Genomic DNA, 114,802 nt, shown 5'->3' on the forward strand with positions numbered 1-114,802 from the left:
GGTGAAGGAGAGGTCGAATGCGAGTTTCATCATGGCTGCACCGCCGAAGCGAGGTCGGCGGTGGACCGGATCCACGCGGCGTTGTCGGCCAGGATGCGCAGGGACGCGTCGTGGAGTCGGGGATCATAGGTCGCGACGGCGTCCGACGCGACCACCATGCGGTACCCCAACTGCATTCCGTCGAACGTCGTGGTGAGGACACAACATTCGGTGGTGAGCCCGGCGACGCACAGCCATTCGACCTGCGCGTCCGTGAGGATCGCCGCCAGGTCCGTGCCGAGGAAGGCGCTGTACCGCCGTTTGGTGACGACGGTCTCGCCCGGGCCGGGTTCCACTCCGAACCATCGGACCCCGGCGGTGTCCGCGACGCAGGGCTCGTCCCCCGGCCACGGTGCCTCGTCGGGGATCCCGCGCAGGTGGCGGGACGAGGCCCAGGGGGACTCGGCCCGCTGTTCCAACCGGACCCACAGCACCGGCAGACCGCCGCGACGGAATGCATCGACCAGTTCGGTCGTGCGGTCCACCGCGGCTGCGAGCGCCGCGGCGCCGTCGGGCTCCAGCCAGGGAAGGTGAGCGGGATCGGCGAACGAGTGCTGGACGTCGATCACGAGGAGGGCGCCGCGCTCGGTGGCACCCGGCAGCGTGCTCATCGGGACTGCAGCCCGGGCAGCACCTCGGTGCCGAACCGTTCGAGGTCGCCGACGTAGTCCGGGAAGATCAGCATGAGGCCGTCGAGTTCGGCGTCGTCCACCAGTTCTTCGATCTGCTCCCGGACGGTGGCGGCGCTGCCGGTGACCACCTCGGTCTGGAATCCCTGCTGTTCGAGCGATTTCGAACTGGGAGTGGCATTCCTGTCGGTCTGCATTCCGTAGGCGGCGGCCATGTTGTCCAACGCCTCCAGGTCCACACCTCGGGAGTACTCCCGCCGCCGGGCCTCGGCCGCCGCGTCGGTGTCGTCGAGGACGACCGTCGCCATCGTGTAGGTCTTGATGGAGCGGCCCAGATCCTGGGCGCGCTTCTTCACCGCGAGGCTCACCTCGCGCAGGCCCGGGCGGTCGAACGCGGACAGGAACGCCGCGTCGCAATGTTGTGCCTGGAAGTCGATCCCGGCGGGCGAGCGTCCGGCACAGATCAGCGTCGGGCGGGTCTCCGGATGCGGCCGCGAGGAGCAGTCCCGCAACGTGAAGTAGTCGCCCTCGGCGGTCACCGAGTCCTCCGACCACAGGCGCAGCAGCAATCGCACCCATTCGTCCGAATAACGGTAGCGCTCGTTGTGATCCAGGTGATCCGGCCACATGCCCATCTGGGCGAACTCTTCGGAGAACGATCCGACCACGATGTTCATCCCACACCGCCCGTCACTGATCTGGTCGAGAGTGGTGAACATCTTCGCGACGATGGCGGGGTTGAAGAGGATGGTGTGCACCGTCGCCCAGATCTTCACACGTTCCGTCGCCTCGGCGAGGCCGGCCATCATCGTCATCGACTCGAGCGTCCTGCCCCAGTGGTCGGTGCGGCCGCCGTACCCACGCCACTTCGCTTGCGACATGACGAAATCGAAACCCAGACGGTCGGCCGCCACTGCGGCGGCGCGGTTGTAGGCGTAGGTCGCCTCGATGGCGGGTGCAGTGTCCGAGACGATCCAGCCTCCGTTGGAGATGGGGAGGAAGATACCGAACTCGGTGCTGTGCTCGCTGCTGGTCATGACGCGCTCCACTCTGTGTCGGATGGATCTGCACACCCCGCACTCGCCGCCGGATGGCGGCGAGTGGGGCGGAAGCATGAAGTCGACGGCCCAGTGGCGTGTGAGAGTTGTTGTAGGAAAAGCCTTTCTTGGTTACTGCTCGGAGATCAGACGATGAAGCTGAGGCGGGCGCCCGGATCCATGGATTCGTTGCTGAGGACGCTCCGCCGGGTGAGGAATCGCAGACCGGTGGTCTCGACCTGCAGGAGGTGGTCGTACCGGCCCACATAGCAGAAGGCTCCACCGTCGCGGTACCGATGAATGACGAAGTTCGCTGCGACGCGGACGGTGTCGCCCTCACGGTCGAGCACACGGACGTTGCCGATCAGCCGGTTGGTACGCGAATGGGGATTCTCCGCGTGCGCCTTGCGGCTCTTGAGGCGCTTGACCCGGGCCTGGATCAGGTCCCAGTCGTCGGCGACGAAATAGCCGGCCGACTCGGGGCCGAGTGCCGCCTGATCGGTGGTCGGTACCTGCATGTGCGCGCCGGGGACGAAGAGCGTGATCCATTCGTCGAGCCGCCATTCGTCGAGCACGGCGGCCTCGTGGAACAGGAAGTCCTCGACCTCGGTGCGCGAGACGGATCGTGTCGACGTCGGTGCGACGGTATCCGCGCTCGATTCGGTGAATGTCGTCATCAGTGCTCCACGTCCTGTCGTTCGGTCTCGATGCCGAGGCCGGGGAACTTCCCGACCCGGCGGCTCCAGTGGCGCCAGAAACTGCGCATCGCGCCCTCGTCCACCGAGCGCCCGCGGGTCCCGGCACGGTCGTCGGCCATTCCGCGAGACATGTCGCTCCAGTCCAGGTCCCCGAATCCGTACTCGCCGTAGGCGTCCAGCCCGTCGGTCGCAGCGACGCCCCGCTGCACCGCCTCGTAGGCCTCGATGTCGTCGGGTGTGGCCAGGCCGCCCGGTCCGACGAAGCTCGCCATCGTCTTCAGTCGCAGCGCCCGGACCTCGTCCGGCTCGCCGACCTCGACGAACTGCCATGCCCGGACGTCGGTGACGCCGGGGGCGACCGGCTCGAGTTGGCGGATCGTCAGTGCCTCGAGGTCGAACAGCAGCAGGTTGGGGAAGACGAACAGGATCTTCGATGCGTCGGCCACCTGCGCGGCTCGTTCCGCCCCGAGGCGAGTGACCATCTCCGCTCGCTTCTCCTCGGTCCGTACCTTCTCGGTCTCACCGAATCGCGGCTCCCAGATCATTCCGATCCGTCCGTTGTGGCCGGTGAGGATCAGTAGTCCGTGGCCGTCACCGAGGTCGTAGGCGTACTGGTCGTCGTCGGTGACGGCGAAGCCCGTCTCCCGCAGATACCCGACGAAGGTGTTGTGCGTGGGAGCGAAATGGTAGCCGTCCATCGCGTTCTCGACCGCAAGCTTCCAATTGCCGCGGACGCTGTACTTCTGCACGCCGGGCAGGGTCGTCATGCCCTGCGGGCCGATCGATGCCGTCATCGACATGTAGTCGGCTGCGGCGCCGAGATGATCGAGCAGATCGGGGACGTCCTCGGTGAAGGCCACGAAGACGAAGCCCTCGTGAATCCCCAGCCGGGGAACTCGCCGCAGCGACAGCGATTCGACGAACGCGCTGTCCTGCGGGTAGGCCTCGTTGTCCGGCAGGGCGGCCAGTTCGCCCGAGTTCCGGAACGTCCATGCGTGGTAGAAGCACTGGAACAGCTTTGTGCGGCCTTCGGTTTCGCGGCACAGAATGGTTCCTCGGTGCGGGCAGGCGTTGAGGTACGCCTGCACCACTCCGTGCTGGTCACGCACGAAGATCAGCGGCCGGCCACCGAGGGTGCGGGTCTTGAAGTCACCCGGTTCGGGAATTTCCGTCTCGTGCCCGAGGTAGAGCCACGTGTTGCCCCAGATTGCCTGGCGCTCACGGTCGAACACGGTCTGCTCGCGGTATGCCGCCCGGTGCACCTTGAAGGTGAGCGCATCCCAGTCCTGCGCGATCAGTGTGTTACCGACGTCGAGTCGGGTACTCGGCGCGGCGGTGTCGGCGCCGGGTAGCAGTGCTGTCATGTGAGGGCTCCCAGGGTGACGAAGGGCTGTCGGAGGCTGTCGAAGGGGCAGCGGTAGCGGCAAAACTGTTCCATCACGAGTTCATGCAAGATGATGTCTCGTAGTACGAGATATTCGATCAATGGGTCGAGAGGCTGTCAAGGCGGAGACGGCGGGTTTAACCGACATGCATCACGGACGTAACGTGCGCTCGCGTTCGGTGCGGGCCAGGCGGGACAGCACCAGGACCGCGATCGTCGCGATCGCCGCCACGGCGCCGAAGGCGGCGGGCCAGGTGGTGCGGTCGAGCAGCGCGCCGAGCGCGGGTGGGGTGAGCATCATCCCGGCGGCCACTGCGGTGTTCTGGATGCCCAGCATCAGCCCGATGCGTCGACGGTCCGCCAGCTCGCCGACGGCGGTGAACGCCAGACCGTTCCAGCTGACCGCGCTGAAACCCGTGCAGACCAGCACCACCAGCGCGACCGGACCGCCGACGATCGTGGCAGGCACCAGCACGACGAACAGCAGCGCTGTGATCGATGCGATCACGAAGAGCGGGTGCACCCGTCTGCCGCTGCGATCGGACCAGAAGCCGAGTATCAGGCGCATCATGCCGCCACCGAACTGGACGAGAGCGAGCAGTGCCGCGGCGACGCCAAGTGAGACGTCGAGATGGTCCACCAGGTACACGACCATGAAGCTGACGATCGCGATCTGCGGGACCACCAGCAACGCCGACACCGTGCACAACCAGCGGGCGGTGCGGCGGTCGTCTGCCGCCGACTCGCCCGGCGCGGTGGCCGGGTCGGGGCCGTCGGGGTCCTCGGCCGGTCGCTCGCGGACCAGTGCCGCGACCACGACGGCTGCCACGGTGCAGGTGACGGCGATCGTCGTGAACGCCCCGGTCAGGCCCCAGCGGCTCTCGACCGCCGGAAGTGTCAGGGCGGCGATCGCGGCGCCGAGCGGGATCGCGGTCTGCCGGGCGCCCATCGCGAATCCCCTTTGTGCTCTGGGGAACCAGATGAGAACGGCGCGCCCGCTCGCGGCGTTCACGCTCGCGCACGCCGTGCCGGCCGCGACCAGTGCGGCGATCAGGGGACCGACCCGGTCGGTGGTCCCGGCCGTCACGAGGGCGGTTGCGGCCGACGTCAGGCCGATAGTCATCACCCACCGTTCGCCGATCCGGTCCGCGAGCACTCCCCAGGGCACCAGGGCTATCAGAAGTCCGGCGGTGCTCGCGGCCAGTACCAGCCCGAGCATGGTCAGCGACAGTGAGTACTGCGAGCGGAAGGCGGGAGCGAGGCTCGGGAGCCCTTGCAGGACCATCGCCGCAGACGCCTGCGCGAACACGCCCGCGGCGAGGACGACCCACTTGTAGTGGCGCGGTGCGGGGGAGTTTCGCGGCTGGGAACTGGGCGCTTGCAGCTCAGCCTGAGTCATGTCGACATATTGTTATCCGTGACGGCATCTTGTCAATCGGGACGACATCCGGTTTCTCAACGTTTACATGACGGTGAAATCGACTGCTCCGGTTCGGCGGATGCAACACGGGGAGCTCGCTGAAACGAGCACTGTGGAACGGCGAATACTGCAGCGGCCGTACGCCTGAGCGGTCGGCTCGGCGTCGCCGGTATCGCAGGGGTGATCGGTATCCAGGCGAGCGGGATGGTCGATGTGGCCTACGTGGAAGGCGCCGCCGGGTCAGATCGGGTCGGTCGACGTCGTCGGGAGGAAATGGAACCCGAAGCCGACGTTCGTGGTGTTGGTGGGGTCGGGTCCGGGTCCGGGGGTGCCGACGCGGGCCCGGGGGATGTCGCGAGGAGCGGGCGCCAGCGTCGGTGACTCCAGCAGGTCCGGCCGGGCGGCCTGGAGTTCGAGGGCGATCTCGATGACGGTCCTCTCGTCCCAGGGGCGTCCGCCGATCTGGACCCCGAAGGGCAGTCCGGTCTTTGCGGACCTTCCCGCAGGGGTGGCCACCACGGGAGCGCCGGTCAGGTTGGCCCAGCCGACGGTGCCGGTCACACCCGAGAACACGGCGACACCGGCGATCTCGAGGCGCCGGGCCCCGTCGACCTTCGATCCGGGTACGAGGACGGCGTCGAGGTCGTTCTCGGCGAACATGCGGTTGTACTCGTGCTGATAGACCAGGCGATTGCGGGCCGCGGTCATGTAGTCGATCGACGGCACCGCCAGGGACGCCAGTGCCCTGGCGACGGTTACGCTACGTTCGAGTCGGTAGGCGCCCAACCGGTCCTGGAACTGGCGGTGGTCGCCGCGAAGAAGCGGGGCGAAACCCCGCCGCCGGAGCCCGAAGACCGGGGATTGAAGTTCGTGCTCCGTCGCGGCCTCCGATCGTGCATCGAAGGTACGGGCCACCGGGCGTAGCCGCCGAAGTATTCCGTAACAGATAGAGGGGGATATCCCTCGAAGGGGAAGGGCCGCGACCGCGACGCGATGCGGGCCCTCAAGACCGATCTGACGGACTGACACCACATCACCCGGACCACGCAGTCCGGGAGCACAACCAGCGCCGACATTCGGCGCGTAACCGACCAGAGGAGGTCAATCGTTTGAGCCACACAATTGACATCGCGAGGCGGTTCCCGCGCTCCACGACCAAGCAAGCGTACGAACGTTCCAAGCAACATGAGCGTTGGGTGTTCCCTGATGTGATTTGTTCTTCGGTGACGATGATCTACGGCAGGTCGAACGTCGGGAAGTCGTACCTGGTCAGCTCACTGCTGTTGTCGTTGCTGGTCGAGGACCGTGAGTTCCTTGGACTTCAACCGACCGACAGGGCCAAGCTGTGGAAGCCGACGATCTTGTGGACCGATCCCGGCTCGGATGAAGAGTACGGCGACCGCATCCATACGGCGCTGGCCGATGTCGATGTCGAGGTTCCCGCGTACCACGTCGGGCGCATTGCACGGGCTGACGAGTGGGAAGCGCTGGCAGATCATCTCCTGGCCGAGGAAATCAACTTCGTGGTGCTCGACAACCTCATGGGTGCTACCGGCGACACCAACGATGCCGCCGTGATGACGACGGTGTTCGACGGGTTGACCCGTCTCACGAACCGTGGAGTTCCCGTGGTGGTCCTCCACCATGAGTCGGAGAAGGGCATGACGGTCGCAGGTGCTCCTCCGATGGGAGCGTCCGCAGCGGTCCAGAAGTCTCGTGTCTGGATCCAGGTTCGCCAGACCAACAAGCGCAGACTTCGCGGCGGCAACACCGCGCTGGTGATTCAGTCGAACCTGCTGGATCAGCCGCTGGAGATCGTTGCCGAGCCGATGGCCGGCCCCGACTACAGGGTTCTGAAGCGTGGTCCGTGGGTCTCGCGAAGCGACATCGACGACAAGCCGAAGCAGAAGCGGTCGCCGAAAACCCTGGACGAGAACGCCCGCATGGCCGCCTGGGTGGTCGAGAACTGCCAGGGCGTTGGAGTCAACCAGGCCGCGGTTCGGGTCGCGGACGAGTTCAACAAGTCGCGGGCAACCTGCAAGGACAAGCTCACTCGCGGTGCTGTAGCGGCGTTGCTGCGCCGCACCGGGGAAGGTGCGTCGACGACGTGGGCGCTCGCCGCGTAGGTGTTGTCGGTCCACCTGTGGCGGAACGTTTCCGCCGGTGGTGAGCTGGTGGTGGTGGTGTCCCTCCTATAGGTGTGAACAAGTTCCCACCACCACCCACTTCTCAACCGCTTCGTAGCGGTTGGGGAGAGACCAGATGACTAGGCCGGCATGGACCGGCCTCATCAGGTGATCGGCATCGATCACATCAATCACTGGCAGCCGTCTGGATGCGGCTGCCGCTCAGAACAATCCGATGGATCACCGGACATCCGGTGATCTTTCGTCCGGTTGTCCTCTCATCGGACAACCGAATCCCACATCAGCCACCCCGGAACGGGTGGCAATCCGGGCTGCCAACCGGCAGCTCTCATCAGGGGTGCGACAGCGCACCCCACGACAGTAAGGAAACTATGTACAACATCATCAGCACCGCCGACGCCGTCAGCCGTTGGAACAGCCTGGGCGTCGAGCTTCCTGAGGAACTCGCAACCGCCGTCGAGACCTTCGAAGCGATTCGTTGGGTCGAGACCGGTCATGCAGTCCAGTTCGACCTGACCGACATCACCGCCGCCAACGCAGAGGAGAAGGTTGTCGATTTCGCCAACCGGCTGATGCCGGCACTGAAGACAGGCGATCACACCAGCCGTACCCCGCTGGAAGAGGCCAAGCAGCGGATGCTCGAAGCTGCCGCAAGTGACGTGCTGGGCAAGGCGACTGCTGCCGTTCCAGTAGTGATCGAGCAGCTGACTCCGGAGTTCGACAAGCATGCGGCGGCGTATGTCGCCGCTGTCGCCGATCTCCCCGAAAAATTCGACGCTGCATCGCTACTGCAGGCGGGCGCCGGCGCAGTGGCCGCGTACCAGATCGCTCTATCCGAAGCTGCCCACCTCAACCAGGCTTCGTCATGGGTCGCGGGAACCCGAGCACTTCCAGGCTTCACCGGACTCAACGTCGATGTGCCGCTTCGCATCCTGCGACCTTCGAATGCACTCCAGCTCGCCAAGCTCGATGCCGCCCTGTACATGAATGTGGACCAGGCGATGGATGCACTCAACAAGGTGTTCTATACCGCCGCTCGCGAAGGAATCGAATTCGGGATCAACACCCTCCGCGAGTGTGCCGAACTTCGACGATCGTTGGCGATCACGCCAGAGACGTTCAGCAGTGGCGTGACGATGGCGCGCTGAGCTCCCTAAGCAGTCCTCGAACGGCCCACGGGCGATTGATCGCTGGTGGGCCGTTCAACCCCCACATCCCTCTATCAAGTAATGCCAGGAGATCAAATGACAATCCGTAGAACACTCAGCGCGGCAGCACTGCTGATCCGCCAGATCAACTCGACCAATCGGAAGCCAGATGTAGTCGAAGGCGGCTTTGCTCAGGCGGTCGGTCGTCGGCTCGAGGCGCGCCACGTCACGGCGGTTCCTGGCCTCCCCGACGATAAGTCGGAACCAGAGTGGTATGACCTCGCCATCGAGTCCCACCGCCGACACGAGGAGTTCCTCACCGACCGCGAGGCGAAGCATCAGGCAGAGCAGCAGGCAGCGCAATCGACACCGGACTTGATTCGCTCAGCACTCGCCGGGGCCACCCGGCAGCGTTCATCGACCATGCCGCTCAACGGCACCCGCGTTCTCCACGCGGCACTGGCCGGCGGGGGCGGGACGATCAACAGCACTCGACCGTGACGCCGCAACTGAACTGACAATGCAGCGGCCGAGGGGTCGGGCGGACCCCTCGGCATGTCGAGTGCCGTCAATGCGTTGCGATCAGATAAGAACTCGCTGTTGATGCTCAGGTTCTGCACTGCAGTCGCGGCTGCGTTGTCGGTCTGGCGCTCGGAGCCAACCGCAACGCCAATCCACAAGCGCCACCCAAGGACTACTGCCGCAACCTGTCGACGGGACTCTCCCTGAGCATGTACCAGGAACCATTCATCCGGCACCTCGGTGAGCCTCCGTTTCGCCGCCGGACAGCTGGCCGGCGACACACGTCGGCCTGCCGAGAGTCGCTCCCCCGACGCCAAAGGCGTGTCGGCAGGTGGTGCTTGGATGCGCGTATGAGTGTCTGCAAGAGGTGTGCAGCGGGTGAGCCCTGCAAATTTGAGCACGGTAGGGCGGGGTATATGCGGCATCGGTGCAGATGCACGGCCTGCAGCGCGGCGCAACGGGAGTACAGCGCCGGCTACCGGGCGCGGGTGAGCGCGCAGCAGCGTGCACGCAATTACGCCGTCGAGAGCAACCTGGCTGTCAGCGATGCCGGGGGGATATCGGTCGATACACCCATGCCCACGCCGACCGGATGGACAACAGTGGGGCAGCTGAAATCCGGAGACGCGGTCTTCGGCTCCGACGGGTCGCCCGTGCGGGTGGTGGACGCACCGCCAGCGGAGCTTGGGCATGACTGCTACGAGGTCGCGTTCGCCGGGGGGCAGCGGGCGGGCCGCCTTGCGACATCGATCGTTGTGAGCGGTGAGCATCTGTGGCTGACCGAGGTGGTTGCCTCCGACGCCCGGTCGAGGATTAGGACTACCCGCGAGATGGCAGAGGAGGACCGCAAGTTCGCGATTCCACGCGCTGCAGCTCGGCAGACCCCAACCGTTGGCCTTCCGATCGATCCGTACCTGTTGGGGGTGTGGCTCGGCGACGGGTCGACTGGCGACTGCAACATCGCGTCTGGCTGGGAGGACGTCGAGGAGTTGGAGCGTCAACTCGCGTCTCGGGGAATCCGGACCCGTCGACTGAAATCTGGGGAAAATGTTGCCCGGCTGTCGTTTTCCGGCTCCGCGGGATATCAGGCTGCTAACCGTCCGATTCCGGCGATCCGGTTGCGAGAAATGGAATGCTTCCGTAGCAAGCACATCCCATCTAACTACATGCAGTCGGGAACCGAACAACGGCTCGAGCTTCTCCGAGGGCTGATGGACACGGACGGTTGCGCCACAACTGCTCAGCAATGCGTGTTCATAGGACGCAGGCGCCTCGCTGAGGATGCCGTCGAGCTCCTTCGCAGTCTTGGGCAGCTGCCAACTATCTCATTCGTGGGGGACGCACGCAGCCGCGAGGGTGGGTACTATCGAGTGTCTTTCACCCCCTGGCGCATTCAACCTTTTGCCTTTGCGCGCAAGACTATTCGAGTGGGCAGTAGTCGCCGAGACTGGGTCACGATCGCCAGCATTCGTAAGGTCAAGACTTTGCCGACCCGGCGGATCGAGGTGGATGCCGCCGACCGCCTGTATCAAGCCGGCCCAGTGGGGCACCTCATTCATAACACCCAGGAAGTCGACTATCGCCAGGCGTGGCGAGATGCTGGCGGGCAAGCACCGCGCTGGAAGAAGCAATTCACCCCTGAGGAAGACGCCGTCATTCTCGACAAGCTCGGCCACCTGAAGCGCTGCCCCGACGAGCCGACCAGGGCCGTCGCCAGCGAGCTTCACCGCTCGGTCAGGTCGATCCGCAATCGCCGACGTCAGCTCCTTCGCCAGACGGGCGGTTAAATGCGTAATCAGTGGCGGTGACTTCGCCCACGTAGCTGAGAATCGGTCCAGAATCTCTTCAGCGGTATGCGGCCCACGCCGCGTTTCCGCTAGTCACGTCCTGCCGTGCCCTGTGTCGTCGCTAGCCGTCTGCCCTGGTGTGCACCGTGTTCACGCTGGCAAGATGGCACATCGTTTGCCCGGGACTGCCTCCGACCCGGTATCAGTCACGTAGTGAGCAGCCTCTGGTGGCGGGAGCGGTGGTGTCTGCCCTGGTGTGTAGGTGCGTGAGGTGGGGATATGGGCTGTGACCTGTGTGTATGCGGCTGTGTGTGCTGTATGGGCAGCACTAGGCACACGTGTGGGTGTGAGTGAGGGCATACAGGACACGGGAGAGGGTAGGGAAGGGCAGGGATGAGGGTATATCCGCAGTCAGATGGCATTTCCATGCCCAAGCGATCATGCTCATCGATCAGCGTTTCCCCAGGTCAGCGCACCCCAGGGGGGAGCCCCCCAGGCCCCCATCCTGACCGGGCGGTTATGCGGGCGAGCCATCATGTACGGGTTTCCAAGCTGAATACGCGGGTTCGATTCCCGTCATCGATTCCAGAGTCTCAACAGGTAGAGGGCGCTCCCCCGAGTGGGAGCGCCCTTCTTCATTCCCGGAGACGCCGCGAATACGCCGCGAGAAGGACTGCACTACGGCCAGTGCGGTCCGCGCGACCCACCGACCCGTGCCGAAACGGGCAGGATTGACGCACTCGATCGTCGGCGCCATGTGACAGAGTGTCTCCAACAGCGAGATTGGAGTCCCTGAGAGTGAGCGAGCCAATGCAGATCACACGACTGATCGATCGAGTGCTTCGCGGCGAGATCCGAGTGCCAGGCTTTCAGCGCGCCTTCGTGTGGGAACCGAATAGGGCCGCACTACTGATGGACAGCATCTACAAAGGCTACCCATTCGGATCCATTCTCTTGTGGCGAACACGAACCCAACTGAAAACCGAAAAGGACCTGGGCAGTTTCCAACTTCCCGAGCCGGAGGTTGACTACCCAATCGATTACGTGCTAGACGGACAGCAGCGGATAACCTCAATATTCTCAACCTTTCAAACCACGCTGACAAGCGACGTCGAAGATCCCGAGGTGTGGCTACCGATCTACTACGACTTCGAAGCCAAGTCCGACGCTCAAGATTCCCAGTTCCAGGCACTCGCAAAAGAGAATGTCGACCCTTCTCGACACTTTCCGCTCTCAGTCTTCTTCGATCCCGTTGAATTTGCCAACAAGCAACGCGAACACGATCTCAGCAATGACCGACTCCGCGAAATTGTCCTAGTGCAGTCAAAATTCGCCGGAACTCTAATCCCAGTCGAGACCTTCATCGAAGAGGACAGAACCAGCGTCGCAATCGTCTTTGAGCGAGTAAACCGCCTAGGCGTACAACTCGACACCTTCCAGCTTCTTACTGCCTGGACTTGGAGCGAGGAATTTGACCTGCAGCAAAAGTTTGCAGATTTATCAGAGCGTTTCGAAGCATTCGGGTTTGACGAAATCGGAACCGACAATGACCTAATGCTTAAGTGTGCTTCCACCGTTCTCCGCATGGATCCATCCCCGACCGCACTTATTGACATCAATGGCGCCGAAGTGCGGGACAAGTTCGAGGTTATTGTGAAGTCCCTCGAACGAACGGTCGACTTTCTTCGCACCGAGCTTCAAGTACGCCACCTCAAGTTCCTCCCCTTTCCTGGACTGTTGATCCCCCTCTGCGCTTACTTCTCACGGAAGCAGTCGACCGGAGTAAGCCGAGGCCACAAGGAAGTTCTTTCGCGCTGGTTCTGGCGAACAGCCTTCACTCACCGCTATAGCGGAAATCCGTCGATCAGAATTAAGCAGGACGTCCAGCAGGCGATTGCCTTGCGCGAGGGTAAGCCTTCAGACCTCGATGACATTCCTGCAGAAATCAGCACAGATTTCTACACCGAAAACGCTTTCAATAATCGAACCGTCGCCACCAAAACGTTCATCCTCCAGTTAGCGTCGCACGCACCCAGGTCCTTTATTGGAGGCGGCGCAATCCAACTTGAGGATGTGCTCGCGGAACCTAATCGCCGCGAGTACCACCACTGCTTCCCAAAGGCATATATCGCCAAGTTGGACACCGATCCGGCAAACAACGTGGGCGCCATCGCAAATTTTGCGTTCCTAAACCGTTCAGAGAACCGAGAAATCTCAGATAAGGCGCCCTCCGAGTATAAGAAGCTTATGGGCGACAATGTCAATGAAATTCTGATCTCACAACTGCTCCCAGAAAATCTATTCAGCGATGACTTCGACACCTTCGTCGAATCCCGTGCCAACATGCTTGTGGATGACGCACTCAAACTGATGGAGTGAACCCTCCATATGTGCCCACACCTAACGGAGCGGACGCCGATAAGTTGACGGCAGGAGGCGGCTCTCCTATAGTGACGCAGCTGGTTCACCACCGACAGAGAGCGAGCGCTTTCGAGAGACCTGAAGCCGATCCTGGTTGAAGGCTGCCTTCATCTAGGTCGCGATTGTATGGTCGTCGAAAGGAGCTAGTCTAAGTGAGCCTTCTCCCCCTCATCCTCGTGCTGAGTGCCCTCGTCCCACCACTCTGCAAGACAGCGATTGTCGCTATCTCGCTTCGGGGCGTACCGCCGAAGCATCGGGCAGAGGTTCTGCACGGAGCTGCGGCATTCTTCCGGCCAGTAAGAGCTAGCCGCCTCGCCTCATAGGCACGACGTTGCCGCTGCGCTCGGACGGTCCCGCCATCGCTCCGAGCGCGGCCATCGCGTCCGCATGGTCGTCCTCGAAGAGATGCGCGTAGACGCCCGAGCGTAGTGGTGACCTTCGACCGCTCGGAGGAGCGTGTCACGCACCGTGGCGCCTCCGCCGTGCGTTCAGGGCGTTCCGTTGATTCCTCGCTTCCCGAGCGTCGTGGAGGGCTGTCCACTGGGCCACCCGACACAGTGTGTGCCCGAACGTCGGGGCAGCGCCGGCACCCGCGATTCCGGCCGGCCTCCAACGGCTCCGGTCGAGCCGGTGGACGTGGACGCTGACATCGTCACCACCGAGGAAAAACTCGAAGGATTCAACATCGTTCGAGCAATTGCAGTATCCGAGGTTGGGCCGGAGTAGATCGCTTACCAGGATGCGAAGTCGTACTTCTCTGTGTTGCTGGACGACAACAACCGGAAGACGATCTCCGACTTCACTTGAACTGTAAGAACGTTAAGTTCGTGACGACGTTCGAGAGCGGCAGCAAGGATGGGGGTCCGCTCCGACATCGAGACTGTGGTGGACATTTGCATGGTCGCTGAGCAGATCAGGACGGCAATTCGGGGCTACCTCGGAGATTTAGAACCTGTGCAGCTGAAGACGGTTGGCTGAGTCTTGGTGCAGGAGCCGGGGACCAGCCCCTGCTTCGTACGTTCTGTGCCCGTGGAACCGATACGGACCTTGAAGGACGCCGCTTGGGGGCGGCGGTACCGACCGAGCGGAGCACCCAAGGGTGCCGGTGTCGTGAACCCCACCCCGGAAATTTCCCACGAACCGCATCCCTGCATCGCGTCAGGCCACGACGAGTAGCCCGCTCCCACATTGGAAACAGGCTGTCGCGGACTCTCAGCACGTCCCGGCCAGGACTGCACCATGCTGAGAGCGCCCGCCCCGGTTGGCGGGATGAAGAACACCGGGCCACTTCGGTTATCGTCGGACGTAGCAGAGAGCGACGGACGGGTTTCCATCGCGTGGAGACCTATCAGCAGGTGGCGATGGAGATCGCGTTCGCGGGACCGAAGAAACTCGCCGACCGTCTCGGCGGTCTCGACGTGTACCGCATCGCGTCGGCCGATCCCGACGAGTTCGTCGCGGTGTGCGCGCAGCAGCCGGCCGTCCACCGGTTCCCCAAGTCGATGGGACAGCGGATCCAGGCGCTGTGCGCGGCGATCGTCGAGGACTACGACGGAGACGCCTCCGCCCTGTGGACCTCCGGCGACCCGGACGGCAAGGAAGTGCTGCGACGGCTGAAGAAGCTGCCGGGCTACGGCGACCAGAAGGCACGTATCTTCCTGGCCCTGCTCGGCAAGCAGATGGGTGTGCGACCCGAGGGATGGCGGGAGGCCGCCGGCGACTACGGGCACGAGGATGCGCGCCGGTCGATCGCCGACGTCGTCGACGAGCAGTCGCTGCGCGAGGTGCGCGAGTTCAAGAAGTCGATGAAGGCAGCGAAGAAGTCGTGAGACGCGTCGTAGCAGTGTGCGGCGCCGCCGTCGCCTTCGCCGCGGGAACCGTGGGCGTGGCTTCGGCCGGCGGGGGAGACGACCGGGTCGTCCTCCGGCCCGGCGACGGGATCGTGTTCTCCTCAGAGCCGACACCGGGTTGGTGTTCGGTGGCGGCGGTCGGGCACGACGACGCGGGCCGGCTCGTCGCGATCACGGCGGGGCACTGCTACCAGACGGGATCGTCGCCCGTCTGGAAGGTCGACGAGCAGCACCGAGGGCCGATCGGAACCGAAACGGACGTCGCGAGTACGGGTTCGGTCGATCAGCTGGGATTTCCCACCGACGAGATCGCCGACTACGCGGTGGTCGTGCTCGACGAGACCCGCGTGCGGGGATCGAACACGTCGGTGCCCAACGACCGGGGAGAGCGTGTCGTGCTCGAATCGGTCGCGGCGTTCGGTGAGGGCGAGTTGCCGGTCGGAACGCATTGTGCGGCAGGGCGGAGCACGTCGGTGGCCTGCGCGACCGGCGATGTGCGGGTGGACGGGAACCTGATATCGTCGCCGCTGCTCATGCGGCCCGGCGACTCCGGCGGGCCGCTCGTGCGCGCCGAGACGGGCGAATGGATGGGACTGTCGGTGGGCTACCGGTTCCCGCAGACCGCGGTCTCCGACGACCGGCAGGTTCCCGACACGAGGTTCGCCGCCTACCAGCGGGCCGACCGGATCCTCGCCGAGATCGACGCGCGCGACGGGATCGGCTCAGGGTTCCGTCTCGTCGACACCCCCTGACCGATCCCGCCCGCGTTACCGTCAGAGCGTCTCGAAACGCGGAATCAGGTGTTCCGCAACGTTCTTCGCCTCGTCGATGAGCGGCCATCCGGCGAGGATGAGGGAGGTCAGTCCGGTCGCGTCGCGCAGGGTGCGCACGTGGCCGGTGATCTCGTCCGGGTCGCCGACGTAGTAGACGGCCGACGATCCCGTGGCGAAGATGTCCAGCGGTGACCACGCGGTGATGCCCGCGTAGAGGCCGTCGCCGAGATACAGGTCCTCGGGTTCGGGCAGCTTGCCGGCGTTGATGGTGTCGACCCAGCCCTGCCGCTGCGCGTCGCGCGCGGTGAAGGTCTTCAGATCCTGCTTGCCGTGCGTGCGGCGGCGCACCGCCTTGTCGAGCACGTCCTGGATCTGCTCGATGCCGGCCTTCTCGAACAGCGACCGGAACCGCTCGAGTGCCTCGTCCCGGTTCGGGCGCACGATGACGCCGGACAGGGCGCCGAAGTCGGTGTACTCGCGTCCCTCGACCGCGGCGGATTCGCGTGCGGCGGTGAACTTCTCCGTGACGAACGAGGTCTCGCGCAGCATGATCAGGTAGGCGTCGAGTACCTTGCCGGCGTTCTGCAGACCGGCGGGGGAGTCGCCCGTTCCCCACAGCGGCACCGAGTGGTCCGCAGGAGCATCGATGCGCAGCGGGGTGTTCGGGAAGTTCGATGCGGTGCCCTCGGCGTAGATGCGCCGGAACTCCGCCCAGTACTTCTCACCGAGCTCGTACCGACGGTCGTGCTCGACGTTCATGTCGTACTTGGTGAGGATGTTCTCCCGGCCGTTGACCGAGTTGATCATCAGACGACCACCGCTGAACGCGTCGAAGGTGAGGGCCTTCTCGGCGAGCAGTCGCGCGGGCGTCATGTTCGCGTAGATCGCGACGAGGAACTTCATGCGGCTGGTGTGCGCCGCAGCCCAGGTGGCCGAGATGAAGGGGTCGTTCGGCCAGGTCGCGACGAGCGCACCTTCGAAGCCGCCGTTGTCGATGGTCTTCGCGAGTTCGATCTGCCGCTGCCCGTCCACCGGGTACAACCCGCCCGGGCTCCAGGGGTAGTCGCCGTCGGCCTGGGTGAGATACCAGAAGGTCTTGATGGGCATTACTTCGTGTCCTTCGAGGGGAGTTCGAACGGTTCGACGCGGGCGCGGGCACGCAGCGTGTCGGCGTCCACGGCGAACAGGGCGTCGAGGTAGGCGACGGCGAAGGAGCCGGGGCCGGTGGAGTTCTCCTCGGCGATCTCGGACGCCACCGCGACGTGCGTGTGGGCCGCCGCGAGGCCGACGAGAGGGGTCTCCGCGACCGCGAGATAGGCCGCGACGAGCCCACCGAGGGAGCATCCGGTAGAGGTCACGCGCGGCAGCATGGCGCTGCCGCCGGCGATGCGCAGTCCGACGATCCCGCCGTCGCGGTCGCGGCCGACGAGGTAGTCGACGGGGCCGGAGGCCGACACGGCGTCCGCGCGGTCGAGCAGTGCGAGTGCGGCGGGGACGGCGGCAGCGGCCTCGTCGGCGCTGTCGACGCCGCGAGTGTCACCGCCGAGGCCCGCGAGCGCGATGATCTCGGAGGCGTTGCCGCGGATCGCGGTGGGACGGAACTTCAGCAGATCGGCGGCGAGCGAGGTGCGCCACGCGAGTCCGCCCACGCCGACGGGGTCGAGGACCCACGGGGTGCCGGCATCGTGCGCGGCCTCCGCTGCGAGGGCGAAGGCCACCGAGGTCTCGTCGAAGGGCGTACCGAGGTTGACGAGCACTCCACCGGCGATGCGCGCGAAATCGCCTGCCTCGTGCGCGTTGTCGATGTGCGCGTTGCTGGCGCCCGCGGCGAGCAGCACGTTGGTGAGGAAGTTGGCCGAGACGATGTTGGTCAGCGAGTGCACGAGCGGCGTCTGCGCACGCAGGGCGTCGAGGGTGACGGCGAGATCGTCGACGGTGGGGGTCGTGGTCACGGAAGATCCTGTCGGGAGATAGGGGAGGGGACGAAGCGGGTCAGGATCGCGGACATCGCATCATGCGTCGCCCTTCCCTTCTCCGAGTGTCCGCATGGGGAGTGCGGGGTCGGCCGTCCACTCCTCGAGGGATCCGTCGTAGACGGCGATGTCGTCGTGGCCCGTCCGAACCAGTGCGAGCGCCACCAGGCAGGCCGAGACGCCGCCACCGCAGTAGAGGATCAGGGGCCGGGCCGTATCGGCGAGGGCCTGCTCGGCCAGCTCGGCGATCCGATCGGTGCTCCGCAGGACGCCGTCGGCGAGCAGGCTCTTGGCCGGCAGGTTCCGGCTCCCGCTGATGTGCCCGCGGCGCGCGTAACGAGTGGTGGCGGTGCCTGCGAACTGCTCGGCGTCGAGCGCGCAGACGAGGGTGCCCGGTGCGTCCCCGGACACCACGGCGAGCACGTCGTCGCGGTCGCGCCACAGGCCGTGGTCGGGGAGTTCCGTCCGGGCTGTGGTGGCGCGGCGTTCGGCGGCGTCGCCGGTCTCGACGGGCAGGTCGAGCGCGGTCCAGCGGGCGAAGCCGCCGTCGAGGACGCGGGCGGAGATACCGATGTTGCGCAGCATCCACCACAGCCGGGACGCCCAGGTCATGCCGCCGTCGTCGTAGATCACGAGGTCGGCGTCCGGGGTCACCCCGAGTGCGGCCAGAGCCGCTGCCAGGTCGTCCGGCGCGGGGCGGGAGAAGTGCAGGTCGGTGTCCGGGGCGCTGAAACCGCCGAGCAGGTCGGCGTGCACGGATCCCGGGATGTGCGCGGCGCGCCAGGTCGCGTGGCCGGATTCCGGTCGGTAGTCGCCGTCGAAACGGGGCTTCGGGAAGGTGACCGTGGCGTGCAGGACCGTGTGGGCGCCGGGGTCGCTCGCGAGCTCTTCGGCGCTGATCAGCACCTGTTCGTCCCGGAAGGCCGCCTCGGTCACGTGTTGGGTCCTCTCGTAGTGTCCGAGAAGCGACGCTAAACGACGAATAACGTATACGCAAGTATGCGTACGTTGACGGTGGCATAATCGGCGCACGTAAACGGCATGCCTACGGAGGGTGTAGATGACCGAGCAGGACGCGACGGCCGAGCTGGAGAGCTCACTTCTCGTCGAACCGCCCACCGGGCGCGACGACCAGACCTCCAAGCAGTACCTGCGCCTGCGCTCGGACATCCTCGCCGGGAAGTTTCCACGCGGCGCCGCTCTGCACGAGACCCAGCTCAGCGAGACCTACGGGGCGTCCCGCACCCCCATCCGCGAGGCGCTCAACTGGCTCGCGCACGATGGTCTGCTCGAACGGGCGAGTCGCGGCTTCCGGGTGCGTTCGGGTACGCCCGAGGACGTCATCGAGATCTATGCGGCGCGCGTCGCGCTCGAGTCCGAGGCGGCCGGCGCGGCAGCGATCCGGCACACCGATCTCGACATGGCCCGGCTCGAGCGACTGCACGATTCGTGCTGCTCCGCCACCGACGACGCCGCGGTGCGCATCGGGAACTTCCGGTTCCACGAGGCGCTGTGGCAGGCCGCGCACAATACGACGATCACGACGTTGCTCGTGCGACTGACCACCCAGCTGCGCATCTACGACTCCGGGCCGCCGTCCAACTACGGCGAACCCGATCTGCTCAACCGGGAGCACGCGCAGATCCTCGACGCGTTGCGGGCGCGGAACGAGTCCGCGGCACGCGAGCACATGCGTGCTCATCTCGAGCGCAGCCGCGAGCAGCGCATCCGCCTCTTCGCCCGCGGCTGAGCCCTCACTCCCGATCGGACGTGTCGGCGTCGCCGGCGAGGATCCGGTACAGGGACTTCTTGGCCTCGGTGAGGACAGCGTGTGCCGCGGCGACCTCGGCATCGGAACCGCTCATGGCGACCGACCGCGTCGCGCCCTGCAGTTCGCGCAGTGCGAGTCGCAGGTCGGGGGCATCGGAATCGGGATCGTGACCGGCGAAGGGGTCGATGAGCTCGTTCCCCGGATCGTCGATGTACGCGCGGCCCGCGTCCGTCAGTGAGACGAGTTTGCGTCCGCCCTCCTTCTCGACCGTGACGAGTCCTTCGTCCTCGAGCTGGGAGATGGTCGGGTAGATCGCGCCGGGGCTGGGGCGCCAGGCGCCGCCCGTCCGTTCGGCGATCGCTTCCATGAGCTGGTAGCCGTGCATCGGTTCGGTGCCGAGCAGGCGCAGGACGGCCGCGCGGACGTCGCCTCGCTGCGCTCGGCCGCGTCGTCCTCCTCGCGGGCCACCGTGCCCTCGTCCGCCGCCACCGCGGTGTGGGTGGAAGCCGGGTTCGTCGTCGTGCGGGTGGTGTCCGCGACGGCGGGGTCCGTCGGCGCGGAACGGACCGCCGGGGAGATTTCGATCGTGCATGGCGCGGCGACGGCCGCGGGGATGTTCGTGGGTTCGCATCTGTGCGTCTCCTTCTTTGTCGATACGATCACGATAGATCTCGATATATCGTTAACGCAAGAGTGGTCTCGGCCACAGATGTGGACGGACCGACCTCCGTGCATGTCGGCAGCCGCCGGTACGCTCGGCGCGTGGCTCTGTACCGGAAGTATCGACCTGCGACCTTCGCAGAGGTGGTGGGGCAGGAGCACGTCACCGTGCCCCTCAGCACGGCGCTCGACACGGGCCGCATCAACCACGCCTACCTGTTCTCGGGTCCTCGTGGATGCGGCAAGACGTCCTCGGCGCGCATCCTCGCCCGCTCGCTCAACTGCGAGACCGGCCCCACGTCCGCGCCGTGCGGAACGTGCCGGTCGTGCGTGTCGCTCGGCCCGGGTGGGGGAGGCAACCTCGACGTCACCGAACTCGACGCCGCGAGCCACGGCGGTGTCGACGACACTCGTGAGCTGCGCGACCGAGCCTTCTACGCTCCGGCCGAGTCGCGCTACCGCATCTTCATCATCGACGAGGCGCACATGGTCACCACGCAGGGCTTCAACGCCCTGCTCAAGATCGTGGAGGAGCCGCCGGAGCACCTCATCTTCGTCTTCGCGACCACCGAGCCCGAGAAGGTGCTGCCCACCATCCGGTCGCGCACGCACCACTATCCCTTCCGGCTCCTCGCTCCCACGGCGATGCGGGGTCTGCTCGAGCAGATCTGCGGCCAGGAGAACGTGCCGGTCGAGGATGCGGTCTATCCGCTGGTCATCCGTGCCGGCGGTGGATCCCCCCGCGACTCGCTGTCGGTGATGGACCAGCTCCTCGCCGGTGCCGGCCCCGAGGGCGTCACCTACGAGCGCGCTCTGTCGCTGCTCGGCGTCACCGACGTCGCCCTCATCGACGAAGCCGTCGATTCGCTCGCGGCCGGCGACGGCGCGGCGCTGTTCGGCACCGTCGAGAAGGTCATGGACGCCGGGCACGACCCGCGTCGCTTCGCCGTCGACCTCCTCGAACGCCTCCGCGACCTGATCCTCATGAAGTCCGTCCCCGACGCCGCCGAGCGCGGACTCGTCGACGCACCCGGCGACGTCCTCGAGCGGATGCGCGACGAAGCGACCCGTCTCGGCCCCGCCACCCTCACCCGCTACGCCGAGATCGTGCACGCCGGGCTCGGCGAGATGCGCGGGGCGACGTCGCCGCGTCTGCTGGTCGAGGTGATGTGCGCGCGCATGCTCCTCCCTGCGGCGTCCGACACGGAAACCGCGGTCCTGCAAAGGCTCGAACGGCTCGAACAGGGCATCGTCGCGGCCCCGGCAGGAGGTGTCGCGCCGAAGCCGGTGTCGGCACCCGCCGCGCCTGCCGCGCCGCCCATCTCGCCCGACGAACCCGCGGCACGTTTCCAGCGCCCCTCCCAGCGCCGGGCAGTCGAGGCGCCGCCTGCCGACCCGCCCCGCGAGGCCACCCCGCCGCAACCGGAAGCCCCTGCCCAGCAGGCACCTGTTCATCAGGCACCCGCCCAGCAGGCGCCGGTGCAGCCCGAACCGGCCCAGCCGGCACCTGCCCCGACGCAGGCTCCCGCTGCGGCGCAACCTCCCGCCGTCCCGAAGGAGCCGCAGCCGCAGAGTGTGCCCGACGAGGTTGTCGCGCAGGAGGTTCCGCCGGCTGTGCCCGAGGAGTCGGCTGCGCCCGAACCCGAACCCGAACCCGAACCCGAACCAGAGCCCGCCCGCGCGGCAGGTGGTCCCGACGCAGCTCAGATGCGGGGCGTGTGGTCGGAGGTGCGCGCGAAGGTCCGCGAACGCAGCCGCACCGTCGAGGTGATGCTCTCGGGCGCCACCGTACGGTCGGTCGACGGCACCCGCGTCGTTCTCGTGCACGACTCCGCTCCGCTCGCGAAGCGACTCGCCGACGCGCGCAACGCCACGGTCATCGCCGATGCGCTGAAGGCGGTCTTCGGTGGGGAGTTCGAGGTCACCTGCGTCCACGGTGCCGCTGCTGCGGAGGCGCCTTCCAGAACCCCGGCGCCCGAGAAGAATTCGCGTCCGGCGGGTCAGCCGCGTTTCTCCCGGCCGAGCCAGGCGAAGAACGCCGCGGCACCCGCCCCCGTCGAAGCCCCCGCCGCGCCGCAGCGCCCGGCGGCCGCACAGTCGGCTGCTCCGACGTTCACACGTCCGTCCGTGGAGAGCGTCGACGATATCCCGCCGCCCGAAGCCCCCGACCTTCCCGACGATCCGGGCCCGGGCTACGACGCACCGCCGCCCGACCCGTCGCAGATGACGGAGGCGGACGTCGAGGAGATGTTCGCCGAGGCGGCCACGCCCGGCGACCCGTCGACGCGCCGCGATCCTGAAGAAGTCGCGATCGAGCTGCTCAAGGACGTGCTGGGAGCGAAACCGCTCGACGAGAAGTAGCCGTACCGAGTCCCAGGTCGCATCGACCGCGTCGGCGATTCGTCTCTGCTGCCGACGGGTATGGCCTCATCATGAACCTGCACGAACTCCTGCGCGCCGTCGAATCGTTCGACGCTGTGGATCGGCCCGCCGAGCGCATCGCGCAGCGCATACGGCGAGCCCTCGACGGTTCCGTCGTCGACGACCTGCTCCGAGGTTCCTGGCTCGGACACCCCGTCCATCCCCTTCTCGTCACCGTCCCGATCGGATCGTGGGTGTCCGCGGCGGCGTTGGACGCGCTACCCGGGCAGCGCGATGCGTCCCGGCGACTCGTCGCGATGGGACTGGCCGCGGCCGTTCCGACGATCGTCACCGGCTACGCCGACTTCTCCGCTCTGGAGGATGTCCCTCAGCGCAGGGTCGGCGCGGTGCATGCCGTGTCCAACGCGATCGGGGTGATCTCCATGGCGACGTCCTATCGCGCGCGACGAGCCCGTCGCGACCGGGCGGGGACGGTGTGGACTCTGATCGGTCTCGGCGCCGTCGGCGTCGGCGGTGCTCTCGGTGGTCATCTCTCCTACGCCCAGGGCGGGGGAGTGTATCGGTGGCAGCGACCGTCCGAGAGCGTCGATCTTGCAGCCGAGCTCGAGGACATCGGCGCGAAGCGCTGAACGTTCGTCGCCGAGGTTCACAACCCGCAGACGAGGCTCACAACCCCGATGGTCGACCACCGGGGTTGTGAGCCTCGTTTCTCGGTTGTGAACCTCCGTCTACCCGCACACGGCGGTGAGCGCGATCTCGAGGGGCGCCCCACCGGGCAGGGTGTGGACGCCGACTGCGGTGCGTGCCGGTAGTGCGTCCACACCGAGTTCGCGTTCGATCACGTCCGACGCGCCGTCCGCGACCACCGACAGGTCGACGAAGCCGGGCGCGCTCGCGATGTAGACGACCATCTCGACCGGCCGGAACGACGTGCCCTCCGGCACCGTTGCGCGGATCGCCGCCAACGCGTTGCCCACCGCGACGACTGCGGCGGCCCGGGCCTGTTCGACGGTGACCTCCGCGCCGACCCGTCCGGTGAGGATCAGTTCGCCGTCGCGACGCGGGGTCATGCCCGCCGTGCGGACGGTGTCGCCGGCCAGCACGGCCGGGACGTACCGGCCCTGCGGCCGAGGTGCAACAGCAGCAATGTCAGAGGACACCCAGCGCCACCCCCTCCTGTCGTGGATCGCTGCCGCCGGACAGCACTCCGCGGTCGTCGATCGAGATCACCTGCGCACTGCCCTCGGCGCCCAGAGGTTCGAGCACCTCCACCCGGTGACCGAGTTCGCGCAGTTCGTCGCACACGCCGTCGGCGACGTCGCCTTCGATCCGCAACGCGGTCGGTTCGCCGAGCACGTTGGCGTCCGATCCGGGGAAGACCGTGAAGCGCGGCGCCGAGACCGCCTCCTGGGGGTCGAGGCCGTGGTCGAGCAGGTGCGACAGCAACTGCATGTTCCACTGCACCTGGCCGTCGCCGCCGGGGGTGTTGCCCACGTGCCGCAGTTCGCCCGCCGAGTCGGTGACGATCCACGCGTTGAGCGTGTGCAGGGGCTTGCGGCGCGGCGCCACCTCGTTCGGATGCCCGTCGATCAGGTAGGCACCGCGACCGAGCCGGTTGTTGAGCACGATGCCCGTACCGGGCACCGTGAGCTTCGCTCCGAAGGTGAACGCCAGCGAATGGATGAACGACACCGCCCGCCCCTCGGAGTCCACGGTGACGAACGACGTCGTGTCCCCGGCGGAGACCGAGAAGGCCTCGGCGAGTGCACGCTCCTCGATCCGTGCGCGACCGGCTGCGATGTTCGCGGGATCGAGCACCCGTGCGACCCCGTCGTTGTCCGACGAGCACCAGCGGAGCCTGTCCTCGAAGGCGACGGTGGCCGCGCGGGCCATCCGGTCGATCGACGCCGCGCCGAGCACAGGGTGGGTGCCGAGCGCGTCGTCGCACAGGGCGGCCTGGTGCAGGACCATCCATCCCGGCGTCGGGAGCGGGGTCTGGTGCACGACGTGCCCCGCATAGGTGCCGGTGAGAGCCGCCTCCGCGTCCACTGCCGCCCCGGCCTGCCATTCGTCGCCGCTGAACGGTGCTCCGCCCCCCTGCAGCGTAGCCACGCAGCGCTCGGCGAGCGTGCCGGTGTAGAACGAGCCCGGGTCCTCGGCCAGCGCACGGATCGTGCGGGCCAGATCGGGCTGGGGAAGCACGTCGCCGAGGCGCGGGACGCGGTCGCCCGGTGTGTACACCGAGGCGAGTCCGGCGTCGCCGCGGATCGCACGCAGCGCGACCTGCACATCGGTTCGGGTCTTCGCCGAGCACGGCAGGCCGCTCTCGGCGATCCGGGCTGCCGGCGCCCACAGTTCGGGCAGCGACCTGCTCGCTCCCCGGCGGTGCAGTGCGGCCAGCGCGGCGGGTGCGCCGGGGACGGCGACGGCGAGCGCCCCGTCGAGCGGGATCGCGTCGAGTCCCCGTTCCCGGTAGAAATCAGGGGTGCCGCCGTCCGGTCCGTAACCACTGCCGTTGACGGTCCACACCGACCCGTCGGGCTCGCGGACCACGGCGAACGCGTCGCCGCCGACGCCGCACTGCCCGGGCAGGGTCAGCCACGTGACCGCTGCCATCGCCAGGGCCGCGTCGACGGCGTTGCCACCGTCCTCGAGGACACGGACCCCGGCGAGGCTCGCGAGCGGATGACTGGACGCGACCATACCTCCGGTCGCGAGCGTCGCCGGTCGTGTCGCGCGCCGGGTCATGCCGACCGCATCCGACGTCGACGGGGTCCTTCCGGCGGCTCGGCGGGATCGATCCCGACGAAGATCTCCCCGTCGCGCTCCTCGCACGGATAGGTCTTGATGGGTTCGGTGGCCGGCGGGCAGATCGGCTCACCGGTCTCGAGGTCGAATGCGCTTCCGTGGCAAGAGCATCCGATGCCGTCCTGGACGAGCTTGCCGGACGACAGCAGGCAGTCGAGGTGCGAGCAGTAGTTGGACGTCGCGTACGCCTTGCCGTCCAGTCGGGAGATGGCGAACTCGTAGTCCTCGGCGTAGAACCGGCGGACGATGCCTTCGGGCACCTGCCCGGATCGGGCCACTCGCTTGAACTCCATGGTCTTTCCTCCAGGCTTGTCGAGGGTTGGTGTCGCCGGTCAGGCGTCGGGGGACAGGTAGACGGTCTTCTCGGACTGGTAGAACTGCATGAGCGTGGGGCCGGCCTGTTCCTTGAAGGTCTGCGTGCTCGACTGCTTGTAGCCGCCGAACGGCGCGTTCATGGCCATTCCCGTGGTGGGCTGGTTGACCTTCACGAGTCCGGTACGCGACCCTGCGATGAATCGCTGTGCTGCGGAGAGACTCCGGGTGACGACGGAGGCGCTGAGCCCGAATGCGGTGTCGTTCGCCAGGGCGAGGGCCTCGTCGAAGGAACCGGCGCGCTGGAAGGCCAGGACCGGTCCGAAGATCTCGTCGGTGAGCAGGCGCATCCCCGGTACGGTGTCCGCGAAGACCGTGGGCCGCACGAAGAATCCGCCACGCAGCGCGTCGTCCTCGCATCGCACGCCGCCGCACACGAGCCGTGCGCCTTCGTCCGTGCCGATGGTGACGTACTCGAGGAACTTGTCGAGCTGACCGCGACTCGCGAGCGGGCCGACATCGACGGCGGCACCCGAACCGGGTCCCACCCGCAGGGCACGGGCGCGTTCGGCGACCTTCTCGAGCAGCTCGTCGTGGATCGCGTCGACCGCGACGACACGGCTGGTGCCGGTGCACGCCTGGCCCGACAGTCCGAAGGCGCCCTTGACGATCAGTGCGGCCGCCGCATCGAGATCGGCGTCGTCCAGGACGACGACGGGGTTCTTGCCGCCCATCTCCAGCTGTACGCGCCGGTCGGGGCCGACGCTGCGGTGGATGGCACGTCCGACCTCGGTGGACCCGGTGAAGGTGACCGCGGCGATCCGCTCGTCGCCGGAAACCGCCGCGCCGGCCTTGCCGTCGCCCTGGACGAGTGCGATCGCGCCGGCCGGCAGACCACCGGCGAGCAGGGCCTCGACGAGGCGCTGTCCCATCAGCGGGGTGATCTCGGACGGCTTGAACAGCACCGTGTTGCCGGCGGCGAGCGCGGGCCCGAGCTTGCGGGAGGGGATGTTGAGCGGGAAGTTCCACGGCGTGATCGCACCGACGATCCCGATCGGTTCACGCACGGTGTAGACGGTGGTGGAGCCCGGCCCCGGGAAGGTCGCACCGGTGGCGCGCAGCGCCTCACCTGCGTAGAAGCGCAGGTTCATGGGGGTGCGGCTCACCTCCATCGACGCCTCGGCGCGGGTCTTGCCCTCCTCGCGGATCAGTTCGTCGACGAGTTCGGCCGAGTGTGCGGCGAGATGGTCGGCGGCTGCCTCGAGGATCGCGGCGCGACGTTCGGGCGGGGTGGCGGCCCATTCGGGCGCGGCCTTGTCGAGCGCGTCGACGGCGTTGCGGACGTCGATGGCGTCGGAGTCCGGGAAGGTGCCGATCAGATCGGTCTCGTCGGCGGGGTTGCGGCGTTCGAAGACCGCGCCGGAGGCGGCCGGTACCCAGTTGCCGTCGATGTGGTTCAGTCCGGTGATCGTCATGCGGGTTCGACCTCCTCGTACATCTCCCACAGATCGGTGTCCTCGTCGGCGAGCAGCGCTGCGTCGACCCTGCGGCCGATGAGTTCGCGGGCCGCCATGATGTCCTCGCCGCGGTCCATCGCGAAGGCGGCGGTCAGAACGTCGCCGGCGAGGTAGAAGACCGAGAACTCCCCGCTGTCGGTGTCACCGCGGACGACGAGTTCGGTTGTTCCGGAAGCCGATCCGGCGAACTGGATGTTGGAGTCGTACTGATCGGACCAGAACCAGTGCGGGTCGTCGGAGAGCGACTGCCGCCCGACGATCGTGTCGGCGACCACCGCGGCCTGGCGGTTCGCGTTGTCGAAGTGTTCGACGCGCACGTGCAGGCCTTCGCGCGGGGAGAACCGCTTAGCGACATCGCCTGCCGCGTAGATGTTCTCGACCGAGGTGCGTCCGGTGGCGTCGACCACGATCCCGCCGTCGACGGCGAGTCCGCTGGCCGCCGCGATGTCGGTGTTGGGGACGATGCCGATGCCGACGACCACGGCGTCGGCCTCGACGATCCCGCCGGTGGTGGTCTCGATCCGCACACCGCGATCGGAGGTGGTCACCGAGGCGACGCCCGTGCCGGTGCGCAGGTCGACACCGTTGCGGCGGTGCAGATCGGCGCAGTGCCGGCCGACCTGTTCGCCGAGGATGCCTCCGAGCAGGTGTTCGGCCTGTTCGAGGACCGTCACCGTGACGCCGAGAGATTGTGCGGTCGCGGCGATCTCGAGTCCGATGAAGCCGCCGCCGACGATCGCGAGACTCGAACCCGGGGTCAGGCGGGCTGCGAGGGCGGTCGCGTCGTCGAGGGTGCGCAGGTAGTGGACGAGATCGGGCCGGGATCCGGTGGTGGCGAGGGCGCGGGGGCGTCCGCCCGTGGCGAGGACGATCGCGTCGGCGGCGATCTCGCCGCCGTCGAACTCGACGGTGCGGGTCGCGGTGTCGATGCGCTGGACCGACACGCCCGTGCGGATGTCGATGTCGTTGGCGTCGAGCCATTTCCGGGTCAGAAGTGCCAGGGAGTCGACTCCTTCACGACCCGCGAGGAATTCCTTCGACAGAGGCGGACGCTGGTAGGGGGCGTGCTGCTCGTCGCCGAGCAGCACGATGCGTCCGTCGAAGCCGCGGCGACGCAGGGTGCGTGCGGCGACGGCGGCGACCTGGCCGGCGCCCACTGTGACTACGGTGCGAACGGTCATGCCGTGCACTCCTTTCCGGATGCGGCCGGTGCAGGACGCGGGGTGAGGTCGACGAGGACGGTCTCGTCGCGCACGAGGACGGGATAGACCGGCTGGCAGAGGTCCTGGTCCTCTTCGTATCCGGTCTCGAGATCGAAGCGCCACTGGTGGCCGGGGCAGATGACACGTCCGTGCAGGAGCGTGCCTTTCACGAGCGAACGGTCCTGATGGACGCACAGGTCGGCGAAGGCGTAGATCCGGTCGTTCGCATGGAACAGTGCGATCGCGAGGCCGTCGACCTCCACGCGGAGTTTGCGTCGGCGGGTCACCTCTTTCACCGTGGCGACGGCGACCCAGGTCGGGGACTCCGCGGCGGCGTCGGTGCCGGCGGTCCCGCTGCCCATGATTTCGGTGGACATGCTTCTCCTTCGCTCGTGTGCGAGACCGGGAGCGGAAGTCGCGAGCGACTTCCGCTCCCGCGCATCGGATCAGGCGGACGCCAGCTCCAGATCGGGGGCGACGTACGTGTCGTACAGGCCCTTCGTGTACGAGTAGCGCATCTCCGCTCCCCAGCGGACGAGCTGCAGGCAGCGCTGCTGCAGCTGCGGGGTGTCGGCGCAGTCGAGAACGATCTGGTAGCCGCGCTCGCCGTGCACCACGTCCGAGGTGATGTGCAGGTCGAAGAACTCGATCTCGTCCTCGGTGAAGCCGTACACCTCGCGGAGCGGGACGATCTGCTTCTTGTAGATGCTCGGCACCTGCGATTCGAGGCCCACGACCAGGGCCGCGGTGGCGACGACGAAGTGTTCACGCTGGGACACCGCGTAGCACCACGCCTGCAGTCCGCGGGTGACCGCGTTCATGTTGTTCGGATCCTCGACGCGCTCCTTGGTGGTGCCGCACGCCTCGGCGAACTTGATGAGCAGGTCGGTGTGCCGGATGTCGGCCAGCTCCTCCTCGTACATGTTCTGGAGGGTGAAGTCCTTGGCGTCGGTGAAGTGATCGGGGGTGTTGGAGTAGATGTTCGCCAGGTAGTCGGCGAAGGGGCCGACGTAGTGGTAGTGGTTCTCGGCCCACCGGGCGAAGTGGTGCTTCTCGAGCTTGCCCTCGGCCCACGCCTTGCTGAACGATGCGTTCTTCGCCTCGCGTCCCTTGATGGCGTCTTCGAGTGCGGCGCGGAATTCGTCGCGTCCGAGCAGTTCGGTCATGATGATGCCTTTCGATGAGGAGGTCGTGCGGGGGGATGCGATCAGGCGTTGATCGCGGAGGTCAGGGCTTCGAATTCGGCGATCATGGCGGCACCGACCGCCTTGTCCTGCTCGCCGTTGCCGCCGCTGATGCCGACGGCGCCGACGATCTGTCCGTCGTAGACGAGGGGGAAGCCGCCGACGAAGATCGCGAACTTCCCGGGGAGCATGTGACTGATACCGAATGCTTCGTTGCCGGGGAGAGCGGGTCCGTTGGGACCCTCGTTGAACAGGTGGGTGGCGCGCTCGTGGCCGGCGGCGGTGAACGCCTTCGCCATGGCGATCTCGACGCCGGTGAGGCGAGCGCCGGGAAGCCGGTGCAGAGCAATGACGTTCGCGCTCTCGTCGCAGACACACAGGGTCTGCTTGACGCCGATCTCCTCGGCCTTCGCGCGGCCGGCGGCCAGCAGGGGGAGTGCGTCGTCGAGGGTGATGCGGTGGATTCGATGCATTGGTCTCCACTTTCGAAGTCGGGTCGGAGAGTCGGACGATTCCTGGTCCGCGTCGGGATCCGGGTGCGTCCCGCCGATGCCGCGTCGCTGAAGTGTCGGCGGGTGCCGGAGCGGTGGAGCGGTGTGTCCGGCGTGGCTCATTTCTAACAGGGCCGTGCGCCGATGGGGACGGTCAAGATCACCGTTGTTTTCGGGATTCGATGTACACAGTGCACATGTGTCTGGGACGCATGACTCTGGTAACTGGTGTAGAAAGTGCACACCGCCACGGTGTCGGCCGGCCACCCCCTCACGGCCCGCCGATGCTCCCGATGGAAGCAGGTCCCCATGGAATCGAGCCCGCGTCTGACAGTCCGAGGACTGCTCGACGAACCGCTCATGGAGGGCGCCCGGGTCGTGGATCGAGAGGCCGATCTCGACCGGGCGCTCACCTGGGTGCTGCCGTTCGGCGAGGTCGTCGGCCGATTCGACGATCTCACCGGTGTCGCCGTGTACATGCGGCCGGAGGCGCTCGCCGACAGCGCACACGCCCTGTCCGCGCTCGCGGCCCGCGACGCGGCGGCACTGGTCGTCGACGGTTCGGTGCCCGCCGGAGTGCCCTGGCCGCCAGGGCTGGTGGTGATCGAACTCGACCTGCCCGTCGGATTCGCGGCACTCAACCGGTTGCTCGCCGAGCGGTCGCTGATGCAGGAAGTCCACGTCATGCGCTATTCCGCGCACGTGCACTCGACGCTCGCCGGTCTGCTGCACCGCGGCGCGGGACTGAACCTGCTCGTCAAGGAGGTCTCGGCGCTCGCACAGCATCCGGCGATCGCGCTCGACGCGCGTGGTCAGGCCGTCGCCTTCCACGGAGTGGATGTTGCTCGGGCGGAAGAGATCTCGGAGGTCCTGCACAAGCAGTTGTCGACGGTGACGGCCGCGGATCGTCACGCGCACCACGACACCCGCGTGCTGGAGGAGGTTGTCGGAGGCGCGCCCTGGACGTGCACGGCGAGCACCATCCGGCTCGGCAAACGGTTCGAGGGCTGGGTGGTGGTGCTCGCCTCGGGGACGTCTCCCGGACCGCACGAACTGGCCCAGCACGCGGTCGTCACCGAACAGGCGACGGCGATCATCGGTTCGGAGATGCTGCGTCAACGCAGCGTCGACGAGGCCGAGGAACGGGCCCGCGGCGATTTCGTGCAGGCGCTCGTGCACGGCAGTTTCACCAGCCAGCACGACATGCAGGCGCGCGCCGAGTACCACGACATCGATCTCACCTCGACGTTCGCGGTCTTCGTCGCACCCGGTTACGGGGAGAACCCGGCCGGTCCGGGCGGCGACGAATCCGGCGGGCTGCTGCGGTTGGCCCGGTACGCGGCCAGCGTCCTACCCCATCCGTCGGTGCGTTCGTACGTCACGGTGATCGGCGACGTCCTGGTGGTGGTGCGATCACTCCGCTACCGCGACCCGCGCGACGTCGAACTCGAGATCGCCGAGTACGCCGACGCGGTGTCGCAGGATCTCTCCCGCCGGCGCGTGCGCCCGGTGCCCGTCGCCCACGGCGTTCCGGCCGTCGGCGCGGACCAGATCCGCGAGAGCTACCGGCAGGCCCGCGTGGCACTCGGCATCGGGCAGCGGCTCGGCATGTCGGGTTCGGTGGCGTACCGCGATCTGCGGGGTTACGGCGTGCTCGAGCTGGTCGCCGAGACCGATCGCAGCCGCAGGTTCGTCGGCGACGTCTTCGGATCGCTCAAGCCGGGCACCGACCTGTACGACACCCTGTCGGCCTATCTCGCGGCCGGCGGGAACGTCAACGCGGCGGCACGGGAGCTGTCGGTCCACCGCAACACGATGCTGTCGAAGCTCGACCGGATCTCCCGCGCGATGGGGATGGACGTCCGGCTGCCGGAGAACCAGTTCACAGCCTGGCTCGCCGTCCGCCTCGAGCTTCTCGACCGGCTGCGCACCTCGGTCGAGAACGAGATCAATTACCGCTGAGAGCGGTCGACTCGGAACCGGTCGGTGCGTGATCCTCGGGGTCGGCTCCCAGGAACGACGCGGCGAACCCCGCGCACACGACCACGGCGCACACCGCGAAGAGCGGTCCCACCGTCCACGAACCGAGTGCGACGGTCACCCACGCCGCCCCGACCGCCGAACCGCCGAAACGGATCAGGTTGAACACCCCCAGACCCGTCCCGCGCTCGCCCGCCGGAGAGCGCGTCGAGCCGGCCGCCGCGGGGGTCTGCACGGCAGCGATGCCGGCACCGGTGATCGCGAGGACGGTCGCGACGAGCCACAGGCGCGGTTCGTCCGCCGAGAGGACGACGGCGAGCGCGATCTGACCGACGAGGAGCACCACCAGTCCCGCCCGCAATATCCGCCGTGCGCCGACGCGGTCGACGGTGCGGCCGACGACCGGTGCGAGGACCGCCATGACTGCGGGCAGTGCGAACAGGATCGCCCCGGCCGTGGCCGTCGACGCGCCCGTCGCGTGCAACCGCAGCGGCACCGCCAGCAGAGCGGCGCCCAGGCAGAACATCTGCGCGAAGGCGGCGGCCGCGCTCCGCGCGAATCTGCTCTCGACCAACAGTCGGACGTCGACGAACGGCACGTCTGCGCGTAGGCAGTGCACGACGAAACCGACCAGTACGACGATCGAGACCGCCAGGGCGATCCCCGCGACGGACGTGGGAACACCTGCTTGTCCGAACATGCTCAGTCCCAGCACGACTCCGGCGGAACCGAGGGTCAGTGCGATCGCACCGGGCACGTCGAGGGTCATCCGGCGGCCGGGGAAGATCGGGATCCAGCGCAACGTCCCGGCAAGACCGATCAGTGCAATCGGGATCATCGGGACGAATACCCATCGCCAACCCCAATGTCCCGCAACGAAACCGCCGAGGGTGGGGCCGATGGCCTGACCGAGCCCGTTCACGGTGGCCCACGCGCCCACCGCGCGTGCGCGTCGATGCGCGCCGAACAGCCACGCGATCAACCCCATGACAGCAGGCGCGAATGCAGCCGCCGCGACTCCGCCGAGGGTGCGCCAGACCACGAGGATCTCGAGGGTCGGCGCGGTCGCGGCTCCGGCAGCGCAGATCGCGGTGCCGAGCAGGGCACCGCAGTAGACGCGACGCCGACCGTATCGGTCACCGATGTACCCTGCAAGGGGCATTGCCGCAGCAAAAGTGAGAAGGAAGCCGACGGCCAGTAGTGCGCCGTCTTCGAGGCTTGCGTCGAAGTCGGAAAGTATCTGTGGCAGTGGGACATTGATGATGTTGTTGCTCAGTGTCCCGACGAGGGTTCCGGCGAGCAGAGCGGACAGTGCCAGGGGAGTACCCGTATCCGTCTCGGCTGCCGGCGCTGCCGGTGTATCGGTGCGAGTGGTCATCGAACTCTCCGGAACCTCGGGGAACTGCACGGCACGGTTCGTGCCGTCGAACCACTTTCGCACTGCGCTACGGTCGGATGCATCGTCATCGCGGGGTGGATGTGCACATCGGATCCGGAGGAACCGGTGCAGAGTGCACATTCGGCGACGTCGTGGGGGCGTCGGCGAGCGCGCGACACATGTTCGTAGCAATATTTCACATCCGAGCGCCGCGTCGTTACGAAATTGCAAAAGTGGAACACAGTGCACAGCTAGCGTGGCGGGCAATGTGCACCGTTCTCGTTGACCGAGCACGGGCCGTAGCGGAAAGTTCCCCCAATACATCGAGTTCCCCATTCACCGTCCACGAACACAGCCCGACTCGTTCCACCCCCTGTCGAAGGAATCGCCTTGGACGTACAACTCACCGCCGCGCACTGGGTCTACCTGGCCGGCATCCTCGTCATCCTGGCCACCATGGCCCTGCGGAAGAACATCGTCGTTCCTGCAGTCGTCGCAACCTTCCTGACCGCCCTGACGTTCTCCGGCAGCATCGTCACGGGACTGTCGGCCATCTTCAACGCGAGCCTCGTCGCGGCGAAGGAACTGTTCAATATCTTCCTCATCATCGCGATGGTCACGGCCATGCTCGGCGCGCTGCGCCAGCTCGGCGCCGACCGGATGATGGTCGCGCCGTTCCGGCGGGTCATGCGTGCGGGCACCAGCAGCTTCCTCGTCCTGGCCGCGGTCACCTACGTGATCTCCCTGTTCTTCTGGCCCACCCCGGCCGTGCCCCTCGTCGGCGCGGTGCTCATCCCCGTGGCGATCCGCGCGGGCATGTCCCCGTTGTCGGTGGGCATGGTCATCGCGATCTGCGGTCAGGGCATGGCGCTGTCCTCGGACTACATCATCAAGGTGGCGCCCGGCATCTCCGCATCGGCTGCCGGCGTCGAGGCCGACGCCGTGGCGGACAAGGCCATGGTCCTGTCCCTGATCGTCGGCGGCACGGCTCTGCTGATCACCTACCTCGTGCAGAAGCGGCACTGGCGTGCACCGTCCCCCGACCTCCTCGTCGAGTGGGAGGCCGAAGCCGACCGCGGCATCGGCGAGACCCGTGACGACTCCTCGGGCGACGGGGGCGGCTCCCGTCCTCCGCGTCGGCCGGAACCCGCCGGCGGCCCCAGCGGCGGTGGCGGAGAGCAGGCGGCGACGGCCACGGCGGTGCTCGTGGCGCCGTCCGATCCGATCGCCGACCCCGACACCGAAGCGGAGAAGGAGCGCCGCGGTACCGCGAAGGCGTTTGCGATGCTCGTGCCGCTCGCCTACCTCGCGTTCATCGTCTACCTGATGCTGGGCAAGTTCACCGAGGTCGTACCGCCGCTGCAGGGTGGTGACGCCGCCGCGATCGTGGGTGGGATCGCAGCGCTGATCCTGTTCGCCGCCGCAGCGTCGACCGACCGCGGAGGTTTCCTCGAGACCACCTCGGACCATCTCGTCGACGGCCTGGTCTTCGCCTTCAAGGCCATGGGCTGCGTCCTCCCGATCGCCGGCTTCTTCTTCATCGGCAATCCGGAGTTCGCGGGACCGATCCTCGGCATCTCCGCCGACGCCGCAGGCCCGGCGATCCTGTTCGACCTCGTGACCACGGTGCAGGCGCACCTTCCGCAGAACGCCTTCGTCACGTCCTTCGGCATCCTGCTCATCGGCCTCGTCGCCGGACTCGACGGGTCCGGATTCAGCGGACTGCCCCTCACCGGTGCGCTGTCGGGTGCTCTCGGCCCGGCCGTCGACGTCGACCCGTCGACGCTCGCGGCGATCGGTCAGATGGGCAACATCTGGGCCGGTGGCGGTGTCATCATCGCGTGGTCCTCGCTGGTCGCGGTGGCCGGTTTCGCCCGGGTGCCCGTGCTCGATCTCGCCCGCAAGTGCTTCCTGCCGGTGATGGCGGGTCTGATCCTCTCGACCGTCTTCGCAGTGCTGGTGTTCTGACGACGGCGCGTGTTCCGACGGAAACGACCGGGTCCCTGCTTCAGGGGCCCGGTCGTTCCGGCAGGGTCAGGATCCGGTAGCCGAGTTCGTGGAGACGGCGGTGCTCGGTCCAGCGCTCCCGGGTCCACGCCGGCTCGGTGTGTGCGGCGATGACGGCCGCGGTAGTGGAGGCGTGCAGGTCGAACTCGAGGTCGCGGCGCAGTTCGGGCAGCTCGCGCGCGTCCGACGACGCGGCGATCCTCGTAACGGCGTCGCGCACGCGGCCGTCGGCGAAGTCGAGGACGCGGCGGTGGGCCCGGGGGAGCACACCCCACAGCACCGCGAGCGCGACGAGGACTCCGACGACGGTCTCGAGGAAGCGGTCGCGCGCGACCGTCACCAGATCGCCGGGGGCGCCCAATCCGCCGAGGACGACGACGAGCGGGGTGATGAAGACCATCGCCAGGCCGTAGTTCCGCACCAGGAACATCTCGGTGCCCGCCATCACCGCGGCCAGCACCGCGACGAGGGCGATCCCACCCGGATGGAAGGGCGTCAGGCAGGCGACCAGGACGAGCCCGAGCACGGTGCCGAGGAAGCGGTGCGCCGCCCGGTAGGAACCGAGGATCCGATCCGGTCCCTGGTGCAGGATCATCGCGGCCGTGATGACCGCCCAGTCGGGGCGTCCGACACCCAGTGCGATGGCGATCGTCCCGGCGACCGGTCCCGCGACGAGCAGGCGCACGGCGATCGTCGCCGACCGGCTGCGCAGGTGCGCGGCACGCGCGAGGCGGTACCGCACGGAGGGACGTCGCAGCGGGGTCCGCAGCCGCAGGTCGTCCTCGGGAACCGCCTCGTCCCGCGGACGCTCGTCCAGTGTCTCCGCGCATCGGAGGTGCGCCGCGCACAGTGCTTGCTCCAGCGGATGCCCCGAGCCGACGAGCCCGGCGTCGTGCAGGCACTGCCACGCCGCGTGCAGATCGTGGACCGCGGCGCGGCGATTCCCGGGGGAGTTCTCCTCGAGGACCGCGTCGACGGCGGCGACCGCAGCGGCCACCGCGGTGCGTTCCGGAGTCCGTGGCCGGAACGGAGCACCGGACAGGGAGACCACGACGGCCGTCCCCGCTCCGATCGTCGTCCATGCCGAGACCGTCGGGACGGACACCCCCAGCGCGGGGAGAGCGGATGCGATCTCGAGGGACAACAACATCAGGAACGCGCCGGGCGCACCCATCCGCAGCGCGTCGACGACGAAGGCGCACCCCGCGACGGTCACCGTCATCGCCGCGACGACCACCAGGTACCACCACGCCGGCCCGCCTGCGGCCAGCTCGTGATGGACCACCGACCCTGCGAGGGCACCGATCGTCGCCAGCGTCACGAGCACCGTCCCGATGACGGCGACCGCTCGGGCACGGACACGATAGGGGCGCTGCTCGCCGTAGACGACGGCGAAGGCACCGAGTGTGGCGATGGCGGAGACGGCACCGAAGCCGAGGGCGACACCCACGAGACCGGGTACCGCGACGGTGGCGGCTGCGCGTGCGGCGCCGGGCCACCGGCGTCCCTGCCTGGGAACCGACAGTATCGCCGTCCGCAACGGGGCGGGCGTGGGCAGCGGCAGGTCGACGACCCGATGATCTCCGCTCGCTTCCGCCACGTCGTACCACCTTAGGAACCGGCGGGGCAGTGTCTCCCGTCGGCAGGCGCGCATGAGGCGCAGGTCACTGGGCTGATCCGCCACATTTCCCGACGGAATATCCGCCCCGGAATTCCGCGACGTTCGAATTGCGAACGTATCGAATTCGTCGGTTGAAAATGCATCGACTCGCATATTTCTCGTAAATGGGATAGAAGAGGGGAGCGCCTGTTTCGAAGTCGGGAGAAATTCGCCCGGCCCCGTGAAAGGACATTTCATGACACTCAATGTTGTGCTGTTGTTACTGGTACTGGCTGCGGCATTCGCATCCGTCGCCGCTCTTCATTCGGCGGACGAGCGCCGCACCCGAAATCCCTGAGTGAATTCGGAGTGACGCGGATCCGGCAGCCCACGGAAATATCCGCGTCGACATCCTCCGATCGGGGGGGAGGTTGTGTGCGTTTTCGTCGGGAGAATCGCACACAACCTCCGCCTCGTTCGTCCTGCCCGGAGAGGGCGCGAGCGGTGGTCCCGGAAGGTCGGGACGGCCGTCCCTTCCACCCGGGACACCGGGCGCCGGATCGTTCCTTCCACGACGCGCAGGGCGTCGCACCGATCCGAAGGGACCCTTATGAACACTCTCGGCACCGAGACCGAACCCCTCGCGCCGATCGCCCCCGACCGTCGTGGCCCCGGTTCGCTCTGGGCGTGGACGGGTGCGGTTGCCGGACTCGCCGGCGTCGTGGGCATCCAGGCGAGCATGGCGATGAGCGCGGCGTACAACGAGCGTACCGCCGGCAACGCGGTGGCGATCATGACCGAGTTCGCCGGGCAGCGCACGGCCATGCTCGTCATGCACCTGACGTTGATGGTGTCGACGACGCTGCTGCTCGTCTTCGCCGCCGGACTGCAGCGTCGGCTGCGCGCGGGCACTCCGGAGTTCAGCCTCGTGCCGACGGTCGCGGCATTCGGTCTCGTGCTCACCTCGATCGCGACCCTCATGGGCACCGGGCTCGACACCGAGTTGCTGTTCGGCCTCGGCAACACCGATCGGATGGTGCCCGAGGTGGCGGTCTTCGCCTCGCACTGGATGGGCACCATCCCGTGGCTGTGGGTCGGTGCCGGAGTGAGCGGCATCGCGGTCGCGGTGGCCGCCCTGCGTCACCGCGCGGCGCCCCGGTGGATCGGTTGGGCGAGCGTCGTTCTCGGTGGTCTGACCCTGCTCCTCGGCATCTCCCCGCTGCAGTACATGGCGGGCTTCACCGGCCCGGTGTGGGTGCTGGTGGCCGGAGTCGGATTCGCCCTCGCGGACCGGCGTGCACGTTAGTGCCACTGCGAGCAGCCCAGCGGCGTATACCGGCCGCATCGAGGACACAGTGGTGCATACTCACCGCACCATGAAGGGCACAGTCGGCACAGTCGCGACGAACGGATCGGCGGGTACCGGGGCTCCGGTACCCGCCGCCGTCGTGGCCGTCGCCTCCTGGTTGCTCGCCGTCGCGGCCGTCGTCGTGTTCGTCGCGGCCCGGCCCGCGCTCGATTCCGACCAGCTGTTCTTCCTCGTCGACGTGGTCGGAGCCGCCGTCTACGGGACGGTCGCCGGGGTGATCCTCGCCCGCCGGGTCCACGCCGTGCCGATCCTGCTGGCCGTCGCGTCGATCGGTGTCGGCGTGGCAGCGGTGTCCTACAGCTGGACACAGCTCGCCCTCGTCCGCCCCGAACTGCCCGTCGGATTCCTCGGGCCGCTGCAGAACACCACCTGGATCCCCGGGACGCTCGCGTTGTTCCTCGTGGTTCCGTGGCTCGTCCGCGACCGCCCGGCAGATCCCGTGATACGAGCCGGGATCGGCCTCGGCATCCTGACGATCGCATGGTTCTTCTGGGCGCGCACATTCACCGACATCGCCGACATCCGGTTCGTCGGACCCGTTGTGGCGGTAGGCTTCCTGACTGCCGGGCACGTCGAGTGGCGGCGCCGCCACGCCCCCGACGGCGAACGGTCCGGGACGGGATGGCTCGCGCTCGGCAGTGCCCTGATGACGGCCTCGTACATCCCGCTGGCGGTCCCGGACGTGCCGTGGATGCTCACGCCGTTACTCCACCTCGCGACGCAGGCCTTCTATCCGGTCGCGATCCTCGCCGTCGTACTGCGCCAACGACTCTGGGGCATCGACCTCGCCGTCGGCCGTGCCGCGCTCGCCGGCAGTCTCACCGCCGTGCTCGTCACCTGCTATCTCGCGGTGACGGTCGCGGTGTCGTTGGTGCTCCCGAACGAATCGGTCTTCGCCCAGGCGGTCGCCGCCACCGCCGTCGCGCTGGCCGTGCAGCCGGTGCGGATGTGGCTCGGCCGGAAGGTGCACCGCCTCGTCTACGGCGACGGCGTCGACCCGGCACGCGCGGTCCGGATTCTCGGGCGGCACTTCGCCGGTGCCGATTCCCCCGACCTGCTGCTGGGCGAACTCGCCGCCGGCATCGGTACCGCACTGCGCCTCGAATCGGTCGAGGTGCGCCGAGGCGGCGACGTGATCGCACGCTGGGGGACCGCGACCGGACCCGTCGAGGAGGTGCCGGTCGGTTCCGGCGACGCCACCCTCGCCGTCACCGCACCCCCGGGCGAATCGCTCGGGACACGCAGCCGGCGGGCGCTCACCGAACTCGCGACCGTCGTCGACGCCGGTCTCGTCGTCCTGCGGTCGGCCGAGGACCTCGAAGACGCACGTCGCCGCCTCACCGAGGTGAGACTCGAGGAACGCCGCACCATCCGCCGCGAACTGCACGACGGTCTCGGCCCGTCGCTCGCCGGGGTGCGGCTCGGCCTGCAGGGCGCACGCAATCTCGTCGCCACCGACCCGGAAGCCGCGGCCGGACTCGTCGATGAACTGCTCCGCGAACTCGACCGGCAGGTCGACGGTGTGCGCGAGCTCTCGCGCAGTCTGCTGCCCCCGGTCCTCGACGAACTCGGCCTCACCGCCGCACTCGACGAACTCGTGATCACCCACGCCCGTGCGGGATTCCGTGTCGACCTGCAATCCGACCTCCCCGCCGGGGTGTCCGGGCCGATCGCGTGGGCCGCCTACGGCATCGCCTCCGAGGCGATCATCAACGCACGACGGCATTCCGGCGCCGACGAATGCACGGTGCGGGTCGCGGCGGAGGGCGACCTGCTGGTCCTCGACATCGTCGACGACGGACGAGGGCTCGCGACCGACGCACGCGTCGGGGTGGGGACGCAGAGCATGCGGGAACGGGCCCGGGAGGTCGGTGGAACGGTGGGCATCGAGCCCGGTGACCCCCGCGGTGTCGTGGTGCGGGCACGGCTACCCTGGTCCGAATCATGAGCGACAACGGAGCGATACGCGTTGCGGTCGTCGACGACCATCCCGTCTTCCGCCTCGGTATGGCGGCACTGCTGGGCACCCTCGACGGGATCGACGTCGTGTGCCAGGCGAGTTCGGTGGGGGAGGCGCTCGAGGTCGTGACCGCGGACGTCGACGTCGTGCTCATGGACATCGAACTCGGCGACGGATCGGGGATCGACGCGACCCGCAGCATCCTCCGGAAGTCGCCGGGCACCCGGATCCTGATGGTCACCATGCACGAGGACGAGGACATCCTCGTCGCATCGATCCGTGCCGGTGCGTCGGGTTATCTCGTCAAGGGGGCCGATCCGTCAGGGGTCGAACGGGCGATCCGGGCCGTGGCCGACGGCGAGATGATCGTCGGTGCGGCGGTCGCGGCGAAAGCCCTTGCGGCGGTCGCGACCTCCCGCAACACCTCGGCGGCCTTCCCGGACCTGACCGAACGGGAGCGGGAGATCCTCGATCTCGTGGCCCGCGGACTCGACAACGCGGCGATCTCCCGCCGGCTCGTGCTCAGTCAGAAGACGGTGCGCAACCACGTGTCCAACATCCTCGGCAAGATCGGTGCCGCCGACCGGGCGAGCGCGATCGTGCGTGCGCGGGAAGCAGGCCTGGGCGTCGACCGACCTGCTGCTCAGGGAGTGACGGTCGTGACGAACGACATCCGGTCGCCGCGGTAGAGCGACCGGCGGTGCTCGATCGGCACGTCGTTCTCGTCGTAGGAGGTCCGCTCGAGCAGCAGCATCGGGGTGCGCGTGTCGGCGTCGAGCAGCGCCGCCTCGCGCGCATCCGGCAGCGTGGTCTCGATCCGCTCGACCGCCCGCGCGAAGGTGATCCCGTACGAACGGATCGCGGCGTACAGCGACGACGACGGATCCAGCGTCCGGCGCAGCTCCGGAAAGCGGTGTGCGGGAAGGCGTGTGCGTTCGAGCCCCACATGCACTCCGTCGGTGAGCAGGACACGTTCGAGTTCGAGGACGGGATCGCCGGGCTCGAGACCGAGACGGCAGGCCAGCTCGTCGTCGGCGACGAGGTCGGTCCACGCGACGAGCACACGCCCGGCGCTGCGCCCTTCGAGCAGGGCGGCCTCGGTGTAGGAACCGATGACGAGGGGCTGGACGATCTTCGGTCCGGCGACGACGGTGCTGCGGCCCCGCCGTTCGATGCGACCGTCGACGAGCAGTTCGCGCAGTGCCTGACGGACCGTTTCGCGGGCGACGTCGAACCGGGTGGCGAGATCGCGCTCGGAAGGGACCTGATCTCCCACGCTGAGCTGGTCGAGGAGGCACTCGACCTGGCGGCGCACGATCTGGTGCTTGAGCGTGCGCGCTTCGCGAACGACGGAGGCCACGTATCAAGCGTAGCCGGATTCCGGTCCACACCAACTGCTCACCACACCGGGCGCCGGAAGCCGGCAGCGCCCTGCGACGACGGACCCGTGGGCAGAGCCTGCCGCCGTGCCCGTTCCCGTCGGTGCGCTGGGGAAAGTGCTGTAAACGGGGCGGGATGGTGGGCGGCGATGCCTGTATGGGGCGGTGTCCGGACGTTCGGTTCGGTCACGGACACCGATCGCTTCGGTCCTTACCGCCGAGGGCCGTCCGCTTCTACCGTGGTGGAGGTTGGGCACGGCGGCCCTCTGCAGGGCCGTGGGTGCCATCGCTCCGCAAGCACGGGAAGGAACCTGCGCACTGTGACCACCGAGGCATTCATCTATGAAGCCATCCGAACACCACGCGGCCGAGGCAAGAAGACGGGCTCGCTGCATTCCGTCAAGCCGATCTCCCTGGTTACGGGCCTGATCGACGAGCTGCGTGTTCGCTTCCCCGACCTCGACGAGAACCGCATCTCCGACCTGATCCTCGGTGTCGTCGGCCCCGTCGGCGACCAGGGTGCCGACATCGCCCGCACCGCGGTCACCATCGCGAACCTGCCGGTCACCACGGGTGGCGTGCAGATCAACCGCTTCTGCGCGTCGGGCCTCGAGGCCGTCAACATGGCTGCGCAGAAGGTCCGCTCGGGCTGGGACGAGCTCGTCCTCGCCGGTGGCGTCGAGTCGATGTCCCGCGTGCCCATGGGCTCCGACGGTGGCGCGTGGATGCTCGATCCCGCCACCAACTACGACAGCTACCTGGTTCCCCAGGGCATCTCCGCCGACCTCATCGCGACCATCGAGGGCTTCACCCGCGAGGACGTCGACGCCTACGCACTGCGCTCGCAGCAGCTCGCGGCGGCAGCCTGGTCCGGCGGCTACTTCTCCAAGTCGGTCGTCCCGGTCAAGGACCAGAACGGCCTGACCATCCTCGACCAGGACGAGCACATGCGTCCGGACACGACCCTCGAGGGTCTGGCCAAGCTGCAGCCGTCGTTCGCGACCATCGGTGAGATGGGCGGCTTCGACGCCGTCGCGCAGCAGAAGTACCACTTCGTCGAGAAGATCAACCACGTCCATCACGGTGGCAACAGCTCGGGCATCGTAGACGGCGCGGCACTCGTGCTCGTCGGTTCCGAGCAGGCCGGCAAGGACCTCGGTCTGACCCCGCGTGCCCGCGTCGTCGCCACGGCCACCTCCGGTGCCGACTCGACGATCATGCTCACCGGCCCCACGCCGGCCGCGCACAAGGTTCTCGCCGCGGCGGGCCTGACGGTCGACGACATCGACCTGTTCGAGATCAACGAGGCGTTCGCCTCGGTCGTCCTGAAGTTCCAGAAGGATCTGAACATCCCGGACGAGAAGCTCAACGTCAACGGCGGCGCCATCGCGATGGGCCACCCGCTCGGCGCCACCGGCGCCATGATCACCGGCACCATGATCGACGAGCTCGAGCGCCGCGGAGCCAAGCGCGCCCTCGTCACCCTGTGCATCGGTGGCGGCATGGGTGTGGCCACCATCATCGAGCGCGTCTGACACCGGAAGGAATCTGAACAACAGTGAGCGACAACATGATTTCCTGGGAGAAGGACGCCGACGGCATCGTTGTGCTGACCCTCGACGACCCCAACCAGGGCGCCAACACGATGAACGAGCTGTACAAGGCGTCGATGAAGGCCACCGTCGACCGCCTGTACGAGGAGCAGGACTCCATCACCGGTGTGGTGATCACCTCCGCGAAGAAGACCTTCTTCGCCGGCGGCGACCTGCGCAACATCATCGAGATCGGCCCCGAGGACGCGCAGGCCGCGTTCGACGAGGTCCAGGGCATCAAGGCCGACCTGCGTCGCCTCGAGACCCTCGGTAAGCCCGTCGTCGCCGCTATCAACGGCGCGGCTCTCGGTGGCGGTCTCGAGATCGCCCTCGCGACGCACCACCGCATCGCCGCCGACGTCAAGGGTGTCCAGATCGGCCTGCCCGAGGCCAGCCTCGGCCTGCTCCCCGGTGGCGGTGGCATCACCCGCACCGTGCGCCTGCTCGGCATCCAGACCGCTCTGCTCTCGGTTCTGCTGCAGGGCAACAAGTACAACGCCGTCAAGGCCAAGGAGATCGGCCTGATCCACGACGTCGTGGGCAGCGTCGAGGAGCTCGTCCCGGCCGCGAAGGAATGGATCAAGGCCAACCCCGAGGGCGGCGTCCAGCCGTGGGATGTCAAGGGTTACAAGATCCCCGGTGGCACCCCGGCCAGCCCGGCGCTCGCCGCGAACCTCCCGGCCTTCCCCGCGAACCTGCGCAAGCAGATCAAGGGTGCCCCGATGCCGGCTCCGCGCGCCATCATGGCCGCTGCCGTCGAGGGCTCGCAGGTCGACTTCGACAACGCCTCGACCATCGAGTCGCGGTACTTCGTCGAGCTCGCCACCGGCCAGGTCGCGAAGAACATGATCCAGGCGTTCTTCTTCGACATGCAGTCCATCAACTCGGGCGCCTCGCGTCCGAAGGACGTGCCGAAGCGTGAGATCAAGAAGGTCGGCGTTCTCGGCGCCGGCATGATGGGCGCAGGCATCGCGTACGTCTCCGCCAAGGCCGGTTTCGACGTCGTCCTCAAGGACGTCACCCTCGAGGCCGCCGAGCGTGGCAAGAACTATTCGGAGAAGATCGAGGCCAAGGCCCTCTCGCGTGGCAAGACCACCGAGGAGAAGTCGAAGGCTCTGCTCGACCGCATCAAGCCGACGGCCGACGCCGCCGACTTCGCGGGTGTCGACTTCGTCATCGAGGCCGTCTTCGAGAACACCGAGCTCAAGCACAAGGTGTTCCAGGAGATCGAGGACATCGTCGATCCCGACGCGCTGCTCGGTTCGAACACCTCGACGCTGCCCATCACCGGTCTCGCGACCGGCGTCAAGCGTCCCGAGGACTTCATCGGTATCCACTTCTTCTCGCCGGTCGACAAGATGCCGCTGGTCGAGATCATCAAGGGTGAGAAGACCTCCGACGAGGCCCTGGCCCGCGTGTTCGACTACACGCTCGCGATCCGCAAGACCCCGATCGTCGTCAACGACAGCCGCGGCTTCTTCACCTCGCGCGTGATCGGCACGTTCGTCAACGAGGCCATCGCCATGCTCGGCGAAGGCATCGAGCCCGCGACCATCGAGCAGGCCGGTTCGCAGGCGGGCTACCCGGCTCCGCCGCTGCAGCTGACCGACGAGCTGAACATGAAGCTCATGCAGAAGATCGCGAAGGAGACCGAGGAGGCCGCCAAGCAGGGCGACACCAAGCTCGGCGCCTCGCGACACCCCGCACTCGACGTCGTCGACTGGATGATCGAGCAGGGCCGTCCGGGCCGCCTCGAGAAGGCCGGCTTCTACGAGTACGACGAGAACGGCAAGCGTCAGGGCATCTGGCAGGGCGTGCGCGATCACTACAAGACCGAGGCGACGCTCGATGTGCCGCTGCAGGATCTGATCGACCGCATGCTCTTCGCCGAGGCGATCGAGACCCAGAAGTGCTTCGACGAGGGTGTTCTCGAGACCACCGCCGACGCCAACATCGGCTCGATCTTCGGCATCGGCTTCCCGGCCTGGACCGGTGGTGTCGCTCAGTACATCGTCGGCTACCCGGGTGGCAAGGAAGGCTTCGTCAAGCGCGCCGAGGAACTCGCCGCCAAGTACGGCGAGCGCTTCAACCCGCCGGCGTCGCTGCGCAGCTGACGCACGCGACGGTTGTACGGAAGGGCTCCCGACGCCACGGCGTCGGGAGCCCTTCCCGTTCGCGTTCTTCTGTTGTCGTGCCGGCCGGACGACTAGGCGACCCACCAGGGCCGCAGCGGCGTCTGCGGCTTCTTGTCGTCGCCGAGCTTGACCGCGAGCACCTGGTGCAGCTGCACCACGTTGCGTTCGAAGCCGAGGCGGGAGCCGGCCATGTACAGACCCCATAGGCGGGCGGTGCCCTCACCGACCTCGGCGACGCAGGCCTCCCAGTGCTTCTCGAGGTACTCGCACCACCCCTTCAGCGTCAGGGCGTAGTGCTCGCGCAGGTTCTCCTCGTGCATCACCTCGAAGCCGATGTTCTGCGCCTCGGTGATGATGCGGCCCGAACCGGTGAGCTCCCCGTCGGGGAAGACGTACCGGTCGATGAAACCACCGGCCTTGGTGCGGGTGTTGTTGGTCGGCCGGGTGATGCAGTGGTTCAGCAGCAGACCGCCCACCCGCAGCTTGCTGTGGAGGAACCGGAAGTACGCAGGGTAGTTGGCGACACCGATGTGCTCGGTCAGGCCGATCGACGAGATGGCGTCGAACCCGCCCTCGGGCACGTCGCGGTAGTCGGAGTGCCGGACCTCTGCCAGCTCGCTCAGACCCTCCTCGGCGATGGCCTTCTGTGCCCACTCGGCCTGCTCCTTGGAGAGCGTCACGCCGAGGGCCTTCACGCCGCGACGAGCGGCGTAGCGCACCATTCCGCCCCAGCCGCAACCGATGTCGAGCAGACGGTCGCCCGGCTTCAGCCGCAGCTTCTCGAAGACCAGACGGTACTTGTTCTCCTGGGCGTCCTCGAGGCTCTGGTTCTCGGATTCGAAAACAGCGCAGGTGTACGTCATCGAGGGCCCGAGGACGTACTCGTAGAACTCGTTGGACACGTCGTAGTGATGGTGGATGACCTCGGCGTCGCGCGACTTCGAGTGGCGCAGACCCTCGGCGATGCGGCGCCAGCGCGGCAGGTGCTCCTGCGGCGGCGGTGCGATCGGCTTGAGCAGTTCGGTGCCGAGCGACCGGGCGATCTGCGCGAGAATCCGTGCCGGGGGGCGCTCGAGGTGCAGGTCGCCGAGCGAGGCGAGCAACTCGTAGGGGTTGCCGGGATGCACACCCTTGGCCTGGAGATCGCCCGAGATGTACGCCCGGGCCATGCCCAGATCGCCGGGGGCCGTGGCGATGTACGTCGCGCCCTTGGGTGATGCGAGATGCAGACCGTACGGGGAGTCCTCCGGCCCCGCGGCCGAACCGTCGTAGGCCGTGAAGCGCAGCGGCATGTCGCCGCCGGTCACGATCTCGACGATCTGGGCGAGCGCGAGTTTGTCCTCGGTGGACCGATCGTTCTCGGTCTTGAATATGGTCACTTTCTTTGCACCGCCTTCGAGAAGAGGTCCAGTAGACGGGACCGAGGGTCGTATTTCTGTTTGAGGGCGGGGTATTCACCACCGCCGTAATACAGTTTCTCGAACTCGTCCTTCGAGTAATAGGAGTCCGAGTAGAGCGATTTGTGCCCGTCGAGTTCGGCGACCTTCTTCTCGATCAACCGGTTGGCGGCGCCCTCCTCGGCGCCGGGCACGATGGGAACGGACGACCAGAACCCGACGTTCACATAGGCGCGCTTCGGCTCGAGCGGGTACAGCGGCCACGGACGCTGGGGGTCCGCGGTGCTCGGACGCCGGCCGTCCGGGGCCGACTCGATGTCGCGCAATTTCAAGGGGCACAACCAGATCGGCTCGATGGGGATTTCGTCGAGGAACCACTCGACGAACTCCCGCGTGCGTTCGAGCGGGACCTCGATGTCCTGCACGACGCGCTCGCGGGGCGGATTGCCCTTGCGCGCCTCGATCCGGTCGGCCACCGAGTACTTGTGGTCGAGCGCGATGAGCTTCCAGTAGAAACTGCTGCGCAGCAACTGCTTCGGCCACATCCGGCGGATCTTCGGGTTCTGGGCGCCGAAAGCCCGTGAGCACCAGAACCAGTCGGTGTCCCACCGCCACAGATAGTCGCGGATCGTGAGCCGATCCTCCTTGGGGCGGTTGACGGAGACGTGCTGGATCGACCGGTAGTAGATGTCCTGCCCGGTGTAATCGCTGACGGGACCCGGCTCGTCGGTCTGTGTGCCGAGCGTCAGGTAGCTCTCGGTCGCAGAGAAGACGACACCGTCGAGATAGTCGACCGGTGTGCCGTCCCAGGTTCGTTCGTCGACGATCCGCGCGAGGGCGGACTGCAGATCGGCGATCGTGTCGAAACGCAGGTGACGCAGTGCGACGAAACGCTTCACCGGTTCGAGTTCGATGCGCAGGCGCGTGGCGTACCCGAGCGAACCGTACGAGTTGGGGAAGCCGTGGAACAGATCGGCGTGCTCACCCTCGGGGCGGGCCGTGATGATCTCGCCGGACCCGGTGAGGATGTCCATCTCGAGCACGGACTCGTGGGGGAGGCCGTTGCGGAAGGAGGTCGACTCGATGCCGAGCCCGGTGACGGCGCCGCCGAGCGTGATGGTCTTCAGCTGCGGGACGACCAACGGCGCGAGGCCGTAGGGCAGCGTCGCGTCGACGAGGTCCTCGTAGGTGCACATGCCGGCGACGTCGGCGGTGCGTGCCTGAGGGTCGACGGAGATGACACCGCCGAGACCGGAGACGTCGAGCCTCGGCGCGTTCACCGCGGCGCGCGCTCGGAAGAGGTTCGACGTCTTCTTCGCGAGTCGCACGGGCGCGTCGGCCGGAATCGCGCTGTACGAGCGCAGCAGGCGGTCGACACCCTGACGGTGTACCGCCTCCCCGTACGGGACCTTCACACCTGACGATCTCGGCATCTGCATTCGACTCCTCGGAGCGGCGCATCAGTGGGTACGTCCACAATAGACCCGGCGGTCGCATCCGTCCCGGAACGCGCGAGGCAGGATGGATGTAGTCGTCACAGGCACATTCGAGCCCGCATCAGCACGGAAGAAGCAGAAGGAGTCGTTCATGGCACAGGTCAGTGCAAGCAGTTCGATCCAGTTGGCGGCAGCTCCCGAGGCGGTGCTCACCGCCCTGGCCGACTACGAGACCGTGCGTCCGCGCATCCTCACCGAGCACTACCGCGACTACCGCGTGATATCCGGCGGTCGCGGCGACGGCACCGTCGTGCACTGGATCCTCCAAGCCACGGAGAAGCGCCAGCGCGACGTGCAGGCCACCGTGTCGGTGAAGGGCAGTACCGTCACGGAGACGGATGCCAACTCCTCGCTCGTGACGACCTACAGCGTCGTGCCGAACGGGACGGGTTCGACGGTCGTGGTGCTCACGCAGTGGAAGGGCGCCGGAGGCGTCAAGGGCTTCTTCGAGAAGACGTTCGCGCCGCTCGGCCTGAAGAAGATCCAGCAGCAGATGCTCGAGAACCTGAAGAAGGAAGTCGACTGAGCCCGGTTCCGTCGACCTCGGCGTCTGTGCCGACCCCGATGCGCGGCGACTAGGCTGGCATCACAAACGTGCAGAAAGGACGTGCCGTGCAACCCGGTGGTGGAATGCCCGACATGCAGCAACTCCTCGCTCAGGCCCAGCAGATGCAGCAGCAGCTCGTGGCTGCGCAGAACGAGATGGCGCAGGCGGAGGTCACCGGCCAGGCCGGCGGTGGTCTCGTCACGGCGACGGTGAAGGGCACGGGCGAGGTCGTGTCCGTGAAGATCGATCCGAAGGTCGTCGACCCCGAGGACGTCGAGACCCTGCAGGATCTCGTGGTCGGTGCGATCGCCGACGCCTCGGCGAAGGCCCAGGACATCGCGGCCGAGAAGCTCGGTCCGCTCGCGGGTGGGCTCGGCGGCGGAATCCCCGGCCTGCCCGGTTTCTAGAGGTCGGCGTTGTACGAAGGACCGGTACAGGACCTCATCGACGAGCTGGGCAAGCTTCCGGGCGTCGGCCCGAAGAGTGCCCAGCGCATCGCGTTCCATCTGCTCTCGGTCGAGCCGCCCGAGATCGACCGCCTGCAGGCGGCGCTGCAGCGGATCCGCGACGGCGTGCAGTTCTGCGAGGTCTGCGGAACGGTCTCCGACCAGCAGCGTTGCCGCATCTGCTCCGATCCTCGCCGCGACCGCACGGTGATCTGCGTGGTCGAGGAACCGAAGGACGTGCAGGCGATCGAACGCACCCGTGAGTTCCGGGGGCGCTACCACGTCCTCGGTGGTGCGCTCGACCCTCTCAACGGTGTCGGTCCCGACCAGCTGCACATCCGCGAACTGCTCACCCGGATCGGCAACCAGGAGGACGGCATCGACGTCTCCGAGGTGATCATCGCGACCGACCCCAACACGGAGGGCGAGGCGACGGCCACCTATCTGGTGCGCATGCTGCGCGACTTCCCGGGGCTGAGCGTGACACGCCTCGCGTCGGGTCTGCCGATGGGCGGCGACCTCGAGTTCGCCGACGAGCTGACGCTCGGACGAGCGTTGTCGGGGAGGCGGGCGATGTGACCGTGCGCAGCACGGAGGCATCGCATCGGGGTGCACCCGAGAAGCGTCGCCGAACTTCCGACGAGACCAGGAAGCTGATCATCGATGCTGCCGGTAAGGCGTTCGCGACGCGCCCCTACCGCGACATCACGCTCAAGGACATCGCGGAGGAAGCGGGCGTCAGCGCACCGCTGATCATCAAGTACTTCGGCTCGAAGGAGCAGTTGTACGAGGAGCTCGTCGACTTCCAGTACGGCGCGCAGGTGCTGTTCGACGGGCCGCTCGAGAGTCTGGGGGAGCGGATGGTCGCGATGCTCGCCCGCCCGCTCGAGCCCTACAAGCCGCTGTCGATGAACATCCTCTTCATGAGCGGGGGCAGCGAGGAGAGCAACCGCATGCTCCGCGACAACTACTCCACGCAGATGGTCGACGCTCTCGCCGCGCGGCTTCCGGGGCCGGACGCCCGTCTCCGGGCCGAGCTGGCGATGTCGGCGGTGATGGGTTTGGCGATCATGCGCCGCCGCATGATGCAGGAGCGCGCGACCGGAACGGTCGAGGAGGTGGTGGCGCTGTACGCGCCGCTGGTCCAGCGATTGCTCGACGGAGACAGTTCTTAGCGGCACGAATGACCTTGGTCACTCCTCTTGAGGGTAAATAGCCGTTCACCTAATGTGGTGAACGGCTATTTACCTATTGGCGAGGAGGGAGTGTCGATGTCGATCTCGCTCCCCCTGCGCCTGCACGTGTCGGGTAGGTCCGCCTCCGCGCCGACCCGCTCGGTCCCCGGAACGAAGACGGCGAGCGGACCGGCGGAGAAGAAGACACGCGACCTGCGGCATCTCGTCTTCCCGGTTCTCGCGGTCGGTGCCGTCTTCCAGGCCATCATGCAGACCGTCATGGTCCCGCTCCTGCCGAGCATGCCGGGCTTCACCGGCGCCGGAACCACCGCGGTCTCGTGGTTGGTGACGAGCACCCTGCTGGTCGGTGCGGTGATGACGCCGATCTTCGGCCGTCTCGCCGACATGATCGGCAAGAAGCGGATGCTCCTCATCGCGTTCTCGCTCATGACCCTCGGCTCGCTGATCTGCGCGCTGACCTCCGACATCGGATTGCTCATCTTCGCCCGCGGCCTGCAGGGCGCCGGCGCGGCGGTGCTGCCGATCGGCATGGCGATCCTCCGCGAGGTCGTGCCCCGCGATCACGTGGAGCGCTCGATCGCGATGCTCAGCTCCACCCTCGGCATCGGCACCGCGGTCGGCATCCCGTTCGCGGCCGCCATCGTCCAGTTCGCCGACTGGCACCTGCTCTTCTGGATCACCGCCGCGATCGGTGCCGGTGTGGCCCTCGCGGCGTGGATCGTCATCCCGGAATCGGACACCCGCACCGGCGGTCGTTTCGACGCCGTGGGCGCCGCCGGCCTGTCCGCAGCGCTGGTGTGCCTGCTCGTGCCCATCACCCAGGGCAGCACGTGGGGCTGGTCGAGCCCCGCGGTGCTGCTCTCGTTCGCCGCGTCGGTGCTGCTGTTCGTGCTCTGGGGCGTGCAGCAGTTGCGCAACCGCAACCCGCTCGTCGACCTGCGTGTCTCGGCCCGCCGTTCCGTCCTCGCGCCGCATCTGTCGGCACTGCTCGTCGGGTTCGCCTTCTACGGCAACACCCTCATCACCACGCAGCTGCTGCAGGCGCCGTCCGGGCACGGAGCCGGGTACGAACTGACCATCCTCCAGGCCGCCGCGTGTCAGCTCGCCGCGAGCTTCGCGATGATGATCTTCGCGATCGTGGCCTCCCGGATCACCGAACGCTTCGGCCCCAAGATCACGATCATGACCGGAGCGGTCTTCCTGCTCGCCGGTTACAGCGTCCACGCGGTGCCCGGCAAGCCGCTGTGGCTCGTGGTCGCCGCCATCTTCGTCGCGGCCATCGGCACGTCGCTCGTGTACTGCACACTGCCGGTGCTCCTGCTCGGTGCTGTGCCCCTGTCGCAGAACGCGGCTGCGAACGGCGTCAATGTCCTGCTCCGCACCGTGGGCAGCACCGTCTGCAGCGCGGTCGTCGCCTCGGTGCTCGCAGCCCACACTCTCGGAGGCGGGCTCGGCATCGGCACCGCGGGCTTCGTGATCGCCTATCTCGTGTGCGCCGGCTGCGCCGTGGTCGTCTTCGTCTCGGGCTTCGCGCTCCCGTCGAAGCAGGCCCTGCGGCCCGTCGAGAACTGAGCCGGCCCGCTCCTCGCAGAACAGTTACGGCCCCGCACCCCGGTGGTGAAACCGGAATGCGGGGCCGCCCCTCCTGTCCCCCATGCCTGTCGGTGCGTCAGTGTTCGACGCCCAGATCGCTCGGACGGTAACCGAGGGGGTAACCCGGATACGTCCGGTTGGTGGCATTGCCCGCGGACAGCGACACGCGTCGCTTCGGCAGTCGCCGCACGAACGCCGACCGTGCCCGCAGCGCACCCTCGACGAACTCCGTCAGCTGCGGTGAGCTCTTCGGGAAACCGAACGCCGACGCCATGCGGTCGTCGATCAGCGCGAAGACGACCTTCTCGATGCCCTTGTTCAGCACCTTCGGGTACCACGACTGGAACAGGCGCAGCGTGTAGGTACCGATGGCGTGGTTGTCGTCGCTGTAGGTGAACTTCTCACGCTCGTATTCGAGCTTGAACCGGTGGAACTCCTGGAACGACTCCGGGATGTCCTTGATGCCCATCCGGATGCCAACCTGGCGGTAGAAGTAGAACGACGCCAGCCGCTCCTTCGGGTGCAGACGACGCCACCCGTAACGGTCGATCCAGTCGAGCGGGTCGTACACGAAGGTCGACAGGACGTACAGCATGTCGTCGTTGTCGATCGAGTACTTGCCGTGCATCCGGTTGATGTTGCGCAGCGATTCGCGTCCCCGCTCGGCGTCGTAGCCGTGCTCGACCAGCTCGGCCATCAGCAGCGCCGTGTCGTCGTACCGCTTCTGCGGCCGCTTCTCGAACTCGCCGGTGCGAGCGAGCAGTTCCGAGATGCTGGGCACGCAGTACGTGCGGAAGAGGGCGAACTCGAGCGACCGCTGATAGTCCCACGGGAACTCGTAGCCGGCGGTGATCCGCACGATGTCCTGGTGCTGCGTGACCGGGTCGAGCTCCTCGATCACCTTGACCCAGCCCATCCGCCCACGCTTCGGGTGCGGATCCCTGTTCGGGGGCGGGAACGTGCCGGCCTTCTCGATACGTGCCTCGGGCTTTGCGACGACGGCGGCCTTCCGGCTGCGAGTGCGCGGGGGAGTGGTCGTCATCGGCTCACCTTCCGTGCATGAACTTGAGCATCGCCTGCGAGATCTTCAGGTCGCGCTCCGGACGCTCGAGGCTCATGAGCTTGAGCGGCGAGCTGAACTTCGCCACCGTGACGGACTTGGGACGGCTGAACTCGCGCAGGCCGTCGGCGCCGTGGATGCGGCCGAAGCCGGACTCTCCGATGCCGCCGAAGGGCAGCGAGGCGATGGCGGCGAAGCCGAGCACCGAGTTGACCGACACCATGCCGTTGCGCAGGCGCTCGGCGAGCTGACGGCCCTTCTTCTTGTTGCGCGTGAAGATCGACGCGCCGAGACCGTAGTTGGTGCCGTTCGCGCGCTCGACTGCCTCGTCGAGGTCGCGGACCTTGTTGACGACGACCGTCGGGCCGAAGGTCTCCTCGCACACCGCGGCCGAGGTCTCGGGCACGTCGGTGAGGATGACGGGTTCGACGATGCGCTCCTGCACCGACTCGAGTCCGCCCAGGACGGCCTTGCCGCCGGACTTCAGGGCGTCCTCGATGTGGTTGCGCACGATGTCGACCTGGCGCGGAAGCGTCATGGGGCCGTAGGTCGAGTTCTCGTCGCCGCCCGGCTTCGCACGCCGGACGGTGGCGGTGAGCTTGTCGAGGAACTCACGGTAGACGGGCTCCTCGACGTAGATGCGCTCGACGCCCGCGCAGGTCTGGCCGGCGTTGCCGAACGCACCGAAGGCGGCGAACTCGACGGCCTCGTCGATGTTCGCGTCGGCCGCGACGATCATCGCGTCCTTGCCGCCGCACTCGGCGACGAGCGGGGTGAGCGACTCGGCGCACACCGCCATGACCTTGCGGGCGGTGGGGCCGGAGCCGGTGAAGGCGACCTTGTCGACACCCGAACGCACGAGCGCCGAACCCGTCTCACCGAGACCGGTGACCACCTGGAAGACGGGCTGAGTGGGAGCGATCGAATTCCACTTGTCCTCGAGCCACTTCGCGACCCCGGGGGTGAGCTCGCTCGGCTTGAACACGACGGCGTTGCCGGCGGCCAGCGAGTAGGCGATCGAACCCATCGGGGTGTAGACCGGGTAGTTCCAGGGGCCGATCACGCCGATGACACCGAGCGGCTTGTACTCGAGGGTCGCGGCCTGGTTGAAGCTCGCGACGCCCGAGGGCACCTTGCGGGGCTTGAGCACCTTCTTGGCGTTCTTGGCCGCCCAGTCGAGATGCTCGACCGCCAGCATGACTTCGAGGAAGGCGTCGCCGAAGGGCTTGCCGGTCTCCTTGGACACCACCGATGCGAGCGAGGTCGCGTCGGTCGCGACGGCCTTCTTGAACTCGAGGAGCCAGTCGCGGCGGCCGCGGAAGCCCTGCGCCTCCCACCAGCGGGCAGCGACGCGGGCACGCTCGACGGCCGCGCCCACGGCGGCCTCGTCGGCGATCGGATACTCGGCGATCACCTCGCCGTTCCGGGGATCGAGGCTGGCGAAGGTGTCGGTGTTCGCTGCCGTGGATGCCTTGTCCGAGTTGCTCTTCGCGTTCTTCGGACTGGTGAGGTTCTGGGTCATGTTCGACACTTCCTGGTGGACCACATCACATATATTTGATGTGATAGCTGTAGTGGACATCACATTAGGCGTTCGCGGGCCAATTGGACAACCCCCGTGCGCAGTTGTCCGGATTCCTACAGGAGACACGATGGCGGCACCGACACGCAGCCCCGGGACAGCGGCGGATCACGCTGCGGCATCCCGACGTTCGGAGGGGGCCGTGCGGCGCCGTCCGCAGCTTTCCGACGAGGTGGCCGGCCACCTCCGCGGCTCGATCATGTCCGGCGCGCTGCGTCCGGGCGACTTCATCCGGCTCGACGAGACCGCGGTCGAACTCGGCGTCAGCGTCACCCCCGTCCGGGAGGCGCTGCTGACACTGCGCGGCGAGGGAATGGTCGAATCCGCCCCGAACCGCGGCTACCGGGTCTCGCCCCTCACGCGCGGCGACATCGACGACATCTTCTGGCTGCAGGGGCAGATCGCCGTCGAGCTCGCACTCCGTGCGGTCGACCGTGCCACGCCGGCCGATCTCGAGCGTCTGGCCGACCTCAACGAGCGGTTGCGCATGCTCGTCGTCATCCCGGAGGGGGTGACGCCCGACATCGAGCGGATCGCCGACGCCGAGTTCGACTTCCATCGCGAGCTCAACCGCATCGCCGACAGCCCCAAGCTCGCATGGTTCCTCAACACCGCCTCGCGCACCATTCCGTACCGTCTCTACGCGCGGGACGCCGAGTGGGGGACGCTCGCCGTCCGGTCGCACACGAAGCTGATCGAGGCGATCGCCGCGCAGGACCACAGTGAGGTGATCACACAGACGCTCCTGCAGTTCGAGGATGCGGCCGCGCGTCTGGTCGCCCACCGTGAGCGGGCGGGGGTCGATTCGCCTTCCGGATAGGCACTTGCCTATCTGAGTACGGGTGTGCACAATTTGTATGACAGTACTGCACCCGTGCTTTCACCATCAGGAGACCTCCGATGACGACCCACGCCGAAGAGCGCGTCCCCGCCGTCACCACCGACGGGCCGGTGGCGACTCCCGCTCCGCTTCCGGCGGGCTCGGTCGAACTGGCCGACTTCGTCGGAGAGTCGATGCTCCTGCTCGGAGCCGGCGCGACGGTCCTCCTGCAGCTGGCATCGCGCGGTGTCGGGCACGGCGTCGCCGATCACAGCACCACCCTGCAGCGGCCGCTCGACCGGTTGCGCACCACGATGACCTACGTCTATGCGGTCACGCTCGGCACTCCCGAGGAGAAGAAGCAGGTCGTCCGGATGGTCAACAAGGCGCACGTCCCGGTGCGCTCGGAGACCTACAACGCCTTCGACCCCGAACTCCAGTTGTGGGTCGCCGCAACGCTGTACCGGAACGGCGTGAACATGTACCAGCGGATGTTCGGACCGCTCACCGATGCCGACATCGAACGCATCTACCGCCAGTCCGCGGTCTACGGCACGGCCCTGCAGGTCGAGGACGACATGTGGCCGAAGACGCGGGAGGAGTTCGACAGGTACTGGGACGAGATGATCGCGACCTTCGAGGTCGATCGGAAGGTGCGGTCCTTCACCCGCAACCTCCTCACCGGCGGCGATGCCCCGCTTCCCGTTCGTGCCCTCATGCCACTGCAGCGGTTCATGACGATCGGTCTTCTGCCGCAACGCATGCGCGACGAGTTCGCGCTGCCGTGGAGCCCGCGCGACCAGCGGCGCTTCGACCTGTTCTGGAAGGTGTTCCCGCCGATCTACCGCACGGTGCCCGGGCCGATCCGCCGGCTGTCGGCCACCTACTACCTCAACGACATGCGACGCCGGATGAAGGCGCACGGACACGTCATCTGAGGGGTTCGCCGTGAATGCCGAGTGGCCGGACGCATGTCCGGCCACTTCGCGTCTCCCGTCCGACGATCACACGGCGGTGTCGCGTTCGAGACCGAACCAGTAGTGCTCGCCGTCGTCGAACACCAACGAGCCCTTGCCGTTCATCACCCCGACGACGGTGTCGTCGTCGACCTTCTTGAAGTGGTCGAAGACCGGCATGCCGTCGTAGACCATCGTCGCCGTCACCTCGCCGCGGAACACGATCTCCCACAGGCTTGCCTCACCGCGTCCGGTCTTCGTGTCGGAGAACAACTCGTCGTCCTCGCCGTAGCACACGAGCGGCTGGACCTCGGATGCCGACACGAACGTCTTTCCGTACCATCGCGACCTGCCGAGCAGTGTATGGGTGCGGTGTCCGGTGTCGAAACTGAAGCCCTTCCAACGGTATCCGACGAGATCGTCGATGCGGGCCGGAGCGAGATGCTCCCAGAGGGCATCGAGTTCGCGAGGGTCGATCCGGTCGGTGCGGGCGCGCAGTTCCTCGAGTCGCTGGACGACGTTCATGTGTTCCCCTGGATGTCGAAGGTGAGTACGGCCTTGACGACCTCGCCGGAGGCGACAGCGGCGAGAGCGTCGTCGAGTTTCGTGAAATCGAAGGTCTGCACGAGTTCGTCCACGGGGAAGTGCCCGTCGCGCCACAGTGCGGCCAGTTCTGGAAGGAACCGGTGGGGATCGACGTCGCCCTCGATGACTCCGGTCAGGGTGCGTCCGGACAACAGGTGGGTCTGGTCGATCGAGACGGGATTGCGGCCGGCGCGCAGCCCGAGGGTGACGCAGACACCGGGACTGGCCAGCGACGACAGTGCCTGCCGGATCACGGATTCGGTGCCCACGGACTCCACCGCACAGTCGGCGCCACCGCCGGTGAGACGACGCAGGTGCCGTCCGAGGTCGTCGTGATCGACGGGGGATAGCGTCTCGGTGGCCCCGAGCGCTCGCGCGAGCCCGTGTCGTCGCGGGTTCGGGTCGACGCCGATGATGTTCCCGCACCCGGCGATCCGTGCCGCCATCACCGCGGCCGTGCCGACGGCGCCGAGACCGAAGACGACGATCGTCGACCCCTGTTCCGGTCGCAGTACCTCGAGCACGGTTCCGGCGCCGGTCGCGAGGCCACATCCGAGCGGACCCGCCAGTGCTACCGGAACATCCGCCGGCAGACGCACGGCGTTGCGTTCGGTGGCCACGACGAGCGAGGAGAACGACGACTGCCCGAACCAGTTGCCGTGCACCGGTGCTCCGTCGGCGTCGCGGAGCACCGCGGTGCCGTCGGCGCGTACACCGCCGTAGTTGAGCGGGGCGAACCGCGTGCAGTAGGCGTGCCGTCCCCGGGTGCAGTTGCTGCACGTACGGCACGAGTCGAATCCGAGGACCACCCGATCGCCGACCGCGAGACCGGTGACCGCCGAACCCACTTCGGTGACGACTCCGGCGCCCTCGTGGCCGAGCACGACGGGTGTCGGGACGGGGACGCCTCCCGCGGCGGCGGTGAGATCGGTGTGGCAGATCCCGACCCCGTGGATCCGGACGAGTACTTCGTCGTCGCGCAGTTCGGGCACGGTCACCGTCTCGAGCCGCAGCGGCGCGCCGTACTCGCGTAGTACCGCGGCGGTGGCGGTGCGGGTCATCCCGCCGTCTCCGGCGAACCGGTGTCGCCGAGCAGCACCGAGAGCATCAACTGCTGCACCCGGCGCTGCCGCGAACGGGTGGGCAGGAAGTGCACGAGGCTGCCGGTGTCGAGCACGAGGTTGAGTGCGGCGTGCACGAGGAAACGGCATTCGACGGCGGGCAGTTCGGGACGGAGTTCGCCGACCAGGCGCGCCCATTCCTCGATGTTGAGCCGCTGGATGTTCCGCAGGTCGCTGCGGTGGTGTGCCGGCAGATTGCCGACCTCGGCGAAGTACACCGACATCAGTTCGCTGTTCTCGAACGACATCCGGACGTACACCTCGGTGAGGACGTCGAGGGCCTGCGCAGAGGTCGTGGAGTCGGCGAGCGCCTCGCCGATGATCATCGCGACGCGATCACCGGCCCGGTGGAAGGCGGCCGCGAGCAGATCGGCCTTGCTCGCGAAGTGCCGGTAGACGCCGGATGCGTTGATACCGGCCGCCGCACCGATCTCCTCGATGCTCACCTCGTGATAGCCCCGGGCGTCGAAGAGCAGCACGGCCTCCTGCAGGAGGACCTCGCGCTTGTTCGCCACGGACAGCCCGCGCGGTTCGGGGGCCGGCGTCGGTTCGTCGACGTCGGGCACCAGATCGGTCGCCGCGACCGCCGTGCACGCGTCGAGCAGCAACTGCTGCAGGCGCCGATTGGACAGCGGGACGCGGTGGGTGGTGATGGAGCCGATGACGCTGAGCATCGCGCTGCTGAGCAGGATGTAGTCGTCGTCGGTGAGGTCCGGCCGCAGGCGCGCGACCGTGCGGGCGAGACTGCGGTTGAGCGCCCTCATCTTCGAGCGGATCTCGCTGTGGTCCTCGCCGGTGAGATAGCGGCGTTCCCAGCGGTACAACCCACCCGTGCGGCGGTTCTCGATCGTGGTGCGGATGAGAGCGAGGAGCTTGCGTTCGAGCTCTTCGGCGGCGTCGAGGTCGGTGCCGTTCGCTCCGCTCTGCTCGTCGAACTCCGCGAGGGCGGAGCCGAGGGCGTCGGCGAGGGTGACGACGGCGTGGTGGAACAGGGCGTACTTGTTCGGGAAGTGCCGGTACAGGGCGGGACCGGAGATGCCGACGGCAGTGGCGATCTCGTCGATGCTCACACCGTGATAGCCGCGTTCGCTGAACGCCTCGGCCGCGACCGTGGCGATCTGTGCCTTGCGGTTCTTCGGCCGGCGACGCACGGTGGGGGTCGGGGTGCCGGTATTCGCGGCTGTGCGTGCCCCGACCTGCGCTTGTTCGGGCACCCTGCCTCCTCGTCGTGGATCCTGTCTCGGGCCGCGATGTCGCGGCGAATGTCGTCGGCCTCAAAGGTAACAGTCGAACCCCCTGCGGAGGAACACTACTTATGGGTAAGAATCGCCAAAACTGCAGTACAGAACGTATTGACAAACCAGCACCCAGGCCGCAAAGTTAACCCCAATTCTTCACGTGCGTCACCGCTGGGCGCATACGGAACCGTCACGACAGCGGCACTTTTCGAAGGACCGAGGAGGACTCGTGAGAACCCGATTCACCGAGATTTTCGGGGTGGAGCATCCCATCGTCCAGGGCGGCATGATGTGGGTCGGCCGCGCCGAACTCGTGGCCGCCGTGGCGGAGGCGGGAGCGCTCGGCTTCATCACCGCACTGACCCAGCCCACCCCGGAGGATCTCGTTCGCGAGATCGAACGGACGCGCGAACTCACCGACAAGCCGTTCGGCGTCAACCTCACGATCCTGCCGTCGATCGATCCGCCGCCGTACGCCGAGTACCGCCAGGCGATCATCGACTCGGGCGTGAAGATCGTCGAGACCGCCGGCTTCAACCCGGCCGATCACCTGCCGCACTTCAAGGACGCCGGCATCAAGGTGATCCACAAGTGCACGAGCGTGCGGCACGCGGTCAAGGCCGAGCGCATCGGCGTGGACGCCGTGAGCATCGACGGCTTCGAGTGCGCCGGCCACCCGGGTGAGGACGACGTCCCGGGCCTGATCCTCATCCCCGCCGCGACGAGCAAGCTCGGCATCCCTGTCATCGCCTCGGGCGGCATCGCCGATTCACGCGGCCTCGTGGCGGCGCTCGCGCTCGGCGCCGACGGTGTCAACATGGGCACCCGCTTCATGTGCACGGTCGAATCGCCCGTGGCCCACGAGGTCAAGGAGCAGATCGTCCGCAACACCGAACTCGACACCAAGCTCATCTTCCGCACTTTGCGCAACACCGCTCGTGTCGCCACCAACGCGGTGAGCGAAGAGGTCGTCGAGATCGAATCGCGCGGAGCCGAATTCGGCGACATCGCCCACCTGGTCGCCGGTGCGCGCGGCCGCAAGGTGTTCGAGGACGGAGATCTCGACGCCGGTATCTGGACGGCCGGGCAGAGCCAGGGGCTCATCCACGACATCCCCACCGTCGGCGAACTGGTCGACCGCATGGTCACCGAGGCGGAGGCCGTCATCACGGGCCGCCTGAACGACATCGCCGGTGCCGACCGGACGGTGCGCGCATGACCTCGACCACCACCGAGAGCCTGCGGTCCGAACTCGCCGACGGCATCCTGCGACTGACCATCACGCGTCCGCGCCGGATGAACGCGATCGACCTGACCACGATGAAGACGCTGAGCGACGCGGTGAAGGCGGCCGGCGACGACGAACGCGTCCGTACGATCGTCGTCACCGGTGAGGGATCGGCGTTCTGCACGGGTGCGGACCTGGCTGCGGGAGCAGCGGATCCGCAGGACCCCGGTGTCGTCATGGACACCGCCAACGAACTGGTCCGGACGATCGCGTCCGTCCCGGTCCCCGTCATCGCGGCGGTCAACGGACCCGCCGCGGGCGTCGGTGTCTCGATCGCCCTCGCGGCCGATCTCACCTACGCGGCCGAGAGCGCGTACTTCCTGCTCGCCTTCGTCAACATCGGACTGATGCCCGACGGCGGCGCGAGCCTGCTGGTTCCCGCCGCGATCGGGCGGGCCCGGGCCGCCGAGATGGCACTGCTCGGCGAGCGGGTGTCCGCGCAGGACGCCGACCGGTTCGGACTGGTGGCCCGCACCCTGCCCGACGCCGAACTCGCCGCACATGTCGACGCCGTCGCCTCGCGGACCGCATCCGGCCCGCGACGTGCCCTGGAACTGACGAAGCGAGCCCTCAACGCCTCGACGCTCGGCGAACTCGACGCGGCGCTCGCGCGGGAAAAGGACGGCCAGGTCGAACTCCTCGGTTCCGCCGACTTCGCAGAGGGGGCCATGGCGATGCTGGAGAAGCGCCCCGCCCGCTTCGCCTGACCGGACGATCCTTCCCGAGCACGGTTCTCGGGGGATCGACTAGGAACTTCCCGGGCGGGAGCAGGGACCGGCGTGCTCGTCGGAACACCCGCTCCCGTCCGGTGAACCCAGCGCTCGACCAGTATTTTCTGCGGTATCCACCCGTTCTCGCTCGGCGACGACGCCTGGAGCGAGTCGGGCCGCATTCGCGGAATCTCCGTTAACAAAAGCTCTGGCCCAAACCGTTCCGGGCCTGTAATGTGCCTCACACATCGACGGCTCGGCACAGGCCGTGCCCGCACTCCCGCCCCGTCACGAGAGGATCATCGATGGTTCCCCCCTCTGTCGTTTCCGAAGCGGTCGGTTCCGACGCGACCCGCTTCCGTAGCAACAACTGGAACAATCAGGTGGCGCGCCACGCCCTGATGATTCCCGATCGCACGGCCTTCCGATTCCGCGGCGAGACCATCACCTGGTCGCAGCTGAACACGCGTGTCGAGAAGCTCGCCGATGCACTCTCGCGTCGCGGCGTCGGCTTCGGCGACCGCATCATCATCCTCATGCTCAACCGTCCGGAGTACGTCGAGATCGTGCTCGCGGCCAACGCCCTCGGTGCCATCGCCGTGCCGGTGAACTTCCGCCTCACCGCACCCGAGGTCGCCTTCCTCGTGGGTGATTCCGGCGCGAAGGCGATCGTCGCGGAGGGACCGCTCGTCCCGCTCGCCGCCGCCGCGCGTGGCCAGGCCGAGGGCATCGAACTGTCCATCACGGTCGGAGCCGAGCCGGAAGGCGACTCGCTCTCCTACGAGGCGCTCGTCGCCGAAGAGGGCGAACCCCACCCGCCGGTGGCGATCCCGAACGACACGCCCGCGCTCATCATGTACACCTCGGGCACCACGGGCCGGCCGAAGGGCGCCGTGCTCACCCACTCCAATCTCGAAGCGCAGTCGCTCACCTGCATCCGGGCCTTCCGTCTGTTCGACGAGTCGGGCATCGGTTTCTGCGCGTCGCCGATGTTCCACATCGCGGCCCTCGGCTCGATCGCCCCGAGCCTGATGCTCGGCACCCCCACCGTCATCCACCCGGTCGGCGCCTTCGACCCGGAGGAACTGCTCGACGTGCTCGAGGCCGAGAACGTCACCAGTCTGTTCCTCGTGCCGGTGCAGTGGCAGGCGATGTGCGCCGCGCAGCGGGCCAAGCCGCGGAAACTGAAGCTGCGCAACATCTCCTGGGGTGCGGCGCCGAGTTCCGACACGATCCTGCGGGCCATGGCGGAGACCTTCCCCGACGCCTTCAACGTGGCGGTCTTCGGGCAGACCGAGATGTCGCCCATCACCTGCGTGCTCGACGGCGACGACGCCATCCGCAAGCTCGGCTCCGTGGGCCGGGTCATCCCCACCATCCAGGCGCGCGTGGTCGACGACGAGATGAACGACGTCGCTCCCGGTGAGGTCGGCGAGATCGTCTACCGCGGCCCCACCATGATGCGCGAGTACTGGAACAACCCCACCGCCACCAGCGAGGCGTTCTACGGCGGATGGTTCCACTCCGGCGACCTCGTGCGCGTCGACGAGGAGGGCTTCGTCTACGTCGTCGACCGCAAGAAGGACATGATCATCTCGGGTGGCGAGAACATCTACTGCGCCGAGGTGGAGAACGTCCTGTACGGGCACCCCAAGGTGCTCGAGGCCGCGGTCATCGGCCGCCCCGACGCGAAGTGGGGCGAGGTGCCCGTCGCCGTCGTCGCGCTCGAGCCCGGCAACGACGATCTCACCCTCGACGAACTCCAGCCGTACCTGAACGAGCACCTCGCGCGGTACAAGCACCCCAAGGAGGTCGTGATCGTCGACGCCCTGCCCCGCAACGCGAGCGGCAAGGTCGTCAAGGGTGAACTCCGCGGCGGTCTCCCCGCCGTCACCCAGGGCTGATCCCGGCGCACTCCTCGTACGAACGAACGGGGACCGGACCACTACGGTCCGTGTCCTCGTTCGTCGTCGTTCGGCGCCGGATCGGTGAGGTCGCGTCGGGGGAGCCGTTGAACTACTGGAAGAAGTTGTTGGAAGGACTGGGCGGATGACACCGACCGATGCCCCCACCGGTAACGACACCGAATCCGCAGCGGAATCGCGCGATGCTGTTGCGGCCACCCGTTCCGGCGTGGGCCGGTGGGTCACCGCCGCGGTCGTCGTGGTGTTGCTTGCGGCCGCCGGTTTCTTCGGATTCCGTTGGTGGCAGGCCGAACAGGACGCGGCGCTGCGCGACGACGCGATCGCGCAGGCCCGCGAGTACGCAGTGGCGCTCGGCACCTACGACTACCGCTCGTTCGACGACAACCTCACCGCCGTGACCCCCAATGCCACCGAGGAATTCGCCTCCCGCTACGAGGAGGTGGCCGGAGATCTGAGAGAGCTCGTGGCGAACGGGGAGGGCACGTCGGCGGCGCGTGCCGAGCACGCCGGTCTCGAGAGCTTCGACGGCGATGTCGCCACGGTGCTGGTCTTCCTCGATCAGGACGTGAAGAACGTCGTCGTGCCGGAGGGACGTACCGACGCGACCCGCTTCGTCATCACATTGAAGCGGGTCGGCGACCGGTGGTTGCTCGACGGAGCCGACGCACGGTAGCGCGGGCCGGCTCCCGCCGTAGCGGAGCGTCGAACACCACCGACTTCGTCAGGCCTCGGTGAGCGTCTTCGATGCGGTGTCGTCCGGACTCGTCTCGGCCGTGCGCGGGACGGTGAAGGCCGCAGCGACGCAGGCGATCGCGACGACGAAGCACGCCACGGTGTACCACAGGCTGCCGATCGGGTCGCCTGCTTCGGTGACCCCGTCGACGGCGGAGAACCAGTCGGGCAGAGCGCCGATCCACAGCACGGCCATCACAGCGAGATAGGCGACGGCGTACCAGCGGACGAGGTCGTTCGAATAGGGCCGATCGGTGGGTGTGCTCCGCAGTCGAGACCACTGGCGCGAGAGCACGTAGATCGCCACGATCGACAGGATCACGAGTTCGGCAGCATAGATCGTCGCCCGAACCGTCGTGCTGCCCATGCCGATCACGGTCGCCGGCGCCGGGAGGATCACCACACCCACGGACGCGAGAAGACCGACGGTGATCGTGCGCCAGGTCAGTTCGAGCCCGCCGAAGGTGCGCCCGGCGTCGATGTGCCGGCCGACGAAGAACTGCGCGCAGAATGCGAGCGACATCGGCCACAGAGCAGCGAAGACCACGACGCTGGGCAGCGGAACGGAGTCGAAGAAGGGCTGATTGATCGGATTGTCGAGCGACCACTCCCACCACCGCAGCTGCGGTCCGAGGTGATCGAAGATCTCGTAGAAGGCGTGGTGGACGAAGCCCACGCAGACCGCGCCGACGACGGTGCCGTACTGCCGGAACACCCCGAGCATCCGCACGATCTCGAACGCGATCGTCGCCATCATCGGGTAGATCGCGATGATGTACAGCGGCAGGCGTCCCCACATGAACTCGACGGTGAACACGTTGTGCGCGAACATCGTGTCGAGGTAGTCCTCCACGCCGAAGGCGTCGGGGAAGTACAGCAACGGTTCGATGATGAACAGGAACGCGAGCGTACCGAGCCAGACGACGAGGTTCGTGGCGTCACCGGTGCGCCGCAGCCGGACGATCGCGTACACGAGCATCAGCACCGCCCCGAGCACGATGGTCGCCTCGAGGACGGGCAGCGTCCAGTTCTCCAGCGCGAACGGGCTGCGCAGTTCGAGGATCCCACCGGCTTCGTCGCACGAGAATCCGAGGCGGGTCGAGAGGTCCTCGAAGGTGGGCGAACACAGGTCGGACATCAGTTGTTCCTTCCGCCCACGGTTTCGGCCGTGTACCAGTGCGAGACGTCGTAACCTTCGTCGAATCGACGGAACCACACGTCGGCGAGCGCCGGCAGCTTCTCGTGGTCGGGATTGTGCTTGGGCATCTGGCTGCGAACGATGCCCACCAACGCGACGAGCTGTTCGCCGAGCGGCAGGACGTCGAAGGCACGCGGCATCGGGCCGTGGTCCTCGTACTGCAGGAACGGCAACCGGCGCCGCAGGTTCTGCTTACGGCGGTACGACGCGAACATCGACATCGCGTCGATCTTCCGTTCCTCCAGCGGCACATGTTTGTTGAAGCCCTCGCACGCGATGGCGATGACGTCGAGAACGTGCTTGAACACCGAGGGGGCCTGCCGCATGCGGTACAGATCGCTGCCGACCACCGCGTCGAAGATGATGAGCGCCGAACTGCGGTGTTCGACCTCCTCGACGAAATGCCAGATGAACAACGAGGCGACCCGGTCGTCGCCGGGGCGGAAGAGCGATGCGTCGTTGTCGAGCATGAGCTTGAAGACCGGAGTGAAGGTCGCCTCGAGGTCGGCGGTGTACGCGAGGCGGTATTCGGCGGAGGTCTCGGCGGTGAGCTTGTCGAAGGCGCCGATGACGTCGTCGAGCGTCTCCTGCAGCCCCGGATAGCTCTTGATCAGACCCTTCACGTGCTGCCGGTGGGCGGTGGAGTGCTGCCCCTCCTGGTACATGAAGGCGTTGGCCTCTTCGAGGACCTCGGGATCGGTGATGCGCGGGGTGATCTCGCGGATCAGGTTCACGATCATCTTCTCGAAGCCGATCGCGAGGAACGAGACGGCGTTGGCCATGCTCGAGAAGGCCGGGTTCTCCTCGTTCCACAGGAACGGCACGTCGTAATCCGCGAATGCGAAACGCATCTTGCGGACCTGCAGGTTCGTCATGGGGCGGTACCTCGTCTCGTCGACGCCGGGCTGGCTGTGGACCTGTTTCGGGACACGGTCGGGAGGACCTCGGAAGAGCCGGGAGGCCCCGATCGGCGTGACCATACACGAAATGCGTCAGGTGTATGATAGGTGTCCCATCCGCTCGCGGGAGCCCGTTTCGGACCACCTCCACCGAGGTCGGCCGTGTTACCGTCGGGCCTTCTCCAGGCGACGGTTCGAGGAAGCGCGAAGTGGCACGTAGACGTGGGTGGGGTGGGAGTCCTCCCGCCGACGACGAAGAGGCGTCGCAGCGGATCGTGGCCGCTGCCGTCGACCTGATCGACCGGACCGGCGCGGAGATCAGCATTGCCGATGTGGCCCAGTCCCTCGGGGTGATCCGCCAGACGGTCTACCGCTACTTCCCCAGCGCGGACGCCCTGATGCGTGCGGCCGCCATCGCCTCGGTCGAAGGATTCCTGGAACGACTCACCCGGCAGGTCGCGGGACTCGACGATCCGGTCGAGGCCATGACCGAAGGTGTGGTCTACACGCTCGCGGAGGTGCGTCGCACCCCGCACCTCGGCATCCTGCTGTCGAGCACCTATTCGAACCCGCATCCCGAGGCGATCGCCTCGGAGGAGGCGTGGATGTTCGGCATGGCGATGATCAAGCGGTTCGACGTCGACTGGGAGGAACACGGCTACGACGACGACTCCCTCGCGGAGCTGGTCGAGTACGTGCTGCGCACGATGCAGTCGTTCTTCGTCTCGCCGGGAACCCCGCCACGCTCCGACGACGATCTGCGCCGCTACCTGCGACGATGGATGGGTACGGCGATCCTCGCCCAGCGGGAGTGGGATTCCGGCAATCCCGCGACGCGCGACCGCTCTCCCGTAGAGTCCGGCTCGTGACGAACGAGCAGCAGATCAGGCGTGCCGATCGTACGCGCGACGGCGACCCGCAGAACGTTCCCCGCCCGCTGGAGGGCGAAGCCGACCGCACGGTGGTGGAGACGACCTGGGGCGAGGTGCAGCCGATGCAGGTGGCGGCGGGCGTGGCGACCGTCGGTGAACTCGAGGTGATCGAACTGCTCGACCGGGGAGCTGCGCTGGTGGACACGCGGGTGCCCGATTCCCGGAGCGGGGTGAGCCTCCCCGGTGCCGTGAACATCCCGCACGAGGACATCGTCGAGAGGAAGGGCGAGCTCGACCCCGCCCGGACGACGATCGTCTTGTGCAACGGTCCCCAGTGCCCTCAGTCGCCCGATGCGATCCGGAAGCTGATCGATGCCGGATATCCCGCGTCCGCGCTCGCCTACTACCGCGGGGGCCTGCACGACTGGGCGACTCTGGGATTCCCCCTCGCCTCGGTCCGGCCGGCGTCGTGAAAAGGGCTTGCGTTCGCACTGTGACGTAGCTAACATCGAAGGTGCGAATCGAGCTTATGAGACGTCCGCGGACGACAGAGAGAAGCTCGTGAAGCAGAGATCCGGCCCGGAGAACGCGTAAAGCGAATCACCGGGCCGAACCCCTGTTCAGGGGAGGTTTCGCGGCCGGATGCCGATCGCCGCGACTGCAGCAGGGGCTTGCACAGGGGGTATGGGTGGGGGAGCGCATCACGACCGTCGAGCGGAACGGACTCCGGTTCGGCATCCGCGACGACGGGCCCATCCACGGCGACCCCATCGTTCTTCTCCACGGCTTCCCGCAGGACTCCCGGGTCTGGGAGGCGGTCGCGCCCCACTTGCACGCCGCGGGGTATCGCACCTTCGCCCCGGATCAGCGCGGCTACTCGCCCGACGCCCGACCGCCCCGCCGCCGTGACTACGGCCTCGACCTGCTCGTCGACGACGTCGCGGCGCTCATCGAGTCGGTGCCCGGTGGTCGCGCGCACGTCGTCGGCCACGACTGGGGAGCCGCCGTCGCGTGGGTGCTCGCGGCGCATCGTCCCGATCTCGTCCGCACCGTGACGGCGGTGTCGGTTCCGCATCCGACGGCGTTCATGCGCTCGTTCTTCACCAGCGGGCAGTTGCTGCGCTCGTGGTACATGCTCGCCTTCCAGCTGCCCTGGATCCCGGAGACTCTACTGAGCAGGGAGAAGGTTGCACGGCTGTTGCTGCACGGCACCGGCCAGCCGTCCGCCGCCACCGACCGCGATGTCGCGCGGCTGAAGGACCGTGCCGCGGTGCGGGCCGGCATCAACTGGTATCGCGCTGTGCCCCTGTCGAATCCGAAATCGCCCTTCGGGAAGATCACCGTGCCCGCACTCATGGTGTGGAGCGACGACGACGCGGCGATCGGATCCGCCGGGGTCGACGCGACGGCCCGCTACGTCAGTGGGCCGTACCGGCGGGAAACGCTCGTCGGTACGAGCCACTGGATTCCGGACGAGGAGCCGGAGAAGCTTGCGCGGTCGATCCTCGAACACGTCGCCGCGCACGGCTGATCGCCCAGTTACGCAACCGTCAGGCGCGCAACCGTTCCTGCCTCAGCAGATCGACCTCGGGCAGATCCAGCGGCGGCAGCGAGTCGACTCCCAGAGCGCGCATCAGGAGATGATCGGCGAGTTCGGGATTGCGAGCGAGCACGGGACCGTGCAGGTAGGTGCCGATCACCGAACCCTGTACCGCGCCTTCGAGTCCGTCGCCCACGCCGTTGCCGACACCGCGGTCGACGCGGCCGAGCCCGGTGGCGTCGGACCCGAGAGTCGTTCCACCGCGGTGGTTCTCGAATCCCGTCAGCGGCTGGGTGAGGCCGGAGAGGGTGGGGCGGATGACGATCTCACCGATCGCGCGGGTCTGCTGCGGCGAGGTGGTCGCGTCGAGGATGCCGACACCGTCGACACGTTCGCCCGAGGACGTTTCGTACCAGTGGCCGAGCACCTGGATCGCGGCGCAGATGGCCAGCACGGGCGCTCCGCGCTCGGCGGCGCGCTGCAGACCCGGATAGCGCTGCAGGTGCCGCGTGGCCAGTCGCTGCGCGGCGTCCTCGGCACCACCGAGGGTGTAGAGATCGAGGGACTCGGGAACGGGATCGTTCAGTCCGATCTCGACGATCTCGGCGTTGTGACCGCGCATCCGCAGGCGCTGGCGCAGCACCAGGGCGTTGCCTCCGTCGCCGTAGGTGCCCATCACGTCGGGCAGGACGAGTCCGATGCGGACGGTCGACTCAGACATGGGCAGCTCTCCTGGCGATGGCGGTGTTGAGATCGCGGAACGCGGTGTAGTTGGCGAGCACCTCCACACGGCCGGGAGGGCACGAGGCGATGGCCTTCAGCGGATCCGGCACCAGCGTGTGCTCGACGCCCGCGTAGGTCAGGCGGACGGCGAGATCGGTGCCGCGTTCTCCGGCCGCCACCACCTGCACACCTTCGAAGTGTTCGAAACGCACGTCCCACAGCCACGACAGGTCCTCACCGTCGGGCACCTGGCCGTTGACGGCGATCACCAGGCCGTCCACGGTCGGGTCGATCATCGACAGGGCCTCCTGCCAGCCGGCGGGGTTCTTCGCGAGCAGCATGTGCACCGAATGCGGGCCGACCTGCACCGTCTTGTAGCGACCGGCGACCTCTTCGACGACCGAGGCGGCAGCGACGGCCTTCGCCGGATCGGCACCGAGGGCGACGGCGGCCGCGACCGCCTGGGCTGCGTTGCCCCGGTTGGCGCGACCGGGGAGGGTCAGCTTCAGAGGGAGGACGAGGCCGTCCGGTCCGTACAGGTTCTCGTCGTCGACCCACCAGTCCGGTGTCGGCCGCGCGAAGTCGGAGCCGGTGCTGTACCAGTGGTCGCCCTCGCGGACGATCGGCTCGCCCGTGCGCGGGCAGCTCACCGAGTCGTTGGCCCAGCCGGCGCCGGCGGCGACCCACACGACGTTCGGGTTGTCGTAGGCGGCGGACGTAACGAGCACGTCGTCGCAGTTCGCGACGATCACGGCGTCGGGATGCCGCTTCAGTCCCTCGCGCAGCTTCCGCTCGATCATGTTGATCTCGCCGACCCGGTCGAGCTGGTCGCGGGTGAGGTTGAGCAGCACGATCGCGCGGGGGTCGAGGGCGTCGGCGACGTGCGGGGTGTGGAGTTCGTCGACCTCGATCGCGGCGAGCGGTGCCCGGAGATCGGTGGCGAGCGCGGCGACGATCCCGGCGTCCATGTTCGCGCCGTCCGCCTGGGTGACGACCGAATCGATCGTCTCGAGCGCGGCGGCCGTCATACGGGTCGTCGTGGACTTGCCGTTCGTCCCGGTGACGAGCACCGTCTGCCGGCCGTGGCCGAGCTGCTTCATCAGTGCCGGGTCGATCTTCAGGGCGACGAGCCCTCCGATCATCGAGCCCTTACCGCGTCCGGCCTTCTGGGACGCCCACGCGGCGGCTCGGGCTGCGCGCAGTGCGAGCCGTCCACGTGCGGTGATTCCTGTGCTGGTTCCCACGTCGGCGAGTGTTCCACAGGCGCGGGAGCGTTGTGTCGCCGGAGGAGCGTCCTGCTCGTCACACTGCGGTGTCCGCCCTGGGCAGCGAGGGCTCCGACGATGACGATCACACCGCCGATCAGGGAGGACGGTGCGGGCCGCTCGCCGAGCGTGATCCACGCGACGGTGAACCCGACGACCGGCACCATGAGGGAGAGCGGGGCGACGGTCCCGGCGGGATAGCGCGACAGCAGCGAGGCGTAGATGCCGGTGCCGGCGATCGTGCCCGCCAGTACGACGTAGGCGAGTCCGGCCAGCGCGAGGCCTCCGTCCGCGGTGCTGACGGCGGTACCGAGGGTGGACCACGCCTGCGGGCCCTCGACGAACCAGGAGACCCCGAAGAAGGGGAGCACGGGCACGACGCACATCCACAGCATCAGGCGCATGGGGTCACCGGCGCCCGCCTTGCGGGTCCCGATGTTGCCGACCGCCCACGACAGACCGGCCAGCAACGCGAGGGTCATGGGGATCAGGCTCGCGTCCGCGGCGCCCTGCCCCACGGCGACGATCACCATGCCGGATACGGCGACCACCAGACCGGCGAGGCGGACGCCGTCGAGCCGTTCGTGCAGGAACAGTGCGGCGAGCAGGACCGTGAAGGGTGCGGACGACTGCAGTACGAGCGACGCGAGGCCTGTGGGCAGACCGGCCTCCATCGCCCAGAACAGGAAGGCGAACTGCGCGAATCCGAACCCGGCGCCGTAGAGGAGGAGCCAGCGCAGGGGAACGGCGGGTCGCGGGACGAACAGCAGCACCGGGACGGCGATGATCGCGAAGCGCAGACCGGCGAAGAAGAACGGCGGGAAGTGGTCGAGGCCCAATCTGATCGCGAGGAAGTTGCATCCCCAGAGCACTACGACGGTGAGTGCGAGCAGACGGTCCCGGAACGACATGCCGTCAATTCTTTGCGCAGGAAACAATCAGAACAAGCGAATGTTTCTGAAGGAAATGTGTAGTTTTACTACATGGATGTCGTGCGATTGCGGATACTGCGCGAATTCGCCGACCGCGGGACCGTGGCCGCGACCGCCGCAGCGTTGTCGATGACACCCTCGGCCGTCTCGCAGCAGCTCAAGGTGCTCGCGCGGGAGGCGGGAGTGCCCCTGCTCGAACCCGACGGCCGGCGCCTGCGGTTCACCGATGCGGGTCGTGCGCTCGTGGTGCGAGCCGACGAGGTGCTCGACGCCCTCGACCGGGCCGCCGACGAGATGACCGCCTACGCCCGGTCGCCCCGGGGGCGGGTGCGCGTGGCGTCGTTCCCCTCCGGGGCAGCGCTCCTGCTACCGGCCGTGCTCGAAGCGGCCGGGACGATCGGCGTCGAGTTGGACGTGAGCGACGAGGACGTCCCGGCCTCGGCCGCGCCCGCCCTGCTCGCCGACTACGACGTGGTGCTCACCCACCGCGACGAGCGTTCGGCGCCGCTGTCCGGCCCGCGTGTCCACGTCGAGACGCTGATGCGCGAACCGATCGATGTCGTCCTCCCGCCGGAGCACCGGCTCGCGACGCAGGACCGCGTGCAGGTCGACGAACTGGTGGGGGAGAGCTGGATCAGCGTGCGGGGTGGATTCCCCGTCGACGACGTGTTGCTCTCCGTCGCGGCGGTGACGGGCATCCGGGCACGGGTCGTGCACCGCATCAACGACTTCCGCGTCATCGAGGAACTCGTTGCGGCGGGACACGGGGTGGCGTTGTTGCCGCGGTATTCGGTTCTGCATCCGGCGCTGGTACGTCTGCCGCTGGCCGGTGTGCGTGCGGCGCGGATCTACGAGCTCGTCACCCGCCCGGGGGCGGCGCGACGGCCCGCCGTGGGCGCAGTGCTCGACAGCTTCCGTGCCGCGGCGGCACGGAAGCTGTCGATGTGAACGAGCGCGGGGTCAGGCGAGTGCCTTGGCCTTCAGCGCGTCGAACTCGGCCTGGTCGATGACACCGTCGTCGAGCAGCTTCTTCGCGTCGGCGATGTGCTCGGCGGGCGACTTGCCGGCGACCGAGCGGATGTAGTCGTCCTGCACGGCCTTGTACTGCGCCGCTTCCTTCGCGGACCGTTCGGCCATGCCGCTGCCGTGGACGATCAGATAGATCAGACCCGTCAGCCACGGGAAGATGAACAGGAAGACGATCCAGATCGCCTTGACCCAGCCGGACTGTTCCCGGTTGCGGAACAGATCCCCGATGATCATCCACAGCATGATCAGGTACGCGATGAATGCGAAGCAGACGATGATGTACCAGATGATGTCCATGAATTCCATACGCACACTCCGGGTTCGAGCAGAACGACTCTGCGAGACGAGAATTGCGGAATTCGACGGATATCACCCGTGAACGGGTTCGTTCTCGTCGAACATTCGGAACTGTATCTTTCCGGAGAGTGCGGTAATTGCCCGAAACGGTATTTCCGAGATGAATTGTCGGGGTGAAAATCCCCGAAACGACGAATGCGGTGGACCCGTCCGGGTCCACCGCATTCGGCTTCGAGAAGATCAGCGGTGCGAGCGGTTCACCGCGGAGACCATCGCGCGCAGCGACGCCGTGGTGATCGACGGGGCGATGCCCACGCCCCACACCAGGACGGTCGTGCCGTCGGGACGCGTGACGTCGGCCTCGACATAGGCCGCGGCGTTCGCGTCGTCGCCGGCGGACATGGCGTGCTCGGCGTAGCCGCGGACGGCCACCTGGTAACCCAGCGACTCGAGGGCGTCGACGAAGGCCGCCAGCGGGCCGTTGCCGCTGCCGGAGATCTCCTTCTCCACGCCGTCGACCTTCAGCACCGCGGAGATGGTGTCCTCACCGTCGTCGGTCTCGGCCGCGGTGACCTTCTGCCGGATGCGCTCGAGCGGCGAGATCGGGGCCAGGTACTCCTCGTGGAAGATGTCCCACATCTCCTTGGGGCTGACCTCGCCACCCTCACCGTCGGTGACCTTCTGCACGGCCTGCGAGAACTCGATCTGCAGGCGACGCGGCAGGTTCAGGCCGTGGTCGTGCTTCATGATGTACGCGATGCCGCCCTTGCCGGACTGCGAGTTCACGCGGATCACGGCCTCGTAGGTGCGGCCGACGTCCTTCGGGTCGATCGGCAGGTACGGCACGGCCCAGGTGTGGTCGTCGATGTCGACACCGGCGGCGTCCGCGTCGACCTTCATCGCGTCGATGCCCTTGTTGATCGCGTCCTGATGGCTGCCGGAGAAGGCGGTGTAGACCAGGTCGCCGCCGTACGGGTGGCGCTCGTGGACGGGCAGCTGGTTGCAGTACTCGACCGTGCGGCGGATCTCGTCGATGTTCGAGAAGTCGATCTGCGGGTCGACGCCGCGGCTGAACATGTTCATGCCCAGGGTCACCAGGCAGACGTTGCCGGTGCGCTCACCGTTGCCGAACAGGCAGCCCTCGATGCGGTCGGCGCCGGCCTGGTAGCCCAGCTCGGCCGCGGCGACACCCGTGCCGCGGTCGTTGTGCGGGTGCAGCGACAGGATGATCGAGTCGCGCTTCGCCAGGTTGCGGTGCATCCACTCGATCGAGTCGGCGTAGACGTTGGGGGTGGCCATCTCGACCGTGGCCGGCAGGTTGATGATCACCGGGTTCTCGGGGGTCGCGCCCAGGGTCTCGACGACCGCGTCGCAGACATCCTTGGCGTACGACAGCTCGGTTCCGGTGTACGACTCGGGGGAGTACTCCCAGCGCCAGTTGGTGTCGGGGTGGTTCTTCGCCTCCTCGAGCACCAGTTCGGCGGCGTCGGTCGCGATCTTCTTGACGGTCTCCTTGTCGGCGCGGAAGACCACGCGGCGCTGCAGGATCGACGTCGAGTTGTAGAAGTGCACGATCACGTTCTGCGCCCCGGCGCACGCCTCGAAGGTGCGCTTGATCAGTTCGGGACGGGACTGCGTCAGCACCTGGATGGTGACGTCGTCGGGAATCGCGCCGTCCTCGATGATCTCGCGGACGAAATCGAAATCGGTCTGGCTCGCGGACGGGAAACCGACCTCGATCTCCTTGTAACCCATGCGTACGAGCAGATCGAACATGCGCCGCTTACGGGCGGGGCTCATCGGGTCGATCAGCGCCTGGTTTCCATCGCGCAGGTCCACGGCGCACCACGCAGGGGCGCGATCGATGATCTTGTCGGGCCAGGTGCGGTCGGGCAGCGAGATCGCCTCGACCTCCTCGGCGAACGGCCGGTACCGGTAGGTCGGCATCGACGAGTTCTTCTGCTTGTTCCACGACGGCTGGTCGGCCGGGGCCGGCTTGCTCGGCGGCGTGATGGTGCGCGAGCCGGAGGTGAAAGCGTCGGCGGGTGACATGACGTAACTCCAAAGAGAAAAGGGGACCTGTGGGCCCAGATCGAATATCGACCGGCGCGTCGAAACCCCGCGACGGGAAGCCGGTCTGGTCAGATCCCGCCGCGGCGGCCGAGGAGAAGCGCGCGCTGCATGTCCTGCAGTGTATCGCGCCATCCCCCACCGCGACCAAGTGGTGCCTCCCACACGCACACGTTTCGTGTGACCCGGCGGCGGTGATGTCGTGACCCGATCGATACGAACGCGCCTGACAGAGCGGTACCTGCGCCCCTAGCGTTACCGAACGTAACTCCCGCAACATCAGTAACACCGGTATCACCGATATCTTTGGTAACACCACGGGTGAAGGGCGTGTCGATGGGATCGTTGCGCACGGCGGCCGCCGGCTCGTGCAGTGCACTGCTGGCGCTCGGGCTCATGGCGGTCTCCGCCCCGGCGGCGCACGCCGAACCCTGCGACTCCGGGCTCCTCGGATCGGGCTCCGGCTCGGGCCTCCCCGGCTCGGGTTCGGGTTCCGGATCCTTCGGAACGGGATCGTCCGGACCCCGGCTCGGGAGCAGCGGATCGGGGAGCGGGGGACTCGCACCCCAGGGACCACAGGGGCCGCTACCGGCACTCGGACCGGGCCCCACCAGCACCGTGGCCTGGGTGACCGGTCCGCGCAGCCCCAACAGGACCTACGACAGGTTCTCCATCTCGGGAACCGACCTCGGCATCATGTGGGACAACGGAGAGGAAGGAGACGCACGTCAGGTTCTCATGGCCTTCGGCGACACCTTCGGAGACTGTTCGCTGCCCGATCAGCAGTGGCGGCACAACGTCCTCATGCGCACCACCGACGCCGATCTCTCCGACGGCATCGACGTGCCCGATCCGGTGCCCGGCGACCCGCGTGCGGGTTCGCCCGTCCTGCCCTCCGCACCCGACTTCTCCCGTGAACTCGTGGGCAGCCTCGCGATCGACGGCGTCGAGATCACCGTGATCCCCACGGCCGGGATCGCCGTCGACGGCATCCAGTACATCAACTTCATGTCGGTGCGGTCCTGGGGCGACCACGGTGAGTGGTGGACCAACGCGTCGATGATCGCGACCTCGGCGGACAACGGGGAGACCTGGGCGCTCGACCCGGCGACGGCACGGATCAACCTGCCGCTCGACGTACCCACGGTGCAGCAGCTGTCCACCGGTAACGAGAACTTCCAGCAGCACGCCTACGTCCGCCACGAGGGATACGTCTACGACTTCGGCACACCGCAGGGCCGATTCGGCGCGGCCTTCGTCTCCCGCGTCCCCGAGACCGCTCTGCTGGATCTGGCCGCCTACGAGTACTGGAACGGTGACGGCTGGGTGCCCGGCGACGCCGCCGCGGCCACCCCGGTCGTGCCGCCCGCCGTCGGAGAGATGTCGGTGCAGTTCCTCGGTGGTGAGTTCGTCATGCTCTACGGCAACGAGGCGAACGGCACGATCGAGATGAGGACGTCCGCGAGACCCGAGGGACCGTGGAGCGAAGCGCGCGTGCTGGTCACCCACCGTGAGATCGGTGGTCTCTACGCTCCGTTCATCCACCCGTGGTCCACGGATACGGACCTCTACTTCACCGCCTCGCGGTGGGGGGACTACAACGTCATGTTGTTGCGCACGACACTTTCCTGAGATGCCCCGGGTCGATGGAAGCCGCGGTCGGTAAGCTGGGCCACTGGACTTGTTCCCGAAACCCGGAGGTTGGCCAGCGTGGCACTCGTCGTCCAGAAGTACGGAGGATCCTCGGTCTCGACGGCCGAGCGGATCCGGCGCGTCGCTGAAAGGATCGTCGAGACCAAGAAGGCGGGCAACGACGTCGTGGTCGTCGTCTCGGCCATGGGAGACACGACCGACGAACTCCTCGATCTCGCGCAGCAGGTGTGCCCGGCCCCGCCGGCCCGCGAGATGGACATGCTTCTCACCTCCGGTGAGCGCATCTCCAACTCCCTCGTCGCGATGGCAATCCACTCGCTCGGCGCGGAGGCCCGGTCGTTCACCGGTTCCCAGGCCGGAGTGATCACCACGGGCAGCCACGGCAAGGCGAAGATCATCGACGTCACCCCCGGCCGCGTGCGCGCCGCCCTCGACGAGGGCAGCATCGTGCTGGTCGCAGGCTTCCAGGGCGTGAGCCAGGACAGCAAGGACATCACGACTCTCGGTCGTGGCGGTTCGGACACGACCGCCGTCGCACTCGCCGCCGCGCTGAACGCGGACGTCTGCGAGATCTATACCGACGTCGACGGCGTGTTCTCCGCGGACCCGCGCATCGTCAAGGACGCGCAGCGCCTCGAGAAGGTCTCCTTCGAGGAGATGCTCGAGCTCGCCGCGTGCGGCGCGAAGGTTCTCATGCTGCGGTGCGTGGAGTACGCCCGCCGCTACAACGTGCCCGTGCACGTTCGTTCGTCGTACACCACCAAGCCCGGCACCATCGTGTCCGGATCGATGGAGGACATCCCTGTGGAAGAGGCCCTGATCACCGGCGTTGCGCACGATCGCAGCGAAGCGAAGATCACCGTCGTCGGTATCCCCGACACCCCCGGTTACGCCGCCAAGGTGTTCCGCGCCGTCGCCGACGCCGAGATCAACATCGACATGGTGCTGCAGAACATCTCGAAGGTCGAGACCGGCAAGACCGACATCACCTTCACCTGCCCGAAGAGCGACGGCCCGCGCGCGGTCGAGCTCCTCACCAAGCAGCAGGGCGATATCGGCTTCACCCAGGTCCTCTTCGACGACCACATCGGCAAGGTCTCCCTCGTCGGTGCCGGCATGAAGAGCCACCCCGGCGTCACGGCCAAGTTCTGCGAGGCCCTCGCCGACGCCGGCATCAACATCGACCTGATCTCGACGTCGGAGATCCGCATCTCCGTGCTCGTGGATGACAACGAACTCGACGACGCCGTGCGCGCTCTGCACGCGGCGTTCGAGCTCGGCGGCGACGAAGAGGCCGTCGTGCACGCAGGAACGGGGCGGTAATCGTGACCACCATTGCAGTTGTAGGCGCCACGGGGCAGGTCGGGATCGTCATGCGCACCCTCCTCGAGGAGCGCAACTTCCCGGCCGACACCGTCCGGTTCTTCGCGTCGGCCCGCTCGGCCGGCAAGAAGCTGCCGTTCCGCGGTGAGGAGATCGTGGTCGAGGACGTCGCGGCGACCTCCGACGAGGATCTGAAGGGCATCGACATCGCGCTGTTCTCGGCCGGTGGCACCCTCTCCAAGGAACAGGCTCCGCGCTTCGCGGCCGCCGGTGCGATCGTCGTCGACAACTCGTCGGCGTGGCGCAAGGACCCCGAGGTCCCGCTCGTCGTGAGCGAGGTCAACCCGGAGCAGGTGAAGAACCCGCCGAAGGGCATCATCGCCAACCCGAACTGCACCACGATGGCCGCGATGCCGGTGCTCAAGGCACTGCACGACGAGGCCGGACTCCAGCGTCTGATCGTGTCGAGCTACCAGGCTGTCTCCGGTAGCGGCCTGGCGGGCGTCGAGGAACTGGTCGGCCAGGTGCGCGCAGTCGCCGACGAGGCCGACAAGCTCGTCCACGCGGGCGACGCCGTCGACTTCCCGGCCCCGAACAAGTACGTCGCGCCCATCGCGTTCAACGTCGTCCCGCTTGCCGGGTCGATCGTCGAGGACGGCTCGGGCGAGACCGACGAGGACCAGAAGCTGCGCAACGAGTCGCGCAAGATTCTCGGCCTGCCGGACCTGCTCGTCTCGGGTACGTGCGTGCGCGTTCCCGTCGTGACCGGACACTCGCTGTCGATCAACGCCGAGTTCGAGCGGCCGCTGTCGGTCGAGCGTGCGCAGGAGCTGCTCGCGAATGCTCCGGGCGTCCGCCTCGTCGACGTGCCGACCCCGCTCGCCGCTGCCGGCGACGACGTCTCGCTGGTGGGCCGTATCCGCCAGGACCCGGGTGCTCCGGAGGGCCGCGGTCTCGCGCTCTTCGTCTCGGGCGACAACCTGCGCAAGGGCGCCGCGCTGAACACCATCCAGATCGCGGAGCTGCTCGTCTAGGCGACTTCCGACCTTCTCGACGGAGCGGGTGGACCTCTTCCGGGTCCACCCGCTCCGTCGCGTTTCGGGGACGGTCCGGGATGCTCCGGAAATATTTACAAGCAGTCTGGACTGTTTGTTGATTTACCGTTACGCTGCGAAGCGTGATCCAGGACACTGCGCCGAACGGTGGTCGTACCCAGGCGCAACGCACAGCCGCGACGCGAGCCAAGCTGCTCGACGCCGCGGTCGACTCGCTCGTCGAGCACGGCTATTCGGGCACCAGCACGCAGGGCATCGCCAAACGCGCCGGAGTCTCGCGAGGCGCCCAGCTCCACCACTTCCCGACGAAGGAGAACCTCGTCGTTGCGGCGGTCGAGCACCTCGTCGACAAACGGCTGCAGGAGATCCTCGAGAAACGGCCCGACCCGGAGCACGGCTTCGAGGCGCTCATGGACGCCTTCTCCGGCCCGCTCTTCGCCGCAGCACTCGAACTGTGGGTCGCGGCGCGGACCGATCCGTCCCTGCACGAGGCCATGATCCCGCTCGAACGCAAGGTCTCGGACGCGCTCCGCACGGGTTGCCTGGAGATCATGGGCGACAGGGTCTCGCCCGACCACATCGACCTCAGCATCGAAATCGCCCGGGGCTTCGCCGTCTCGGCCCTGATGCGTACCCCCGAATCCGATCGAGAATTCCGGGAGCGCCTGCTCCCGGTCTGGAAGGCGCTGGTGATGAAATGAGTCTCGCACTGCTTCCCGATCACGTGCACACGCTCGTCGTCGGCGCGGGCTTCGGCGGCATCGGTATGACCGCAACGCTGTTGCGTGAGAACCCCGACGCCGACGTCCTCGTCCTCGAGCGCGGTGACGACGTCGGCGGAACCTGGCGTGTGAACACCTATCCCGGTGCCGCATGCGATGTTCCGAGCGCGCTGTACTCGTTCTCCTTCGCGCCCGAACCCGACTGGTCGCGAGCGCACGGCACCCAGGAGGAGATCTACGCCTACCTCCGCCGCGTCGCACGTGAGCAGGGCGTGACCGACCGGACCATGTTCGGGTGCGAACTGCGCGAGGCCCAGTGGGACGCCGAGCGCGCCGTGTGGCGGATCTCCACGTCCCGCGGTGACCTGACGGCCGACGTGCTCGTCGCCGCCACCGGCGCCCTCTCCACGCCCACCTACCCGAAGGTTCCCGGACTGGAGTTGTTCCGCGGCAAGAAGTTCCACTCGGCCGAATGGGATCACGACCACGACCTCACGGGTGAGCGCGTCGCCGTCATCGGTACCGGCGCCTCGGCCATCCAGTTCGTGCCGGCGATCGTCGACCGCGTCGACCATCTCACCCTGTTCCAGCGCACCGCCTCCTGGGTGATGCCCAAGCACGACCACGTCATCGCGCGGTCGGTCCGCACGCTCTATCGTCGATTCCCCCTGGCCCAGAAGCTCATGCGCGGATTCGTGTACGGACAGAAGGAGATCTACGTCGTCGGTATGACGAAGCCCTTCGCCCGCCAGTACCTCCTGCCGCTGTTCGAGGTCCGGGCACGCCAGGTGCTGCGCAAGAACGTGCGCGATCCCGAGCTGCGCAAGCGTCTGACCCCCGATTTTGCGATCACGTGCAAGCGGATCCTGTTGTCCAACGACTGGTTCCCGGCCATCACCCGGCCGAAGGTGGACGTGGTGTCCTCCGGTCTGACCGCGGTCACCGAGAACGGTGTCGTCGACGACAAGGGCACCGAGTACCCGGTCGACACCATCATCTTCGGCACCGGCTTCACGCCTACGGAACCGCCTGTCGCGCACCACATCCGTGGTGGCGACGGTCGCACCCTCGCCGAGACGTGGGACGGCAGTCCCTCGGCCTATCTCGGCATCGCCGTGCCCGGTTTCCCCAACCTGTTCCTCATGTACGGCCCCAACACCAATCTCGGCCACAGCTCGATCGTGTACATGCTCGAATCCCAGGCCAACTACATCTCCGACGCGCTGCGCACGATGGAGCGTCGCGGAGTCGCGGCCGTGGAGGTGCGCGACGAGGCAGTGCGCCGCTACACCGCCGATCTCGACCCGGCGCTGAACAACACGGTCTGGAACCAGGGTGGTTGCAGCAGCTGGTACATCGACGAGAAGGGCCGCAACTCCGTGATGTGGCCGACCTTCACGTGGCAGTACCGGGCGCGGACCAAGCAGTTCGACCCGGAGAGCTACACAGAGCACCGAGCGACCGCAGGAGCGAACGCATGAGGCAAGGTGACCGCAGGATCGAGCGCATGAGGCAGGGCGACGGCAGGAGCGAGCGCATGACCCACTACGACGTCCTCGTCATCGGCTCAGGGTTCGGCGGTAGCGTCGCTGCACTGCGCGCCACCGAGAAGGGATACAAGGTAGGTGTTCTCGAGGCCGGACGACGCTTCGAGGACGACGAGCTGCCCAAGACGAGCTGGCGGCTGCGCAAGTACCTGTGGGCACCGCAGCTGGGGTGTTACGGGGTGCAGCGCATGCACCTGCTGCCCAACGTGCTCGTCATGGCCGGAGCAGGTGTGGGTGGCGGGTCGCTGAACTACGCCAACACCCTGTACAAGCCGCCGACGCCCTTCTTCCGCGACCCGCAGTGGGGTCACATCACCGACTGGGAAGCGGAACTGACGCCGTACTACGACCAGGCGGCACGGATGCTCGGCGTCCGCCCCAATCCCAGCACCACGCCCGCGGACGAGGTGATGCGTCAGGTCGCCGACGAGATGGGTGTGGGCGACACCTACACGACCACCCCGGTCGGTGTGTTCTTCGACGAGCCCGGCAGGACGGTGCCCGACCCGTTCTTCGGTGGAGCCGGCCCCGACCGCACCGGCTGCACCGAGTGCGGCAGCTGTATGACGGGTTGCCGTGTGGGAGCGAAGAACACGCTCGTCAAGAACTACCTCTACCTCGCCGAGAAGGCGGGCGCGCAGATCCACGCCCTCACGACGGTGACCCGTGTGGTGCCCCGGGCCGGTGGTGGATACGAGGTCCACACCCGCAGCACGAACGGCATCAGGAAGCGCCGCAAGGTCTTCACTGCCGACCAGGTGGTGATCGCGGCCGGCACCTACGGCACGGCGCGCCTGCTGCTCGCGAGCCGGGAGACCGGTGACCTGCCGAACCTGTCGCCGGCCCTCGGCACCGTGGTGCGCACCAACTCCGAGGCGGTGCTCGCCGCGACCGCACAGGACCGTGTCGTCGACTACACGAAGGGCGTGGCCATCACGTCGTCCTTCCACCCCGACGACCACACCCACATCGAACCGGTGCGGTACGGCAAGGGCAGCAACCTGATCGGTCTGCTCCAGGCGCTGCTCGTCGACGGTGGCACGCGGATGCCGCGACTGCTGAAGTTCTTCGGTGTCGCCGCGAAGAATCCCGCCGCCTTCCTCCGTTCGCTGTCTGTGCGGAACTGGTCCGAGCGCACGGTCATCGCTCTCGTGATGCAGACCGACGACAACTCGCTCGAGCTCGCGACGCGGCGCACGCCGATCGGCCGGGGCCTGACCAGCAAGCAGGGTCCGGGCACCCCGCCGCCCGAGTGGATCCCGGTGGGCCACGAAGCGGTTCGCCGCGTCGCCGACAAGATCGACGGTGACGCCGGCGGGTCGATCGCCGACCTGTTCAACATCCCGATGACCGCGCACTTCCTCGGCGGGTGCGCGATCGGTGACTCGCCGCGTACCGGCACCGTCGACCCGTACCTGCGTGTCTACGGGCACGAGGGTCTGCACGTCGTCGACGGTTCCGCGGTGAGCGCCAACCTCGGCGTGAACCCGTCCCTCACGATCACCGCGCAGGCCGAACGTGCGCTGGCGCTGTGGCCGAACAAGGGGGAGAAGGACAACCGGCCTCCGCTCGGGTCGGCCTACGAACCCGTGCAGCCGGTGCAGCCCGTGCGACCGGTCGTGCCCGTCGAGGCCCCTGCGGCGCTGCGGCTCCCCATCACCCCCGTTCGGAAGGAGAGCGCCCGTGCTCTGGACAGTGCCTGAGAGCGAGGACGAACGCACCGACTATCCGGTCTCGCCGCCACCGCCCTGGCCGGCCGCCGTGCGGGCCACCCTCTGGTGGCATCGCAGCACCCCGGAGGCCGCCCAGTACGGGCCGACCGGCGCGACCCTGCCCATCACGCTCGCGATGATGGTCGACTACCTCGATTCGCCCGTCGGGCCGTACCGCGAGGTGCTGGCCAGCCCGGTGCTGCGTCGCGGCCTGATCCCGGCGATGGCGGTGCCGTTCATCGCCGTCGACTCCGAGCCGTCGGTACACGGTGGTCGCGAGCACTGGAAGCTGCCGAAGGTGCTCGCGAAGTTCGACGGCGACGTCCTCGGCGACTTCTCCGCGACCGGCGCCCGATGGAGCGTGGCCACCTCGGCCGCGCCGAAGGGCCCGGAACTGCCGATCGCGGGTGGGTTGACCTTCGCCCAGCCGATCCCCGGTGGCGCCGTCGAGCGCGCCACGGCCCGGCTGCGGGGGAAGTTCCGCTACGCGCGGGTGACCGTCGCGGCAGAGGGACCGACGCTGAGCCGCTGGCTGCGTCCGGGCACCCATCACGGCATCGTCATCACCTCCGGACGGATGTCCACGGGAGCGTCGCGAGTCGTGTCGCGGGTGTAGGTCGACCGGTGTCGTGGGTGCGCCGCGGTGCCGGTTGCACCGATCCTTTTCTTGACTTATTCCAGAAAAGGGGCATACTTGGTGTCATGCAACAAGGACACGAGCATCACTTCGACCCCAAGGAGCAACTGCGCTCCGTGGGTCTGCGGGTGACCGCTCCCCGCGTTGCCGTACTGAGAACCGTTGCCGAGCATCCGCATTCCGATGCGGACGGAATCGCCGCCCACGTGCGCGACGAACTCGGCTCGGTGTCGACGCAGGCCGTGTACGACGTACTCAAGGCATGCGTGGGGAACGGGTTGCTCCGCCGGATCGAACCGGCCGGATCACCCGCACGGTACGAGACCCGCATCGGCGACAACCACCACCACCTCGTGTGCCGCGCGTGCGGCACGGTCGTCGACATCGACTGCGTCGTCGGGGCCGCGCCCTGCCTGACGCCGTCCGACGACCACGGCTTCGTCATCGACGAAGCAGAGGTCACCTTCTGGGGCCTGTGCCCCGATTGCCGCGCCGACTAGCGCCCACTCGCTCCACCGGTGGTCCGGCCCCTTCGCGGGTCGAACCGCCGGCTTCGTGTCCCGAGACCCGGAACACCCGTATTCGGAGGTCACCATGACGAATGCCCGTTACACCACGAACAACGTCGGTATCCCCGTCGCCAGCGACAACGAGTCGCTGACCGCCGGTACCCAGGGCCCGATCCTGCTCCACGACCACTACCTGCTCGAGAAGCTCGCACATTTCAACCGCGAGCGGGTGCCCGAGCGCGTCGTGCACGCCAAGGGCGGCGGCGCGTTCGGCGAACTCGTCGTCACCGAGGACGTCTCCGCCTACACGAAGGCGAAGCTGTTCCAACCGGGTGCGAAAACCGAGATGCTGGCACGTTTCTCGACGGTCGCCGGTGAGCAGGGCAGCCCCGACACCTGGCGCGACCCGCGCGGTTTCGCCCTGAAGTTCTACACCGAGGATGGGAACTACGACCTCGTCGGCAACAACACGCCGATCTTCTTCATCAAGGACCCGATCAAGTTCCCCGACTTCATCCACTCGCAGAAGCGTCTGCCCGGCTCCGGCCTGCGCGACCACACCATGCAGTGGGACTTCTGGACCCTGCGTCCCGAGACCGCACACCAGGTCACCTGGTTGATGGGCGACCGTGGCCTGCCGCGCACGTGGCGCCACATGGACGGTTTCGGTTCGCACACCTACCAGTGGATCAACGCCGACGGTGAGCGCTTCTGGGTGAAGTACCACTTCAAGACCGACCAGGGCATCGAGTTCCTCACCCAGGACGAGGCCGACCGTCTCGCCGGCTCGGATCCCGACTACCACCGCGCCGACCTCTACAAGGCGATCGAGGGCGGCGAGTTCCCGAGCTGGACGCTCCACGTGCAGATCATGCCGGTCGCGGAGGCGGAGAACTACCGGTTCAACCCGTTCGACCTGACCAAGGTGTGGTCGCAGAAGGACTACCCGCTGATCAAGGTCGGCACCATGACCCTGAACCGCAACCCGCGCAACTTCTTCGCGGAGATCGAGCAGGCCGCGTTCGCCCCGTCGAACGTCGTGCCGGGCATCGGTTTCTCGCCCGACAAGATGCTGCTCGGCCGCGTGTTCTCCTACGCCGACGCCCACCGCTACCGCATCGGCGTCAACCACGCACAGCTGCCGGTGAACTCCGCGAAGGCCGCCCGTGTCGACTCCTACAGCAAGGAGGGCAACATGGCCTACAGCTTCAACGACCCGCAGACTCCGGTCTACGCACCGAACAGCTTCGGCGGTCCGCACGCCGATCCCGAGCGGGCCGGCGACGAAGGTCTGTGGAACTTCGGAACCGAGGCCGTGCGCGCGGGATACGTGCAGCACCCCGAGGACGACGACTTCGGTCAGGCGGGCACGCTCGTCCGCGACGTGATGGACGACGCGGCGCGTGAACGCCTCGTGGGCAACATCGTCGGGCACGTCCTCGGTGGTACCTCGGAGGCGCTCTACGAGCGGATCTTCGAGTACTGGCGCGATGTCGACGAGGAACTCGGCAAGCGGGTCGAGGCGGGCGTGCGCGCCGGGGTCTGACCCGTCACCGGGGGAGATGCGGCGGGATCAGAGCAGTCCCCACCAGTAGATCAGGGCTGCCAGCGCCAGCACGATCAGCGTGGTGTCCATGTCGCTCTCCCTCCATCCGACGACGACAACTCCATCTTCCTCGCAAACGAGGATTTCGGCACAGACGGCAGGGTCGTCCACCTCTTACGGTGGGCGGCCCTGCCGGCGTCCGTCGAACATATCGGCTGTTCGAACACGCGTGTGACAGCTGTGTCGGTTGTGGTTGTTAGGTTGGAGATCCGGGTCGGCGTCGTCATGCCGGATCGGATTCGCGCACGTTCGTCGAAAGGTGTTGTCCGACATGGTGATGGGTCCTACCCATGCAGTATCCGGGGCGCTGGTGGGGCTCGTCGTCGCAGATCTGCTTCCTCCCGACTGGGGTGCGCCCGCGTCCACCGCGGAGACCTTCGCCTTCGCGGCGGTGTGTTCGGGGGCGGCCCTGCTTCCGGATCTCGACACGGCACAGTCGACGGTCGCGAGGTCGTTCGGGCCCGTGAGCCAGACCTTCGCCAAGGGCATCGACGCGGTCTCGCTCGGCTACTACTCGCTCACCAAGGGCAGTCGCGACCGGAAGCGGCGCGGCGGGCACCGCACCATGACGCACACCGCGCTGTTCGCGGCGCTGCTCGGCGCCGGAGTCTCGGCGCTCGTCGCGAGCTTCGGCAGGGAAGGGATCATCGGGGTCCTGTTCGTCACTCTCGGTCTCGCGCTGCGTGGGCTGTTCGGGTCGTGGGCGAAGAAGCGCGGGTGGGTGGTCGTCACCCTGAGCGCGGCAGTGCTGTCGATCCTGTCGTGGACGTGGTTCCCGCAGGAGGTCGCGTCGACGGGTCTGGGGGTCGCGGTGGCCCTCGGATGCGCGACGCACTGTCTCGGCGACGCCATCACCAAGGAGGGCATCCCCTTCCTCGCGCCGTTCGTGCCCTGGCGCGGGTCGCGCTGGTGGGAGATCAAGCTGCCGTCGGCGTTGTCCATCCGTGCGGGTGGCCCGTTCGAGCTCGGCATCCTCGGTCCGGCTCTCACCGTTGCGGCGGTCGCGATGGCCGTCTGGTCGGTCGACGGCGCGCCCGAACACATCCTCGGCACGTTGGAGGCGTCGGGCCTGTCGTTCTGGAGCGAGGGCACCGCACACCGGTAGCGGTACTGGAGAATAAAGAGAACTTGTTCTATTTTTGCGGAGTCCGTGCCCGCAGAACAGAACGGAACCCGCCCTCGTGAGCGCTCGAGCCTCTGGTCCCACCCTCAGTCGTCGCGGTCTTCTCGGAGCAGCCGCCGGAGCGGCCGTCCTTGCAGGCACGGGATGGACGCTCGCGGGTGCGGTACCGCTCGGCGACCCGGCTGCCACGATCCCGGCGCCGCCGGACTTCCCGGCCGACATCCCGCTCTCGCAGCAACAGTTCGTCAACTGGGCGAAGACCATCCGGTTCGACGCGGTGTGGACCGCGACCGCGCGCACCGCCGACGACGTCGTCCGCCTCGCGAACTGGGCACACGCCCACGGCTTCCGGATCCGTCCCCGCGGGTCGATGCACAGCTGGAGTCCGCTCACCCTCGAGGCCGGGCAGGACATCGAGAACGTCGTGCTGGTCGACACCATGTCGCAGCTGAACCAGGTCGTCGTCGACGCGGGAGCCGCACCTGCGCGCGTGACCGCCGGCGGTGGCGCGAGCATCGAATCGATCCTCACCGCGCTCGAAGCGAGCGGACTGGGGTGGGCCAACTCGCCGGCCATCGGGGACATCTCCATCGCGGGGGCACTGTCGATCGGTGCCCACGGCGCCACCTACCCGGCAGCGGGGGAGACGGTGGTCCCCGGCCAGTCGTTCGGCTCCCTGTCCAATCTCGTCCTGGCTCTGACCGCCGTGGTGTGGAACCCGTCGGCCGGTGCCTACGAACTCCGCGAGTTCCGCCGTGCCGACCCGGAGATCGGCCCCCTGCTCGCCCACCTCGGACGCACCTTCGTCACCTCCGTGACGTTGCAGGCCGGAGCGAACTACCGGGTGCGCTGCCAGAGCTTCACCGACATCCCGTGGCGCGAACTGTTCGCACCGCCCGGCTCGCCGGGGCGCACCTTCGAGCGCTACGTCGAGGAACACGGTCGGGTCGAGGCGATCTGGTTCCCCTTCACCGAGACACCCTGGCTCAAGATCTGGTCGGTCTCCCCGGAGAAGCCCGCCGCCTCCCGTGAGGTGCAGGGCCCGTACAACTACTACTTCTCGGACAGCCTGCCCGAGGAGCTCACCGACCTGCTGGGGCAGGTCGTGCGCGGCGCCCAGGGCGTCACACCGGCCTTCGGTGCGTCGCAGTTCGGGGCGGTGGCAGCGGGACTCGCAGCGACCGGCACGAACGATCTGTGGGGCTGGTCCAAGGACCTGCTGTTCTACCTGCGCGCCGCGACCCTGCGCGTGGTCGCCGGCGGCGGTGTCGTCGTGACGAGACGCGACAACATCGCCCGCGTCATCAACGAGTTCACGACGTGGCTGCACGAGCGGATGACGCACTACGCCTCGCTCGGCCAGTACCCCGTGAACATGCCGTTCGAGGTGCGTCTGTGCAAGGTCGACGACGCCGGCGAGGTGCTCGTCGACGCCGCCGGCGTGCCCGACCTGTCGCCGGTGCGTCCCCGCCCCGACCGGCCCGACTGGGACACCGCGATCTGGATGAACGTGGTCTCCATCCCCGGAACGGCCGGGATGCCGGCCTTCTTCCGCGAGATGGAGCAGTGGATGGCCGCCCACTACTCGGGCGATTACGCGACCTTCCGGTCCGAGTGGTCGAAAGGCTGGGCGTTCGACGACGAGGGCGGCTACCGCGACCCCGGTTTCCTCGGAGAGACGGTGCCGGCCATGTACCGCACCGGCCTGCCGTCCGGGCAGGGTTGGGACGCCGCGCTCGCGGCCTTCGAGCAGTACGACCCGCACCGGGTGTTCAGCAACCGGTTCCTCGACCGGTTGCTGCCCTGACGTTCCGCCTCAGCACCCGGTGTGCGAGAAGGCCCTCATGTAGCCAGCGGTTTGATAGGCGTACGCCCATGCCCAGTACGACAGGGCGATGTCGGCCGGGCTGGCGGCCATGATGAGTTCGCCGTCGAAGCATCGGTCGAGGATGAAGCGCGCGCGGGAGACGTGCGGCACGAACGTCACGACGATGACGCTGTCCCAGCCGCGCTGCTCCGCGAGACGACGCAGTTCCATGGCTTCACCGCGCGTGGTCGGCGGGTCCGGTTCGAAGCACGTGACGGGGAATTCGTAGCGCGGGTGGTCGCACAGGTCCGTCAACCAGACGTCCCTCGCGCCGTTGGGATTCGAGACCACGACCTCGGGCGCGAAGCCTTCGAGTGCGAGTTCGAGGGCGTACGGATAACGCTCGTAGATCGCACCGCCGAGGACGAAGATCGCATCCGCGCGGCGGTACGGGCTCAGGTTCTCGATCTCGATCTGCGGAGCCACGTAGACGGGCACTCCCGCAGCGATGAATGCGCACGCCACGAGCACGAGGACGGCGAACCACCGTCGTCGCCGGGGCCGTGGCCTGGTGAGTGTGGAACCTCCGGAGTTCTCCGGTGCGTCCTGCCGGGAGGCCCTGTGTCGTCGCGTCATCCGCCGAGTCCGTTCCCGCCCGACCGGAGCCGAGGCGTCTCGCGAGTGCGGTGCCGCCTTTCAGTTTAGGGTATGTAAGTCTGTTTTGACCCCTGAAAACAGACTTGAAGAATCTTTTGTGACGGGAGGGGACGTTCTTTCCCGGAGAGGTGAACCAGGTGCCCCGGAATGCAGTCAGGGCACCTTCTCCGTGAGGAGAAAGTGCCCTGACGAGTTCTTCCACGAGTCGGGGTGGCGGGATTCGAACCCACGACCTCTTCGTCCCGAACGAAGCGCGCTACCAAGCTGCGCCACACCCCGTATTGAACCTCGGTCAGCTTACAACACGAGGCCGCAGAAGATTAAATCGGCTGGTCAGCGACGTAACCCGGCGCGCTCTGCCGCATCGCCGCTGGCCTGCTGCGCGGTGTCGCGCGAGGCCGGAACGAGGGTCAGCAGAGTGGCCTCCGGACGGCAGAAGAACCGCGCGGGAGCGAACGGCGACGTGCCGATGCCCGCGGAGACGTGCAGTCGCATGTGGGCACCCCAGCGCGACGCGCCCTTCACCCGCGACCGGTCGATCCCGCAGTTGGTCACCAGCGCGCCGTAGAACGGCAGGCACAGCTGGCCGCCGTGGGTGTGGCCGGCGAGGACGAGGTCGTAGCCGTCCTCGGCGAAGCGATCGAGCACCCGAGGCTCGGGGGAGTGCGTCATGCCCAGTCGCAGATCGGCCGAGGGATCGGCCGCACCGGCGATCGTCTCGTACCGGTCGCGGTCGAGATGCGGGTCGTCGACACCACCGACGGCGATGCGTACGCCGCCGACCTCGATGTCACGGCGCACGTGCGTCATGTCCTGCCAGCCACGTTCGGTGAACGCCGCACGCAGGTCGCCCCACGGGAGCGGAGGACCGTAGACGCGGTCGTGGTCCTTGTCGAAGTAGGCGAGCGGGTTCTTCAGCACGGGAGCGAAGTAGTCGTTGCTCCCGAAGACGAACAGACCCGGGCGGGCGAGGAGTCCGCCGAGCGCCTGGACGACGGCCGGAACGGCCTTCGGGTGCGACAGGTTGTCGCCCGTGTTCACGACGAGATCGGGCTCGAGGCCGTCGAGCTCGCGCAACCAGTTCTGTTTCAGCTTCTGGTTGGGAGTCATGTGCAGGTCGCTGATGTGCAGGACCCGCAGTGTCGACGCGCCGGGCGCGAGCACCGGCACCGTGACCTCGCGAAGGGTGAACGCGTTCCGTTCGATCAGCGTGGCGTAACCGAGGCCGAGAGCGGCGGCGCCGGCAGCACCGAGGGTTACGCGGCGAATTGCAGACAGGTCAGGCACTTCTCCAGCGTACCGCCGTGCGTGGTCCTCGCACGTGGTTCGCCTGCCCCGCGTAGCGTTTCCGGCATGAGCGACACCACATCCTCCCTCGAATCCAGGCTGCGGACGGACCTGACCGCAGCGATGAAGGACAAGGACAAACTGCGGACCGAGACCCTCCGGATGCTGCTCGCGGCGGTCCGGAACGAGGCGGTGTCCGGCAAGGAGGCGCGTGAGCTGTCCGACGACGAGGTGCTCGAGGTCCTCGCGAAGGAGTCGAAGAAGCGGGGCGAGGCCGCCGAGGTCTACACCGAGAACGGCCGCGGTGAGCTCGCAGCCAAGGAGCACGCCGAGGCGCGCATCATCGACGAGTATCTGCCCACCCCGCTGACCGATGCCGAGCTCGTCGATGTCGTCGACACCGCCCTCGCGCGCGTCGCGGAGGAGATCGGCGCGCGTCCGGGTCCGAAGAACATGGGCCAGGTGATGAAGGCCGCCACCGAGATCGCGGCAGGGAAGGCCGACGGCAAGCGCCTGTCCGCGGCCGTGCGTTCACGCCTGTAACCGAAACGGCCGTGCAGCTCCGGTCGACCGTCACGAGGACGGGGCGACGGGAACTGCACGGCCGTGGAAGCCCTGCGGCTCAGTTGTCGGGGCGACTCGGTGTCGTCGTGGGAGTGGAGTCCTCGTCCGCCGGCGGACTCGACTCGCTCTGCTCGAGCTCACGTCCCGGGATGGGTGCGGGCGTCGACCGCCGGGTCGTGTCGGGCACCTCGCGGTCGCGTGGGCGGGCCGGGGTTGCGCTCGTGGTGGGAGCCACGCGGACCGATCCGTCGCTGATGAACAGCGTGACCGTCGAGCCCGGGACGGCCGAGCCGCTCGGGGACGTACCCGTCACCGTTCCGGCGCGTTCCTCACCGGCGATCGTCGCCTCCGAGACCGAGAATCCGGCCTCCTGCAGCCGCTGCATCGCGCGGTCCTTCGGCAGGCCCGTGACGTCCGGGACCTGGGCGTTGCCCGCGCCGCGGACGTACCGGGGATCGGGGGCGGGCAGTTCGATGGGGCCGAACTTGTTCGCCACCGGCAGCATCGCCGAGAACCATGTCCGCGCCGGTTCGGTACCGCCGAAGAGGTTGCCGTCGTAGCAGGGGCGGACCGGACCCGAGCAGATCTGGCCGGGGGTGGGGGAGTCGCCGTAGGTGTAGACCACACCGGCGAACCGGTTGGTGAAGCCGAGGAAGGCCGACGACATGTGCGATTCCGTCGTACCGGTCTTCGCCGCGACCGGCAGGTTCCAGCCCACCGATCCCGCGGCACCCGAGGCGGTACCGCCGGCGGCGGTGTCCTTGCTCATCGCCGTGGCGAGGGTGTCGGCGAGGCCGGGCTCGACCACCTGCTCGCAGGCCTGCTGCGTGATCGGTACGGGCTTGCCCTCGCGGTCGAAGACCTCCTCGATCGGGCTGGGCGGGCACCACTTGCCGTGCGAGGCGAGGGTCGCCGCGACGTTCGACAGTTCGAGCGCGTTGATCCACGTCGGGCCGAGCGTGTACGAGCCGAGGTGCTGGTCCTTCTGCATCTCGGCCATCGACTGGTCGCCGAAGCCGGAGGTGCGCGGCTGCAGGTATGAACGCAGACCCAGGCGCACCGACATGTCGACGGCCGCGTCGACGCCGGTGGCCTCGATGAGCTTGACGAACGCCGTGTTCGGCGACTGTGCCAGCGCGTCGGTCACCGACAGTCGCGACGGATACGGTGCGGCGTTCTCGACGCAGTAGTAGTTGGCCGGGCAGCCGCGGGCGCCGCCGTCGCCCAGACCGCGGGCGTTGTAGCGGGACGGGACGTCGAGCACGGCCGAGGTGCCCAGGCCCTGTTCCATGGCGGCGGCGACGGTGAATATCTTGAAGATCGACCCGGCGCCGTGACCGGCCAGCGAGTAGGGCTGCGGCTGGACCGTCTCCTTGGCCTCGGCGTCGAGGCCGAACTTGCGGCTCGACCCCATGGCGAGGACCTTGTGCGAATCCTGGCCCGGCTCGATCACGTTCATCACCGAGGCCACGTCGTCGACGGTGGGGCTGGTGAACCGGTCGAGCGATTCCTTGACGGAGTTCTGGACCTCGGGGTCGAGGGTCGTGCGGATGAGATATCCGCCCCGGTCGATCTGCTCGCGCGACAGGCCGGAGTTCTCGAGGTACTGCAGCGCGTACTCGCAGAAGTAGCCGCGGTCGTCGGCGGCGATGCAGCCGCGGGGGAGCGTGTTGGGCTCGGGCAGCACGCCGAGCGGCAGTTCCTTCGCGGCGCGGATCTCGTCGGCGCGCTCGGGGATGTTGTCGATCATCGTGTCGAGCACGATGTTGCGACGGGTGAGTACGCCGTCGGGATTGGTGTACGGGTTCAGCGCCGAGCTGGACTGCACCATGCCCGCGAGCATCGCGGCCTGCGGGATGTTCAGGTCCTTCGCGTCGATGCCGAAGTAGGTCTGGGCGGCGTCCTGGATGCCGAACGAACCGTTGCCGAAGGGGACGAGGTTCAGATAGCGGGTGAGGATCTCGTCCTTGGTGAGCTGATCGTCGAGGGTCAGCGCCATGCGGATCTCACGGATCTTGCGGGCCGGCGTCGTCTCGATCGCCGCGCGGCGTTCGGCGTCGGTCTTCGCGATCACGTGCAGCAGGTAGTTCTTGACGTACTGCTGGTCGATCGTGGAGGCGCCCTGCTCGACCTGACCGCTCGTGGTGTTGGTGAGGAACGCGCGGATGGTGCCCTGCCAGTCGACGCCCTGGTGCTCGGGGAACCGCTTGTCCTCGATCGAGACGATCGCCAGTTTCATCTCGTTCGAGATCTGGTCGCTGGGCACCTCGAAGCGACGCTGGTCGTAGAGCCACGCGATCGGCTCACCCGCCTTGTCGACCATGGTCGTCACGGCTGGGACGACACCTTCGACGAGCTCTGCGGAACTGTTGTCGACGGTGTCCGCGGCGCGGTTCGAGACGTACCCGAATCCACCCGCGGCCGGGAAGAGCATCCCTGCTACGAGAACGCCGCCGAGGGCCGTGCAACCAGCGAGCTTCGCCACCGTTCTTCGGATCGACACGCCTACACACTACGTGGCGGGGGACCGGCCGGCGGTTTCCAGGGAGCGGGCGTGGCACGACGGGCGCTGTGAAAACGCCTCCGACGTGCAACTTTGTACGTACGTACCAGAAAAGGTTTCGTTCGCCTTGCGCGTGGGCATCAGTTTACCTAGATTGAGACATCAGTGTGACGCAGATAACACCTTGACGGGCAGGTTTCGCGCCGTCGCGGCACACGGGCGGCGCAGACCTCGAACACCGCGAACCGGCGTTCGGAAAGTAAAGGGGCAACTGAATGCACATGACCACCCCGACGACCCGACTCGACGTCGACCAGGCCGAAGCGCGCATCGCTTGGGTCTCCAAGGCTCGCTGCCGCGAAGTCGATCCCGATGAACTGTTCGTGCGTGGCGCAGCGCAGCGCAAGGCTGCGGTGATCTGCCGGCACTGCCCGGTGATGCTCGAGTGCGGGGCGGACGCCCTCGACAACCGTGTCGAGTTCGGCGTGTGGGGAGGCATGACGGAGCGGCAGCGTCGTGCTCTCCTCAAGCAGCATCCCGAGGTCGAGTCCTGGGCCGATTTCTTCCAGGCGCAGCGACAGCACCAGAGCGCGGTCTAGTCACCACCTCACCGGTACACGAACCGCCGAGATCATGACCCGCGAGACATCACGCCTCGCGGGTCAATTGCTCGCCCACCGCCCGCAGCGCCTCGAGATCCGAGACCTCGAAGGGCAGCGAGGGCACCCCGACCACGGGGACGGCAGGGTTCGCCGCGGTGAAGTTGCGTAGCAACCGCAGCTCCCGCTCGGCGATCACGGCCCGGTGCGCGTGGATGCGGAGAACGGCCTCAGCGGCCTTGGCGTCCACGCCCTCCTCCTCGGCGAGCTGATCCGCTGCGGTGAGGGCGTGATCGGACGGCAGCGCCGACAGTGTCGGATGGGTGCGGTTGAGCACCAGGCCCGACAGCGGCATGCGATCGCCCGAGAGTCGCTCGACGAAGAACGACGCCTCGCGCAGGGCATCGGGTTCGGGTGCCGCGACCACCATGAAGTGGGTTCCCGGCTGCTGCAGCAACCGGTAGGTGCGGTTGGCGCGCTCGCGGAAACCCCCGAACATCGAGTCCAGCGACTGCACGAAGGCCGACGCGTCCGACAGCATCTGGCTCCCGACGATCGTCGAGACCGCCTTGAGCGCGAGCCCCATCGCGCCCGTCACCAGGCGGCCGAAGCCACGTCCGGGTGCCGTGAAGATCCGGATCATCCGGCCGTCGAGGAACGCCCCGAGCCGCTGGGGAGCGTCGAGGAAGTCGAGTGCGTTCCGGGACGGCGGGGTGTCGACGATGATGAGATCCCACTCGTCGCTCTGCGCGAGCTGACCGAGCTTCTCCATCGCCATGTACTCCTGCGTGCCGGAGAACGACGACGCCACGGTCTGATAGAAGGGGTTGTCGAGGATCTGCTGCGCCTTCTCCGGCGTCGAGTGCTCGAGCACCATGTCGTCGAAGGTACGACGCATGTTGAGCATCATCGCGTGCAGCTCGCCCTTCGCCTCCGGCCCGAGCTCCACCTTCTGCGGTGAATTGTCGAGCGAGGCGACCCCGAGGGCCTGTGCCAGTCGCCGCGCAGGGTCGATCGTGAGCACCACGACGCTGCGGCCCCGCTCGGCCGCGCGCAACGCGAGCGCCGCGGCGGTGGTCGTCTTGCCGACACCGCCCGACCCGCAGCACACGATCACCCGGGACGAGCGGTCGTCCAGGATGCGGGCGACGTCGAGGACCTTCCGGATCGGTGCGCTCATCGGACACCCTGCTCGGCGAGGACGTCGGCGAGTTCGTAGAGGCCACCGAGATCGACACCGTCGGCGAGGGCCGGTAGGGACATGCGTGCCACCTTCACTTCGTCGAGTTGAGCGGCGCTCACCTGTTGCGCCTGGAGTACCGCGGCGTGCTCGATGGTCTCGGTCAGCAGGCCGGCGAAATCGTCGTCGGAGAGCTTGACGGACACCTTCTCCAGGGTCGTCCGGATCGCGGGCCCGGCGATGCGGCCGGCGGCGACGTCGTCGACGAGTTCCTCGGGCAGGTGTTCGGGGGCGGTGCGGTTGACGATCACCGTGCCCATCCGGAGGTCGGCGGCCTCGAGTTCCTCCACCGCGTCGGCCGTCTCCTGCACGGGCAGTGCCTCGAGCAGGGTCACCAGGTGGACGACGGTCTGATCGGAGTGCAGCAGCCGGACCACGCCCTCGCTCTGCGACCGGATCGGACCGGACTTCGCGAGGTCGGCCATGGCCTTGGTGACATCGAGGAAGCTGCCGATGCGGCCGGTGGGCGGGGAATCGACGACGACCGCGTCGTAGACAGGGGTGCCCGTCGCGTCGGTCCGCACCACGGTCTCCTTGATCTTGCCGGTGAGGATCACGTCGCGCAGACCCGGCGCGAGCGTGGTCACGAACTCGATCGCGCCCATCCGCCGCATCGCGCGACCTGCGAATCCGAGGTTGTAGAACATGTCGAGGTATTCGAGGAAGGCCGCCTCGATGTCGATCGCGAGAGCCGATACCTCACCGCCACCCGGCGCGGTCGCGATCTTCGTCTCGACCGGCGGGAGCGGCGGCACGTCGAACAGTTGCGCGATGCCCTGACGTCCCTCGGTCTCGACGAGCAGGACCTTGCGACCTCCGGCGGCGAGCGCCAGCGCGAGCGCCGCGGCCACGGTGGACTTCCCGGTGCCACCCTTGCCGGACACGAAGTGCAGTCGCGCCTGGGCGGCGCCTGCCGGCCATTCGCCGGAATGTGATGTCGGAGATGCCACGATCACGAGCCTATAAGTCGTGGACGGTGAACGGTGCCGGATAGGGTCAGGACATGAGTGAAACCACCACATGGGAATACGCAACCGTGCCGCTGCTCACGCACGCGACCAAGCAGATCCTCGACCAGTGGGGTGCCGACGGTTGGGAGCTCGTCACCGTCCTGCCCGGCCCCACCGGTGAGCAGCACGTCGCCTACCTCAAGCGTCCGAAGGGCTGATCCGTGTCGCACAACACCTGGAGCGAACGCCTGACCGAACTCGGCATCACCCTGCCGCCGGTCGCCGCCCCGGTGGCGGCCTACGTGCCGGCCGTCCGCAACGGCGACGTCGTCTACACCTCCGGTCAGCTGCCGCTGGTCGACGGGAAGCTGACGCACACCGGCAAGGTGGGCGCCGAGGTGTCGGCGGAGGAGGCGAAGACCGCGGCCCGCACCGCCGCGCTCAACGCGCTCGCCGCCGTCGACGATCTCGTCGGACTCGACAACATCGCGAGCGTCGTGAAGGTCGTGGGCTTCGTGGCGTCCGCCGAGGGCTTCACCGGACAGCCCGGCGTCATCAACGGCGCGTCGGAACTGCTCGGGGAGATCTTCGGTGAGGTCGGCGCGCACGCCCGTTCGGCCGTCGGCGTCGCCGAACTGCCCCTCGGCGCTCCCGTCGAGGTCGAGTTGATGGTGGAAGTACGCTGACGCCGCCCTCCCCGACCGAGGGCGGCTCCCGACGGACCCGACACGAGAGGCACATGTGATGGCGCTGGTCCACCCCGCCTACGCGCAGCTGCGCCAGGTCACCGAGAACGCCGCGGTGATCCTGGCCGAGAACCCCTCGATCATGTCCCTCGAGGGAACGAACACCTGGATCCTCCGGGCCCCCGGCAGCGACGAGTGCGTCGTGGTCGATCCGGGTCCCCTGGACGAAGGGCATCTCGAACGGATCGCGCAGGTGCCGGTGGCGGCGACCCTCATCAGTCACCGCCACTTCGACCACACCGAGGGTGCGGAGCGTTTCTCGCAGCTCGCGGAATGCCCGGTGCACGCAGTGCTGCCGGAACACCGCCACGGCGGTGGGCAGCAACTGTCCGACGGCGACGTCGTCGAGGCAGCGGGTCTGCGCATCCGGGTCGTCGCGACCCCGGGGCACACCGCCGATTCGCTGTCGTTCGTGATCGAGCAGGACCGCAGTGTGCTCACCGCCGACACCATCCTCGGCCGCGGCACGACCGTGCTCGACGACTCCGACGGCGACCTCGGCGACTACCTGCGGTCGTTGAGGTCGCTCATCGGCCTCGGCGGTGGCTACACGGTGCTGCCCGGGCACGGCCCCGAGCTGCCCGACCTCGAGACGATCGCGCGGGAGTACCTCGCGCACCGGGAGGGCCGGCTCGAGCAGGTGCGCGGTGCGCTGCGCACCTTCGGCGCCGAAGCCTCCGCACGGCAGGTCGTCGAGCACGTCTACGCCGACGTCGACCCCTCGTTGTGGGGTGCGGCGGAGAAGTCCGTCAACGTGCAGTTGGAGTACCTGCGCAGCCACGGTTGAGTCGAAGCAGCCAGACGGCTGGGTCGAAGCAGCTACGGCCGGGATACGCACATGCGAAAGGCCGGGACGCAGCGAGCGTCCCGGCCTTTCGTATGTCCGTGGGTCAGCGAGCGCGACGCGCCAGACGCTCCGAGTCGGAGATCAGCACGCTCTTGCCCTCGAGACGCAGCCAGCCGCGGTGCGCGAAGTCGGCCAGGGCCTTGTTCACGGTCTCGCGGGACGCGCCGACGAGCTGCGCGATCTCTTCCTGTGTCAGGTCGTGCGTGACACGCAGGGCGCCGGCCTCCTGGGTGCCGAAACGCTGGGCGAGCTGGAGCAGCGCCTTGGCGACACGACCGGGGACGTCGGTGAAGATCAGGTCGGCGAGGCTGTTGTTGGTGCGACGCAGACGACGGGCCAGCACGCGGAGGAGCTGCTCGGCGATCTCGGGGCGCTGGTCGATCCACGCCTTGAGCGCATCGCGGTCCATGCTCACGGCACGCACCTCGGTGACGGTGGTGGCGGTGGAGGTGCGCGGACCCGGATCGAAGATCGACAGCTCGCCGAACATGTCGGACGGGCCCATGATCGTCAGGAGGTTCTCGCGGCCGTCGGGCGAACGACGTCCGAGCTTCACCTTGCCGGAAACGATGATGTACAGCCGGTCGCCGGGCTCACCCTCGTTGAAGATGACATGGCCGCGCGGGAAATCTACAGGCTGAAGCTCTTTGATCAGCGCCGCAACCGCCGAGGGCTCGACTCCTTGGAAGATGCCTGCTCTGGCCAGGACCTCGTCCACGTGCGCTCCTTTTGGGAATGATTCGTCATCTACTGCCGGGTCTGCACGTCGACGGACTTCCCGGGCAGGTCACCTGTCAGGCGTACGAGCGCCCAGTCTATCGTGCGCGCTGCACGAGTGAGTGACCGATACCACGGAAACGATCGCCGAACCCGATCATCGGTACCTCGAGGCTACCGGCAAGTAGTCGTTCAGCTGGCGCGGCGCGCGCGCAGATGGCCGTCCGAATCGTCCGCTCCGTTGGTGCTCGGTCCGCGGCGGCGGCGACGCTGGAAGCGGGCCAGGGCCCCGGGGAAACCTTCACGAGCGAGTGCCGCGACATCGGCCTGGTCCGCTTTGTCGAGGAACTCTTCCACTTCCTGCTCACGGACGGACAACCGGCTCAAGCGCGCTTCGACACGTTCCATGGACAGTGCGAACAACATGAGCAGCACCGGGAAGAGGACGACAGCAAGAGCTTGCATACCCGGAAGTAAACACCGGAAAGATCTCGGAAGAGACACGGGGCCGGATCCTGGGGAGAGTGTTTACGTAGAGTGGATCAGGTGCATGCCTCCCAGTCCGAGAGCCCCGAGACGGCCCCGCGCCGAGTGAACGGAAAGGCTCGCGGACCGGAGTCGCGACTGGCCCTCGTCCGTCGCGCGCGACGGATGAACCGGCGCCTCGCCGAGGCTTTTCCGCACGTCTACTGCGAACTGGACTTCACGAATCCGCTCGAGCTCGCCGTCGCCACGATCCTGTCGGCGCAGTGCACGGATGTGCGGGTCAACCAGGTGACCCCCGCTCTGTTCGCCCGGTATCCCGACGCCCGCGCGTACGCGGAGGCGGACCGCGCCGAGCTCGAGGAGTACATCCGCTCGACCGGCTTCTACCGCAACAAGGCCAACTCGCTCATCGGTCTCGGCCAGGCCCTGCTCGAGCGGCACGACGGCGAGGTCCCGGCCCGGCTGAAGGATCTCGTCGCGCTGCCCGGCATCGGCCGCAAGACCGCCAACGTCATCCTCGGCAACGCCTTCGATGTGCCGGGTATCACGGTCGACACCCACTTCCAGCGGCTCGTGCGTCGTTGGGAATGGACCGACGAGACCGATCCGGTCAAGATCGAGCACGCGGTGGGTGCGCTCATCGAGCGCAAGGAGTGGACACTGCTGTCCCATCGCGTGATCTTCCACGGTCGGCGCGTGTGCCACGCACGCAAGCCGGCATGCGGGGTGTGTGTCCTCGCGAAGGACTGCCCCTCCTACGGGACCGGGCCCACCGATCCGCAGACCGCGGCCGCGCTGGTGAAGGGACCGGAGACCGAGCACCTGCTCGAGCTGGCCGGGCGGTGACGGAGTGCGTCCTTCCACAGCAGGCCGCTGGAGCCTGGCAGCCCTCGTCGTCGTCATCGCGTTGATCGTCGCCATCTGGCCGCGCGACCGCAGCGACCCTCCACCGGCCACCGGTTCGGGACCGGCCACTTCCTCGGCTGCACCCGTGGACCGCCGACCCCAGGACGACGCGCAGGCCCTCGCCCCGCTGCGCGAGACCGCCGCGCTGGATCCGTGCCCGCAACCGGGCGCGTCCTCGCCCGCTCCCACCGGTCCGCTCGCCGGGCTGGTCTTCGAGTGCGTGGGCGACGGTTCCTCCGTCGACCTCGCGGCCGCCCTCGCCGGAAAGCCCGCCGTGGTGAACCTGTGGGCCTGGTGGTGCGCTCCCTGCGCCGAGGAACTGCCGGTCCTCCAGGACTACGCCGCCCGGGTAGGCGAGGAGGTCACCGTCGTCACCGTCCACACCGACCCGAACGAGTCGAACGCCCTCGGCCGGCTCGCCGACTACGACGTGCATCTGCCGGGTGTGCAGGACGGCTCGGGTCGCGTGCAGGCCGCGGTCGGCGCGCCCGCCGTCCTTCCCGTGACGGTGCTGCTCCGCGCCGACGGATCGGTCGCCGCCGTGCTTCCGATCCCGTTCCGGTCGGCCGACGAGGTCGCTTCGGTCGTCGAGGAGCATCTGGGGGTGGCGGCATGATCCCCGAATGGCTCCGGCGTGTCGCCTCGGTGTCGCCGACCGACCCGCACGGTCTCAACCCGATCCTGAACCGTCGCGCGCCGCGCGACGCGCGGGTGCGGCAGGCCTCGGTGCTGGTGCTGTTCGGCGGGTCGTCGGAGGCCGATCCGATCGCCCGCGGCGGACTTCCCGCCGACGCCGACGTCCTGCTCACCCAGCGCGCCGCGACGCTGCGGCAGCACAGCGGGCAGGTGGCCTTTCCCGGAGGCGCCGCCGATCCCGAGGACTACGGCGCCATCCACACCGCACTGCGTGAAGCGGAGGAGGAGACCGGCCTGGATCCGTCCGGGATCCGGCCGCTCGCCGTACTCCCCGAACTGTTCATCCCGCCTTCCGGCTTCGACGTGACCCCCGTGGTCGCCTACTGGGAGACCCCGAGCCCCGTCGGCGTGGTCGACCCGCAGGAGGCGACCCGCGTGGTCCGGGTGTCGCTGCACGAGCTGCTCGACCCCGACAACCGTTTCCAGGTCCGGCACCGGCTGGGTTATCAGGGCCCGGCATTCCAGGTGGACGGGATGTTGGTCTGGGGTTTCACCGCGGGTGTGCTCGCGGGTCTGTTCGCGGTGTCGGGGTGGGAGATCGAGTGGGATCACCACGATGTCCGTGACCTCGACGTCGTACTCGCCGAACTGGAGACGGGGGTGGTCGAATCATGACCGGATCGGGCTGGATCGATCTGATCATCGTGGTGATCGTCCTGATCGCCGCGTCCTCCGGACTCCGGCAGGGAGCCGTCGCCTCGGCGCTGGCCTTCCTGGGTGTGCTGCTCGGTGCGGTCGCGGGCATCCTCATCGCCCCGCACGTGCTCGTGCACATCGACGACGCACGCATGCGCATCCTCGCCGGGATCGCACTGATCGTGGTGCTGGTGGTGATCGGCGAGGTGGCCGGCATGGTGCTCGGACGTGCCGCGCGCAGCGGCATCCACAGTCCGGGCGCGCGGGCGGTGGACAGCGTCGTCGGTGCCGGTCTGCAGTCGGTGGCGGTGCTCGTCGCCGCGTGGCTGCTCGCCATCCCGCTGACCGCCACGACCCAGCCCGCCGTCTCCGCGGCCGTGCGGGGATCCCAGGTGCTCGGGACCGTCGACGACGTCGCCCCCGACTGGATGCGCGCGATCCCCAACGAGTTCTCGGCGCTGCTCGACACCTCGGGTCTGCCCGAGGTGATCGGGCCGTTCGGGCGCACCCCGATCGCCGAGGTGGAGGCACCCGACGGTGGTCTCCTCGAAGGATCGGTCCCGGCCCGGCTGCAGACGAGCGTGCTGCGCATCAACGGCGTCGCGCCCAGCTGCCAGAAGGCGCTCGAAGGATCCGGTTTCGTCGTGGCCCCCGAACGGGTGATGACGAACGCGCACGTCGTGGCCGGTACCGCGGCGGTGACCGTCGATACGGAGAGCGGCCCGCTCGAAGCGACCGTCGTGCTTTTCGATCCGGAGGTGGACGTCGCGATCCTCGCGGTGCCGGGACTGACCGCGCAGCCGCTGGGCTTCGCCTCGGAGCCGGCGGAGTCGGGTGACGACGCGATCGTGCTCGGCTACCCGGGCGGCGGCCCGTACACGGCGAGCGCGGCGCGGATCCGCGAGACGCTCGACCTGCAGGGCCCGGACATCTACCGCGGCGGCACCGTCGAACGCGAGGTGTACACGGTGCGCGGCACGATCCGGCAGGGCAACTCGGGGGGCCCGCTGGTCGATCCGTCCGGCGATGTCCTCGGCATGGTCTTCGGCGCGGCGGTCGACGACACCGACACCGGTTTCGTTCTCACCGGTGCAGAGGTGAGCCGGCAGCTGGAGATGGCCGGAGTGAATCAGCCGGTCGCGACCGGCGCCTGCATCGTCTGACGTCTGCCCGTCCGGCGGACGGGCAGATCAGTCGAGTCCGCGGACGAAGTCGGCGAGCAGTGCCGTCACCGCTTCGGGCTTCTCCTGATGGGCGTAGTGGCCGGCCCCGTCGACGAATTTCAGGATTCGTCCGGGGGCGTGCCGCACGCAGCGTCGGAGGGTCGCGGCGAGCACGTAGGGATCCAGCGCGCCGTGCAGCTGCAGGATCGGCAGGGTGAGCTCGACGTCCATGGTCTTCATGAAGCGGCGACCGTCGGGACGCCACTGGCTGCGGAACGCCCAGCGCTGGTATTCGAGGGTCAGGTGCGCCGTGCCCGGGATGCGGATCGCGGTGCGCAGCCGGTCGACGACGTCGGCGAACTCGTCGGTGCGTCGCCAGTCCGGGCCGCACCGCACACGCATCAGCCGTTCGATCTCCAGGCCGTGGTCGCGAACCAGCTTGCGTTCGGGACGCCACGGCAGCTGGTAGGCGAGGAAGATCGGCAGCAGAGCCTTGCGTTGCGCGCGGTCGCGCAGGGTCGCGTCGCGCAGCGAGATGGGGTGCGGGGAGTCGACGACCGCGATCGCCCGCACGACATGCGGATGGAGCACCGCGGTCGCCCAGCACACGAGACCCCCGTCGGCGTGGCCCACGAGGACCGCATCGGTGTGCCCGAGCGCGCGGATCAGTCCCGCGATGTCGTTCGAGAGCGTCCAGCCGTCGTATCCGCGCGGCGGCTTGTCCGTGTCGCCGTAACCGCGCAGGTCCACCGCGACCGCCCGGTAGCCGAGATCGGCGAAGGCGGTGAGCTGGTGACGCCACGACCACCACAGGTCGGCGAAGCCGTGCACGAACACCACGAGCGGTGTGTCCGGGTCGTGCGGACCGGCCTCGACGGCATGGAAGCGGATGCCGTTGGCGTGGATGTCTCGATGCGTCCACGGTCCGGGATACCGGACCGTGGACGGGTCGGGGACGGGCACTGGCGGTTCCGGTTCGTCAGCGGGTGGCGTGACGCGGCGCGGCGTGGCGCGGGCCGTCCGCATCGTGTCCGTCCTGGCTGCTCGGGAGGATCGACGCGGTCTGCTTGAGCGAGTCGATGGTCTTGTTGGGTGCGCGCAGCTTACGGACCCGCATATAGCCGATCAGTGCCAGCAGGCCCGTCACCACCAGCATGATCAGGAAGACGATGAGGAAGGCGAGCCAGCGCGCCACCCAGACATCGAGGAGTTCGGCGAGAAAGAAGAAGAAGAAGAACGAACTGAAGGTCAGCACGGCGAGCGCGAGGATGAAGAACAGGCTGCCCTGCACGCCCTTCTTGACCTCACCGGTCACCTCGGCCTTGGCGAGCTGGACTTCGGCGCGGAACAGGGTGGACAGCTGTGTCGCTGCGTCGCGTACCAGTTCGCCCACACTGGCATCGCGGGGTGTCGGAGCGTCCACCTTCGTCAACGGGATGCCCGAAATGCTCGACGGGACTCCGTTCTCCGGACGATTCGCGTTCGTCACGCTCACTACTCGACCCCTTCGGTTGGTTCGTTCCGTTGGCGGTGGGCGCGCCCACGCCGTAACAGTAGCGCCGACCCGAGGACAGAGGCGATCAATGATGTCACCAGCACGGCGGCCTTGGCGATCTCGGCGGGCTCGCCACCGTGGATGTCACCGAGCGAGAGTTCGGCGATGAGCAGGCTCACCGTGAACCCGATGCCGCCGATCACGGCGAGTGCGAACACGTCTCCCCACATCAGCCCGGTCGGGCGGGTGGCGAGACCGAGCCGGATCGAGATCCAGGTGGCGCCGAAGATCCCGACGGTCTTGCCGAGGAGCAGTCCGAGGACGACGGACTGGCCGACAGGATCGGTGAACACCTGGCCGAGCATCTCCGCACCGATGGGCACACCGGATGCGAACAGGGCGAACAGCGGGACGCACAGACCGGCGGACCACGGCTGGATGTGGTGGACCAGCCGCTCGGCGGGTGCGTAGTCCTCCCCGGGATCGGTGCGGACACGGGTGAGCAGGCCGAGGAGGACCCCGGCGACGGTCGCGTGGATGCCTGCGTTGTGCATGGCGTACCAGGTGAACAGCGCGAGCGGCACGTACAACCACGGCGTGGTGATGCGCTTCTGCTGCGCGAACCAGTACGCCGCCGCTGCGGCCACTGTGGCGAGCAGCCACGCGACGGCGAGTCCCGAGGTGAACAGGATCGCGATGAGCGCGATGCCGATGAGGTCGTCGACGACCGCCAGGCTCAACAGGAACACCCGGGCGCTGGTGGGGATGCGCGAACCGGTGAGGGCGAGCACGCCGAGAGCGAAGGCGATGTCGGTCGCGACGGGGATCGCCCAACCCCGGTCCATTCCCGGCGCACCCCAGCCGACGACGGCTGCGATGACGGCAGGAAGGATCACGCCGCCGCATGCGGCGATCACGGGCAGGATCGCCTTCCTGCGATCGGCGAGTTCGCCAGTGACGAGCTCACGCTTGAGTTCGAGGCCCGCGACGAAGAAGAAGACCGCGAGCAGGCCGTCCTTGGCCCAGTCGCCCACCGAGAGGTGCAGGTGCAGGGACTCCGGGCCGATCTCGAAGTCCCGCAGAGCGAGATAGGAGTCGCCGAAGGGGGAGTTGACCCAGATCAGCGCTATCGCTGCGGCGATGAGCAGCAGTGAACCGCCGACCGTCTCGGTGCGGAGGAAGCGACCCAGAGGGGCGGTCCAGGTGGGTGAGGAGGTGTCGGACACGGGCGTCTTTCGCTGGGCGGATACGGGCACGGGCGAACCGTCGCCGACCAGACTTCCCGGCACACCGGGGGAGAGTCTAACGCCGGACGGGGGGCGTCCGTAGGAGTGTCCGATTTGCGATGAGCGGAAACTCGGGTGTTCACTTTTCCTAGTAAGTGGGATCTGGTCTCAGAATGTGAGTGGAGTAGTGGGGATGGTTCAGTGAGCACATCGGTCGGAGTGGAGGACGGCGGTTCCTCGCTCGTCGCAGGCGTTCCGCGCCGGCGCATCGTCGTCGCCAGCATGGTCGGCACGTCCATCGAGTTCTACGACTTCTACATCTATGCGACAGCCGCCGTCTCGGTCTTCCCGCACCTGTTCTTCCCGCAGGGCAACAGCACGACCGCGCTGCTCGCCTCCCTCGCGACGTTCGGCATCGCCTTCGTCGCCCGCCCGGTCGGGTCCGTCGTCTTCGGACATTTCGGCGACCGCATCGGCCGCAAGGTCACCCTCGTCGGCTCGCTCCTGACGATGGGCATCGCGACCTTCCTCATCGGTCTGCTGCCGACCTACCACCAGGCCGGGCTCATCGCACCGGCGTTGCTGGCGCTCATGCGCTTCTGCCAGGGTCTGGGGCTCGGCGGGGAGTGGTCGGGTGCGGCGCTGCTCGCCACCGAGACCGCCGAACCCGGTAAGCGCGCGTGGGCGGCCATGTGGCCGCAGCTCGGCGCCCCCATCGGCTTCATCGGCGCGAACGGCCTGTTCCTGATCATCACGCTGGCACTCGGGCACGACAACGGTGAGCCCGACCTGTCGAGCGCCTTCCTCGAGTGGGGCTGGCGCATCCCGTTCCTGCTCAGCGCCATCATGGTGATCATCGGCCTGTACGTGCGGCTCAAGCTCGAGGAGACGCCGGTCTTCGCCAAGGCGGTCGCCGAGGGCAAGAAGGTCAAGACGCCTCTCGCCGAGGTGTTCAAGACCAGCTGGCGCCAGCTGATCATCGGCACCTTCGTCATGCTCGCGACGTACACGCTCTTCTACATCATGACCACCTGGGTCCTGAGCTTCGGAACGGGCAAGACCCCCGCCGAGGGCGGCCACGGCGCCGGTTTCCAGTACTCGGACTTCCTCGTGCTGCAGCTGGTCGCGGTGCTGTTCTTCGCCGCGGCCGTGCCCCTCGCCGGATGGCTCGCCGACCGCTACGGCCGTCGCTCCACCCTGCTCGTCGTCACGGGCGCGATCATGGTGTTCGGTCTGTGCTTCCAGCTCCTGCTGTCGAGCGACGGCATGAGCTCCGGACGGATGTTGTTCTTCCTCATCGTCGGCATGCTGCTCATGGGTCTGACCTTCGGACCGCAGAGCGCGATCCTGCCCGAGCTGTTCCCGACGAACGTCCGCTACACCGGCTCCGGGATCTCCTACAACGTCTCGAGCATCCTCGGTGCCGCCGTCGCCCCGTTCATCGCGACCTGGCTCGCCACGAGCTACGGCGTCGGCTGGGTGGGCATCTACCTGCTCGTCGCCGCGGCGACGACCTTCGTCGCGCTGCTCATCGTCAAGGAGACGCGCGACCGGTCGCTCGACGAGGTGTAATCGCACCGACCGCGAAAGGCCCCTTCCGGATCCGATCCGGAAGGGGCCTTCGTCGTTCGGCTACTTGCCGCGGATCGCGTCGAAGACGGCCGGATCGACGAGCGTCGAGGTGTCGCCGAGCTCGCGACCCTCGGCGACGTCGCGCAGCAGGCGGCGCATGATCTTGCCCGACCGGGTCTTCGGCAGCTCCGGCACCACGGTGATCTGGCGCGGCTTGGCGATCGGGGAGATCTCCACCGCGACGTGATCGCGCAGCTCCTTGATGAGCGTGTCGCCGGTGTTCTCGACGTGCTCGCGCAGGATCACGAACGCGACGATGCCCTGACCGGTGGTCTCGTCCGCGGCACCGACGACCGCGGCCTCGGCGACGGACGGATGCGACACGAGCGCCGACTCGACCTCCGAGGTGGAGATGCGGTGACCGGAGACGTTCATGACGTCGTCGACGCGGCCGAGCACCCACAGCGCTCCGTCGTCGTCGTAGCGCGCACCGTCGCCGGCGAAGTACCAACCCTGATCCTCGTAGCGCGACCAGTAGGTCTCGCGGTAACGCTGCTCGTCGCCCCAGATGCCGCGCAGCATCGCCGGCCACGGCTGATCGAGCACCAGGTACCCGTTACCGCCCGGGCCGAGCGGCTGGGCCTCGTCGTCGACGATCTTCGCGGAGATGCCGGGTAGCGGCGCCATCGCCGAGCCGGGCTTGGTGGCCGTGATGCCGGGCAGCGGCGAGATCATGATCGCGCCGGTCTCGGTCTGCCACCAGGTGTCGACGATCGGGGCCGAATCCGCGCCGATGACCTCGCGGTACCAGCGCCACGCCTCCGGGTTGATCGGCTCGCCGACGCTGCCGAGCAGACGGATCGACGACAGGTCGTGGGCGTCGGGGATCTCGCGACCCCACTTCATGAACGTGCGGATCAGCGTCGGAGCGGTGTAGTAGATCGACACCCCGTACTTCTCGATGATCTCGAAGTGCCGGTGCTCGTTCGGTGAATTGGGGGTGCCCTCGTAGACGACCTGGGTGACACCGTTGCTCAGCGGGCCGTAGACGATGTAGCTGTGGCCGGTGACCCAGCCGATGTCGGCGGTGCACCAGTAGACGTCCTTGCCCGGCTTGTGGTCGAAGACGTAGTGGTGGGTGTACGACGCCTGCGTCAGGTAGCCACCCGAGGTGTGGATGATGCCCTTGGGCTTACCCGTGGTGCCCGAGGTGTACAGGATGAACAGCGGATGCTCGGAGTCGAACGGCTGCGCCTCGTGCTCCGGCGACGCCTTCTCGACGGTCTCGTGCCACCACAGGTCGCGGCCGTCGGTCCACTCCACGTCGATGCCGGTGCGCGCGACGACCAGCACGTGCTCGATCGACTCCGCGCCGGCGACGGCCTCGTCGGCGGCTGCCTTGAGCGGCGCGGCCTGGCCGCGACGCCACTGACCGTCGACCGTGACGAGCAGCTTGGCCTGCGCGTCGTCGATGCGCGACCGCAGCGCCGACGACGAGAAGCCGCCGAACACCACCGAGTGGGTCAGGCCGAGACGCGCGCACGCGAGCATGGTCACGACGGCCTCGGGGATCATCGGCATGTAGATCGCGACGCGATCGCCCGCGACCAGACCGAGTTCGGTGAAGGTGTTCGCGGCGCGGGAGACCTCGGCGAGGAGGTCGTTGTAGGTCAGCGACCGGCTGTCGCCGGGCTCGCCCTCGAAGTGGATGGCGACCCGATCACCGTTACCGGCCTCGACGTGCCGGTCGACGCAGTTGTAGGCGACGTTGAGCTTGCCGCCGACGAACCACTTCGCGAAGGGAGCGTTCGACCAGTCGAGCACTTCCGTCCAGGGCTCCGCCCAGTCGAGCCGTTTCGCCTGCTCGTCCCAGAATCCGAGCCGATCGGCGTCGGCCGCGGCCTGCAGTTCCGGACCGGCGTTGGCCGTGGCGGTGAACTCCGGGCTCGGCGGGTACGCCTTCGATTCGTGCTCCTGGGCTGCGCTCGTCATGGTGCGGGGCCTCTTTCCGGGATGGTTCCATTCGGGCTCTTGTGAGCGTAATCATCTGTGACCGGCGCCGCACCGTTGCATCGATATGCAACCCCGTCACTTTCGCTCATCGGTCGAATTCGCGCGACGAACGGCATTCGGGCACGACCGGTGAACCTCTCGTCCGTCCACCGCATCCGCGCCGGTACCGTCGTCGACGTGACCGACCCTCTTCAGCCTCTCGTCGACCTTCCGGGCGTACGCGACGCCGCCGACCGTGCCCGCGACGCGCTCGCGGAGGTGCATCGTCATCGAACCAATCGGCGTGGTTGGGCGAACACCGCCGCGGAGGCATCGGTGCGGGCCGCCCGCGCCTCCGCGTCGATCGACGGCGGATCGACGGAACTTCCGCAGCCGGGGGAGAGCGGCGACCCGATCCTGGCCGGAGCGCTGCGGGTCGCGCAGTCGCTCGACGGCGACGCGCTCGGCAACATGGTCGCGACGTGGCGACGTGCCCCGCTCCAGGCGCTCGCCCGCCTGCACCTGCTCGCTGCCGCGGATCTCGTGGAGGACGCCGAGGAGCTGGGTCGTCCGCGGACGGAGCCGGGGGTCGCCGAGCGTCTCGACGGGCTCGCGCAACTCGTCACCGGGGGGACGAACGCCCCGGCGCCCGTTCTTGCGGCGGTCGTGCACGGTGAACTGTCCGTCCTGAAGCCCTTCGGTGTCGCCGACGGCATCGTGGCGCGGGCCGCGTCCCGGCTCGTGTGCGTCGCGTCCGGACTCGACACGCGCAATCTGGGCGTACCGGAGGTCCACTGGATGCGCCGGTTGCAGGCCTACCGCGACGGGGTCGCCGGATTCGGGGCGGGGACCGTGGAGGGCGTCGGCGGCTGGGTGCTCTTCTGCTGCGGGTCGCTCGAGGCCGGAGCTCGTGAGGCCGGCTCGATCGCCGAGGCGTTCGCCGGCTGAGTGCCGGGCGGGGCTTCGCCGGCCGAACCGCGGCCTGTACGCGAAATCCCCTGCACGCGAAAGCGGGTGGCATATCGATCGAGATCGATTCCGCCACCCGCTAGCACGGGCGGTCCGAGTTACCATGCGTGCTGAAATGGGTTGTGATTCAACGGCCTCGGCGATGATCCGGGTATCGTCGATTCGTCCTCGCAACGGGTGCGGGGTACTCGTCTTCGAAAATCCGGAACTCGCAGGCCCACAACACTTGTGCCCTTATAGTGGCATCGGCTTCGCGTGGGTACTCGGTGTCCGTGCTGGGAAGAACAGTCGGGAGATCGAATCTTCTCTTCCGATTCGGTCTTGGCCTTCCGTCCTTCCGTAACTCCTTTCTACCCCGTCCGCGAGATGTCGGCAAGCCCCCCCGCGGCAATGCTTCGCTTTCGATCTCCCGGCGAGTGACCCTGAGTGTCAACGCATCCGGCGTTCGGCCAGCCGGCGGGTGGCACCCAGTATCAGTGCGGTCGCCCCGAGGATGGCAGCGAGCGTCGCCAGGGCGCGCGGCGACGGACGGGCGCGACGTCCGAGCGGCACGGGACGGGCGAAAGTGAGAACAGGCCAACCGTTTTCGTTTGCCGCCCGGCGCAGTGGGCGGTCGGGGTTGACCGCGCGCGGATTGCCGACCTCCAGCAACATCGGCAGGTCGGTGGCCGAATCGGAGTACGCGTAGCTGCGGGAGAGGTCGTAGCCGTACTGCTCGGCGAGTTCGCGGATCGCGACCGCCTTCGCCTCCCCGAAGCAGTAGAACTCGAGCTCGCCGGCGTAGCGGCCGTCGACGATCCGCATCCGGCTCCCCGTGCTGTGGGAGGCGCCGAGTGTCCGGGCGATCGGAGTCACCACTTCCTGGCCCGACGCGGACACGATGATCACGTCGTGACCACGGGCCCGGTGATCGGCGATCAGGTCCTTCGCCTCCGCGTAGACGAGCGGTGTCACGACGTCCTGCAGGGTTTTCTCGACGACCGATCCGACCTGCTCGACGTCCCATCCCTTGCACATGTGCGCGATGTGCTCGCGCATCCGGTCCACCCGGGCCTGATCGGCCGCCGACACCAGGTAGAGGAGCTGGGCGTAGGTGCTCTGCAACACGGCCCGACGGCTGAGGAGACCCTCCTCGAAGAACGGTCGGGTGAACGCCAGCACGCTCGACTTGGCGATGACGGTCTTGTCGAGATCGAAGAACGCTGCGATGCGGGCCGAGTCCGGTGAGCCCCCCGTCGACGGGGCCGGTCGGGACGGGTCCACGGACGTATCGGTCACGATCACCACAATAGGGGCGCGCCGGGCCGGTGTTTGAAGTTGCAAGCAGTCACGCCTAACGGTGTACTATCGCGAATGCCCGGGTCGATACTCGGGTTGTGTTCAGCCCGACCCCCGGGGCTGAACGCAGACGGCCCTCGCCTCCTCCCCCTGGCGAGGGCTGTCGCTTTGTCTGAGGGCCTTCCCCACACGTTTTCGTACTGTCTTCTACACTCGTCGACCTGCGCGCAGGTCCGGCAAGGGGGCGGCCGGCAGGGTTGTCCACAGGCCCCCGATCCATCCACAGGTGGGGCTTCCGAGGCCGTTTCCGCGACGTTCACGACCCCGCGGCGGGGCAGCCTGTCGGGCATGAACGACATCCTCGGACTGGTCGACGATCCCGCGCTGGTCGCCGACCTCCGTCGCGTGGTCGCGGCGGCCGACCGCACGCTGCACGAGATGACCGTGCCGGTGCCCCGCAGGGCGTGGACCGACGCGCGGATCGTCGTCCTCGACGCGTCCGCCGCAGCGGCGTGCGCGACCGATTGTCTCCGCCGCCCCGGTGTGATCCTCGTGTGCAGCGGGACGGCCGGCCTGGCGGACTGGCAGGCGGCCACGATCGTCGGCGCCGAACACGTCCTCGCCCTCCCGTCCGAGGAGGTGGAACTGCTCTCGATCGTCGCGGCCGCCGACGAACCCTCCACCGGTACCGGCACCGTCCTCGCGGTCGTCGGGGGATGCGGGGGAGCGGGCGCGTCGACCTTCGCCGCCGCGCTGGCCTGGGCCGCGGGACACGACGAACGCCGCGACACCCTGCTCGTCGACGCCGATCCGTTCGGCGCGGGACTCGACGTCCTGACCGGTCTCGAGGAACGTCCCGGAGTGCGGTGGTCCGGTCTCACCGTCGACGGAGGACGGGTCTCCGCGCGTGCCCTGCGCGACGCCGTGCCCGCATGGGCATCCGGGGTGGGCGTCCTGTCCACCGACCGCGAGAACATCGACCGGCTCACCGCGGTCGCCGCAGAATCGGTCGTCGAAGGGGTACGCGGAGCGGGAGCAACCGTCGTCTGCGATGTGGGGCGCAGCTTCGACCCGGTCGCCGACGCGGTGATCGCGCTGGCCGACCTCACCGTCGTCGTCGTACCGGCCCGGATCGGTGCGGTGCTCTCCGCTGCCCGGATCGCCCGCACGCTCGCGGCGCGGGGTGAGCCCGCCGGAGTCGTCGTCCGCGGACCTGCACCGGGCGGACTGCGAGCCGTCGACGTGGCCGACGCGGTGGGCCTGGACGTGCTCACCTCGATGCGTCCCGAACCGGGCCTGACCGAGATGCTCGAACGCGGCGGCCTGCGCCTGCGGCCGCGCTCGCCGTTGCTCGGGGCGGCACACGACGTGCTGGTGGCCGTCGGGACCGACCGCGTGGGCCCGGGACGCGCGGCATGACCGGGACCCTCGGGGACGACCTCCTCGCGCGGGTCCGAGACCGGCTGGCCGACGAGACCGGTGAGCTCACCCCGGCACGCGTCGCCGCGGCCCTGCGCGCGGAATCCGGTGGCGTGCTCGGAGACTCCGATCTGCTTGCGGCACTGCGGCATCTGCAGACCGAACTGACCGGTGCGGGACCGCTCGAGGATCTGCTGGCGGACCCGGCGGTGACCGACGTGCTCGTCACCGCGCCCGACCGCGTGTGGGTGGATCGCGGCAACGGGCTGCACCTGACCAGGGTCACCTTCCCCGACGAGGCAGCGGTCCGACGACTCGCGCAGCGACTGGCACTGTTCGCCGGGCGTCGACTCGACGACGCCCAGATGTGGGTCGACGGCAGACTGCCCGGGCACGGTGAGTTCGGTGTCCGGCTGCACGCGGTGCTCTCCCCGGTCGCGCAGGCCGGGACGTGCCTGTCGCTGCGAGTGTTGCGACCCGCGACCCAGGGACTCGAAGCGCTGCGGGACCGCGGTGCGGTCTCGGAGGCCGCCTACCGGTTGCTGCTCCGTATCGTCCGCGCGCGCCTGGCTTTCCTCGTCGTCGGCGGCACGGGTGCGGGGAAGACGACGATGCTCGCGGCGCTGCTCGGCGCGGTGGATCCGACCGAACGCATCGTCTGCGTCGAGGACGCCGCCGAACTGGTCCCGGCCCACCCGCACGTGGTGCGCCTCGTGGCACGGGCACCCAACGTGGAGGGCGTCGGCGAGGTCACCGTCCGCGATCTCGTGCGCCAGGCACTACGGATGCGCCCGGACCGCATCGTCATCGGTGAGGTGAGAGGCGCCGAGGTCGTCGATCTCCTGACCGCGTTGAACACGGGGCACGACGGTGGTGCCGGGACCGTGCACGCCAATTCGCCCGACGAGGTGCCCGCGCGACTCGAGGCCCTCGCCGCACTCGGCGGTCTCGACCGGGCGGCGCTGCACAGCCAGCTCGTCGCAGCGGTGCAGGTCGTTCTGCACGTCCACCGCAGTACCGACGGAGTGCGACGTCTCGTGGGGATCGGCGTGGTCGAGCGGGACCCCGTCGCGGGCGTCGTCGTCACCCCCGCATGGACCCACGAGAGGGGCGACGAGCACGGTACGGACATCCTCGAGCGGATCCTGCAGCGACGGGAAATGCCGTGAGCGCGCCGATCCTGTGCCTGGTGGCGGCGCTGTTCGTCCTGCCCTCGCCCTCCGCCCGTCGCCGACTGCGCCGCGGCGTGCCCGACGCGGCGCTGCCCCCGATACCGCGCGTCCTCGTCCTCGGGGTGGTGATCGTCGTGCTCGTGACGGTCGTGGTGTGGGTGGGGATCACGCCGGCCGTGGCCGGCGCAATCGTCGCATCGACCGCGGTGGGGCGGCGTCGATCGCGTCGTCGTGCTGCGGAGCTCGATCGGCAACGGCGGATGTTGCTGTCGGGGCTCGACACCGTGATCGCCGACCTGCGGGTCGGGACGCATCCCGCCGACGCGTGCGAGACGGCGGCCCGGGAGACGGCCGGACCCGTCGCCGGTGCATTCCGGGTCGCTGCGGCCCGGGCACGACTCGGTGGGTCGGCAGCGCACGGCTTACGTTCGGCCGCAGCATCTCCGGACGGTGGTGGCGTCGCCGACAGTCTGGGGCGTGTCGCCGATGCGTGGGCGGTCTCCGACCGTCACGGTCTCGCTCTCGCCGAACTGCTCGGGGCCGCGCGGGTCGACCTGGCCGCACGTATGCGGATCCGCGCCCGCACGGAGGCCGGGCTCGCCGGCGCCCGGGCCACGGCGACGGTCCTGGCGGGACTGCCGGTGCTCGGGGTGGGTCTCGGTCAGCTCATGGGTGCCGCTCCGCTCGCGATTCTTCTCGCCGGTGGTCTCGGTGGCGTCATGCTCGTGGTCGGCACGGCGCTGGCGTGTGCGGGTCTGCTGTGGACGGACCGGATCGCGGCGCGGGTGGGCACATGAGCGCGACGTGGGCGGTGTTCCTGGGAGCGGCCTCGCTCGTCGTCGCTCCGATGCCTCGCGGAACGAGCCGTGTTTCCTCCACGAGATCTATCGCTTCCGAACCGGATACACCCCCATCC

At 67.9% G+C, this 114,802-nt stretch carries 106 protein-coding genes, 1 tRNA gene and 1 pseudogene (2 of these 108 only partly in view); 58 read left to right on the forward strand and 50 right to left on the reverse strand.

What is annotated here, in order from left to right; all coding sequences use genetic code 11:
- The 7 genes from CKW34_RS01850 to CKW34_RS01880 all read right to left on the reverse strand — a co-directional run.
- Positions 1-33, reverse strand: the 5' portion of a protein-coding gene (locus CKW34_RS01850) for an NtaA/DmoA family FMN-dependent monooxygenase (RefSeq protein WP_059383214.1). It extends 1,320 nt beyond the left edge of the window; the window shows 33 of its 1,353 coding nt (coding positions 1-33); it begins with the start codon at positions 31-33; its stop codon lies off the left edge, out of view.
- Positions 30-650, reverse strand: a complete 621-nt coding sequence (locus tag CKW34_RS01855; RefSeq protein WP_059383161.1) for a cysteine hydrolase family protein — start codon at positions 648-650, stop codon at positions 30-32. The genes CKW34_RS01850 and CKW34_RS01855 overlap by 4 nt, the downstream gene beginning before the upstream one ends.
- On the reverse strand, positions 647-1,705 hold the full coding sequence (locus CKW34_RS01860) for an LLM class flavin-dependent oxidoreductase (RefSeq protein ID WP_059383160.1): 1,059 nt from the start codon (positions 1,703-1,705) through the stop codon (positions 647-649). The genes CKW34_RS01855 and CKW34_RS01860 overlap by 4 nt, the downstream gene beginning before the upstream one ends.
- 146 nt (positions 1,706-1,851) lie before the next feature.
- Positions 1,852-2,382 carry an aromatic-ring-hydroxylating dioxygenase subunit beta gene (locus CKW34_RS01865; protein ID WP_059383159.1) on the reverse strand — a complete coding sequence of 177 codons (531 nt, stop codon included), beginning with the start codon at positions 2,380-2,382 and terminating at the stop codon, positions 1,852-1,854.
- Positions 2,382-3,767 (reverse strand): aromatic ring-hydroxylating oxygenase subunit alpha, encoded by a 1,386-nt coding sequence (locus CKW34_RS01870; protein ID WP_059383158.1) that lies wholly within the window; start codon positions 3,765-3,767, stop codon positions 2,382-2,384. The genes CKW34_RS01865 and CKW34_RS01870 overlap by 1 nt, the downstream gene beginning before the upstream one ends.
- A gap of 171 nt (positions 3,768-3,938) precedes the next feature.
- A complete protein-coding gene (locus tag CKW34_RS01875) occupies positions 3,939-5,186 on the reverse strand; it encodes an MFS transporter (RefSeq protein ID WP_059383157.1) in 1,248 nt (415 codons plus the stop codon).
- A gap of 261 nt (positions 5,187-5,447) precedes the next feature.
- Entirely contained in the window at positions 5,448-6,122 is a 675-nt protein-coding gene (locus CKW34_RS01880) for an amidase family protein (protein WP_064059880.1), read from the reverse strand.
- Between the two features lie 194 nt (positions 6,123-6,316).
- On the opposite strand from CKW34_RS01880, the gene CKW34_RS01885 reads away from it, so the two are divergent.
- The 7 genes and pseudogenes from CKW34_RS01885 to CKW34_RS01920 all read left to right on the forward strand — a co-directional run bounded on the left by CKW34_RS01885 (position 6,317) and on the right by CKW34_RS01920 (position 15,834).
- Complete coding sequence (locus CKW34_RS01885) at positions 6,317-7,333, forward strand: AAA family ATPase (RefSeq protein ID WP_157742099.1); 1,017 nt, start codon at positions 6,317-6,319, stop codon at positions 7,331-7,333.
- A gap of 392 nt (positions 7,334-7,725) precedes the next feature.
- On the forward strand, positions 7,726-8,502 hold the full coding sequence (locus tag CKW34_RS01890; protein WP_059383155.1) for a hypothetical protein: 777 nt from the start codon (positions 7,726-7,728) through the stop codon (positions 8,500-8,502).
- 96 nt (positions 8,503-8,598) lie between these two features.
- Positions 8,599-9,003, forward strand: coding sequence for a hypothetical protein (locus CKW34_RS24225; RefSeq protein WP_155418955.1), 405 nt, complete (start codon positions 8,599-8,601; stop codon positions 9,001-9,003).
- A gap of 509 nt (positions 9,004-9,512) precedes the next feature.
- Positions 9,513-10,811, forward strand: a complete 1,299-nt coding sequence (locus CKW34_RS01900) for an LAGLIDADG family homing endonuclease (protein WP_155418954.1) — start codon at positions 9,513-9,515, stop codon at positions 10,809-10,811.
- 810 nt (positions 10,812-11,621) lie between these two features.
- Positions 11,622-13,190, forward strand: coding sequence for a GmrSD restriction endonuclease domain-containing protein (locus tag CKW34_RS01905; protein WP_064059881.1), 1,569 nt, complete (start codon positions 11,622-11,624; stop codon positions 13,188-13,190).
- A gap of 1,391 nt (positions 13,191-14,581) precedes the next feature.
- A pseudogene (locus CKW34_RS01915) lies at positions 14,582-15,061 on the forward strand (HhH-GPD-type base excision DNA repair protein); the annotation flags it as partial.
- Entirely contained in the window at positions 15,058-15,834 is a 777-nt protein-coding gene (locus CKW34_RS01920; RefSeq protein ID WP_059383151.1) for a trypsin-like peptidase domain-containing protein, read from the forward strand. The pseudogene CKW34_RS01915 and the gene CKW34_RS01920, both read left to right, overlap by 4 nt.
- Before the next feature lie 21 nt (positions 15,835-15,855).
- Here the strand turns inward: CKW34_RS01920 and CKW34_RS01925 are convergent, their stop codons facing one another.
- The 3 genes from CKW34_RS01925 to CKW34_RS01935 are packed head-to-tail and all read right to left on the reverse strand — an operon-like array spanning position 15,856 to position 18,764.
- Entirely contained in the window at positions 15,856-16,962 is a 1,107-nt protein-coding gene (locus CKW34_RS01925; protein ID WP_059383150.1) for an LLM class flavin-dependent oxidoreductase, read from the reverse strand.
- Positions 16,962-17,807, reverse strand: coding sequence for a hydroxyethylthiazole kinase (thiM, locus tag CKW34_RS01930; RefSeq protein ID WP_059383149.1), 846 nt, complete (start codon positions 17,805-17,807; stop codon positions 16,962-16,964). Before thiM ends, CKW34_RS01925 begins: the two co-directional genes overlap by 1 nt.
- Positions 17,808-17,867: 60 nt before the next feature.
- Positions 17,868-18,764 (reverse strand): sulfurtransferase, encoded by an 897-nt coding sequence (locus tag CKW34_RS01935; protein WP_059383148.1) that lies wholly within the window; start codon positions 18,762-18,764, stop codon positions 17,868-17,870.
- Positions 18,765-18,888: 124 nt separating this feature from the next.
- Here CKW34_RS01935 and CKW34_RS01940 point away from each other — a divergent pair, with 124 nt between their 5' ends.
- Positions 18,889-19,578, forward strand: a complete 690-nt coding sequence (locus tag CKW34_RS01940; RefSeq protein ID WP_016691017.1) for a GntR family transcriptional regulator — start codon at positions 18,889-18,891, stop codon at positions 19,576-19,578.
- A 4-nt stretch (positions 19,579-19,582) separates the two neighbouring features.
- Here the strand turns inward: CKW34_RS01940 and CKW34_RS01945 are convergent, their stop codons facing one another.
- Positions 19,583-20,230, reverse strand: a complete 648-nt coding sequence (locus CKW34_RS01945) for a PadR family transcriptional regulator (protein ID WP_059383147.1) — start codon at positions 20,228-20,230, stop codon at positions 19,583-19,585.
- Positions 20,231-20,361: 131 nt separating this feature from the next.
- Here CKW34_RS01945 and CKW34_RS01950 point away from each other — a divergent pair, with 131 nt between their 5' ends.
- Together CKW34_RS01950 and CKW34_RS01955 are read left to right on the forward strand one after the other, a co-directional pair.
- Positions 20,362-22,620, forward strand: a complete 2,259-nt coding sequence (locus CKW34_RS01950) for a DNA polymerase III subunit gamma and tau (protein ID WP_059383212.1) — start codon at positions 20,362-20,364, stop codon at positions 22,618-22,620.
- A 71-nt stretch (positions 22,621-22,691) separates the two neighbouring features.
- On the forward strand, positions 22,692-23,270 hold the full coding sequence (locus CKW34_RS01955) for a DUF2231 domain-containing protein (protein ID WP_059383146.1): 579 nt from the start codon (positions 22,692-22,694) through the stop codon (positions 23,268-23,270).
- Between the two features lie 99 nt (positions 23,271-23,369).
- Here CKW34_RS01955 and CKW34_RS01960 read toward each other — a convergent pair whose 3' ends face one another.
- The 8 genes from CKW34_RS01960 to CKW34_RS01995 form a co-directional block, all read right to left on the reverse strand.
- Positions 23,370-23,801 (reverse strand): RidA family protein, encoded by a 432-nt coding sequence (locus CKW34_RS01960; RefSeq protein WP_229579895.1) that lies wholly within the window; start codon positions 23,799-23,801, stop codon positions 23,370-23,372.
- Positions 23,791-25,389, reverse strand: coding sequence for a gamma-glutamyltransferase family protein (locus CKW34_RS01965; RefSeq protein WP_059383144.1), 1,599 nt, complete (start codon positions 25,387-25,389; stop codon positions 23,791-23,793). Before CKW34_RS01965 ends, CKW34_RS01960 begins: the two co-directional genes overlap by 11 nt.
- Entirely contained in the window at positions 25,386-25,742 is a 357-nt protein-coding gene (locus CKW34_RS01970; protein ID WP_006552493.1) for a Rieske (2Fe-2S) protein, read from the reverse strand. Before CKW34_RS01970 ends, CKW34_RS01965 begins: the two co-directional genes overlap by 4 nt.
- A 39-nt stretch (positions 25,743-25,781) precedes the next feature.
- Positions 25,782-27,236, reverse strand: coding sequence for an aldehyde dehydrogenase family protein (locus CKW34_RS01975; protein ID WP_059383143.1), 1,455 nt, complete (start codon positions 27,234-27,236; stop codon positions 25,782-25,784).
- Entirely contained in the window at positions 27,233-28,459 is a 1,227-nt protein-coding gene (locus CKW34_RS01980; RefSeq protein WP_059383142.1) for an NAD(P)/FAD-dependent oxidoreductase, read from the reverse strand. The genes CKW34_RS01975 and CKW34_RS01980 overlap by 4 nt, the downstream gene beginning before the upstream one ends.
- Positions 28,456-28,857, reverse strand: a complete 402-nt coding sequence (locus CKW34_RS01985; RefSeq protein WP_370670858.1) for a Rieske (2Fe-2S) protein — start codon at positions 28,855-28,857, stop codon at positions 28,456-28,458. The genes CKW34_RS01980 and CKW34_RS01985 overlap by 4 nt, the downstream gene beginning before the upstream one ends.
- 69 nt (positions 28,858-28,926) lie before the next feature.
- On the reverse strand, positions 28,927-29,646 hold the full coding sequence (locus CKW34_RS01990; protein WP_059383140.1) for a TenA family transcriptional regulator: 720 nt from the start codon (positions 29,644-29,646) through the stop codon (positions 28,927-28,929).
- Between the two features lie 41 nt (positions 29,647-29,687).
- Positions 29,688-30,137, reverse strand: a complete 450-nt coding sequence (locus CKW34_RS01995; protein WP_006552488.1) for a GlcG/HbpS family heme-binding protein — start codon at positions 30,135-30,137, stop codon at positions 29,688-29,690.
- Between the two features lie 327 nt (positions 30,138-30,464).
- Here CKW34_RS01995 and CKW34_RS02000 point away from each other — a divergent pair, with 327 nt between their 5' ends.
- Positions 30,465-32,117 (forward strand): PucR family transcriptional regulator, encoded by a 1,653-nt coding sequence (locus tag CKW34_RS02000; RefSeq protein WP_059383139.1) that lies wholly within the window; start codon positions 30,465-30,467, stop codon positions 32,115-32,117.
- On the opposite strand, the gene CKW34_RS02005 is transcribed toward CKW34_RS02000, so the two are convergent.
- On the reverse strand, positions 32,104-33,576 hold the full coding sequence (locus CKW34_RS02005; protein WP_080968307.1) for an MFS transporter: 1,473 nt from the start codon (positions 33,574-33,576) through the stop codon (positions 32,104-32,106). The two genes, CKW34_RS02000 and CKW34_RS02005, sit on opposite strands and share 14 nt — an antisense overlap.
- A 327-nt stretch (positions 33,577-33,903) precedes the next feature.
- Here CKW34_RS02005 and CKW34_RS02010 point away from each other — a divergent pair, with 327 nt between their 5' ends.
- Complete coding sequence (locus CKW34_RS02010; protein ID WP_059383138.1) at positions 33,904-35,481, forward strand: TRAP transporter large permease; 1,578 nt, start codon at positions 33,904-33,906, stop codon at positions 35,479-35,481.
- A gap of 40 nt (positions 35,482-35,521) precedes the next feature.
- Here CKW34_RS02010 and CKW34_RS02015 read toward each other — a convergent pair whose 3' ends face one another.
- Positions 35,522-37,120 carry an FUSC family protein gene (locus tag CKW34_RS02015; RefSeq protein ID WP_059383137.1) on the reverse strand — a complete coding sequence of 533 codons (1,599 nt, stop codon included), beginning with the start codon at positions 37,118-37,120 and terminating at the stop codon, positions 35,522-35,524.
- 610 nt (positions 37,121-37,730) lie between these two features.
- Here CKW34_RS02015 and CKW34_RS02020 point away from each other — a divergent pair.
- From CKW34_RS02020 to CKW34_RS02030, 3 genes are all read left to right on the forward strand, one after another.
- Entirely contained in the window at positions 37,731-38,426 is a 696-nt protein-coding gene (locus CKW34_RS02020; protein WP_059383136.1) for a hypothetical protein, read from the forward strand.
- Between the two features lie 70 nt (positions 38,427-38,496).
- Complete coding sequence (locus tag CKW34_RS02025) at positions 38,497-40,437, forward strand: sensor histidine kinase (protein WP_059383135.1); 1,941 nt, start codon at positions 38,497-38,499, stop codon at positions 40,435-40,437.
- Positions 40,434-41,138, forward strand: a complete 705-nt coding sequence (locus CKW34_RS02030) for a response regulator (RefSeq protein WP_059383134.1) — start codon at positions 40,434-40,436, stop codon at positions 41,136-41,138. Before CKW34_RS02025 ends, CKW34_RS02030 begins: the two co-directional genes overlap by 4 nt.
- On the opposite strand, the gene CKW34_RS02035 is transcribed toward CKW34_RS02030, so the two are convergent.
- Positions 41,093-41,809: a GntR family transcriptional regulator gene (locus CKW34_RS02035; RefSeq protein WP_059383133.1), complete on the reverse strand. Its 717-nt coding sequence runs from the start codon at positions 41,807-41,809 to the stop codon at positions 41,093-41,095. The genes CKW34_RS02030 and CKW34_RS02035 overlap by 46 nt on opposite strands.
- Positions 41,810-42,148: 339 nt before the next feature.
- On the opposite strand from CKW34_RS02035, the gene CKW34_RS02040 reads away from it, so the two are divergent.
- On the forward strand, positions 42,149-43,363 hold the full coding sequence (locus CKW34_RS02040) for an acetyl-CoA C-acetyltransferase (RefSeq protein ID WP_016695648.1): 1,215 nt from the start codon (positions 42,149-42,151) through the stop codon (positions 43,361-43,363).
- A gap of 23 nt (positions 43,364-43,386) precedes the next feature.
- Complete coding sequence (locus tag CKW34_RS02045) at positions 43,387-45,534, forward strand: 3-hydroxyacyl-CoA dehydrogenase NAD-binding domain-containing protein (RefSeq protein ID WP_080968306.1); 2,148 nt, start codon at positions 43,387-43,389, stop codon at positions 45,532-45,534.
- A gap of 92 nt (positions 45,535-45,626) precedes the next feature.
- Here the strand turns inward: CKW34_RS02045 and CKW34_RS02050 are convergent, their stop codons facing one another.
- Positions 45,627-46,934, reverse strand: coding sequence for a class I SAM-dependent methyltransferase (locus CKW34_RS02050; protein ID WP_059383132.1), 1,308 nt, complete (start codon positions 46,932-46,934; stop codon positions 45,627-45,629).
- On the reverse strand, positions 46,931-48,391 hold the full coding sequence (locus tag CKW34_RS02055; RefSeq protein WP_059383131.1) for an FAD-binding oxidoreductase: 1,461 nt from the start codon (positions 48,389-48,391) through the stop codon (positions 46,931-46,933). Before CKW34_RS02055 ends, CKW34_RS02050 begins: the two co-directional genes overlap by 4 nt.
- A gap of 148 nt (positions 48,392-48,539) precedes the next feature.
- On the opposite strand from CKW34_RS02055, the gene CKW34_RS02060 reads away from it, so the two are divergent.
- The 5 genes from CKW34_RS02060 to CKW34_RS02080 all read left to right on the forward strand — a co-directional run bounded on the left by CKW34_RS02060 (position 48,540) and on the right by CKW34_RS02080 (position 52,209).
- On the forward strand, positions 48,540-48,974 hold the full coding sequence (locus tag CKW34_RS02060; RefSeq protein ID WP_059383209.1) for an SRPBCC family protein: 435 nt from the start codon (positions 48,540-48,542) through the stop codon (positions 48,972-48,974).
- 104 nt (positions 48,975-49,078) lie between these two features.
- Complete coding sequence (locus tag CKW34_RS02065; protein WP_059383208.1) at positions 49,079-49,402, forward strand: YbaB/EbfC family nucleoid-associated protein; 324 nt, start codon at positions 49,079-49,081, stop codon at positions 49,400-49,402.
- A gap of 9 nt (positions 49,403-49,411) precedes the next feature.
- Positions 49,412-50,020, forward strand: a complete 609-nt coding sequence (recR, locus tag CKW34_RS02070; protein ID WP_059383130.1) for a recombination mediator RecR — start codon at positions 49,412-49,414, stop codon at positions 50,018-50,020.
- Entirely contained in the window at positions 50,017-50,616 is a 600-nt protein-coding gene (locus CKW34_RS02075) for a TetR/AcrR family transcriptional regulator (protein WP_059383129.1), read from the forward strand. Before recR ends, CKW34_RS02075 begins: the two co-directional genes overlap by 4 nt.
- Before the next feature lie 96 nt (positions 50,617-50,712).
- Complete coding sequence (locus tag CKW34_RS02080) at positions 50,713-52,209, forward strand: MFS transporter (protein ID WP_231921784.1); 1,497 nt, start codon at positions 50,713-50,715, stop codon at positions 52,207-52,209.
- 97 nt (positions 52,210-52,306) lie between these two features.
- Here the strand turns inward: CKW34_RS02080 and CKW34_RS02085 are convergent, their stop codons facing one another.
- Positions 52,307-53,272, reverse strand: a complete 966-nt coding sequence (locus CKW34_RS02085) for an oxygenase MpaB family protein (protein WP_059383127.1) — start codon at positions 53,270-53,272, stop codon at positions 52,307-52,309.
- Positions 53,273-53,276: 4 nt separating this feature from the next.
- Positions 53,277-54,812, reverse strand: a complete 1,536-nt coding sequence (locus CKW34_RS02090; protein WP_059383126.1) for an aldehyde dehydrogenase family protein — start codon at positions 54,810-54,812, stop codon at positions 53,277-53,279.
- A 130-nt stretch (positions 54,813-54,942) separates the two neighbouring features.
- Between CKW34_RS02090 and CKW34_RS02095 the strand changes: the two genes are divergently transcribed.
- Both CKW34_RS02095 and CKW34_RS02100 read left to right on the forward strand, forming a co-directional pair.
- The gene (locus CKW34_RS02095; protein ID WP_167388350.1) at positions 54,943-55,692 is read left to right on the forward strand and encodes a GntR family transcriptional regulator; all 750 of its coding nucleotides are present in this window, start codon (positions 54,943-54,945) and stop codon (positions 55,690-55,692) included.
- Between the two features lie 80 nt (positions 55,693-55,772).
- The gene (locus CKW34_RS02100) at positions 55,773-56,630 is read left to right on the forward strand and encodes an oxygenase MpaB family protein (RefSeq protein ID WP_059383124.1); all 858 of its coding nucleotides are present in this window, start codon (positions 55,773-55,775) and stop codon (positions 56,628-56,630) included.
- A 66-nt stretch (positions 56,631-56,696) separates the two neighbouring features.
- Here CKW34_RS02100 and CKW34_RS02105 read toward each other — a convergent pair whose 3' ends face one another.
- Genes CKW34_RS02105 through CKW34_RS02115 form a run of 3 tightly spaced genes read right to left on the reverse strand, consistent with a single transcriptional unit; the run spans position 56,697 to position 59,568 of the window.
- Positions 56,697-57,173 carry a DUF4334 domain-containing protein gene (locus tag CKW34_RS02105; protein WP_059383123.1) on the reverse strand — a complete coding sequence of 159 codons (477 nt, stop codon included), beginning with the start codon at positions 57,171-57,173 and terminating at the stop codon, positions 56,697-56,699.
- Positions 57,170-58,294 (reverse strand): NAD(P)-dependent alcohol dehydrogenase, encoded by a 1,125-nt coding sequence (locus CKW34_RS02110; RefSeq protein WP_059383122.1) that lies wholly within the window; start codon positions 58,292-58,294, stop codon positions 57,170-57,172. The genes CKW34_RS02105 and CKW34_RS02110 overlap by 4 nt, the downstream gene beginning before the upstream one ends.
- A complete protein-coding gene (locus CKW34_RS02115; RefSeq protein ID WP_059383121.1) occupies positions 58,291-59,568 on the reverse strand; it encodes a TetR/AcrR family transcriptional regulator in 1,278 nt (425 codons plus the stop codon). The genes CKW34_RS02110 and CKW34_RS02115 overlap by 4 nt, the downstream gene beginning before the upstream one ends.
- 253 nt (positions 59,569-59,821) lie before the next feature.
- On the opposite strand from CKW34_RS02115, the gene CKW34_RS02120 reads away from it, so the two are divergent.
- The 4 genes from CKW34_RS02120 to CKW34_RS02135 all read left to right on the forward strand — a co-directional run bounded on the left by CKW34_RS02120 (position 59,822) and on the right by CKW34_RS02135 (position 64,188).
- Positions 59,822-60,811, forward strand: coding sequence for an NAD(P)H-dependent flavin oxidoreductase (locus tag CKW34_RS02120; protein WP_080968305.1), 990 nt, complete (start codon positions 59,822-59,824; stop codon positions 60,809-60,811).
- A complete protein-coding gene (locus CKW34_RS02125; protein ID WP_016693188.1) occupies positions 60,808-61,587 on the forward strand; it encodes an enoyl-CoA hydratase in 780 nt (259 codons plus the stop codon). The genes CKW34_RS02120 and CKW34_RS02125 overlap by 4 nt, the downstream gene beginning before the upstream one ends.
- Positions 61,588-61,895: 308 nt before the next feature.
- Complete coding sequence (gene fadD5, locus CKW34_RS02130; protein ID WP_059383120.1) at positions 61,896-63,494, forward strand: fatty-acid--CoA ligase FadD5; 1,599 nt, start codon at positions 61,896-61,898, stop codon at positions 63,492-63,494.
- Between the two features lie 145 nt (positions 63,495-63,639).
- Complete coding sequence (locus tag CKW34_RS02135) at positions 63,640-64,188, forward strand: hypothetical protein (protein WP_059383119.1); 549 nt, start codon at positions 63,640-63,642, stop codon at positions 64,186-64,188.
- A gap of 48 nt (positions 64,189-64,236) precedes the next feature.
- Here the strand turns inward: CKW34_RS02135 and CKW34_RS02140 are convergent, their stop codons facing one another.
- Positions 64,237-65,385: a hypothetical protein gene (locus CKW34_RS02140; protein WP_059383118.1), complete on the reverse strand. Its 1,149-nt coding sequence runs from the start codon at positions 65,383-65,385 to the stop codon at positions 64,237-64,239.
- Positions 65,385-66,320 (reverse strand): metal-dependent hydrolase, encoded by a 936-nt coding sequence (locus CKW34_RS02145; RefSeq protein WP_059383206.1) that lies wholly within the window; start codon positions 66,318-66,320, stop codon positions 65,385-65,387. Before CKW34_RS02145 ends, CKW34_RS02140 begins: the two co-directional genes overlap by 1 nt.
- Positions 66,321-66,553: 233 nt before the next feature.
- Between CKW34_RS02145 and CKW34_RS02150 the strand changes: the two genes are divergently transcribed.
- From CKW34_RS02150 to CKW34_RS02160, 3 genes are all read left to right on the forward strand, one after another.
- Positions 66,554-67,213 carry a TetR/AcrR family transcriptional regulator gene (locus CKW34_RS02150; protein ID WP_059383117.1) on the forward strand — a complete coding sequence of 220 codons (660 nt, stop codon included), beginning with the start codon at positions 66,554-66,556 and terminating at the stop codon, positions 67,211-67,213.
- Entirely contained in the window at positions 67,210-67,689 is a 480-nt protein-coding gene (locus tag CKW34_RS02155) for a rhodanese-like domain-containing protein (RefSeq protein ID WP_059383116.1), read from the forward strand. The genes CKW34_RS02150 and CKW34_RS02155 overlap by 4 nt, the downstream gene beginning before the upstream one ends.
- A gap of 215 nt (positions 67,690-67,904) precedes the next feature.
- Positions 67,905-68,747 (forward strand): alpha/beta fold hydrolase, encoded by an 843-nt coding sequence (locus CKW34_RS02160; protein ID WP_059383115.1) that lies wholly within the window; start codon positions 67,905-67,907, stop codon positions 68,745-68,747.
- Between the two features lie 19 nt (positions 68,748-68,766).
- On the opposite strand, the gene CKW34_RS02165 is transcribed toward CKW34_RS02160, so the two are convergent.
- Genes CKW34_RS02165 through CKW34_RS02175 form a run of 3 tightly spaced genes read right to left on the reverse strand, consistent with a single transcriptional unit; the run spans position 68,767 to position 71,655 of the window.
- Positions 68,767-69,477, reverse strand: a complete 711-nt coding sequence (locus CKW34_RS02165) for a type 1 glutamine amidotransferase (protein ID WP_059383114.1) — start codon at positions 69,475-69,477, stop codon at positions 68,767-68,769.
- Positions 69,470-70,723 (reverse strand): Mur ligase family protein, encoded by a 1,254-nt coding sequence (locus CKW34_RS02170; protein ID WP_059383113.1) that lies wholly within the window; start codon positions 70,721-70,723, stop codon positions 69,470-69,472. The genes CKW34_RS02165 and CKW34_RS02170 overlap by 8 nt, the downstream gene beginning before the upstream one ends.
- Entirely contained in the window at positions 70,618-71,655 is a 1,038-nt protein-coding gene (locus CKW34_RS02175; RefSeq protein WP_059383112.1) for an EamA family transporter, read from the reverse strand. Before CKW34_RS02175 ends, CKW34_RS02170 begins: the two co-directional genes overlap by 106 nt.
- A gap of 72 nt (positions 71,656-71,727) precedes the next feature.
- Between CKW34_RS02175 and CKW34_RS02180 the strand changes: the two genes are divergently transcribed.
- Positions 71,728-72,624: a LysR family transcriptional regulator gene (locus tag CKW34_RS02180; RefSeq protein WP_059383111.1), complete on the forward strand. Its 897-nt coding sequence runs from the start codon at positions 71,728-71,730 to the stop codon at positions 72,622-72,624.
- A 12-nt stretch (positions 72,625-72,636) separates the two neighbouring features.
- Here CKW34_RS02180 and CKW34_RS02185 read toward each other — a convergent pair whose 3' ends face one another.
- Both CKW34_RS02185 and leuA read right to left on the reverse strand, forming a co-directional pair.
- The gene (locus CKW34_RS02185) at positions 72,637-73,011 is read right to left on the reverse strand and encodes an SHOCT domain-containing protein (protein ID WP_059383110.1); all 375 of its coding nucleotides are present in this window, start codon (positions 73,009-73,011) and stop codon (positions 72,637-72,639) included.
- Positions 73,012-73,242: 231 nt separating this feature from the next.
- Entirely contained in the window at positions 73,243-75,054 is a 1,812-nt protein-coding gene (leuA, locus tag CKW34_RS02190) for a 2-isopropylmalate synthase (RefSeq protein ID WP_059383109.1), read from the reverse strand.
- Between the two features lie 354 nt (positions 75,055-75,408).
- On the opposite strand from leuA, the gene CKW34_RS02195 reads away from it, so the two are divergent.
- From CKW34_RS02195 to CKW34_RS02235, 9 genes are all read left to right on the forward strand, one after another.
- Positions 75,409-76,704, forward strand: coding sequence for a DUF4185 domain-containing protein (locus CKW34_RS02195; RefSeq protein ID WP_059383205.1), 1,296 nt, complete (start codon positions 75,409-75,411; stop codon positions 76,702-76,704).
- 78 nt (positions 76,705-76,782) lie between these two features.
- Positions 76,783-78,048 carry an aspartate kinase gene (locus tag CKW34_RS02200; RefSeq protein WP_059383108.1) on the forward strand — a complete coding sequence of 422 codons (1,266 nt, stop codon included), beginning with the start codon at positions 76,783-76,785 and terminating at the stop codon, positions 78,046-78,048.
- 2 nt (positions 78,049-78,050) lie between these two features.
- Positions 78,051-79,082, forward strand: coding sequence for an aspartate-semialdehyde dehydrogenase (locus tag CKW34_RS02205; RefSeq protein WP_059383107.1), 1,032 nt, complete (start codon positions 78,051-78,053; stop codon positions 79,080-79,082).
- A gap of 143 nt (positions 79,083-79,225) precedes the next feature.
- The gene (locus CKW34_RS02210) at positions 79,226-79,804 is read left to right on the forward strand and encodes a TetR/AcrR family transcriptional regulator (RefSeq protein WP_059383106.1); all 579 of its coding nucleotides are present in this window, start codon (positions 79,226-79,228) and stop codon (positions 79,802-79,804) included.
- The gene (locus tag CKW34_RS02215; RefSeq protein ID WP_059383105.1) at positions 79,801-81,306 is read left to right on the forward strand and encodes a flavin-containing monooxygenase; all 1,506 of its coding nucleotides are present in this window, start codon (positions 79,801-79,803) and stop codon (positions 81,304-81,306) included. Before CKW34_RS02210 ends, CKW34_RS02215 begins: the two co-directional genes overlap by 4 nt.
- 56 nt (positions 81,307-81,362) lie before the next feature.
- Positions 81,363-83,075, forward strand: coding sequence for an FAD-dependent oxidoreductase (locus CKW34_RS02220; RefSeq protein ID WP_059383104.1), 1,713 nt, complete (start codon positions 81,363-81,365; stop codon positions 83,073-83,075).
- Positions 83,068-83,700 carry an acetoacetate decarboxylase family protein gene (locus CKW34_RS02225; RefSeq protein ID WP_059383103.1) on the forward strand — a complete coding sequence of 211 codons (633 nt, stop codon included), beginning with the start codon at positions 83,068-83,070 and terminating at the stop codon, positions 83,698-83,700. Before CKW34_RS02220 ends, CKW34_RS02225 begins: the two co-directional genes overlap by 8 nt.
- An 86-nt stretch (positions 83,701-83,786) precedes the next feature.
- Positions 83,787-84,221: a Fur family transcriptional regulator gene (locus tag CKW34_RS02230; protein WP_024102806.1), complete on the forward strand. Its 435-nt coding sequence runs from the start codon at positions 83,787-83,789 to the stop codon at positions 84,219-84,221.
- A gap of 94 nt (positions 84,222-84,315) precedes the next feature.
- The gene (locus CKW34_RS02235; protein WP_059383204.1) at positions 84,316-85,776 is read left to right on the forward strand and encodes a catalase; all 1,461 of its coding nucleotides are present in this window, start codon (positions 84,316-84,318) and stop codon (positions 85,774-85,776) included.
- Between the two features lie 27 nt (positions 85,777-85,803).
- Here the strand turns inward: CKW34_RS02235 and CKW34_RS24230 are convergent, their stop codons facing one another.
- A complete protein-coding gene (locus tag CKW34_RS24230; protein WP_155418953.1) occupies positions 85,804-85,947 on the reverse strand; it encodes a hypothetical protein in 144 nt (47 codons plus the stop codon).
- A 160-nt stretch (positions 85,948-86,107) separates the two neighbouring features.
- Here CKW34_RS24230 and CKW34_RS02240 point away from each other — a divergent pair, with 160 nt between their 5' ends.
- On the forward strand, positions 86,108-86,941 hold the full coding sequence (locus CKW34_RS02240) for a metal-dependent hydrolase (RefSeq protein ID WP_059383102.1): 834 nt from the start codon (positions 86,108-86,110) through the stop codon (positions 86,939-86,941).
- Between the two features lie 76 nt (positions 86,942-87,017).
- Positions 87,018-88,766 carry a cholesterol oxidase substrate-binding domain-containing protein gene (locus CKW34_RS02245; RefSeq protein ID WP_059383101.1) on the forward strand — a complete coding sequence of 583 codons (1,749 nt, stop codon included), beginning with the start codon at positions 87,018-87,020 and terminating at the stop codon, positions 88,764-88,766.
- A 9-nt stretch (positions 88,767-88,775) separates the two neighbouring features.
- Here CKW34_RS02245 and CKW34_RS02250 read toward each other — a convergent pair whose 3' ends face one another.
- The 3 genes from CKW34_RS02250 to CKW34_RS24755 form a co-directional block, all read right to left on the reverse strand.
- Positions 88,776-89,297 (reverse strand): YdcF family protein, encoded by a 522-nt coding sequence (locus CKW34_RS02250; protein WP_059383100.1) that lies wholly within the window; start codon positions 89,295-89,297, stop codon positions 88,776-88,778.
- Between the two features lie 331 nt (positions 89,298-89,628).
- Positions 89,629-89,702, reverse strand: a tRNA-Pro gene (locus CKW34_RS02255).
- 54 nt (positions 89,703-89,756) lie between these two features.
- Positions 89,757-90,710, reverse strand: coding sequence for a metallophosphoesterase (locus CKW34_RS24755; protein WP_059383099.1), 954 nt, complete (start codon positions 90,708-90,710; stop codon positions 89,757-89,759).
- 66 nt (positions 90,711-90,776) lie between these two features.
- Between CKW34_RS24755 and CKW34_RS02265 the strand changes: the two genes are divergently transcribed.
- A complete protein-coding gene (locus CKW34_RS02265) occupies positions 90,777-91,253 on the forward strand; it encodes a GatB/YqeY domain-containing protein (RefSeq protein ID WP_059383098.1) in 477 nt (158 codons plus the stop codon).
- Between the two features lie 79 nt (positions 91,254-91,332).
- Here the strand turns inward: CKW34_RS02265 and CKW34_RS02270 are convergent, their stop codons facing one another.
- Positions 91,333-93,759, reverse strand: a complete 2,427-nt coding sequence (locus tag CKW34_RS02270; protein ID WP_059383097.1) for a transglycosylase domain-containing protein — start codon at positions 93,757-93,759, stop codon at positions 91,333-91,335.
- Between the two features lie 293 nt (positions 93,760-94,052).
- Here CKW34_RS02270 and CKW34_RS02275 point away from each other — a divergent pair, with 293 nt between their 5' ends.
- A complete protein-coding gene (locus tag CKW34_RS02275) occupies positions 94,053-94,376 on the forward strand; it encodes a WhiB family transcriptional regulator (protein ID WP_006552432.1) in 324 nt (107 codons plus the stop codon).
- Positions 94,377-94,425: 49 nt separating this feature from the next.
- Here CKW34_RS02275 and CKW34_RS02280 read toward each other — a convergent pair whose 3' ends face one another.
- Positions 94,426-95,556 (reverse strand): ArsA family ATPase, encoded by a 1,131-nt coding sequence (locus CKW34_RS02280; protein WP_059383096.1) that lies wholly within the window; start codon positions 95,554-95,556, stop codon positions 94,426-94,428.
- Positions 95,553-96,569, reverse strand: a complete 1,017-nt coding sequence (locus tag CKW34_RS02285) for an ArsA family ATPase (protein WP_370670859.1) — start codon at positions 96,567-96,569, stop codon at positions 95,553-95,555. The genes CKW34_RS02280 and CKW34_RS02285 overlap by 4 nt, the downstream gene beginning before the upstream one ends.
- 50 nt (positions 96,570-96,619) lie before the next feature.
- Between CKW34_RS02285 and CKW34_RS02290 the strand changes: the two genes are divergently transcribed.
- The 3 genes from CKW34_RS02290 to CKW34_RS02300 are packed head-to-tail and all read left to right on the forward strand — an operon-like array spanning position 96,620 to position 98,099.
- A complete protein-coding gene (locus CKW34_RS02290; RefSeq protein WP_006552429.1) occupies positions 96,620-96,784 on the forward strand; it encodes a DUF4177 domain-containing protein in 165 nt (54 codons plus the stop codon).
- Positions 96,785-96,787: 3 nt separating this feature from the next.
- On the forward strand, positions 96,788-97,252 hold the full coding sequence (locus CKW34_RS02295) for a RidA family protein (RefSeq protein WP_059383094.1): 465 nt from the start codon (positions 96,788-96,790) through the stop codon (positions 97,250-97,252).
- 58 nt (positions 97,253-97,310) lie between these two features.
- Positions 97,311-98,099 carry an MBL fold metallo-hydrolase gene (locus CKW34_RS02300; RefSeq protein WP_059383093.1) on the forward strand — a complete coding sequence of 263 codons (789 nt, stop codon included), beginning with the start codon at positions 97,311-97,313 and terminating at the stop codon, positions 98,097-98,099.
- Between the two features lie 103 nt (positions 98,100-98,202).
- On the opposite strand, the gene CKW34_RS02305 is transcribed toward CKW34_RS02300, so the two are convergent.
- Both CKW34_RS02305 and CKW34_RS02310 read right to left on the reverse strand, forming a co-directional pair.
- On the reverse strand, positions 98,203-98,877 hold the full coding sequence (locus CKW34_RS02305) for a Crp/Fnr family transcriptional regulator (protein ID WP_006552426.1): 675 nt from the start codon (positions 98,875-98,877) through the stop codon (positions 98,203-98,205).
- Positions 98,878-99,068: 191 nt separating this feature from the next.
- On the reverse strand, positions 99,069-99,341 hold the full coding sequence (locus CKW34_RS02310; protein WP_064059882.1) for a hypothetical protein: 273 nt from the start codon (positions 99,339-99,341) through the stop codon (positions 99,069-99,071).
- Positions 99,342-99,413: 72 nt separating this feature from the next.
- Here CKW34_RS02310 and nth point away from each other — a divergent pair, with 72 nt between their 5' ends.
- From nth to CKW34_RS02330, 4 genes are read left to right on the forward strand one after another with little or no spacing between them, the layout of a single operon-like run.
- Positions 99,414-100,208, forward strand: a complete 795-nt coding sequence (nth, locus tag CKW34_RS02315; protein WP_059383091.1) for an endonuclease III — start codon at positions 99,414-99,416, stop codon at positions 100,206-100,208.
- Between the two features lie 4 nt (positions 100,209-100,212).
- Positions 100,213-100,884 (forward strand): TlpA family protein disulfide reductase, encoded by a 672-nt coding sequence (locus CKW34_RS02320; protein WP_059383090.1) that lies wholly within the window; start codon positions 100,213-100,215, stop codon positions 100,882-100,884.
- Positions 100,881-101,579, forward strand: a complete 699-nt coding sequence (locus tag CKW34_RS02325) for an NUDIX hydrolase (RefSeq protein WP_059383089.1) — start codon at positions 100,881-100,883, stop codon at positions 101,577-101,579. Before CKW34_RS02320 ends, CKW34_RS02325 begins: the two co-directional genes overlap by 4 nt.
- Positions 101,576-102,763: a MarP family serine protease gene (locus tag CKW34_RS02330; protein WP_059383088.1), complete on the forward strand. Its 1,188-nt coding sequence runs from the start codon at positions 101,576-101,578 to the stop codon at positions 102,761-102,763. Before CKW34_RS02325 ends, CKW34_RS02330 begins: the two co-directional genes overlap by 4 nt.
- A 27-nt stretch (positions 102,764-102,790) precedes the next feature.
- Here CKW34_RS02330 and CKW34_RS02335 read toward each other — a convergent pair whose 3' ends face one another.
- From CKW34_RS02335 to nhaA, 3 genes are read right to left on the reverse strand one after another with little or no spacing between them, the layout of a single operon-like run.
- Positions 102,791-103,726 carry an alpha/beta fold hydrolase gene (locus CKW34_RS02335; protein WP_059383203.1) on the reverse strand — a complete coding sequence of 312 codons (936 nt, stop codon included), beginning with the start codon at positions 103,724-103,726 and terminating at the stop codon, positions 102,791-102,793.
- 16 nt (positions 103,727-103,742) lie between these two features.
- Positions 103,743-104,258, reverse strand: a complete 516-nt coding sequence (locus CKW34_RS02340) for a phage holin family protein (protein WP_016693234.1) — start codon at positions 104,256-104,258, stop codon at positions 103,743-103,745.
- Positions 104,258-105,484 carry a Na+/H+ antiporter NhaA gene (gene nhaA, locus CKW34_RS02345; RefSeq protein ID WP_059383202.1) on the reverse strand — a complete coding sequence of 409 codons (1,227 nt, stop codon included), beginning with the start codon at positions 105,482-105,484 and terminating at the stop codon, positions 104,258-104,260. The genes CKW34_RS02340 and nhaA overlap by 1 nt, the downstream gene beginning before the upstream one ends.
- A gap of 201 nt (positions 105,485-105,685) precedes the next feature.
- On the opposite strand from nhaA, the gene CKW34_RS02350 reads away from it, so the two are divergent.
- The gene (locus CKW34_RS02350; protein WP_059383087.1) at positions 105,686-107,056 is read left to right on the forward strand and encodes an MFS transporter; all 1,371 of its coding nucleotides are present in this window, start codon (positions 105,686-105,688) and stop codon (positions 107,054-107,056) included.
- A gap of 60 nt (positions 107,057-107,116) precedes the next feature.
- Here the strand turns inward: CKW34_RS02350 and acs are convergent, their stop codons facing one another.
- Complete coding sequence (acs, locus tag CKW34_RS02355) at positions 107,117-109,048, reverse strand: acetate--CoA ligase (RefSeq protein ID WP_059383086.1); 1,932 nt, start codon at positions 109,046-109,048, stop codon at positions 107,117-107,119.
- 198 nt (positions 109,049-109,246) lie between these two features.
- On the opposite strand from acs, the gene CKW34_RS02360 reads away from it, so the two are divergent.
- Complete coding sequence (locus CKW34_RS02360) at positions 109,247-109,996, forward strand: Fic family protein (protein ID WP_059383201.1); 750 nt, start codon at positions 109,247-109,249, stop codon at positions 109,994-109,996.
- A 450-nt stretch (positions 109,997-110,446) separates the two neighbouring features.
- Here CKW34_RS02360 and CKW34_RS02365 read toward each other — a convergent pair whose 3' ends face one another.
- Positions 110,447-111,301, reverse strand: coding sequence for an HAD family hydrolase (locus CKW34_RS02365; protein ID WP_370670857.1), 855 nt, complete (start codon positions 111,299-111,301; stop codon positions 110,447-110,449).
- 342 nt (positions 111,302-111,643) lie between these two features.
- On the opposite strand from CKW34_RS02365, the gene ssd reads away from it, so the two are divergent.
- The 4 genes in view from ssd to CKW34_RS02385 are tightly spaced (each overlapping or abutting the next) and all read left to right on the forward strand, a layout consistent with a single transcriptional unit that may run on beyond the window.
- Complete coding sequence (gene ssd / locus CKW34_RS02370; protein ID WP_059383085.1) at positions 111,644-112,714, forward strand: septum site-determining protein Ssd; 1,071 nt, start codon at positions 111,644-111,646, stop codon at positions 112,712-112,714.
- On the forward strand, positions 112,711-113,883 hold the full coding sequence (locus CKW34_RS02375) for a TadA family conjugal transfer-associated ATPase (RefSeq protein ID WP_059383084.1): 1,173 nt from the start codon (positions 112,711-112,713) through the stop codon (positions 113,881-113,883). The genes ssd and CKW34_RS02375 overlap by 4 nt, the downstream gene beginning before the upstream one ends.
- Entirely contained in the window at positions 113,880-114,683 is an 804-nt protein-coding gene (locus CKW34_RS02380; protein WP_059383083.1) for a type II secretion system F family protein, read from the forward strand. The genes CKW34_RS02375 and CKW34_RS02380 overlap by 4 nt, the downstream gene beginning before the upstream one ends.
- Positions 114,680-114,802, forward strand: partial view of a type II secretion system F family protein gene (locus tag CKW34_RS02385; protein WP_059383199.1) — the 5' end (the start) only. Its footprint extends 453 nt past the window's final position; 123 of the gene's 576 nt are visible here — the first part of the coding sequence; it begins with the start codon at positions 114,680-114,682; the stop codon falls past the right edge of the window. The genes CKW34_RS02380 and CKW34_RS02385 overlap by 4 nt, the downstream gene beginning before the upstream one ends.

The sequence above is a fragment of the Rhodococcus rhodochrous genome (assembly GCF_900187265.1).
GTDB classification, from domain to species: Bacteria; Actinomycetota; Actinomycetes; order Mycobacteriales; family Mycobacteriaceae; genus Rhodococcus; species Rhodococcus rhodochrous.

Coding starts and splice junctions, on each gene's coding strand:
- CKW34_RS02185 (WP_059383110.1), bottom strand. CDS start 73,011: ATGGAATTCATGGACATCATCTGGTACATCATCGTCTGCTTCGCATTC.
- CKW34_RS02165 (WP_059383114.1), bottom strand. CDS start 69,477: ATGTCTGAGTCGACCGTCCGCATCGGACTCGTCCTGCCCGACGTGATG.
- CKW34_RS01970 (WP_006552493.1), bottom strand. CDS start 25,742: ATGGAGTTCAAGCGAGTGGCCCGATCCGGGCAGGTGCCCGAAGGCATC.
- CKW34_RS02215 (WP_059383105.1), top strand. CDS start 79,801: ATGAGTCTCGCACTGCTTCCCGATCACGTGCACACGCTCGTCGTCGGC.
- CKW34_RS02065 (WP_059383208.1), top strand. CDS start 49,079: ATGCCCGACATGCAGCAACTCCTCGCTCAGGCCCAGCAGATGCAGCAG.
- CKW34_RS02280 (WP_059383096.1), bottom strand. CDS start 95,556: ATGAGCGCACCGATCCGGAAGGTCCTCGACGTCGCCCGCATCCTGGAC.
- CKW34_RS02135 (WP_059383119.1), top strand. CDS start 63,640: ATGACACCGACCGATGCCCCCACCGGTAACGACACCGAATCCGCAGCG.
- ssd (WP_059383085.1), top strand. CDS start 111,644: ATGAACGACATCCTCGGACTGGTCGACGATCCCGCGCTGGTCGCCGAC.
- CKW34_RS01905 (WP_064059881.1), top strand. CDS start 11,622: ATGCAGATCACACGACTGATCGATCGAGTGCTTCGCGGCGAGATCCGA.
- CKW34_RS02300 (WP_059383093.1), top strand. CDS start 97,311: ATGGCGCTGGTCCACCCCGCCTACGCGCAGCTGCGCCAGGTCACCGAG.
- CKW34_RS02145 (WP_059383206.1), bottom strand. CDS start 66,320: ATGACGAACCTGCAGGTCCGCAAGATGCGTTTCGCATTCGCGGATTAC.
- CKW34_RS02220 (WP_059383104.1), top strand. CDS start 81,363: ATGACCCACTACGACGTCCTCGTCATCGGCTCAGGGTTCGGCGGTAGC.
- CKW34_RS02240 (WP_059383102.1), top strand. CDS start 86,108: ATGGTGATGGGTCCTACCCATGCAGTATCCGGGGCGCTGGTGGGGCTC.
- CKW34_RS02175 (WP_059383112.1), bottom strand. CDS start 71,655: ATGTCGTTCCGGGACCGTCTGCTCGCACTCACCGTCGTAGTGCTCTGG.
- CKW34_RS01985 (WP_370670858.1), bottom strand. CDS start 28,857: ATGTCCACCGAAATCATGGGCAGCGGGACCGCCGGCACCGACGCCGCC.
- CKW34_RS01855 (WP_059383161.1), bottom strand. CDS start 650: ATGAGCACGCTGCCGGGTGCCACCGAGCGCGGCGCCCTCCTCGTGATC.
- CKW34_RS02105 (WP_059383123.1), bottom strand. CDS start 57,173: ATGAACGTCGTCCAGCGACTCGAGGAACTGCGCGCCCGCACCGACCGG.
- CKW34_RS02085 (WP_059383127.1), bottom strand. CDS start 53,272: ATGACGACCACTCCCCCGCGCACTCGCAGCCGGAAGGCCGCCGTCGTC.
- CKW34_RS01945 (WP_059383147.1), bottom strand. CDS start 20,230: ATGCGAACCCACGAACATCCCCGCGGCCGTCGCCGCGCCATGCACGAT.
- CKW34_RS01870 (WP_059383158.1), bottom strand. CDS start 3,767: ATGACAGCACTGCTACCCGGCGCCGACACCGCCGCGCCGAGTACCCGA.
- CKW34_RS01995 (WP_006552488.1), bottom strand. CDS start 30,137: ATGCATCGAATCCACCGCATCACCCTCGACGACGCACTCCCCCTGCTG.
- CKW34_RS02140 (WP_059383118.1), bottom strand. CDS start 65,385: ATGTCCGACCTGTGTTCGCCCACCTTCGAGGACCTCTCGACCCGCCTC.
- CKW34_RS01875 (WP_059383157.1), bottom strand. CDS start 5,186: ATGACTCAGGCTGAGCTGCAAGCGCCCAGTTCCCAGCCGCGAAACTCC.
- CKW34_RS01980 (WP_059383142.1), bottom strand. CDS start 28,459: ATGACCGTTCGCACCGTAGTCACAGTGGGCGCCGGCCAGGTCGCCGCC.
- CKW34_RS02330 (WP_059383088.1), top strand. CDS start 101,576: ATGACCGGATCGGGCTGGATCGATCTGATCATCGTGGTGATCGTCCTG.
- CKW34_RS02325 (WP_059383089.1), top strand. CDS start 100,881: ATGATCCCCGAATGGCTCCGGCGTGTCGCCTCGGTGTCGCCGACCGAC.
- CKW34_RS01975 (WP_059383143.1), bottom strand. CDS start 27,236: ATGACGATCACCGGACTGAACCACATCGACGGCAACTGGGTACCGGCC.
- CKW34_RS01860 (WP_059383160.1), bottom strand. CDS start 1,705: ATGACCAGCAGCGAGCACAGCACCGAGTTCGGTATCTTCCTCCCCATC.
- CKW34_RS02265 (WP_059383098.1), top strand. CDS start 90,777: ATGAGCGACACCACATCCTCCCTCGAATCCAGGCTGCGGACGGACCTG.
- CKW34_RS02230 (WP_024102806.1), top strand. CDS start 83,787: ATGCAACAAGGACACGAGCATCACTTCGACCCCAAGGAGCAACTGCGC.
- CKW34_RS02180 (WP_059383111.1), top strand. CDS start 71,728: ATGGATGTCGTGCGATTGCGGATACTGCGCGAATTCGCCGACCGCGGG.
- CKW34_RS02290 (WP_006552429.1), top strand. CDS start 96,620: ATGAGTGAAACCACCACATGGGAATACGCAACCGTGCCGCTGCTCACG.
- CKW34_RS02000 (WP_059383139.1), top strand. CDS start 30,465: ATGGAATCGAGCCCGCGTCTGACAGTCCGAGGACTGCTCGACGAACCG.
- CKW34_RS01965 (WP_059383144.1), bottom strand. CDS start 25,389: ATGACCCGGCGCGCGACACGACCGGCGACGCTCGCGACCGGAGGTATG.
- CKW34_RS01890 (WP_059383155.1), top strand. CDS start 7,726: ATGTACAACATCATCAGCACCGCCGACGCCGTCAGCCGTTGGAACAGC.
- leuA (WP_059383109.1), bottom strand. CDS start 75,054: ATGTCACCCGCCGACGCTTTCACCTCCGGCTCGCGCACCATCACGCCG.
- fadD5 (WP_059383120.1), top strand. CDS start 61,896: ATGGTTCCCCCCTCTGTCGTTTCCGAAGCGGTCGGTTCCGACGCGACC.
- CKW34_RS02235 (WP_059383204.1), top strand. CDS start 84,316: ATGACGAATGCCCGTTACACCACGAACAACGTCGGTATCCCCGTCGCC.
- CKW34_RS02100 (WP_059383124.1), top strand. CDS start 55,773: ATGACGACCCACGCCGAAGAGCGCGTCCCCGCCGTCACCACCGACGGG.
- CKW34_RS02310 (WP_064059882.1), bottom strand. CDS start 99,341: ATGCAAGCTCTTGCTGTCGTCCTCTTCCCGGTGCTGCTCATGTTGTTC.
- CKW34_RS02090 (WP_059383126.1), bottom strand. CDS start 54,812: ATGACCCAGAACCTCACCAGTCCGAAGAACGCGAAGAGCAACTCGGAC.
- CKW34_RS02375 (WP_059383084.1), top strand. CDS start 112,711: ATGACCGGGACCCTCGGGGACGACCTCCTCGCGCGGGTCCGAGACCGG.
- CKW34_RS01990 (WP_059383140.1), bottom strand. CDS start 29,646: ATGACCGAACTGCTCGGACGCGACGAATTCCGCGCCGCACTCGAAGAC.
- CKW34_RS24225 (WP_155418955.1), top strand. CDS start 8,599: ATGACAATCCGTAGAACACTCAGCGCGGCAGCACTGCTGATCCGCCAG.
- CKW34_RS02020 (WP_059383136.1), top strand. CDS start 37,731: ATGAACACTCTCGGCACCGAGACCGAACCCCTCGCGCCGATCGCCCCC.
- CKW34_RS02025 (WP_059383135.1), top strand. CDS start 38,497: ATGAAGGGCACAGTCGGCACAGTCGCGACGAACGGATCGGCGGGTACC.
- CKW34_RS01940 (WP_016691017.1), top strand. CDS start 18,889: ATGACCGAGCAGGACGCGACGGCCGAGCTGGAGAGCTCACTTCTCGTC.
- CKW34_RS02055 (WP_059383131.1), bottom strand. CDS start 48,391: ATGCAGATGCCGAGATCGTCAGGTGTGAAGGTCCCGTACGGGGAGGCG.
- CKW34_RS01925 (WP_059383150.1), bottom strand. CDS start 16,962: ATGCCCATCAAGACCTTCTGGTATCTCACCCAGGCCGACGGCGACTAC.
- CKW34_RS01865 (WP_059383159.1), bottom strand. CDS start 2,382: ATGACGACATTCACCGAATCGAGCGCGGATACCGTCGCACCGACGTCG.
- CKW34_RS01955 (WP_059383146.1), top strand. CDS start 22,692: ATGAACCTGCACGAACTCCTGCGCGCCGTCGAATCGTTCGACGCTGTG.
- CKW34_RS02125 (WP_016693188.1), top strand. CDS start 60,808: ATGACCTCGACCACCACCGAGAGCCTGCGGTCCGAACTCGCCGACGGC.
- acs (WP_059383086.1), bottom strand. CDS start 109,048: ATGACGAGCGCAGCCCAGGAGCACGAATCGAAGGCGTACCCGCCGAGC.
- CKW34_RS02195 (WP_059383205.1), top strand. CDS start 75,409: ATGGGATCGTTGCGCACGGCGGCCGCCGGCTCGTGCAGTGCACTGCTG.
- CKW34_RS02275 (WP_006552432.1), top strand. CDS start 94,053: ATGCACATGACCACCCCGACGACCCGACTCGACGTCGACCAGGCCGAA.
- CKW34_RS02080 (WP_231921784.1), top strand. CDS start 50,713: ATGTCGATCTCGCTCCCCCTGCGCCTGCACGTGTCGGGTAGGTCCGCC.
- CKW34_RS02110 (WP_059383122.1), bottom strand. CDS start 58,294: ATGACCCGCACCGCCACCGCCGCGGTACTACGCGAGTACGGCGCGCCG.
- CKW34_RS02060 (WP_059383209.1), top strand. CDS start 48,540: ATGGCACAGGTCAGTGCAAGCAGTTCGATCCAGTTGGCGGCAGCTCCC.
- CKW34_RS02095 (WP_167388350.1), top strand. CDS start 54,943: ATGGCGGCACCGACACGCAGCCCCGGGACAGCGGCGGATCACGCTGCG.
- CKW34_RS02030 (WP_059383134.1), top strand. CDS start 40,434: ATGAGCGACAACGGAGCGATACGCGTTGCGGTCGTCGACGACCATCCC.